Source organism: Ruegeria sp. BF6 (genome assembly GCF_056538665.1).
The window spans coordinates 391,775-504,665 of record NZ_JBQFTN010000001.1; the positions used below are offsets into that span (position 1 = coordinate 391,775).

The 112,891-nt window shown below is 58.1% G+C and carries 107 protein-coding genes and 3 tRNA genes (1 of these 110 only partly in view); 64 read left to right on the plus strand and 46 right to left on the minus strand.

Annotated elements, in window-relative coordinates:
• Window positions 1-187 precede the first annotated feature (187 nt).
• Both ACR0IM_RS01975 and ACR0IM_RS01980 read left to right on the plus strand, forming a co-directional pair.
• The gene (locus ACR0IM_RS01975; protein ID WP_480680665.1) at window positions 188-3,808 is read left to right on the plus strand and encodes a vitamin B12-dependent ribonucleotide reductase; all 3,621 of its coding nucleotides are present in this window, start codon (window positions 188-190) and stop codon (window positions 3,806-3,808) included.
• Window positions 3,809-4,352: 544 nt separating this feature from the next.
• Window positions 4,353-4,598, plus strand: coding sequence for an EF-hand domain-containing protein (locus tag ACR0IM_RS01980; protein ID WP_480589158.1), 246 nt, complete (start codon window positions 4,353-4,355; stop codon window positions 4,596-4,598).
• Between the two features lie 52 nt (window positions 4,599-4,650).
• On the opposite strand, the gene ACR0IM_RS01985 is transcribed toward ACR0IM_RS01980, so the two are convergent.
• Entirely contained in the window at window positions 4,651-6,192 is a 1,542-nt protein-coding gene (locus ACR0IM_RS01985; RefSeq protein ID WP_480680666.1) for a trimethylamine methyltransferase family protein, read from the minus strand.
• 419 nt (window positions 6,193-6,611) lie between these two features.
• Between ACR0IM_RS01985 and ACR0IM_RS01990 the strand changes: the two genes are divergently transcribed.
• Complete coding sequence (locus ACR0IM_RS01990; protein WP_480680667.1) at window positions 6,612-7,130, plus strand: outer membrane protein; 519 nt, start codon at window positions 6,612-6,614, stop codon at window positions 7,128-7,130.
• A gap of 6 nt (window positions 7,131-7,136) precedes the next feature.
• Here the strand turns inward: ACR0IM_RS01990 and ACR0IM_RS01995 are convergent, their stop codons facing one another.
• Window positions 7,137-8,327 carry a pyridoxal phosphate-dependent aminotransferase gene (locus ACR0IM_RS01995; RefSeq protein ID WP_480680668.1) on the minus strand — a complete coding sequence of 397 codons (1,191 nt, stop codon included), beginning with the start codon at window positions 8,325-8,327 and terminating at the stop codon, window positions 7,137-7,139.
• Window positions 8,328-8,592: 265 nt separating this feature from the next.
• Here ACR0IM_RS01995 and cysS point away from each other — a divergent pair, with 265 nt between their 5' ends.
• Genes cysS through ACR0IM_RS02010 form a run of 3 tightly spaced genes read left to right on the plus strand, consistent with a single transcriptional unit; the run spans window position 8,593 to window position 12,403 of the window.
• Window positions 8,593-9,990 carry a cysteine--tRNA ligase gene (gene cysS, locus ACR0IM_RS02000; RefSeq protein WP_480680669.1) on the plus strand — a complete coding sequence of 466 codons (1,398 nt, stop codon included), beginning with the start codon at window positions 8,593-8,595 and terminating at the stop codon, window positions 9,988-9,990.
• Entirely contained in the window at window positions 9,990-11,624 is a 1,635-nt protein-coding gene (gene cimA / locus ACR0IM_RS02005; protein WP_480680670.1) for a citramalate synthase, read from the plus strand. The genes cysS and cimA overlap by 1 nt, the downstream gene beginning before the upstream one ends.
• Window positions 11,625-11,626: 2 nt before the next feature.
• On the plus strand, window positions 11,627-12,403 hold the full coding sequence (locus tag ACR0IM_RS02010) for a phytoene/squalene synthase family protein (RefSeq protein WP_480681432.1): 777 nt from the start codon (window positions 11,627-11,629) through the stop codon (window positions 12,401-12,403).
• 3 nt (window positions 12,404-12,406) lie between these two features.
• On the opposite strand, the gene ACR0IM_RS02015 is transcribed toward ACR0IM_RS02010, so the two are convergent.
• Complete coding sequence (locus ACR0IM_RS02015; RefSeq protein ID WP_480680671.1) at window positions 12,407-13,633, minus strand: MFS transporter; 1,227 nt, start codon at window positions 13,631-13,633, stop codon at window positions 12,407-12,409.
• Between the two features lie 96 nt (window positions 13,634-13,729).
• Here ACR0IM_RS02015 and ACR0IM_RS02020 point away from each other — a divergent pair, with 96 nt between their 5' ends.
• From ACR0IM_RS02020 to ACR0IM_RS02035, 4 genes are read left to right on the plus strand one after another with little or no spacing between them, the layout of a single operon-like run.
• On the plus strand, window positions 13,730-14,362 hold the full coding sequence (locus ACR0IM_RS02020) for a DNA-3-methyladenine glycosylase family protein (protein WP_480680672.1): 633 nt from the start codon (window positions 13,730-13,732) through the stop codon (window positions 14,360-14,362).
• The gene (locus ACR0IM_RS02025) at window positions 14,359-15,024 is read left to right on the plus strand and encodes an alpha/beta hydrolase (RefSeq protein ID WP_170325027.1); all 666 of its coding nucleotides are present in this window, start codon (window positions 14,359-14,361) and stop codon (window positions 15,022-15,024) included. The genes ACR0IM_RS02020 and ACR0IM_RS02025 overlap by 4 nt, the downstream gene beginning before the upstream one ends.
• A 2-nt stretch (window positions 15,025-15,026) precedes the next feature.
• A complete protein-coding gene (locus tag ACR0IM_RS02030) occupies window positions 15,027-15,530 on the plus strand; it encodes an N-acetyltransferase family protein (protein ID WP_480589140.1) in 504 nt (167 codons plus the stop codon).
• A complete protein-coding gene (locus ACR0IM_RS02035; RefSeq protein ID WP_480589138.1) occupies window positions 15,524-15,826 on the plus strand; it encodes a putative quinol monooxygenase in 303 nt (100 codons plus the stop codon). The genes ACR0IM_RS02030 and ACR0IM_RS02035 overlap by 7 nt, the downstream gene beginning before the upstream one ends.
• 4 nt (window positions 15,827-15,830) lie before the next feature.
• Here ACR0IM_RS02035 and ACR0IM_RS02040 read toward each other — a convergent pair whose 3' ends face one another.
• Both ACR0IM_RS02040 and ACR0IM_RS02045 read right to left on the minus strand, forming a co-directional pair.
• A complete protein-coding gene (locus tag ACR0IM_RS02040; RefSeq protein ID WP_480589136.1) occupies window positions 15,831-16,256 on the minus strand; it encodes a VOC family protein in 426 nt (141 codons plus the stop codon).
• 31 nt (window positions 16,257-16,287) lie between these two features.
• Entirely contained in the window at window positions 16,288-16,893 is a 606-nt protein-coding gene (locus ACR0IM_RS02045) for a pseudouridine synthase (RefSeq protein ID WP_480589134.1), read from the minus strand.
• A gap of 213 nt (window positions 16,894-17,106) precedes the next feature.
• Between ACR0IM_RS02045 and ACR0IM_RS02050 the strand changes: the two genes are divergently transcribed.
• Window positions 17,107-17,694 carry an HNH endonuclease gene (locus ACR0IM_RS02050; protein ID WP_480589132.1) on the plus strand — a complete coding sequence of 196 codons (588 nt, stop codon included), beginning with the start codon at window positions 17,107-17,109 and terminating at the stop codon, window positions 17,692-17,694.
• Here the strand turns inward: ACR0IM_RS02050 and ACR0IM_RS02055 are convergent.
• Window positions 17,691-18,158, minus strand: a complete 468-nt coding sequence (locus tag ACR0IM_RS02055; RefSeq protein ID WP_480640331.1) for a disulfide bond formation protein B — start codon at window positions 18,156-18,158, stop codon at window positions 17,691-17,693. The genes ACR0IM_RS02050 and ACR0IM_RS02055 overlap by 4 nt on opposite strands.
• Window positions 18,155-18,733 (minus strand): YqaA family protein, encoded by a 579-nt coding sequence (locus ACR0IM_RS02060; RefSeq protein WP_170399149.1) that lies wholly within the window; start codon window positions 18,731-18,733, stop codon window positions 18,155-18,157. The genes ACR0IM_RS02055 and ACR0IM_RS02060 overlap by 4 nt, the downstream gene beginning before the upstream one ends.
• Before the next feature lie 145 nt (window positions 18,734-18,878).
• Between ACR0IM_RS02060 and ACR0IM_RS02065 the strand changes: the two genes are divergently transcribed.
• Window positions 18,879-18,964, plus strand: a tRNA-Leu gene (locus tag ACR0IM_RS02065).
• A gap of 121 nt (window positions 18,965-19,085) precedes the next feature.
• On the opposite strand, the gene ACR0IM_RS02070 is transcribed toward ACR0IM_RS02065, so the two are convergent.
• A complete protein-coding gene (locus ACR0IM_RS02070; protein WP_480680673.1) occupies window positions 19,086-20,579 on the minus strand; it encodes a BCCT family transporter in 1,494 nt (497 codons plus the stop codon).
• Window positions 20,580-20,981: 402 nt separating this feature from the next.
• Here ACR0IM_RS02070 and ACR0IM_RS02075 point away from each other — a divergent pair, with 402 nt between their 5' ends.
• The 3 genes from ACR0IM_RS02075 to ACR0IM_RS02085 all read left to right on the plus strand — a co-directional run bounded on the left by ACR0IM_RS02075 (window position 20,982) and on the right by ACR0IM_RS02085 (window position 25,090).
• Complete coding sequence (locus ACR0IM_RS02075) at window positions 20,982-21,950, plus strand: TAXI family TRAP transporter solute-binding subunit (protein WP_480680674.1); 969 nt, start codon at window positions 20,982-20,984, stop codon at window positions 21,948-21,950.
• 102 nt (window positions 21,951-22,052) lie between these two features.
• Window positions 22,053-24,662: a TRAP transporter permease gene (locus ACR0IM_RS02080; protein ID WP_480680675.1), complete on the plus strand. Its 2,610-nt coding sequence runs from the start codon at window positions 22,053-22,055 to the stop codon at window positions 24,660-24,662.
• Window positions 24,659-25,090: a universal stress protein gene (locus tag ACR0IM_RS02085; protein ID WP_480589002.1), complete on the plus strand. Its 432-nt coding sequence runs from the start codon at window positions 24,659-24,661 to the stop codon at window positions 25,088-25,090. The genes ACR0IM_RS02080 and ACR0IM_RS02085 overlap by 4 nt, the downstream gene beginning before the upstream one ends.
• A gap of 2 nt (window positions 25,091-25,092) precedes the next feature.
• Here ACR0IM_RS02085 and ACR0IM_RS02090 read toward each other — a convergent pair whose 3' ends face one another.
• The 3 genes from ACR0IM_RS02090 to ACR0IM_RS02100 are packed head-to-tail and all read right to left on the minus strand — an operon-like array spanning window position 25,093 to window position 29,181.
• A complete protein-coding gene (locus ACR0IM_RS02090) occupies window positions 25,093-26,133 on the minus strand; it encodes a lipocalin-like domain-containing protein (RefSeq protein WP_480680676.1) in 1,041 nt (346 codons plus the stop codon).
• Window positions 26,123-28,537, minus strand: a complete 2,415-nt coding sequence (locus tag ACR0IM_RS02095; RefSeq protein ID WP_480680677.1) for an ABC transporter permease — start codon at window positions 28,535-28,537, stop codon at window positions 26,123-26,125. The genes ACR0IM_RS02090 and ACR0IM_RS02095 overlap by 11 nt, the downstream gene beginning before the upstream one ends.
• On the minus strand, window positions 28,534-29,181 hold the full coding sequence (locus tag ACR0IM_RS02100) for an ABC transporter ATP-binding protein (RefSeq protein WP_480680678.1): 648 nt from the start codon (window positions 29,179-29,181) through the stop codon (window positions 28,534-28,536). The genes ACR0IM_RS02095 and ACR0IM_RS02100 overlap by 4 nt, the downstream gene beginning before the upstream one ends.
• A gap of 158 nt (window positions 29,182-29,339) precedes the next feature.
• On the opposite strand from ACR0IM_RS02100, the gene ACR0IM_RS02105 reads away from it, so the two are divergent.
• Window positions 29,340-29,774 carry an ion channel gene (locus ACR0IM_RS02105; RefSeq protein WP_480588994.1) on the plus strand — a complete coding sequence of 145 codons (435 nt, stop codon included), beginning with the start codon at window positions 29,340-29,342 and terminating at the stop codon, window positions 29,772-29,774.
• Here ACR0IM_RS02105 and cls read toward each other — a convergent pair.
• The 3 genes from cls to ACR0IM_RS02120 all read right to left on the minus strand — a co-directional run bounded on the left by cls (window position 29,771) and on the right by ACR0IM_RS02120 (window position 33,860).
• Window positions 29,771-31,183 (minus strand): cardiolipin synthase, encoded by a 1,413-nt coding sequence (cls, locus tag ACR0IM_RS02110; protein WP_480680679.1) that lies wholly within the window; start codon window positions 31,181-31,183, stop codon window positions 29,771-29,773. The two genes, ACR0IM_RS02105 and cls, sit on opposite strands and share 4 nt — an antisense overlap.
• A 23-nt stretch (window positions 31,184-31,206) precedes the next feature.
• Window positions 31,207-32,181 carry an HAD family hydrolase gene (locus ACR0IM_RS02115; protein WP_480680680.1) on the minus strand — a complete coding sequence of 325 codons (975 nt, stop codon included), beginning with the start codon at window positions 32,179-32,181 and terminating at the stop codon, window positions 31,207-31,209.
• A 68-nt stretch (window positions 32,182-32,249) separates the two neighbouring features.
• Window positions 32,250-33,860, minus strand: coding sequence for an arylsulfatase (locus ACR0IM_RS02120; RefSeq protein ID WP_480680681.1), 1,611 nt, complete (start codon window positions 33,858-33,860; stop codon window positions 32,250-32,252).
• Window positions 33,861-34,060: 200 nt separating this feature from the next.
• Between ACR0IM_RS02120 and ACR0IM_RS02125 the strand changes: the two genes are divergently transcribed.
• A complete protein-coding gene (locus tag ACR0IM_RS02125) occupies window positions 34,061-34,741 on the plus strand; it encodes a Crp/Fnr family transcriptional regulator (RefSeq protein WP_480588986.1) in 681 nt (226 codons plus the stop codon).
• Here the strand turns inward: ACR0IM_RS02125 and ACR0IM_RS02130 are convergent, their stop codons facing one another.
• The 8 genes from ACR0IM_RS02130 to ACR0IM_RS02165 all read right to left on the minus strand — a co-directional run bounded on the left by ACR0IM_RS02130 (window position 34,742) and on the right by ACR0IM_RS02165 (window position 43,187).
• Window positions 34,742-35,974 (minus strand): hypothetical protein, encoded by a 1,233-nt coding sequence (locus ACR0IM_RS02130; protein WP_480680682.1) that lies wholly within the window; start codon window positions 35,972-35,974, stop codon window positions 34,742-34,744.
• Window positions 35,971-37,476 (minus strand): VWA domain-containing protein, encoded by a 1,506-nt coding sequence (locus ACR0IM_RS02135; protein ID WP_480680683.1) that lies wholly within the window; start codon window positions 37,474-37,476, stop codon window positions 35,971-35,973. Before ACR0IM_RS02135 ends, ACR0IM_RS02130 begins: the two co-directional genes overlap by 4 nt.
• A complete protein-coding gene (locus ACR0IM_RS02140; RefSeq protein ID WP_480680684.1) occupies window positions 37,473-38,456 on the minus strand; it encodes a VWA domain-containing protein in 984 nt (327 codons plus the stop codon). The genes ACR0IM_RS02135 and ACR0IM_RS02140 overlap by 4 nt, the downstream gene beginning before the upstream one ends.
• Entirely contained in the window at window positions 38,453-38,929 is a 477-nt protein-coding gene (locus ACR0IM_RS02145; protein WP_480680685.1) for a DUF4381 domain-containing protein, read from the minus strand. The genes ACR0IM_RS02140 and ACR0IM_RS02145 overlap by 4 nt, the downstream gene beginning before the upstream one ends.
• Entirely contained in the window at window positions 38,926-39,873 is a 948-nt protein-coding gene (locus tag ACR0IM_RS02150) for a DUF58 domain-containing protein (protein WP_480640343.1), read from the minus strand. Before ACR0IM_RS02150 ends, ACR0IM_RS02145 begins: the two co-directional genes overlap by 4 nt.
• 20 nt (window positions 39,874-39,893) lie before the next feature.
• Window positions 39,894-40,871 carry an AAA family ATPase gene (locus ACR0IM_RS02155; RefSeq protein WP_480640344.1) on the minus strand — a complete coding sequence of 326 codons (978 nt, stop codon included), beginning with the start codon at window positions 40,869-40,871 and terminating at the stop codon, window positions 39,894-39,896.
• A 120-nt stretch (window positions 40,872-40,991) separates the two neighbouring features.
• Window positions 40,992-42,098 carry an acetoin utilization protein AcuC gene (locus ACR0IM_RS02160; RefSeq protein WP_480680686.1) on the minus strand — a complete coding sequence of 369 codons (1,107 nt, stop codon included), beginning with the start codon at window positions 42,096-42,098 and terminating at the stop codon, window positions 40,992-40,994.
• 3 nt (window positions 42,099-42,101) lie between these two features.
• Complete coding sequence (locus tag ACR0IM_RS02165) at window positions 42,102-43,187, minus strand: AI-2E family transporter (protein WP_480640346.1); 1,086 nt, start codon at window positions 43,185-43,187, stop codon at window positions 42,102-42,104.
• Between the two features lie 150 nt (window positions 43,188-43,337).
• Here ACR0IM_RS02165 and ACR0IM_RS02170 point away from each other — a divergent pair, with 150 nt between their 5' ends.
• The 3 genes from ACR0IM_RS02170 (at window position 43,338) to ACR0IM_RS02180 (ending at window position 46,384) form a co-directional block, all read left to right on the plus strand.
• Entirely contained in the window at window positions 43,338-44,204 is an 867-nt protein-coding gene (locus tag ACR0IM_RS02170; protein ID WP_480588968.1) for a YihY/virulence factor BrkB family protein, read from the plus strand.
• Window positions 44,201-46,099 carry a multiheme c-type cytochrome gene (locus ACR0IM_RS02175; protein WP_480680687.1) on the plus strand — a complete coding sequence of 633 codons (1,899 nt, stop codon included), beginning with the start codon at window positions 44,201-44,203 and terminating at the stop codon, window positions 46,097-46,099. The genes ACR0IM_RS02170 and ACR0IM_RS02175 overlap by 4 nt, the downstream gene beginning before the upstream one ends.
• Before the next feature lie 96 nt (window positions 46,100-46,195).
• Window positions 46,196-46,384: a hypothetical protein gene (locus tag ACR0IM_RS02180; protein ID WP_480680688.1), complete on the plus strand. Its 189-nt coding sequence runs from the start codon at window positions 46,196-46,198 to the stop codon at window positions 46,382-46,384.
• 2 nt (window positions 46,385-46,386) lie between these two features.
• Here ACR0IM_RS02180 and ACR0IM_RS02185 read toward each other — a convergent pair whose 3' ends face one another.
• From ACR0IM_RS02185 to ACR0IM_RS02195, 3 genes are read right to left on the minus strand one after another with little or no spacing between them, the layout of a single operon-like run.
• Window positions 46,387-47,103: an RlmE family RNA methyltransferase gene (locus ACR0IM_RS02185; protein ID WP_480588962.1), complete on the minus strand. Its 717-nt coding sequence runs from the start codon at window positions 47,101-47,103 to the stop codon at window positions 46,387-46,389.
• Between the two features lie 52 nt (window positions 47,104-47,155).
• Complete coding sequence (locus tag ACR0IM_RS02190) at window positions 47,156-47,491, minus strand: hypothetical protein (protein ID WP_480588960.1); 336 nt, start codon at window positions 47,489-47,491, stop codon at window positions 47,156-47,158.
• A gap of 16 nt (window positions 47,492-47,507) precedes the next feature.
• A complete protein-coding gene (locus ACR0IM_RS02195) occupies window positions 47,508-48,620 on the minus strand; it encodes a Ppx/GppA phosphatase family protein (protein WP_480588959.1) in 1,113 nt (370 codons plus the stop codon).
• Between the two features lie 241 nt (window positions 48,621-48,861).
• Here ACR0IM_RS02195 and ACR0IM_RS02200 point away from each other — a divergent pair, with 241 nt between their 5' ends.
• From ACR0IM_RS02200 to ACR0IM_RS02220, 5 genes are all read left to right on the plus strand, one after another.
• On the plus strand, window positions 48,862-49,158 hold the full coding sequence (locus ACR0IM_RS02200; RefSeq protein ID WP_480588957.1) for a virulence factor: 297 nt from the start codon (window positions 48,862-48,864) through the stop codon (window positions 49,156-49,158).
• Window positions 49,159-49,184: 26 nt separating this feature from the next.
• Window positions 49,185-50,111: a methylenetetrahydrofolate reductase gene (locus ACR0IM_RS02205; RefSeq protein ID WP_480588955.1), complete on the plus strand. Its 927-nt coding sequence runs from the start codon at window positions 49,185-49,187 to the stop codon at window positions 50,109-50,111.
• A gap of 9 nt (window positions 50,112-50,120) precedes the next feature.
• Window positions 50,121-51,173 (plus strand): methyltetrahydrofolate cobalamin methyltransferase, encoded by a 1,053-nt coding sequence (locus ACR0IM_RS02210; protein WP_480680690.1) that lies wholly within the window; start codon window positions 50,121-50,123, stop codon window positions 51,171-51,173.
• 128 nt (window positions 51,174-51,301) lie between these two features.
• Complete coding sequence (locus ACR0IM_RS02215) at window positions 51,302-52,129, plus strand: polyphosphate kinase 2 family protein (RefSeq protein WP_480588951.1); 828 nt, start codon at window positions 51,302-51,304, stop codon at window positions 52,127-52,129.
• Window positions 52,130-52,193: 64 nt separating this feature from the next.
• A tRNA-Gly gene (locus ACR0IM_RS02220) sits at window positions 52,194-52,267 on the plus strand.
• 1 nt (window position 52,268) lies between these two features.
• On the opposite strand, the gene ACR0IM_RS02225 is transcribed toward ACR0IM_RS02220, so the two are convergent.
• Both ACR0IM_RS02225 and ACR0IM_RS02230 read right to left on the minus strand, forming a co-directional pair.
• Window positions 52,269-53,126 (minus strand): class I SAM-dependent methyltransferase, encoded by an 858-nt coding sequence (locus ACR0IM_RS02225; protein WP_480680691.1) that lies wholly within the window; start codon window positions 53,124-53,126, stop codon window positions 52,269-52,271.
• A 23-nt stretch (window positions 53,127-53,149) separates the two neighbouring features.
• Entirely contained in the window at window positions 53,150-55,192 is a 2,043-nt protein-coding gene (locus ACR0IM_RS02230) for an ASKHA domain-containing protein (RefSeq protein WP_480680692.1), read from the minus strand.
• Between the two features lie 217 nt (window positions 55,193-55,409).
• On the opposite strand from ACR0IM_RS02230, the gene guaB reads away from it, so the two are divergent.
• The 3 genes from guaB (at window position 55,410) to ACR0IM_RS02245 (ending at window position 60,505) form a co-directional block, all read left to right on the plus strand.
• On the plus strand, window positions 55,410-56,858 hold the full coding sequence (gene guaB / locus ACR0IM_RS02235; RefSeq protein WP_480588945.1) for an IMP dehydrogenase: 1,449 nt from the start codon (window positions 55,410-55,412) through the stop codon (window positions 56,856-56,858).
• A 93-nt stretch (window positions 56,859-56,951) separates the two neighbouring features.
• Window positions 56,952-58,109 (plus strand): RsmB/NOP family class I SAM-dependent RNA methyltransferase, encoded by a 1,158-nt coding sequence (locus ACR0IM_RS02240; RefSeq protein WP_480680693.1) that lies wholly within the window; start codon window positions 56,952-56,954, stop codon window positions 58,107-58,109.
• A gap of 104 nt (window positions 58,110-58,213) precedes the next feature.
• Window positions 58,214-60,505 carry an ATP-binding protein gene (locus ACR0IM_RS02245; protein WP_480680694.1) on the plus strand — a complete coding sequence of 764 codons (2,292 nt, stop codon included), beginning with the start codon at window positions 58,214-58,216 and terminating at the stop codon, window positions 60,503-60,505.
• Here ACR0IM_RS02245 and ACR0IM_RS02250 read toward each other — a convergent pair.
• Window positions 60,502-61,095: a sulfotransferase family 2 domain-containing protein gene (locus ACR0IM_RS02250; protein WP_480640353.1), complete on the minus strand. Its 594-nt coding sequence runs from the start codon at window positions 61,093-61,095 to the stop codon at window positions 60,502-60,504. The two genes, ACR0IM_RS02245 and ACR0IM_RS02250, sit on opposite strands and share 4 nt — an antisense overlap.
• Window positions 61,096-61,287: 192 nt before the next feature.
• On the opposite strand from ACR0IM_RS02250, the gene recA reads away from it, so the two are divergent.
• From recA to ACR0IM_RS02270, 4 genes are all read left to right on the plus strand, one after another.
• A complete protein-coding gene (gene recA, locus ACR0IM_RS02255) occupies window positions 61,288-62,355 on the plus strand; it encodes a recombinase RecA (RefSeq protein WP_480588937.1) in 1,068 nt (355 codons plus the stop codon).
• Between the two features lie 138 nt (window positions 62,356-62,493).
• Window positions 62,494-65,163 carry an alanine--tRNA ligase gene (alaS, locus tag ACR0IM_RS02260; protein ID WP_480680695.1) on the plus strand — a complete coding sequence of 890 codons (2,670 nt, stop codon included), beginning with the start codon at window positions 62,494-62,496 and terminating at the stop codon, window positions 65,161-65,163.
• Between the two features lies 1 nt (window position 65,164).
• Entirely contained in the window at window positions 65,165-65,452 is a 288-nt protein-coding gene (locus ACR0IM_RS02265; RefSeq protein WP_480588933.1) for a DUF1330 domain-containing protein, read from the plus strand.
• 452 nt (window positions 65,453-65,904) lie between these two features.
• Window positions 65,905-66,432, plus strand: a complete 528-nt coding sequence (locus tag ACR0IM_RS02270; protein ID WP_480680696.1) for a transglutaminase-like cysteine peptidase — start codon at window positions 65,905-65,907, stop codon at window positions 66,430-66,432.
• A gap of 139 nt (window positions 66,433-66,571) precedes the next feature.
• Here the strand turns inward: ACR0IM_RS02270 and ACR0IM_RS02275 are convergent, their stop codons facing one another.
• The 3 genes from ACR0IM_RS02275 to ACR0IM_RS02285 form a co-directional block, all read right to left on the minus strand.
• The gene (locus ACR0IM_RS02275; protein WP_480680697.1) at window positions 66,572-67,201 is read right to left on the minus strand and encodes a hypothetical protein; all 630 of its coding nucleotides are present in this window, start codon (window positions 67,199-67,201) and stop codon (window positions 66,572-66,574) included.
• 458 nt (window positions 67,202-67,659) lie between these two features.
• A complete protein-coding gene (gene typA, locus ACR0IM_RS02280) occupies window positions 67,660-69,477 on the minus strand; it encodes a translational GTPase TypA (protein WP_480588927.1) in 1,818 nt (605 codons plus the stop codon).
• A gap of 76 nt (window positions 69,478-69,553) precedes the next feature.
• Window positions 69,554-69,889, minus strand: a complete 336-nt coding sequence (locus ACR0IM_RS02285; protein WP_480588925.1) for an SMR family transporter — start codon at window positions 69,887-69,889, stop codon at window positions 69,554-69,556.
• A gap of 205 nt (window positions 69,890-70,094) precedes the next feature.
• Between ACR0IM_RS02285 and ACR0IM_RS02290 the strand changes: the two genes are divergently transcribed.
• Complete coding sequence (locus ACR0IM_RS02290) at window positions 70,095-70,226, plus strand: hypothetical protein (protein ID WP_480588923.1); 132 nt, start codon at window positions 70,095-70,097, stop codon at window positions 70,224-70,226.
• A gap of 52 nt (window positions 70,227-70,278) precedes the next feature.
• Here the strand turns inward: ACR0IM_RS02290 and ACR0IM_RS02295 are convergent, their stop codons facing one another.
• Genes ACR0IM_RS02295 through ACR0IM_RS02305 form a run of 3 tightly spaced genes read right to left on the minus strand, consistent with a single transcriptional unit; the run spans window position 70,279 to window position 72,331 of the window.
• Window positions 70,279-71,436 carry an HD domain-containing protein gene (locus ACR0IM_RS02295; protein WP_480680699.1) on the minus strand — a complete coding sequence of 386 codons (1,158 nt, stop codon included), beginning with the start codon at window positions 71,434-71,436 and terminating at the stop codon, window positions 70,279-70,281.
• Window positions 71,433-71,678, minus strand: coding sequence for a hypothetical protein (locus tag ACR0IM_RS02300; protein WP_480588919.1), 246 nt, complete (start codon window positions 71,676-71,678; stop codon window positions 71,433-71,435). Before ACR0IM_RS02300 ends, ACR0IM_RS02295 begins: the two co-directional genes overlap by 4 nt.
• Window positions 71,678-72,331 (minus strand): alpha/beta hydrolase, encoded by a 654-nt coding sequence (locus tag ACR0IM_RS02305; protein ID WP_170413326.1) that lies wholly within the window; start codon window positions 72,329-72,331, stop codon window positions 71,678-71,680. Before ACR0IM_RS02305 ends, ACR0IM_RS02300 begins: the two co-directional genes overlap by 1 nt.
• 177 nt (window positions 72,332-72,508) lie before the next feature.
• Here ACR0IM_RS02305 and iscR point away from each other — a divergent pair, with 177 nt between their 5' ends.
• From iscR to ACR0IM_RS02365, 12 genes are all read left to right on the plus strand, one after another.
• The gene (gene iscR, locus ACR0IM_RS02310) at window positions 72,509-72,967 is read left to right on the plus strand and encodes a Fe-S cluster assembly transcriptional regulator IscR (RefSeq protein WP_480588917.1); all 459 of its coding nucleotides are present in this window, start codon (window positions 72,509-72,511) and stop codon (window positions 72,965-72,967) included.
• Window positions 72,968-73,024: 57 nt separating this feature from the next.
• Window positions 73,025-74,068: a cysteine desulfurase family protein gene (locus ACR0IM_RS02315; RefSeq protein WP_480680700.1), complete on the plus strand. Its 1,044-nt coding sequence runs from the start codon at window positions 73,025-73,027 to the stop codon at window positions 74,066-74,068.
• Between the two features lie 18 nt (window positions 74,069-74,086).
• Window positions 74,087-75,607, plus strand: a complete 1,521-nt coding sequence (sufB, locus tag ACR0IM_RS02320) for a Fe-S cluster assembly protein SufB (RefSeq protein ID WP_480588913.1) — start codon at window positions 74,087-74,089, stop codon at window positions 75,605-75,607.
• A 38-nt stretch (window positions 75,608-75,645) separates the two neighbouring features.
• Window positions 75,646-75,810: a hypothetical protein gene (locus ACR0IM_RS02325; RefSeq protein ID WP_480680702.1), complete on the plus strand. Its 165-nt coding sequence runs from the start codon at window positions 75,646-75,648 to the stop codon at window positions 75,808-75,810.
• 2 nt (window positions 75,811-75,812) lie between these two features.
• Entirely contained in the window at window positions 75,813-76,646 is an 834-nt protein-coding gene (locus ACR0IM_RS02330) for a polysaccharide pyruvyl transferase family protein (RefSeq protein WP_480680704.1), read from the plus strand.
• Window positions 76,639-77,394 (plus strand): Fe-S cluster assembly ATPase SufC, encoded by a 756-nt coding sequence (sufC, locus tag ACR0IM_RS02335; RefSeq protein ID WP_480680705.1) that lies wholly within the window; start codon window positions 76,639-76,641, stop codon window positions 77,392-77,394. Before ACR0IM_RS02330 ends, sufC begins: the two co-directional genes overlap by 8 nt.
• Window positions 77,394-78,674, plus strand: a complete 1,281-nt coding sequence (sufD, locus tag ACR0IM_RS02340) for a Fe-S cluster assembly protein SufD (RefSeq protein WP_480680707.1) — start codon at window positions 77,394-77,396, stop codon at window positions 78,672-78,674. The genes sufC and sufD overlap by 1 nt, the downstream gene beginning before the upstream one ends.
• On the plus strand, window positions 78,674-79,159 hold the full coding sequence (locus ACR0IM_RS02345) for a YIP1 family protein (RefSeq protein ID WP_480640364.1): 486 nt from the start codon (window positions 78,674-78,676) through the stop codon (window positions 79,157-79,159). The genes sufD and ACR0IM_RS02345 overlap by 1 nt, the downstream gene beginning before the upstream one ends.
• Entirely contained in the window at window positions 79,156-79,722 is a 567-nt protein-coding gene (locus ACR0IM_RS02350; RefSeq protein WP_480680708.1) for a YIP1 family protein, read from the plus strand. Before ACR0IM_RS02345 ends, ACR0IM_RS02350 begins: the two co-directional genes overlap by 4 nt.
• A 13-nt stretch (window positions 79,723-79,735) precedes the next feature.
• A complete protein-coding gene (locus tag ACR0IM_RS02355) occupies window positions 79,736-80,956 on the plus strand; it encodes a cysteine desulfurase (protein WP_480588896.1) in 1,221 nt (406 codons plus the stop codon).
• A gap of 66 nt (window positions 80,957-81,022) precedes the next feature.
• A tRNA-Arg gene (locus ACR0IM_RS02360) sits at window positions 81,023-81,099 on the plus strand.
• 197 nt (window positions 81,100-81,296) lie between these two features.
• The gene (locus tag ACR0IM_RS02365; protein WP_480588894.1) at window positions 81,297-82,226 is read left to right on the plus strand and encodes a DMT family transporter; all 930 of its coding nucleotides are present in this window, start codon (window positions 81,297-81,299) and stop codon (window positions 82,224-82,226) included.
• A gap of 348 nt (window positions 82,227-82,574) precedes the next feature.
• On the opposite strand, the gene mepK is transcribed toward ACR0IM_RS02365, so the two are convergent.
• The gene (mepK, locus tag ACR0IM_RS02370) at window positions 82,575-83,144 is read right to left on the minus strand and encodes a peptidoglycan L,D-endopeptidase MepK (protein ID WP_480640368.1); all 570 of its coding nucleotides are present in this window, start codon (window positions 83,142-83,144) and stop codon (window positions 82,575-82,577) included.
• A gap of 354 nt (window positions 83,145-83,498) precedes the next feature.
• Between mepK and ACR0IM_RS02375 the strand changes: the two genes are divergently transcribed.
• From ACR0IM_RS02375 to ACR0IM_RS02390, 4 genes are read left to right on the plus strand one after another with little or no spacing between them, the layout of a single operon-like run.
• The gene (locus ACR0IM_RS02375) at window positions 83,499-85,103 is read left to right on the plus strand and encodes a L,D-transpeptidase family protein (protein WP_480680709.1); all 1,605 of its coding nucleotides are present in this window, start codon (window positions 83,499-83,501) and stop codon (window positions 85,101-85,103) included.
• 35 nt (window positions 85,104-85,138) lie between these two features.
• Window positions 85,139-86,230 (plus strand): UDP-3-O-(3-hydroxymyristoyl)glucosamine N-acyltransferase, encoded by a 1,092-nt coding sequence (gene lpxD / locus ACR0IM_RS02380; RefSeq protein ID WP_480680710.1) that lies wholly within the window; start codon window positions 85,139-85,141, stop codon window positions 86,228-86,230.
• A 32-nt stretch (window positions 86,231-86,262) separates the two neighbouring features.
• Entirely contained in the window at window positions 86,263-86,520 is a 258-nt protein-coding gene (locus ACR0IM_RS02385; protein WP_170324939.1) for an acyl carrier protein, read from the plus strand.
• A 9-nt stretch (window positions 86,521-86,529) separates the two neighbouring features.
• Window positions 86,530-87,738, plus strand: a complete 1,209-nt coding sequence (locus ACR0IM_RS02390; RefSeq protein ID WP_480680712.1) for a beta-ketoacyl-[acyl-carrier-protein] synthase family protein — start codon at window positions 86,530-86,532, stop codon at window positions 87,736-87,738.
• A gap of 69 nt (window positions 87,739-87,807) precedes the next feature.
• On the opposite strand, the gene ACR0IM_RS02395 is transcribed toward ACR0IM_RS02390, so the two are convergent.
• A complete protein-coding gene (locus ACR0IM_RS02395) occupies window positions 87,808-88,413 on the minus strand; it encodes an invasion associated locus B family protein (RefSeq protein ID WP_480588878.1) in 606 nt (201 codons plus the stop codon).
• 426 nt (window positions 88,414-88,839) lie between these two features.
• Here ACR0IM_RS02395 and ACR0IM_RS02400 point away from each other — a divergent pair, with 426 nt between their 5' ends.
• Complete coding sequence (locus ACR0IM_RS02400; protein WP_480680713.1) at window positions 88,840-90,381, plus strand: helicase HerA-like domain-containing protein; 1,542 nt, start codon at window positions 88,840-88,842, stop codon at window positions 90,379-90,381.
• A gap of 43 nt (window positions 90,382-90,424) precedes the next feature.
• Here ACR0IM_RS02400 and ACR0IM_RS02405 read toward each other — a convergent pair whose 3' ends face one another.
• The 8 genes from ACR0IM_RS02405 to ACR0IM_RS02440 form a co-directional block, all read right to left on the minus strand.
• Complete coding sequence (locus tag ACR0IM_RS02405) at window positions 90,425-90,676, minus strand: hypothetical protein (RefSeq protein ID WP_480588872.1); 252 nt, start codon at window positions 90,674-90,676, stop codon at window positions 90,425-90,427.
• Window positions 90,677-90,863: 187 nt separating this feature from the next.
• Entirely contained in the window at window positions 90,864-92,306 is a 1,443-nt protein-coding gene (locus ACR0IM_RS02410; RefSeq protein WP_480680714.1) for a branched-chain amino acid ABC transporter permease, read from the minus strand.
• Window positions 92,303-93,313, minus strand: coding sequence for a branched-chain amino acid ABC transporter permease (locus ACR0IM_RS02415; protein ID WP_480640374.1), 1,011 nt, complete (start codon window positions 93,311-93,313; stop codon window positions 92,303-92,305). The genes ACR0IM_RS02410 and ACR0IM_RS02415 overlap by 4 nt, the downstream gene beginning before the upstream one ends.
• 209 nt (window positions 93,314-93,522) lie before the next feature.
• Window positions 93,523-93,900 carry a hypothetical protein gene (locus ACR0IM_RS02420; RefSeq protein WP_480680715.1) on the minus strand — a complete coding sequence of 126 codons (378 nt, stop codon included), beginning with the start codon at window positions 93,898-93,900 and terminating at the stop codon, window positions 93,523-93,525.
• A 300-nt stretch (window positions 93,901-94,200) separates the two neighbouring features.
• Window positions 94,201-94,668 carry a hypothetical protein gene (locus ACR0IM_RS02425; RefSeq protein WP_480588860.1) on the minus strand — a complete coding sequence of 156 codons (468 nt, stop codon included), beginning with the start codon at window positions 94,666-94,668 and terminating at the stop codon, window positions 94,201-94,203.
• A gap of 11 nt (window positions 94,669-94,679) precedes the next feature.
• Window positions 94,680-95,510 (minus strand): ABC transporter ATP-binding protein, encoded by an 831-nt coding sequence (locus ACR0IM_RS02430; protein ID WP_480589495.1) that lies wholly within the window; start codon window positions 95,508-95,510, stop codon window positions 94,680-94,682.
• Between the two features lie 8 nt (window positions 95,511-95,518).
• Window positions 95,519-96,307: an ABC transporter ATP-binding protein gene (locus ACR0IM_RS02435; protein WP_480680716.1), complete on the minus strand. Its 789-nt coding sequence runs from the start codon at window positions 96,305-96,307 to the stop codon at window positions 95,519-95,521.
• Between the two features lie 106 nt (window positions 96,308-96,413).
• On the minus strand, window positions 96,414-97,595 hold the full coding sequence (locus ACR0IM_RS02440) for an ABC transporter substrate-binding protein (RefSeq protein ID WP_480640376.1): 1,182 nt from the start codon (window positions 97,593-97,595) through the stop codon (window positions 96,414-96,416).
• A 159-nt stretch (window positions 97,596-97,754) separates the two neighbouring features.
• Between ACR0IM_RS02440 and ACR0IM_RS02445 the strand changes: the two genes are divergently transcribed.
• Window positions 97,755-98,843 carry a PQQ-dependent sugar dehydrogenase gene (locus ACR0IM_RS02445; RefSeq protein WP_480640377.1) on the plus strand — a complete coding sequence of 363 codons (1,089 nt, stop codon included), beginning with the start codon at window positions 97,755-97,757 and terminating at the stop codon, window positions 98,841-98,843.
• Window positions 98,844-98,882: 39 nt separating this feature from the next.
• Window positions 98,883-99,293, plus strand: a complete 411-nt coding sequence (locus ACR0IM_RS02450; protein WP_480640378.1) for a hypothetical protein — start codon at window positions 98,883-98,885, stop codon at window positions 99,291-99,293.
• 4 nt (window positions 99,294-99,297) lie between these two features.
• Here the strand turns inward: ACR0IM_RS02450 and ACR0IM_RS02455 are convergent, their stop codons facing one another.
• On the minus strand, window positions 99,298-100,302 hold the full coding sequence (locus tag ACR0IM_RS02455; protein WP_480640379.1) for a GlxA family transcriptional regulator: 1,005 nt from the start codon (window positions 100,300-100,302) through the stop codon (window positions 99,298-99,300).
• 169 nt (window positions 100,303-100,471) lie between these two features.
• Between ACR0IM_RS02455 and ACR0IM_RS02460 the strand changes: the two genes are divergently transcribed.
• Window positions 100,472-101,842 (plus strand): class II 3-deoxy-7-phosphoheptulonate synthase, encoded by a 1,371-nt coding sequence (locus ACR0IM_RS02460; protein WP_480591072.1) that lies wholly within the window; start codon window positions 100,472-100,474, stop codon window positions 101,840-101,842.
• Window positions 101,843-101,900: 58 nt separating this feature from the next.
• On the opposite strand, the gene ACR0IM_RS02465 is transcribed toward ACR0IM_RS02460, so the two are convergent.
• Window positions 101,901-102,521 (minus strand): PAS domain-containing protein, encoded by a 621-nt coding sequence (locus tag ACR0IM_RS02465; RefSeq protein WP_480680718.1) that lies wholly within the window; start codon window positions 102,519-102,521, stop codon window positions 101,901-101,903.
• A 302-nt stretch (window positions 102,522-102,823) separates the two neighbouring features.
• On the opposite strand from ACR0IM_RS02465, the gene ACR0IM_RS02470 reads away from it, so the two are divergent.
• From ACR0IM_RS02470 to ACR0IM_RS02520, 11 genes are all read left to right on the plus strand, one after another.
• Window positions 102,824-103,714, plus strand: a complete 891-nt coding sequence (locus ACR0IM_RS02470) for a YicC/YloC family endoribonuclease (protein ID WP_480680719.1) — start codon at window positions 102,824-102,826, stop codon at window positions 103,712-103,714.
• Between the two features lie 17 nt (window positions 103,715-103,731).
• A complete protein-coding gene (gene gmk, locus ACR0IM_RS02475) occupies window positions 103,732-104,373 on the plus strand; it encodes a guanylate kinase (RefSeq protein ID WP_480591067.1) in 642 nt (213 codons plus the stop codon).
• Complete coding sequence (locus ACR0IM_RS02480; RefSeq protein WP_480640382.1) at window positions 104,370-104,894, plus strand: gamma carbonic anhydrase family protein; 525 nt, start codon at window positions 104,370-104,372, stop codon at window positions 104,892-104,894. The genes gmk and ACR0IM_RS02480 overlap by 4 nt, the downstream gene beginning before the upstream one ends.
• A gap of 22 nt (window positions 104,895-104,916) precedes the next feature.
• Window positions 104,917-105,963, plus strand: coding sequence for a sensor histidine kinase (locus ACR0IM_RS02485; protein ID WP_480680720.1), 1,047 nt, complete (start codon window positions 104,917-104,919; stop codon window positions 105,961-105,963).
• A 203-nt stretch (window positions 105,964-106,166) separates the two neighbouring features.
• Window positions 106,167-107,207: a substrate-binding domain-containing protein gene (locus tag ACR0IM_RS02490; protein WP_480680721.1), complete on the plus strand. Its 1,041-nt coding sequence runs from the start codon at window positions 106,167-106,169 to the stop codon at window positions 107,205-107,207.
• An 83-nt stretch (window positions 107,208-107,290) separates the two neighbouring features.
• Window positions 107,291-108,763: a phosphate ABC transporter permease subunit PstC gene (pstC, locus tag ACR0IM_RS02495; RefSeq protein ID WP_480591058.1), complete on the plus strand. Its 1,473-nt coding sequence runs from the start codon at window positions 107,291-107,293 to the stop codon at window positions 108,761-108,763.
• Window positions 108,760-110,121, plus strand: coding sequence for a phosphate ABC transporter permease PstA (pstA, locus tag ACR0IM_RS02500; RefSeq protein ID WP_480591057.1), 1,362 nt, complete (start codon window positions 108,760-108,762; stop codon window positions 110,119-110,121). The genes pstC and pstA overlap by 4 nt, the downstream gene beginning before the upstream one ends.
• Before the next feature lie 11 nt (window positions 110,122-110,132).
• Complete coding sequence (gene pstB, locus ACR0IM_RS02505) at window positions 110,133-110,930, plus strand: phosphate ABC transporter ATP-binding protein PstB (RefSeq protein WP_480591055.1); 798 nt, start codon at window positions 110,133-110,135, stop codon at window positions 110,928-110,930.
• A 16-nt stretch (window positions 110,931-110,946) separates the two neighbouring features.
• On the plus strand, window positions 110,947-111,657 hold the full coding sequence (phoU, locus tag ACR0IM_RS02510; RefSeq protein WP_480591053.1) for a phosphate signaling complex protein PhoU: 711 nt from the start codon (window positions 110,947-110,949) through the stop codon (window positions 111,655-111,657).
• Between the two features lie 3 nt (window positions 111,658-111,660).
• Window positions 111,661-112,350, plus strand: a complete 690-nt coding sequence (gene phoB / locus ACR0IM_RS02515; RefSeq protein ID WP_480591051.1) for a phosphate regulon transcriptional regulator PhoB — start codon at window positions 111,661-111,663, stop codon at window positions 112,348-112,350.
• Window positions 112,351-112,461: 111 nt separating this feature from the next.
• A protein-coding gene (locus tag ACR0IM_RS02520; RefSeq protein ID WP_480680722.1) for an acyl-CoA dehydrogenase crosses the window boundary here: on the plus strand, window positions 112,462-112,891 show its beginning. 800 nt of this gene lie beyond the right edge of the window; only the first 430 of its 1,230 coding nucleotides appear in the window; it begins with the start codon at window positions 112,462-112,464; its stop codon lies off the right edge, out of view.

Genomic DNA, 112,891 nt, shown 5'->3' on the forward strand with positions numbered 1-112,891 from the left:
ATAACCGGAAAAGGGCATAGGACGAGGGTCGGAAAGCACATCTATTAAACGTGCAACCGTACGAACGGTTTCGCGCTGTCGAAAACAGCGCCCGGTCGTTTGCGTCCAAAATTTCTGGCACGGCTGACGGATTGCTGAAAGGCTCCTGACGCCAACGGACAAGTTGATTGAATCTAGGGCTGCGGACATGAAGATTGACAGAAAATTCACCAAATCGGGACAGGACGCATACGCAGATCTGGACTTTGTCTCTGCGACATCGGAAATCCGGAACCCGGACGGCACCATTGTGTTTCGCCTCGACGAAATCGAAGTTCCCGCAAAGTGGAGCCAGGTGGCTAGCGACGTCATTGCGCAAAAGTACTTCCGCAAAGCCGGTGTTCCTTCGGCCCTGAAAAAGGTCAAGGAAAAGGACGTTCCCGAATTTCTGTGGCGCTCGGTTCCGGCTGAAGGCGCTGAATTCAGCGGAGAAACCTCTTCGAAGCAGGTCTTTGACCGACTGGCAGGTGCATGGGCTTACTGGGGCTGGAAGGGCGGCTATTTCTCGACCGAAGAAGACGCGCGCGCCTACTTTGACGAGATGCGCTATATGCTGGCGACCCAGCGTGCTGCGCCTAATAGCCCGCAGTGGTTCAACACCGGTTTGCACTGGGCTTACGGAATCGATGGCCCGGCACAGGGTCACCACTATGTCGATTACAAAACCGGTAAGTTGACCAAATCGAAATCCGCATACGAACATCCGCAGCCGCATGCGTGCTTCATTCAGTCCGTCGATGATGATCTGGTCAACGAAGGCGGTATCATGGACTTGTGGGTGCGCGAGGCGCGCCTGTTCAAATACGGCTCGGGTACCGGGACCAACTTCAGCCATCTGCGTGCAGAAGGCGAGGCGCTGTCAGGTGGCGGCAAGTCCTCGGGCCTCATGGGCTTTCTCAAGATCGGCGACCGCGCCGCAGGCGCGATCAAATCAGGCGGTACAACCCGTCGAGCAGCAAAGATGGTAATCGTCGATGCTGATCACCCTGACATCGAAAAATTCATCGAATGGAAGGTGATCGAAGAGCAGAAGGTGGCCTCGATCGTTGCCGGATCGAAGATGCACGAGAAGATGCTGAACGGCATTTTCGAGGCCATCCGCAGCTGGGACGGTGCGCAAGACGATGCGTATGATCCCAACAAGAATGACAGCTTGAAGAAAGCGGTTCGTGAAGCCAAAAAGGTCGCGATCCCAGAAACTTACATCAAGCGCGTTCTGGATTACGCTAAGCAGGGTCACGACAGTATCGAATTTCCGACCTATGATACGGACTGGGATTCGGAAGCCTATAGCTCGGTTTCGGGCCAGAACTCGAACAACTCGATCCGCGTGACCAACGCGTTCCTGACTGCTGTCGAGAAAGACGCCGATTGGGAACTGATCAACCGCACTGATGGCAAGGTCTCCAAGACCGTCAAGGCGCGCGACCTGTGGGAAAAGGTTGGTCATGCCGCTTGGGCCTGTGCCGATCCGGGCATTCAGTTCCACGATACCGTCAACGAATGGCACACATGCCCCGAAGATGGTGCGATCCGCGGTTCGAACCCATGCTCGGAATATATGTTCCTCGATGACACGGCCTGTAACCTGGCGTCGATGAACCTGCTGACCTTCCTCAAGGATGGCGAGTTCCAGGCGGCGGATTATATGCACGCCTCGCGTCTGTGGACCCTGACGCTGGAAATCTCGGTGACGATGGCGCAGTTCCCGTCGAAGGAAATCGCGCAACTGTCCTATGACTTCCGCACGCTGGGTCTGGGCTATGCCAATATCGGCGGCCTGCTGATGAATATGGGCTACAGCTATGATTCGGACGAGGGCCGGGCGATTTGTGGCGCACTGACTGCGATCATGACCGGTGTGGCCTATGCAACCTCGGCAGAGATCGCCGGAGAGCTTGGCCCGTTCAAGGGTTATAAGCGCAACGCGGACCACATGTTGCGCGTCATCCGCAATCACCGCCGTGCGTCGCAGGGTGTGACCGAGGGGTACGAGAAACTGGCGGTCAAGCCGGTGCCGCTGGACCATGGTAACTGCCCGGACAAGCGTTTGGTTGATCTGGCCATGTCGGCTTGGGACGAGGCTTTGAGTCTCGGTGAGAAGAACGGCTATCGCAATGCGCAGGCGACCGTGATCGCGCCCACCGGCACAATCGGTCTGGTGATGGATTGCGACACCACCGGGATCGAGCCGGACTTTGCTCTGGTCAAGTTCAAGAAGCTTGCGGGAGGCGGTTACTTCAAGATCATCAACCGCTCGGTGCCTTCGGCGCTGGAAAAGCTGGGTTATTCCTCCTCGCAGATCGAAGAGATCGTGGGCTACGCCGTCGGTCACGGCACAATCGGCAACGCGCCGGGGATCAACCACACCTCTCTGACCGGTCACGGCTTTGGCCCGAACGAACTGGCCAAAGTGGACGCCGCGCTGGAAAGCGCCTTCGACATCCGGTTCGTATTCAACCAGTGGACGCTGGGCGAAGATTTCTGCACCGGTGTTCTGGGCATCCCGGCGACCAAGCTGAATGACCCGACCTTTGATCTGCTGCGCCATCTGGGTTTCACCCGCGCGGATATCGACGCGGCCAACGACCATGTCTGCGGGACGATGACGCTGGAAGGGGCACCGCATCTGAAGGAAGAGCACTATTCAATCTTCGACTGCGCCAACCCGTGCGGCAAGAAAGGCAAGCGTTTCCTTGGGGTTGACAGCCACATCACCATGATGGCCGCGGCGCAAAGCTTTATCTCGGGTGCGATCTCGAAGACGATCAACATGCCCAACGACGCGACCATTGAGGATTGCCAGAAGGCCTATGAACTCAGCTGGTCGCTGGGGGTGAAGGCCAACGCGCTCTATCGTGATGGCTCGAAACTGTCGCAGCCTTTGGCGGCAGCTCTGGTCGAAGATGATGATGAGGCGGCAGAAGTGCTGGAAAGCGGTTCGGCGCAGGAAAAAGCCGTCGTTCTGGCCGAGAAGGTGATCGAGAAGGTTGTTGTCAAGGAAATCATCCGCAGCCACCGCGAAAAACTACCGCATCGCCGCAAGGGATACACCCAGAAGGCGATCGTTGGTGGCCACAAGGTGTACTTGCGGACTGGTGAGTTCGAAGACGGCAAACTGGGCGAGATTTTCATCGACATGCACAAGGAAGGCGCTGGCTTCCGGGCGATGATGAACAACTTTGCCATCGCCGTATCGGTTGGTCTTCAATACGGCGTGCCACTGGAGGAGTTCGTAGACGCCTTCACCTTCACCAAGTTCGAACCTGCGGGGATGGTGCAGGGCAACGACTCGATCAAGAACGCGACGTCGATCCTGGATTACATCTTCCGCGAGCTGGCTGTGTCCTATCTGGACCGCACCGATCTGGCCCATGTAAAGCCCGAAGGCGCAACCTTCGACGATCTGGGTCGCGGCGAAGAGGACGGTTTGTCCAATGTCTCGGAAATCAGTGACAGCGCGGCCTCCAAATCATTGGAAGTGTTGAAACAAATCAGCTCGACTGGGTATCTTCGCAAGCGTCTGCCGCAAGATCTGGTGGTCTTCAATGGCGGTCAGGCTGAGGTGAACGGCATGGCCGAAACCGCGTCCGCCTTTGAAGCGCCTGCAGCTGAAACCGCTGTCGCGACCAGCATGGACGCACGGACCAAGGCCAAGATGCAGGGATACGAGGGCGATCCTTGTGGCGAATGCGGAAACTACACGCTGGTGCGCAACGGCACCTGCATGAAATGCAACACCTGCGGCGCGACCAGCGGGTGTAGCTAAGCCAACCGCCCCGGCACCCCGGGGCGCAGGGGTCGGAACGCTGCCCAAGTAACCGGCCCCGACGAATACGGAGCAAGGCGCTGAGACTTACCATCGATGCCTTGGTCCACTCGGCCGACATGCCCGTGTTGGCCGGGAACAGGGTGGGGCGGAATATATGCTCTTTCCCACTCTTTCACGGGGCGGGTGCGCTCGCCCCATGCGCAGTCCAGGCCGCAGGCAAAAAAAACACCGGGCGGTCAACGAAATGAGCCTGGAAGGCGAAACTGACAGGGGGCTTCGGCCCCCTTTCTTTTTTGCAACGGCGTCGTCGAGAATTTGAGCAGAGCTTTGCCGGATTGTGCATGCCTCGTCGGGCAAGACCCGCCGAAAGCGGATTGACTAGTTTTCTCCGGCGGTTGACCGCAGACGCGACTCTGTCAAACACGCGGAGATTGGCGCGAAAAACGAAACAAACTTCAATGCAGGTGACACGGTATCCCGTTACGGTGTTTCTGATGCTGTCCGGACAAAAAACGCAAAAACTCTATCAGGAGGCATCACAATGAAACCGCAAATTCTGACCGCTATCTCTGTTCTCGCACTTGGACTGCCGACTCTGGCTGCCGCACAATCCTCGGCTGACGCCAACGGCGATGGTGTGCTGACAATCGAAGAAGTGCAGGCCGTACTGCCTGACGTTGACGCAGACGGTTTTTCGGCGATGGACGCAAACGGTGACGGCGCACTGGATGAGGCCGAGATCGCCGTGGCTCAGGAAGCCGGGTTGCTGCCGGCGACTGACGGCTAACCCCGAAATAGAAAGCGGCCAGAGATACTCTGGCCGCTTTTACAATACCTTATCAGCCGAGGTAAATGTTGAACTTCGCGCGAATCTCGGCATCCAGCAGCGGATCGAACCGGGCTGGAGACGGGGATGACAGAATTTCTTCTTTCCGCTTGACCGCTTTCTCGATCAGATCCGGTTTGCCAAGTTCCGCCCATTCTTTGGGCGAGGTCCGGTCTCCGAAAGTCGGGTATACATAGTCCGCCTGCATTCGGCTGAGCGTTGCGTCGGTACCCAGGTAGTGTCCGGGCCCGCCCATGCAGACCTCGGCGATCTGGTCCAAAGCCAAAGTTTCATCTGTGACCTCGATCCCACGCACACAACGCTGCGCCTGACCGATCAGGTCGTCGCTGAGGATAAGGCTTTCCAAGCAGAATCCCAGCAACGAGGCGTGCATACCTGCTGCTTCGTAAACCATGTTCACGCCCGACAGTCCGGCCATGACGTTCGAGCACATTTGCTCCCATCCGGCCTGCATGTCAGGCATCTTCGAGTCGGAGGCTCCAGCGGCAGCACCGCCGGGCAGATCGTAGAATCGGTGCATCTGGGCGCAGCCTGCAGTCAGCAAAGCCTGTTCACCGGACCCGATCGACATGGCGCCGGTGCGCAGGTCCAGACCAAAAGGCCAAGTGCCAAAAATTGCCGGGGCACCGGGACTTACAGCGTTTACGTAAACCAGACCGGCCAGACATTCCGCCGTGGCCTGAGTGATCGCACCGGCGATTGTTGAAGGGGCGGTTGCGCCCGCCATCCCGGCCGAAAGCAGCAACACGGGCATTCCACCCTTTATGCAAAGCTCCATAACTTCGCAGCTTTCCGTAGCGAATTTCATCGGTGGCACGACAAAGCAGTTCGAATTGGAAACGAACGGACGCTCTCGGTACTTATCCTCACCACCGGCGATCATGTAGACCATCTCTAGTGCCGGGGGGACGTGGCTGGGTTCCGTGAAGGATGTACCGATATGTTTGAATGTACCCGAGCAGCTGGCATAGATCGTGTTCAGATCCATTTCCAGGTTGTCGGGAATGTCGCGGCAGACCATCGGTCGCTGAACAAAGTGAATGTTGTCAAGCTGTTCACAGATGCGGGAAGCGTCATGAAGGTCCTGCACCGTTGAATCCCGATATGCATTGCCGTGAACATCAACCACGCTGACGGCCGCGCCCGCCGTGCCGTAGTGAACCTTGGTGCCGGACAGATCCAGATCGGTTTTGCCATCGCGGCTGTACAATGTGACCGAGCGATTTGCTTTGGCGATGGTGTCCTCGACCAGGGCGCGGGGGAAGCGGATTCGACCATCATCGCCCAATGTACAACCGGCGCCGACCAGGTAATCGATACCGCTTTGGGGCGCGTCGGCCAGGCCAATTGTTTCCAATGCAGTTAGCGCGGCCTCGTGGATGCGTTCGATCTGTGCCTGGGTCAGCACGTTGAGAACGCCGCCCTCCATACCGGGGCGGATAGGGCGCAGATGTTCGGGCAGTGCGGACGCACGGGCCGCACGGCGCGCGGCGCGTCCGCCGCTACGGGAGGAGTTACGAGTTTGATCGTTCATGGGTCTGTTTCCAATAGTGAAGGCGTCAGGAAAGGGGGGGGTGTTACGCCTTTGAAGGTCGCCCGCGCGCCGCGCGCCCACGGTCGGCTCCAATGGTGCGGCTGATCAGCCGAATCTTCCAAACTTCGTTATGCATTTGGATCCTCACATATTGGCGATCAGTATTCCGATGTGGACAGGTGCTTTCTGTCCTGTTTGCGACCTGAGAGTTCAAAAGCGAAGCTGTGACGCATGTGTCACGGCGATTGCTTGGTTTTGAAAGTATTTTCTCCGTTAAGGCAGAAATCTGTTATAGTTCCTTCACTTATTTAAGAGTGGTTCGTGATCTCAATTATATATTAATGATTGCAAACCAGGTTTCTAAGTTACGTTGACCCAAAAGACCAAAGTTCCGACGACAGGTTCTTTAGGAGAGTTTAATGAAAGCCCTTAAGGCCCTCTGTCTCATTTTGGTGGCGAGCATCGCAGCCCCCGCAATGGCTGAGGATTGGACCGGGGCTTATGCCGGATTCAGCTTTGGATATGCAGACGCCGACGGTCCGAACGGATCAAGCGGCAACGACACGGCCTTTGGTCCTCATATCGGCTATGACCAGGATTTCGGCAATTTTGTTCTGGGTGGCGAGTTGGAATACAATCGCCTGTCCCTGAATCTGGGCGACGGAGAGGGGAGTCTGGACAGCATGACTCGCCTGAAATTGCGTGGCGGCTATGATTTCGGCGGCGCCTTGGGGTACGTGGTGGTTGGCGCTGCCCGGTTGGATGCTTCGGTCGATAACGATACGGCCGCCGTCTATGGGATCGGTGTAGCTTATCCCATCAACGACCGCTTTGTGATCAGTGGAGAGGCCTTGCGGCAGGATTTTGACGATGTCACCCGGACCGATGGCGGTTTGGATTCGAGTGTGTTCAACCTGCGAACGTCCTTCCGATTCTGACACACCTCAGCCGACGGTGGCGTGACGTTCCGACAATTCCGATGCAAATGAGCAAATCGTCGAAAGGGCGGTTGTGAAACTGTCGTCGTCAATCGTCATCGCCACGCGGATATGACCTGCGGCTGCGGTCCCGAAGCTCTCACCCGGCATAACCGCAATTGCATGCGTATCCAGAAGGGCGTTGGCGAATCCGTTACCGCTGAGCCCGGTGGCGCGGATATCCAGCATCAGATACATCGCTCCCTGCGCCGGAACCAACCCGATGGTGTTCTGCGCCTCGAGAATACCAATCGCAAGCGCGCGTCGCCTGCGGAAGGGTTCGGCGATCTGCTCTTCCAAGTCACTGCCCGCATTCAGCGCGAAACTGGCGGCGTCCTGGATAAAACCGGGGACACCGTAGGTTGTGTGCGTGGCGAGGTCGATCAGGTGAGACACCACCTGTTCGGGTCCAACGATCCATCCGCAACGCGACCCGGTCATCGCGTGGGATTTCGACATCGAGCCGACAACCAGCGTACGCTCAGCCATATCCGGCAGGGTACGTGGTGAGATATGTTTCCCTTCCCAGACCTGCGTGTCATAGACCTCGTCCGAAATCAGCCAGAGGTCATGCTTGCGGCACACCTCGGCAATCCCGTCGAGCGTCTGGCGGGAATACACAACACCGGTGGGGTTGTTCGGCGTGTTGATCAGCAAGGACACCGCTCCATCTAAAGCCGCGTTGATCTGCTCGGCGCGCGGCTGGAATGCGTCTTCGGCTGTGGTTTGAACTGATCGGGCCACGGCTCCAGCGCCGCGGATCGTACCGGGGTAGGTGGCGTAATAGGGGTCGAGATACAGCCCCACATCACCGGGATCACAAACTGCGACATGGGCTGCAAACAACGCTGATTGACCGCCGGGCGTAATCAGCACGTTGTGGCGCGTTGTGGGCACTCCGGTACGTGCCTGCAGCCTGGCGGCCACCGTGTCGCGCAGCAGATCGGTCCCGGGAACCATGGCATAGCCGGTGTGGCCCTGCCGGGCGGACAGGTGCATCGCCTGAAGGATCGACGCGTCGGTGCCGATGTCGTGTTCGCCGATGGTCAACTCGGTCACCGCATAGCCGTCGCCGATCATCTGGCGGGCGCGATAGAATACATCCCAGCCGTCACCGCCGCCCTCGACCAATTGCGTGATGCGTTGCGACAATTTCATGGCCCGTCTCCGTCTGGTGTCTTGCACAGACTGGGACAGAGGCGTTCGGGATTGTCAATCAGCAACGCCGAGGCGCGGAACTCGGGGCTTGGCGCAGGCCGATCTGCGTGCTACTGGGACAATATGAACCGGATGACCTGCATCATTATCTGCTGCATTACCTGCTGATTTATCAAGCGGGCCGGTTTCTTTCGTTTTCATCCCTGAGACAAGTTGCTAAGCCCGCGCCAACGCGAGAAGCCACGCTGTCTTTAGGAGCCGACCGATGACGACGATCAAACTGCACAACACACGGACGCGGACGAAAGAGGATTTCGTACCGATCAGCGCCGACAATGTGCGGATGTATGTCTGTGGGCCTACGGTTTATGATCGCGCTCATCTGGGCAATGCGCGGCCTGTAGTGGTGTTTGACGTGCTTTATCGCTTGCTGCGGCATACCTTCGGCGCGGATCACGTGACCTATGTGCGCAACTTCACCGACGTGGACGACAAGATCAACGCAACCGCGCTGGCGCGGCAACAGGCTGGAGCTAAGGGCACGCTGGAGCAGTTGGTGCAGGAACGCTCGGACGAAACTATCGGCTGGTATCTGCACGACATGGGTGCCCTTGGGGCGCTGGAGCCCAATGAAATGCCGCGCGCCACGCAATACATTGCGCAGATGATTGCGATGATTGAGGATCTGATCGCCAAGGGCCATGCTTACGCGGCCGAAGGACACGTTCTGTTCGCCGTAGACAGTTGGAAAGAGCATTACGGCGAATTGTCCGGCCGATCCGTCGATGACATGATCGCAGGCGCGCGGGTCGAAGTCGCGCCCTATAAGAAAAACCCGATGGATTTCGTGCTGTGGAAACCCTCGACCGATGAACTGCCGGGCTGGGACAGCCCATGGGGTCGTGGTCGTCCGGGCTGGCACATCGAATGCTCGGCCATGAGCTATGAGCTGCTGGGCGAAAGCTTTGATATTCACGGCGGCGGCAACGACCTGATGTTCCCACACCATGAAAACGAGATCGCGCAAAGCAAGTGCGCGCACCCGCACGGTGAGTTCGCGCGGTATTGGCTGCATAACGAGATGTTGCAAGTGGAAGGCAAGAAGATGTCCAAGTCACTGGGCAACTTCTTCACGGTGCATGACTTGTTGGAGCAGGGCGTGCCCGGTGAGGTGATCCGCTTTGTCTTCCTGCAGACGCATTATCGCAAGCCGATGGACTGGACCGAGAAAAAGGCCCGCGAGGCTGAGGCAACGCTGCGCAAGTGGCGGGCGCTGACAGCGGGCATCGAGCCCGCCGCCAGCGCGGCCCCCGCCGTCGTCACTGCGCTAAGCGATGACCTGAACACAGCGGGCGCCCTGACAGAGTTGCACCGTTTGGCTGCAGATGGTGATGCGGCGGGATTGTTGGCGAGCGCGCAGGTGCTGGGTCTATTGTCATTGGAAATGGGAGCATGGGCTGACACAGCGTCGGTGGACCTGTCGTCTCACGCAGATCGGTTGGCCGATGCCCGCGCGAGCGCAATGCAGAACAAGGACTTCTCGGAGGTTGATCGCCTGAAAGCGGCCTATGTTGCAGCAGGGCTGGAAGTGCGCATGAGCAAGGACGGGGTCGAACTGGTTCCGGGTACAGGGTTCGATGCGACCAAGCTGGAGGGCGTTTGATGACCAAAGAACGTCTCTATCTCTACGACACCACCTTGCGCGACGGGCAGCAGACGCAGGGTGTCCAGTTCTCGACCGCCGAGAAAGTGCAAATCGCGCAGGCTTTGGATGAGTTGGGCGTGGACTATATCGAAGGAGGGTGGCCTGGCGCGAACCCAACGGACAGCGCGTTTTTCGAAGTTGCGCCGAAAACCTCGGCGCGATTGACCGCCTTTGGGATGACCAAGCGGTCGGGCCGGTCGGCTGACAATGACGACGTATTGGCCGCAGTGATGAACGCGGGCACGCAAGCGGTGTGTCTGGTCGGCAAGTCGCATGATTACCACGTCACCCACGCGCTTGGGATTTCGCTGGAGGAGAATGTCGAGAACGTCCGCGCGTCGGTCGCTCATATCGTGGCACAGGGGCGTGAGGCGATGTTCGATGCCGAGCACTTTTTTGATGGCTATAAGGACAACCCTGACTATGCGGTCGACGTATGCCGGGCGGCGTTGGACGCCGGGGCACGCTGGGTCGTGCTGTGCGATACCAATGGCGGAGCGCTGCCCGCCGAGGTGACGAAGATCGTGTCCGAGGTGATAGCAGCCGGATTACCGGGTGACCGCTTGGGCATCCACACCCACAATGATACCGAGAATGCGGTGGCTTGCTCATTGGCTGCTGTCGATGCGGGGGCGCGGCAGATTCAGGGCACGTTGAACGGATTGGGTGAGCGCTGTGGTAACGCCAACCTGACGGCGCTGATTCCGACGCTGTTGATGAAAGAACCCTATGCTTCGGGCTTTGAGACAGGTGTCAGCTTGCAGGCTTTGGGTGGACTGACGCGCATCAGCCGGATGCTGGACGACATCCTGAACCGTGTGCCCAGCAAGCAATCGGCCTATGTCGGCGCTTCGGCCTTTGCGCATAAGGCGGGGCTACATGCCAGTGCGATCGTCAAGGACCCGTCGACTTATGAGCATGTTGACCCGGCCTCGGTCGGGAATGCGCGGATCATTCCGATGTCGAACCAGGCGGGGCAGTCGAACCTGCGCAAACGCCTGACCGAGGCCGGTCTAGTCGTAGAAAAAAACGACCCGGCACTGGGGCGCATTCTGGATCGGATCAAACAGCGTGAGGCCGAGGGGTATTCCTATGACACTGCCCAGGCCAGTTTCGAGCTGCTGGCGCGGGATGAGCTGAGACAGTTGCCCGAGTTTTTCGAGGTCAAACGTTACAAGGTCACAGTCGAGCGTCGCAAGAACAAATACAACAAGATGGTCAGCCTGTCCGAAGCCGTGGTTGTTGTGAAGGTGGATGGGGAAAAGAAACTTTCGGTCAGTGAGTCCATGGATGAAAACGGCAGCGACCGGGGGCCTGTGAACGCACTGGCCAAGGCGCTGGCCAAGGATTTGGGGCAATATTCTCAGGTTCTGGCCGATATGAAGCTGGTCGACTTCAAGGTCCGCATAACGCAGGGCGGGACCGAGGCGGTGACTCGCGTGATCATCGACAGCGAGGACGGGCAGGGTCGGCGATGGTCGACCGTGGGCGTCAGTGCGAACATAGTCGATGCATCGTTCGAGGCGCTGCTGGACGCGATCCAGTGGAAGTTGGTGCGTGATTGCGGATCGCGGACGGCGGTGGCTGAGTGACCGTGGAATTCGACGACGACGTTAAGGCTTGCGCGGAACTGGTGCATCGCGCCGATCCTGACCGGTTCATGGCAGCCATGGCAGCGCCGGTCTCGGTGCGACCGAAGTTGTTTCCGCTTTATGCGCTGAATGTCGAGGTCGCTCGCGCGCCGTGGGTTACGCAAGAGGCGATGATTGCCGAGATGCGGCTGCAATGGTGGCGTGATGCGCTACAGGAGATCGCCGAAGGCAAGCCTGTGCGCAGGCACGAGGTCGTGACGCCGTTGAAACAGGTTCTGTCGCCGCATCTGGCCGCCATGCTGGATGAGTATGTTACCGTCAGGCGTTGGGACATTTACCGCGATCCATTTGAGGATGAGGCGCATTTCGACGCTTATATAAACCATTCTGCGGGAACTCTGATGGTTGCGTCGGCGCAGGTATTGGGCGCTGCGGACGAGGCCGTGCTGCGCGACTTTGGCTATGGCGTCGGCGTGGCGAACTGGTTGCGTGCCATTCCCGATCTTGAGGCAAGGGGGCGTATTCCCTTGCTGGACGGCACTCCGGAAGGTGTCCGGGCAATTGCGCAGAAGGCGGTGGACAGGCTTCGGCGGGCGCGATCCAATGCCTCCGCTGTTTCTGCAGATGCCCGGCCCGCGCTTTACGCCGGGTGGCAGGCAGAGTGGGTTTTGCGTCAGGCCGTTGCCCGCCCGGATCGGGTGGCCGCGGGGGATCTATCGCAAGGTGAAATACGGCGCAGATTGTCACTAATGTGGACCGTGGCCAGCGGGCGCTGGTAGGGTTTAGATGGTTTCCGCTTCGGACGGTTTCAGGACCAGCCAAAGCAGCGCGCCGCCCGCCAATGTCAGAAGCGGGATCATGGCGAGGTTCACCGCCGTCCAGCCCTCGGCTGCCGAACCGCCCGAGCAGTTCATCAACCCGCCCGAGGCCAGCGACGCAAGTGTGACACCGCCAAACACCAACAGGTCGTTCAGCCCCTGCATCCGACCGCGTTCGTTTACATCATGCGAGGAGGCCAGCATGGTGGTCGCACCGATAAAGCCAAAGTTCCAGCCGACCCCCAGCAGGATCAGGGCGATGAAGAAATTGCTCAAATCGACACCCTGCAGGGCAACCACGCCTGCACCAGCCAGAATAGCGAGACCGAGGGCTACGATTTTCTCGACCCCAAAACGCGCGATGAGCTGGCCGGTGAAAAAGCTGGGGAGGAACATAGCGAAGACGTGTCCGCGTACAATGTCAGCCGCGTTTCCATCTGTATAGCCACATCCGACTACGGCTAGCGGTGTCGCGGTCATTACCAAATTCATTAGCGCATAAGATACCATGGCGCAGATGATCGCCACGGCGATGCGCGGAGTTCTGAGCATCTCCAACCGGGTCCGACCTTGGGGTGCGTCCTCTTTTGGTTTTTCAGGCGTAGGGATGTCGAGGAAAAAGAACAGCACCGAGCCGAAAACGTTCAGAGCGATCACCGCCATGTAGGTGCCAAGAAATGGGATTACATAAGCAGTTGAAGTCAGTTTGTATATCTCAGGCCCAATAAGGGCTGCGGCCAGACCGCCCGCCATAACATACGAGATGGCTTTTGGTCTAAAAGCATCCGATGCAGTGTCGGCGGCTGCAAAGCGGTAGAATCCATGCGCGCTCATGTAGATGCCGGTTAACAGGCTGCCAAAAAGGAAGACGGGGAACGATCCGAGATAAAGCCCGTAGGCTCCCAAAAAGCCGCCACAGGCCCCCGCTGTGGCGCCCACCAGAAACCCTGCACGCCGTCCCCAGCGCTGCATGATCGCCGAAATAGGTGTGGCCGCCAGCATAGACCCCAGCACGATCAGCGAAATGGGAAGGGTGGCCAAACAGGCATTTGCCGCCAACGATTGTCCCGCAAGCCCGCCAGCGATGAAGATCATAGGCATTTGGGCGCCCAGAATGGCCTGCGCTGCCACCAAAACGGCGACGTTGCGTTTGGCCTGGCTGTTGTCCGGGGTGGTGGCGGTCAGTGTCATGCGCCTATGGGTATCCGCGAAAACTCAGCCGCACAAGCGGGTTGCATATGCGGCAAAGCAGCCTAACGTGCACGTGATCATCAGGCCGGAGCACGCATGTCCGTAGGACGTATCATCGAAACCAACGACTGTGTGTCGGAAGGGGCCGCGTGGCTGGCCGAAACGTGTCCGCGCATGGCTTATGCGATGGACCAAACCGGGCCATTGCCCTTGCGTCGCCGTCCGGATGGGTTTGCGCAGCTGCTCAGTGCGATTGTCAGCCAGCAAGTCAGCGTGGCTTCGGCCAATGCGATCTGGAAACGGCTGCAGGACGCCAAGCTTACCGGACCGCGCAAGATCATGTGGGCAACCGATGACGATCTGCGCGCCGTGGGGCTGAGCCGCCAGAAAATCCGATACGCCCGCGCGTTGGCCGAAGCACGTATTGATTACAACGCCTTACGCGACGCTCCTGATGCGGATGTCATCACTGTGTTGACCGAGGTTCCCGGCATCGGTGTCTGGACTGCCGAGATCTACGCGATGTTCTCGCTGGGCCGAGCTGACGTGATCGCGCCGGGCGATCTGGCGCTTCAGGAAGCCGCGCGCATTCTCTACGATTTGCCCAAACGCCCGACCGACAAGGAATTGCGACAGATGGCCGAGGCCTGGTCGCCGTGGCGGTCGGTTGCGGCGCGTGTGTTGTGGGCCTATTACCGGGTGGCCAAAGAACGAGAAGGGATCAGATGACACGGGTTTTGAATGCGCTCCGAAAAGAGCCGGTTTCGGGCGACACACGCTCGGTCGTGGTGTTCGTTCACGGCTATGGGGCCAATGGCGCCGACTTGCTGGGTCTGGCTGATCCGCTGGGCGAACACCTGCCGGATACCCTGTTCGTCGCCCCCGACGCGCCCGAGCAAATCCCCGGAATGCCAAACGGCTATCAATGGTTCCCGATCCCGTGGATCGACGGCTCGTCCGAGGAGGAATCGCGGCGCGGCATGGAAATGGCCGCCGACGATTTCAACGCCTTCCTTGATGCGCTGATGGTGGACGAAGACGTGCTGCCTGAACAGGTTGTTCTGTTCGGGTTCTCGCAAGGCACGATGATGAGTTTGCATGTCGCCCCGCGTCGCGAGGATCCGGTTGCAGGAATCGTTGCCTTCTCGGGCCGGTTGTTGGAACCCGATCTGCTGCCCGATGAAACGGTCAGCCGGATGCCGATCCTGCTGGTGCACGGGGATTCCGACGACGTTGTGCCGCCGCAATCGCTGCCCGAAGCCGCCGAAGCCCTGCAAGCGGCGGATTTCAAGGAAATCTACGCGCATGTGATGAAGGGCACTGGCCACGGAATCGCGCCTGACGGCCTGAGCGTCGCGCTGGCTTTCATGCGCGACAAGCTGAGCCTGTAGCCATGATCGCGGTCCGCCCCATGATGCCCGAGGATTTAAGCGCGGCTTGCCGCATCCTCAACGATATCATCGAGATCGGAGGCTCGACCGCGTTTGAAATCCCGTTCTCCGAAGCCCTGTTTGCGCAGAGTTACCTAGGTGGAGCGGATGTGATTTGCTGCCACGTCGCCTTGGACGATCAGGGTGAGGTGGCAGGATTCCAATGGCTGGGGGCGCATGATGCGCTGCCCGAGGATTGCGCCGATATCGCAACTTTCACCCGCCGCGCGCCGGTGCTGAAAGGCGCCGGGCGTGCGCTGTTCGCGGAAACCGCCAAATATGCCGCCGGGGTTGGACTGAACGCAATCAGCGCAACAATTCGCGCCGATAATGGAATGGGGTTGGGATATTACGACAAGATGGGGTTCCGTGACTATTCGGTCGCCTATGGGGTGCCGTTGCGGGACGGGCGACCGGTCGACAGAATCACCAAAAGGTTTGATCTGAGAAAGGACATGCTGTGTTGATCGTGACCGGAACAGTGGAAATCTCGCCCGAAGGCGTTGAAAAAGCAGACAAAGCGGCGCAAGCGATGGTGGCCGAGACAGTGAAGGAGCCCGGCTGTCTGGTTTACGAGTTCAGCCGGATTCTGGGGCAACCCACACAGTTTCGCGTTTATGAGGAATGGCAGGATCAAGCCGCTTTGGAGGCTCATTTTGCCGCGCCGCACATGGCGGTGTTTCAGGCTGTTTTGGCTGAGGTCGGTGTCGTCTCAAGCGACATCTACCGCGTTGTCGGTGGAGAAAAGCAACCTCTGCGTTAACGCGTCAATCCCACAGATGGCCTTCAGCAAATTCGACGGAATTGCCGGACGGGTCGCGCACGTAAAGCGAACGCGCGCCGCCGGGCCAGTCGAATTCGGCATCCACCGGGACGTTCCAGTCCAGAAGATGTTTGCGCATCACGTCAATCTCATCGCGTGTCAGGATCAGGCAGACATGACCGGGACCGCGCGCGCCATGGGGCGGGACGGGCAGGTCGGGGTTTGTGGGTGGCTTCTCGGTTTCATCCGCATTGAACAACAACAGGACCGAGCCGCCAACACGGAAGAACACGTGCCGGTCTGCCACGCGTTGAATTTTCCGCAACGCCAGGATCTCGCCATAGAACCGCTCTGCCGCATCCAGGTCATCGACGTAAAGCGCGGCCTCGAGAACTCCGGTGGGCGCGGGTATGTCCGGTGTGACTTTCATTCCGTAAGTATATCACAATACGCGGTTTTTGTCACCGCCGCAGGCGCCGGTCCCGTTTCCGCTGTGGTGCTGAGTTCAACGCGGGAGTAGGCAAACTGTCCCATTGACCGGGTTCCAACCCCTCTAACGACCAGTCGCCAATTCGGGCGCGGATCAGACGTAAAGTCGGGTGTCCCACGGTCGCTGTCATCCGCCGGACCTGCCTGTTTTTCCCCTCGCGCAGGGTCAGTTCGATCCAGCAATCCGGAACTGTCTGACGTACCCGGATCGGTGGGGTGCGCGGCCAAAGCCCTTCAGGTTCGTCGATGAGGCGCGCTTTGGCGGGGCGAGTCAGGCCGTCTTTCAGTTCGACACCGTCACGCAGGGCTTTGAGGGTCGCAGCATCCGGCAGACCCTCAACCTGAACCCAGTAGGTTTTGGCCATCTTGTGCTTGGGGTCAGATATCTGAGCTTGCAGCCGCCCGTTGTCGGTCAGCAGCATCAGCCCTTCGCTATCCCGGTCCAGACGTCCGGCCGGGTAGACCCCGGGCAGGTCGATATAGTCAGACAGGGTGCTGCGCGGCGATTCTGCATTCGCGCGGTCGGTAAACTGCGGCAGCACGTCGAAGGGTTTGTTGAATCGAATGAACCAGCTCATGCTCCTCGCCATAGCCCGCAGGCCACGTTGGCGCAACCTGTGGATAACTGTCACGTCTTTGTTACGATTACGACATACCCAGTACCCGAGATATTGTGGAAACTCAGGGCTTGTCAGAGTTTTAACACGATATATAGTTAAGTTAAGGCCGGGGCGGGGGTTCCCCGCTCTGATGTCAAAAACGGGCAGAGCAGAGCGAGGAGCGATTCTGATATGGATGGAGATTTCAGAACCGAATTTGTCAGGGAACCCGGTGCGCTCAAGCATCATCCGGCATTGGTTTTGAACGCCGACTATCGCCCCTTGTCCTATTACCCGTTATCCCTGTGGCCGTGGCAAGAGGCGATAAAGGCGGCCTGGCTGGACAGGGTGGATATTGTGGCCGAGTACGACGAGGTCGTCCGAAGCCCGAGTACCGAGATACGAATACCGTCGGTCGTTGTCCTGAAAGATTATGTGAAACCCAGAAAGCGCGTGGCCTTCACGCGCTTTAATTTATTCCTACGGGACGAATTCTGTTGTCAGTACTGCGGCAGCCGTGGCGATCTGACCTTTGACCATGTGGTACCTCGGGCCGCAGGTGGCGTGACAAGCTGGCAAAACGTGGTTGCGGCCTGCAGCCCCTGTAACCTGAAAAAAGGGTCGAAGTCGCTTCGGCAGGCAGGGATGACATTGCGCAAGCCTCCGCGCCAGCCGGATGCAGAAGCCTTGCGGAACGTCGGGCGAAAGTTCCCGCCGAACCACCTGCATGACAGTTGGATCGATTTTCTTTATTGGGATGCGGAGTTGGACGAGCTTTAGCGGCCCACCCGCCACGCGGCGATCCAGACCAGCATCAGAACGCCCGACAGGATGGCGTTCCACCCGGCCATCGAAATACCCATCAATTGCCACGGGATGTCATCACAACGCACCAGTGGGGCGGACATGATCTGATCCATCAACTCCTGAGTCGACAAGCCGCCGATATCACCGGAGGTGCAGCTTGTGGGACCCTCCCACCATTTTTGCTCGACCCCGGCGTGGAACACGCCGATGGCTGCGGTTGACAGTGCGGCGAGTGCGCCCAGCAGGGGCAGCAGATTTATACGGGGTAGCGCCAGCGCCACTGCTCCGATCAAAATGGCCGCACCGTGCGGATACCGCTGCCAGATGCACATTTTGCACGGTGCCAGCCCGCCGAGATGCTGAAAACCCCATGCCCCAAGTAGAAGTGCCACGGAACCGCAGGTCGCGATCAGGACCAGAATGTTTTTGCGTGTCATAGGTATCTCACTACAAGGAACCCGCCGAACAGAAGCACAACGAACAAGGTGAACATAAGGCCAAGGCGTTTTTCAATGAAGGCCCGGATCGGCTCGCCGAAGCCCCAAAGCAGGCCAGCGACCACGAAAAAGCGCAGCGCGCGGGCAAGGATCGAAGTGGCGATAAAGGTGCCCAAAGGCATCCCGGTCCAGCCCGACATGATGGTGATGACCTTATAGGGGAAGGGCGTCACACCGGCACCCAGAACGGCCCAGAAGCCGAAATCGTTGAAGCGGGTGTTGAACTCTTCCATGGCATGGGCCTTGCCCATTGATTCCAGAATCGGCTGACCGATGCTTTCGTAAAAGAAGGCACCGATGGCATAGCCCAACAGGCCCCCCAGAACCGAGGCGACCAGAGCGACCGTCGCAATCAACCACGCGCGCGACGGGCGGGCCAGGATCATTGGAATCATCAGCACATCCGGCGGGATCGGAAAGACCGAACTTTCGATAAAGGCGACAAAGGCCAGCGCCCACAGGGCGTGCGGATGTTCGGCCAGACGAATGGTCCAGTCATAAAGCGAGCGCAACATATGGTGCTAAATTCCTGTTCTAACGTTGCGCAAGCCAAACCACGCGCCCGGTGAGGCGTCAACCGTTGCAGCGAAAACAAACTGGATTTGGGTTGGTTTTTGCCTCTGGACCTTCCCGGCCATGGACGCTAATCCAGTGTTCGTGGCCCAAGTGGCGGAATGGTAGACGCAGGGGATTCAAAATCCCCCGCCTTCACGGGCGTGAGAGTTCGAGTCTCTCCTTGGGCACCACCTCAGATTAATGACGAGAACACGCGATGTGTTCACGGATCGTGTCGCAAACTCAGCCAGATCAGAAACCCGATATAGGCGAAAACTGTTAGGTTCAGTAGCGTGTCGATGAATTGACCAGTCATCTTCGTTCCTCACGCGTCAGGCTTTTGAAGAGGCAGATCACAAGGATCGGAACGATAAACACGAAGGCCATGGCCGACAGTGCGATGATCGACCGGACCAGGGAAATATCCCCCACCAATATCATGGCAAGCCCCAATGCGCCCAGAATCAACCCCCAGACCGTACGGACGCCCGGAGATGGATTGTCGCCGCCGCCGGTGCCAATCATCGCCAGAGTGAACCCGGCGCTGACGACGCTGGTGACTACGAACAGGAAGGCCGCCAGGATTGTTGCTGTCTGCGTCAGGCCGCTGAATGGGAACTTGGCAAGAAGGGCAAAGGTTGTCGCGTCCAGATTTTCGGCATTGACGGCGGATAAGGCACCGTCCTGCCGCAACGCATCGAAAAAACCCAACCCGCCAAAGATGCCGAACCACAGAATCGAGAACAGGGTGGGGGCGACGATGACCCCGATCAGGAACTCTCGGATGGTGCGCCCACGTGATATGCGCGCGATGAAGATGCCCACAAAGGGGGACCAGGCCAGCCACCAGATCATGTAGTTCAGGGTCCAGCCGTGAAACCAGTCGACGATGGTGTCGTCAAAGAACTCTGCTGTTGAAAATCCCGCAGGCAGGACCTTGAACACGTAACGCCCGAACCCGGCAACGATATCGTTCATCAGAAATGAAGTCGGACCGAGGACCAGCAGATAAACCATCATCCCGACGGCAATCAGCATGGCGGCATTGGACAGCAGGGACATCCCCTCTCCAAGGTCCCGCCGCAAGGGGATGATGAACGCGACACAGAGCGCGGCAAAAACAGGGAGTGTCAGCCTTCCGGGTGTTTCGACGCCGATCAGACCCGCCAATCCGGTCTGTATCTGAAACACGCCCATCGCCATCGATCCCGCCAAACCGACGGCAATCGCGACAATCGACAGCAGATCGAACATCCACCCCATCGCCTTGACCCAGTGCGCCTCACCCAGTGCATCGGTCAGGGGCGCGCTCAGCAGCAAGGTGCGGTGTCGACGATAGGCGAAATAGGCAATGACCAGCCCGACGATCGCGTAGATCGCCCAAGCGTGAAAGCCCCAGTTCAGATAGGTCACGAACAGCGCATAACTTGCGGCTTCGGGGTCGGGGTTGTACTGTCGCAGAACTTCGAAATGGGTCAGTGGTTCAGCCGCGCCGTAGAACAGAAGCCCGACCCCCATTCCGGCCGCAAACAGCATGGCGATCCAGGCCGGGGTCGAGAATTCAGGCTCGGCACCGTCCGGGCCAAGGCGAATGTCGCCGAACCGCGACAGGGCCAGATACAGCGCCACAAAGAGCAGGCCGCTGACCTCGAGCATGATGAACCAGCCACGGCTGTTGAACTGTGTTGCCACCGCTTCTGATGCGAGACGTCCCAATCCTTGTGGGTCGGCGATACCCCAGACCGCAATCGCCGCGCTGATGACAAGGGCGATGACAAGCAAGGGGCTGGGCGAGGGGCGCTTCATCCGCGGTCCTTCTTTCGGTGTCGGAGCAAATTCCTTTATTGCCGTGCGGTTACAGAGATGTACCAAGGCTGCACGAAGACTAGAGGCACGGTTCGCGACATTCAAAAGAATAATATCTGGAGGTGGTTGCGCCTGTGGGAGGACTTTTCACGCCTTCAAGCCGGTTGGTGGGGGGAAACTTTGGAAAAACCCCTCAGATATGCAGCTTGGGGCGGTTGGGCCACGCGCGGGGGTTGACAAGTTGAGTGTCTGAATGAAACGTCGAAGATGTTGGGAGATTTTGAAAATTCAGGCGCTTGCACCTGTTGCAACATGCTGGCGCTTGCCTTAACCGGCGGGGTCCCTGGAGGGGGGATCGCCGGGCGATCTCCCATACACCATAAGAATTGGGAGTTCTCAAAAATGAAAAACAGCAGCAAGCTCAGCCTCGGCGCGGTCGTCACTGCGGCCCTTACGGCTCCGGCAGCATATGCGGAAGAATTCATCACCATCGGCACCGGCGGCGTGACCGGTGTGTATTACCCGACCGGTGGCGCGATCTGCCGTCTGGTCAATAAGGGCCGCAAGGAACACGGCGTACGTTGCTCGGTCGAGTCAACCGGTGGTTCGGTCTACAACATCAACACCATTCGCGAAGGCGAACTGGAATTCGGTGTGGCGCAGTCCGACTGGCAGTACCACGCCTATAACGGCAGCTCGAAATTCGAAGAGGCTGGCCCGTTCGAAGGTCTGCGCGCCGTGTTCTCGGTACACCCTGAGCCGTTCACCGTTGTCGCCCGTGCGGATTCCGGTATCGCCAACTTTGAAGACCTGAAGGGCAAGCGCGTCAACATCGGTAACCCCGGTTCCGGTCAGCGCGGCACTATGGAGGTTTTGCTGGGCGAACTGGGTTGGACCACCGACGATTTCGAGCTGGCGACCGAGCTGAAAGCGGCTGAACAGTCCGCGGCGCTGTGCGACAACCAGATTGACGCGATGGTCTACACCGTCGGTCACCCCTCGGGTTCGATCCAGGAAGCCACCACAGCGTGTGACTCGGTTCTGGTGAACGTGAGCGGTGACGCGGTGAACAAGCTGGTCGACGACAACTCGTTCTATCGTACTGCGACCATCCCCGGCGGCATGTACCGCGGTTCGGATGGTGATACCGCAACCTTTGGTGTCGGCGCGACCTTCGTGACCTCGGCTGACGTGTCGGAAGACGCGGTTTATGCGGTTGTCAGTTCGGTCTTCGAAAACTTCGACGACTTCAAAAAGCTGCACCCGGCATTTGCCAACCTCAAGCCCGAAGAAATGATCGCAGATGGCCTGTCGGCTCCGCTGCATCCGGGTGCTGAGAAGTACTACAAAGAAAAAGGCTGGATTCAGTAAGCCAGGCTTGAAGCAGGGTGCCAAACGGCGCCCTGCGACCCAAACCCGAACAAATCGGGTGGTTCAGAAGGCCAAAAATGGCCGCGACGGGGAGACATTTCCATGAGTTCCGACACACAATCCAATCGCCCGCTATCCGAAGAAGAGCTGCAGGAACTTGTAGCCTCGTCCGATGCGGGTGGGCGAAATCCAGTCGGTAACGTCGGGGTTTTTCTGGCCATTGTGGCCGCGATCTGGTCGATCTTTCAGGTGCTTTTGGCCTCACCTATCGCCAACTATGTGTTGCCGGGCAGTGTGGTGAACAATGCGCGGCAGTTCCACCTGGCCTTTGCGATGTTTCTGGCCTTTGCGGCCTATCCGGCGCTGAAATCCAGCCCACGTGACTACATCCCGGTCCAGGACTGGATCATGGGGATCGTCGGCGCGTTTCTGGCTCTGTACGGATACTTCTTCTACGAAAAGATCGTCGACGCAGGGGGACTTGCCGACGATACGGATAAATGGGTGGCTCTGGTAGGTCTGCTGCTACTGTTTGAGGCCGCGCGCCGCGCGCTAGGCCCGGCAATGGCCATTATCGCAACGATTTTTCTGGCTTATGTGTTCTTTGGCTCTTCCGAATGGGTGCCCGAAGTAATCCGCTGGAAAGGCGCGAGCCTGAAGAAGGCGATGAGTCATATGTGGATCACGTCCGAGGGCGTATTCGGTATCGCGCTTGGTGTTTCTACAAAATTCGTGTTCCTGTTCGTGCTGTTCGGCGCTTTGCTGGATAAGGCCGGGGCAGGGAACTACTTTATCAAGATGGCCTTTGGTGCGCTTGGCCACCTGCGCGGTGGTCCGGCCAAGGCGGCTGTTGTTGGTTCGGCTGCGACTGGTCTGATCTCGGGCTCGTCGATTGCCAACGTCGTGACCACCGGCACATTCACCATCCCTTTGATGAAACGTGTGGGCTTCTCAAGCGAGCAAGCGGGTTCGGTCGAGGTTGCCTCATCCGTGAATGGTCAAATCATGCCGCCGGTGATGGGCGCTGCGGCCTTCCTGATGGTCGAATATGTGGGCATCTCTTACGTTGAGGTGATCACTCACGCCTTCCTGCCCGCCGCGATTTCCTACATCGCGCTGGTCTACATCGTGCACCTTGAGGCGGTGAAGCGGAACATGCCCACGCTGGGCAATCGCGAGGTGCATCTGGCGCGCACGGTCGTTGGGATGCTGTCCTTCTTCCTCGTGTTCGCTGGCCTCTGCTATGGCTCGCAGTTCCCGGTCGAAGCGGTTACCAGTTGGGCCCCATCCTCTGCAGGTCTGATCCTGAGCCTGATCGTCTGTGCGGTCTACGTCGTGTTGCTGTACCTGGCCGCGCAGGTGCCAGATCTGGAGCCCGACGATCCGAATGCCAAAGAGGTGGAACTACCGGTAATCGCAGAGATCTACAAAGCAGGTCTTCACTATCTGCTGCCGATCATCGTTCTGGTCTACTTCCTGATGATCGAACAGAAATCGCCAGGGCTGTCGGCATTCTGGGCGACGGCGCTGCTGTTCGTGATCCTGCTGACGCAAAAGCCGCTCAAGGCGCTGTTCCGTGGACAAAGCAATCTAAAAGACAACTTCATCGACGGTGTCGCTGATCTGTGGCAGGGCCTGATCGATGGTGCGCGCAACATGATCGGGATCGCTCTGGCCACGGCCACGGCTGGTGTCATCGTGGGTACCGTGACCCTGACCGGGGTCGGGCAGGTGATGGCCGATTTGGTCGAGTTCCTTTCAGGCGGAAACCTGATCCTGATGTTGGTCATGGTTGGCTTGCTCAGCCTGATCCTTGGCATGGGCCTGCCGACCACGGCGAACTATATCGTGGTTAGCTCGCTTATGGCCGGTGTGGTTGTCGAACTGGGCGCGCAGAGCGGTCTGATCGTTCCTCTGATCGCCGTGCACCTGTTCGTGTTCTATTTCGGGATTATGGCAGACGTGACGCCACCAGTAGGTTTGGCCAGTTTTGCAGCCGCCGCTGTGTCGGGGGGCGACGCGATCAAGACCGGCTTCACCGCGTTCTTCTACAGCCTTCGCACCGTTGCACTGCCGTTTGTGTTCATCTTCAACACGGACCTATTGTTGATTGATGTGACCTGGGTTGAAGGGATCATAGTTGCGATATTTGCAACAATAGCGATCCTTGTCTTCACGGCGGGGACAATGGGGTACTTCCTGACCCACAGCCGTATCTATGAAAGCATCGCACTGATCGCCGTGGCTTTTGCTTTGTTCCGGCCCGACTATTTCATGGACCGCATCGCGCCGCCTTATACGTCGGTCGAGCCAGCCGCCTTTGTGGAAACCATTGGACAAACCCCCCCGGGGACCGAGGTGCGAATGGTGGTCAGCGGCCCGGATTTCGACACGCTTGAGATGACAGACACGACAGTCGTTGTTTCGGTCGGCAACGAAGAAGGCGGTGAATCCCGGGTCGATGCCATGGGGCTGATGCTGTTGGAAGAGGACGGTCTGATCAAGCTGGAGGAACCGATGTTCGGCACGCCCGTGGCGGATGAGTTGGACATGTTCGACTATTACGGCGATGAAGCGGTGCGTCTGACTTCGATCAGTCTGCCGTCCAGCCAACCTCCGAAGCAATTGATGTATATCCCTGCGCTGATCCTGCTGGGACTGATCGCCTTCCTGCAACGTGGCCGTGCCGCCAGACAAGAGGTGCCCGCATGACAAACTCTGTTCTCTGCGCCGTCGATATCAGCAACGGCGACCTTGACGTGAATGTGCTGAAGACAGCGGCAGTATTGGCCGATCAGCACAACGCACAACTGGATGTGGTGACCGTTCTGCCCGATTTCGGTGAAAGCTGGGTTTCCGGTTTCTTTCAGGCCGACTTTCACGAAAAGGCGTTGGAAGAGGCGCAGGCCAAACTGTCTGAGTTGTGCATTTCAGCCCTTGGGGATGAGCGGAACGCCAAGATCCGCCATGTCGTCGCCACCGGCACGGCCTATCAGGAGATTCTGAAAACCGCCGAAAGCGCTGGCAGCGATCTGATCGTTATTGGTGCACACAAACCGGACCTCAAAGACTACCTGTTGGGGCCGAACGCGGCGCGGGTTGTACGCCACTCGACTGTTTCGGTCTACGTCGTGCGCTAGGGTCAGTACCCCGTCATCTCAAGGTATCCGCGGCCTTGGTGGCTGCCGGATACCGTGACGGGTCCTTCCCAGTACTCGAAGCTTGTACCCATCCAGGAATCGGGTGTGATGGCGGAAACCTCGACGTCCAAGTCGCGTTCCGGCAGGGTTACGCGCCATTGAACGGGCACGTCCCGTCCCGCCACTCGGGCGGTGTCCAGTGGGGTGAAGGATACGGAACCGTCCGGAACGGGCATGGTGGTTCCGTCCGGCGCGATCCACGTAGCCGCCGTGAAATCGCCGCGTCCGCCGCGCAGGCGGAAGGCCATCAGCTTGTCTCCGTCGTCAAAGCTGAGCGAAAACCAGTCCCAGCCGCTCTGATCCGCGGCCAGTGGTTGTGAGGACCACTCGCGGTCCAGCCAGCCCTGACCGGTGACCGCCACATCACCCTCGGGCAGGTGCAGCACGCCCTCGACCGTATAAAAGGGTTGCGAGTAATAGTAGCTGGCTTGCCCATCGGCGGACTTGATCGAGTATCCGGCGTCTCCGTGAAACACAAACGGGCCGTGGGCGTTCAGCGACAGGTCATAGGTAAACTCGGCGCCGCTGGCCGAAAGGGTCACCGCGCTGGGGTTTGCTCCGCGCATACGCCATTCGTCGATCCAGGCCTCGAACGGGTCAGAGGTCACCCCGGCCTGACCAATCCCCCCGCGCGACAAGCGTTCGGCGAAATAGTGCGTTTCAGGCGTCGTGACGGCGGCGTGGCCCATCCACAGTTGCGGGCTCTGCCACCCATCCGCCTCAAACGGTTTCACGGCTGATCGGAACAGGGTCCATTGAATACCGTAATCGCGCCCGTCCTCGCCGGTCAGGTTTGCGGTCAGGTACCACCATTCGATCCGAAAGCTGGGATGCGGGCCGTGATCGTGGGGGAATTCGAATTGATAGCCGGGTTGCGGTATGTCGAACCCTTCGGCCGAACCACCCAACCCGGCATAGCCCTGCGCGCGCAAAGCAGAGGGGGGCAACAGGAACAGAACAAAGAGCCAGGCTTTAACGTTCATTGGCAAAAACCCTCAACAAATCGGCAGGCGGTAGACGAAGCAAACGCAGCGCGGGTAAGGCGGCCGCGACAAAGGCGGCCAACAGGGTCAGAGCGAATAGATAGGCCCAGTCAGCCGGGAAAAGATACATCGGCAGCCGCCAGCCAAATGCTTGTACGTTGATCACCGCCAACAGGGCCCAAGCCAGTACCAGACCCAGCGGCAGGGCCAGAACCGCTGTCAGAGCAGACAGCAGCACGCTGCGCAACAACTCTAGCCGCGCCAATTGCAACCGTGTCAGACCCAGCGCCCAGACCGGCGCAACTTGCGGCAGGCGTTGGGTCCACAAGGTCAGCAGGCTGGTCAGGATAGCAAACCCGGCAACGCCTAGAGTCAGAACGTTCAACGCCGATGTCACGACAAAGGTCTTGTCAAAGATCGTCAGCGATTGCGCTTTCATCGCCGCCTGCTGCACGACGGCTTGGCGTGGTAGGTCGAACTGATCTCTCAGGGCTTGTGCCATCTCTGTGGCGCGCTCTGGTGCAATACGGATACCGAACCGGCGTGTGTCAGCCCCCGGCGCGATCCGGTCCAGCTGAAACATCGACACGATGGCTTGACCGGTAGGATTTCCGTAATCCGAATAGACGCCCGCAATTGGCAGCGAATGCCCCTGTCGGAGGGTCAGCGCGTCTCCGGGCCACAGGTTCGCACGCCGGGCGAGTTGTTCGTTGACCAGGACGGCATCACCCGCATGAAGGCGATCCCACACGCCGTCCGAGGATGCGATGATCGGCCAATGCTCGCGGTAGGTCTGGTGGTCCACAATCCCATACAGAAAGAGCGGCCCCGTTTCATGCGTCAGCTCAATGCTGCGGATTGGAAGTACCGCGTCCACCTGCGGTTCTAGCCACTGTGCGATCTGTTGGCCTTGCTGATTGTCGGTGGCGGTAATGTAAAGTTCGGAGGTCAGGCGCTGATCCAGCCAACCGGTGAAGGTCAACCGAAAGCTGGATACCATGGTGCCAACGCCGACATTCGCCGCCAAGGCCAGCAGCAGCGCCATCAGGGCCAGCGAAAGTCCAGGCAATTGCGCACGCATGTCGGCCCAAACCCATTGTGCAACAGGACCTAGGGCGTTGCGTTGGAATACCGACAGGGCAAGTGACAGCAGGGATGGCAGGATCAGTGCGGCGCCAGTCAGGATACCACCCACCATGGCAAACCCTGCGATCAATCCGTCGATCGTATATCCGATGGCAAAGCCACCGCCGATCAGGATCAACCCGAGCAGCCCGGTAGTGCGGTGCCCGCTTGTTGATCCTCGCCATGCCTGCAGGCCAGCCCCGGTCAGTAAGGGCATACGTGACAGTCGAAACAGGGCCTGACCACTGGCCAGTAGCGTGCCCGCCAAGGCCATCGCCAGACCGACCAGAACCCATTGCGGCTGCAGGGTCATTTGCCCGTCAACGGGCGCTCCGTACAGCCCGCGCAAGGTGGCAGCGACGTCGGGCAGCAAGGCGCCGGCCAGAAAGAAGCCAAGGATCAATCCCAACAGGCCGCCAATCAGGGCCAGGAGGGCCAGTTCCGCCATGATCATCCAGACCAGCCGCCGCATCGAAACACCCAGTGCCCGCAAGGTTCGGATCATCGCTCGCCGCTGGGCAAAGGCCAGACCGACGGTGCCGTGGACGATGAATAACCCGACAGCAAAGGACAACAGGCCGAAAGCCGTCAGGTTCAGGTGAAAACTGTCCGTCAACTGGGCTGCGTCCAGCCGGGCCGAGGCCTCAATGCGTTCCAGTTCGGGTGCGATGTCCGACAGCGGAGGCGTGTCGCGCGGCTGATCGGGCAACACCAGAAGCCGGGAAATCTGGCCGGGTTTCTCCAGCAGCTTCTCGGCCACGCCAATATCGGTGAGGATCAGGTCGGGCGGGACTGCATCCGTTTGCAGGATCGACGGAAGATTGTCATGCGTACTCAGCACATCGGCCAGTTCGGGGGATGCCAGTAATCGGCCAGGTGCGGTCAGAATGTCGGCCGGTTCCGGGGGCGTTGCCGACTGTTCGATCTGCGTCACAGCGGGCAGGGCTGGATAGGCCACCATGTCGACACCCATCACCTGTACCGTGCGTCCATTCAGACGCAATGGCCCTTCCAGAACCGCTGCGACCTGCCACCCGGCGCGGCGTAGCGCGACATAGCGCGCAATCGGGATCAGACCGGAGGGGTCGCGCAACTCGTCATAAAGGCCCAGCGCAAGCTGGTCGTTAGCGCGCTGATAGCTGGCGCGCGCCTCGGCGTTGATCGCCTGAACGGCGGACCACAGCCCCGTGGCCAACGCAATTCCGATCAGCAAGGTGGCCATTTGCAGCTTGTGGCGCCGCCAATGCGACAGCAGGGCCTGTATCACCGCGCCGGTCATGTGATGTTGCCACCGGCCAGATGCGCGTGCCTGTCCAGCCGTCCGGCGATATCCTGCGAATGAGTGACCAACAGCAGGGCAGCGCCGGTATCGGCGACCAGCGACAACATCAGGTCCAGCACAGTGGCGCTGGCGGTTTCGTCCAGATTTCCCGTGGGCTCGTCCGCCAACAGAAGTTTTGGTCGCGCGGCCATGGCGCGGCCGATGGCGACGCGCTGTTGCTGCCCGCCGGACAAGCTCTCGGGAAAACGCGTCAGCAAGTCGGACAGGCCTAACCGCTTGGCCAGCTGCGTGGTCCAGGCGTCATCCTCGCGATCCGCCAGCCTGGCGTGGAATGACAGGTTCTGCGCAACCGTCAGCGAGGGTATCAGGTTGAACTGCTGAAACACCAGCGAAACGCTTTGCCGACGCAACGCGGCGCGTCCGGCGTCATCAAGTGGTGACAGGGCGGTTCCGTCCAGCGTGATCTCTCCGCCGTCGAAGCTGTCCAGAGCTGCCGCGAGGTTGAGCAGCGTGCTTTTGCCGCTACCGCTTTCTCCGGTCAAGGCCAGCGTCTGCCCCTGGTCGAGGGTCAGCGACACGTCCCGCAAAACGGGGCGTCCACCTGGATAGGATTTCTGGACCTTGTCGATCGTCAGCAGCATGCAAAAACCTCGGACTGTGCACGCAACAATGTGCGCCGCTGACCGGCAGAGTCCAGCGTCCAGCCGCATTCGTTTCCATTCGCCGCAGCCTTGTCCTTTTCCGGTTAAGTCGCCATTGTGGTGGAACTTCTTCGGGCCGGAACATGATAAGCGAATTGATGACGTTAACGCAGCAAATCCTTTGGGGCAGCATATATCTGGGCATCTGTTTTCTGATCGAGATCATCCTTCTTACGTGGTGCACACAGGTGGTTCGCGTCATGTCGCTGAGGTTGGAAAACAGTAAGAAGTTCTTTTCTATCGCGGCACCTATCTGCATCGCCCTCGTCTTTATCGTTGCCATTCACACGTTTCAGGTCTGGCTTTGGGCAATCGTCTGGATGCTGGGGGATGTACTGCCTGACTGGAACTCGGCCTTGTACTTCTCATTGGTGACGTTCACCACGCTGGGCTATGGCGATATTGTCCTGGGAGAACCACTGCGAATATTCGGAGCGTTCGCGTCGGTGACCGGTCTGCTGGCGTTCGGGTTGTCTACCGCCTTTATGGTGGCGCTGATGACACAGGTCTTCAAAGAGGAACTGATGTCCTAGAGGATCGGCGCGAAGAGCCGGGCGAGGGGTGACCCAAACCGGATATAGGCCGGTTGTTCGGGAAGTTTCTTGGTCAGTTCATAGCTTTTTTCGAAATCAGCCCGCAGCATCATGTCCACGGCCTGCGCCGCTCGTGGATCAAAGAACAGGGCCATCGCTTCGAAATTCAGGCGGAAAGAGCGGTTGTCCAGATTGGTGGTTCCAACGGCGGCCAGCGTGTCGTCGACCACAAAGACTTTCTGGTGCATGAAACCGTCGGTGTATCGGAACACGCGCGCGCCGCATTCCCTGACCTCGTCAAAATAGGCGAAGGCGGCCAGCCAGGGCAGGCGGTGGTCGATGACGTCAGGCACCAGAATGCGCACATCCACACCGCGCAGGGCGGCGTGTTGAAGGGCAGTTATGATGTCAATATCGGGCACGAAATAAGGAGAGGCGATCCACAGTCTTTCTTTCGCTTCGGTGATGGCGGCAAAGAACATCATCGCGCCGGTTTCCGTTTCGTCGCCGGGGCCGGTAGCGACGATCAGGGCATTCATGTCCTGATCGGATTCTGATCCGGCCCAGTCCAGTTGTTCGATCAGATCTTCTTCATGGGCCCAGTGCCAGTCTTCAGTGAAAATCAACTGCAGCTGCCGGACGATATGGCCGGTCATCCTGATATGCGTGTCGCGCCAATGACCGAAATGCGCGTTTTGGCCCAGATATTCCACACCCACATTGTGACCGCCGGTAAAGCCGGTCTCACCATCGATGATCACGGTTTTGCGATGATTGCGGTAATTCAGTTGAAAACGGTATTGCGGCCCTCGACGGTCTCGCGGATTGGCGATCTCGATTCCGGCTGCGCGCAGCTCGTCCAGATAGGCGGTTGGTAAGCCATAGCTGCCCACAGCATCCGTCATGAACCGAACTGACACGCCGCGTTTGGTGGCGGCGATCAGCTTGTCTTTGAGCTGTTTACCCAGTGCGTCATCACGGACGATGTAGAACTGGATCAGGATATAATTCAGCGCAGCATCGATTTCCTTGAATATGGCGTCGAACGTCGCTTGCCCGTCAATCAGCAATTCGGCCCCGTTTCCGCGCGAGACCGGCAGATGTGCCAACGCCTCGAAAGGGCGGGGGTTGATCGTCATCGAGGCCGGATCTGGTTTCGAGAAATCCGCAAATGTTTTGATGCCTTCGACGACCCTTTCGCTGTGCTTGCGAGCGATCCGATAACCGCGGAACCGGTGGTGCCCCAGAAACAGATATAGCGGCACACCGACAAACGGGGCCGAGATCAAAAGGACCACCCACCCGACGGCCCCCTGGGGCGTGCGAGCGGTCTGGGCCGCCCGTATCGAAAACACCGCGGCCGTCACATACAGAAAGAAGACGAACGCGGAAACAAGCAGTGTCCACATGGGGTTATCGGTCTCTGAGTGCCTTATTCGGAACCAGTGTAGATGCGATCCCAGTCTTGCGCCATATCAACAATGACCCAGCCCATGTCGGGCCCCTTGTCCAGCCCGTCGACCAGTTTCCCGATCGGGCTTTCGCGGTCATAAGCCCATTCACGCTCGGCATCGGTGTGGTGAATCAGAACCCCCAGTCGCGGACCGTCGCCTGCAGTGGTCCATTCCAGCATGGCGAAATCCCCGTCCGAGTTGCCGCCAGCCAGAATGGGGCGTCTGCCAATCGTGCGTTCGATGTTGATGGGCTTGCCCTCTTTGTCATCGACAAAGGCGATGCCGGGGGCCTTGGTTATGACCGGAGCGCCATCATCTGTTTCATAAGTTGTGTCGGCATACGTGCCCAGAACCTGTTCGGGCGGGATGCCATAGGCATCTTCGGCAAACACGCGCATGAAGTGCAGACCGCCGCCCGAGACAATATAGGTGCGGAATCCTTCATCCCTGAGATAGCGCAGCAGTTCCACCATCGGTTGATAGGTCATCTGATCGTAGGGCAAACCAGTATCCGGGTGACGCGCCGTGTCCAGCCATTCGGCGACGGATGCCTGGAATTCCTTGACACTCACACCGGAATGCGAGGCGTTCAATACTTCGATCAAGGCATCGTGACCGCCCTCTGCGACAGCTTGCAGATCGCCATTTGCCGCAGCTTCCAGCGTTGGGCTGGTTAGGATCGAGGGGTCCGCCTCGGCCAGATCGGCAAGGCGATCCATGGCGTAGGTGAGCTGAAAATAGACCGGCTGTTCGGCCCACAGAGTGCCGTCATTGTCGAACACCGCAACCCGCTCGGCCGGTGTGACATAGACGGCGCCGTTCGGGTCAGTAACTGCCTCGACGAATTCGATGATCCTATCCTTGGACGCGGACGTGCCCCAACTAGGCAGAGGGTCGGCAGACAAGGTCAGCGGAGCCATGACAAGAGCGGCTGAAAGAACTGCATTCCTCATGAGAAATTTCCTTGCTTCAATTGGTAAAGGGCCACCAATGTACGGGCGGCCCTTCGTATTTTGATGGGTTAATTGTTGGTCGGCGAGGACAGCTTCTCCATCACCTGATCCAGGTTGAAGCTGGCAGCCTTTTGGCGTGGCGGGTATTCTTGGAAGGTCTCCAGGAAACCGCCGACATATTGCTGAGCAGGCACCAGGAAATAGGCCCGATTCAGCAGCCAGTCGTAGTAGGTGTTGGACGTCCGGTAAGCGCGCTCATAGGGATCGCGACGCAGGTTCACGATCAGAGGAATGCGCAGCTCGGTCCAGGGTTCGATCCATGCGCGCAGGGTGCCCCACGCCTTCTGCTCAAGGAAGATCAGCTTCCAATCGTCAAAGCGCAATGCGGTCAGATCACCGTCATCCGAGAAATAGAAGATCTCGCGACGCGGGCTTTCCGAGGTTTCACCGGTCAGCAGGGGCAGGATGTTGTAGCCATCCAGATGCACCTTGTAGTCGCGGCCCATACCTGAGGAGTTGTAACCTGCCTTCAGCTTTTCCTTGATGTCCGGATCACCGGCAATAGCAAGGTAAGTCGGCAGCCAATCCATATGGTGCACAATTTCATTGGTGACCGATCCGGCCTCAATCTTGCCGGGCCAGCGTACCATCGACGGAACGCGCCATCCGCCTTCCCAGTTGGTGTTCTTCTCACCCCAGAATGGCGTCGAAGCGCCATCCGGCCACGTGTTCATGTGCGGCCCATTGTCGGTGGAATAGTGAACGATGGTGTTGTCGGTGATGCCAAGCTCATCCAGCAAGTCCAGCAGCTGGCCTACATGCATGTCATGTTCGATCATGCCTGCGGTGTATTCATCGGCCACGCGGCCTGCGATGTCGTTGGCTTGCGCGCGCATCTCATCCTTCACGTGGGTACGGAAGTGCATCCGAGTGCCATTCCACCAAACATAGAAAGGTTGGCCTTGTTCGTGGGCACGCTTGATGAAATCGATGGCAGCCGCAACGGTCTCTTCGTCCACTGTCTCCATGCGCTTGCGGGTCAGGGGGCCGGTGTCCTCGATGGTGCCGTCGGCCTTGGACTTAATAACGCCGCGCGGCCCATAGGCTTCGCGGAAGGTGCGGCCATCAGCCAGAACCGCATCGCCGGGATAGTCCTCGTTTTCAGGCTCTTCCTCGGCGTTCAGGTGGTATAGATTGCCGAAAAACTCATCAAATCCATGGTTTGACGGAAGATGCTCATCCTTGTCTCCGAGATGGTTCTTGCCAAATTGACCAGTGACATAGCCGTGGTCCTTCAACAGGCCAGCAATAGTCGGATCTTCGACCTGCATCCCCAGATCAGCACCGGGCAAACCAACTTTGGACAGGCCGGTCCGGTACACCGATTGCCCCATGATGTAGGACGAGCGGCCAGCAGTACAGGATTGCTCACCATAATAGTCGGTGAAAATCATGCCTTCCTTGGCGACGCGGTCGATGTTCGGCGTCTGATACCCCATCAGACCCATCGTATAGGCCGAGATATTGGACTGCCCGATGTCGTCACCCCAAATGACCAGGATGTTGGGTTTCTGGTCCTGTGCCCAGGCGGGAAGTGCCAACGCAACGGCGACGGTAGCCACAGCAATACGACGCAACTCGGTGCGCCACCTGTATGCAATCGAACGTGGTGGTGACATGATATGCTCCTGATCTGTAAGAGTTTGTAGGCCCCAGAGGTGTGAAAGTGTTTTTCGACCGGCAATTTCGGCCAAAACGGATTGTAATAATCGGTCGCATTCTGAACGGCAAACCTTCACCATTCCGGGAATCGAACGCGTTTACACTAGGCGATTTGCCAAATTGAAAACTCGTCATATGATGATATTGGAAAATTCTAATGTTTGACAAAACGAATAATATTAAGCTCTTGCAGAAGGTCGGGTGGTTCAGCAAACGCTCGGACGTATTTCGCCGTGACCTGTTGGATTGCGCATCCGCAAGAACTTTCGAGCCTCACGAAGCGCTATACCACCATGGCGACGCAGCAAACGGGATATTTGCCATCCTCAGTGGCGGTGTTCAGGTTACCGCACCGGCGGATGATGGGCAGGAGTTCGTGATACATCGCGAAGGTGCCGGTTTCTGGATCGGGGATCTGGCTTTATTCGCGGACACACCGCGGTTGATCAGCGTCGTCACCACACAAGAGACGCAAGCCTTGTTTTTTCCGCATTCCCGTATTGCTAAACTGGTTCAGGCCAATCCGAATTATGTCCGCGATTTTTACGCGCTGACGCAGGAAAACATGCAGACGGCACTTCGGATAATGGCCAACCTTGCCGTGACCGGCAGTGAAAAACGGTTGGTACTGCGGCTGCTTCATCTGGATGAGGGCAGGTCAAAAACCGACGGTTGGATCGTGGTGTCTCAGGACGAACTGGCCGAGATGATTGCCGTGTCGCAGCCAACGCTGCACCGCAGCCTGCACCGACTTGCGGATTTGGACCTGATCGAACTCGGCTATGGGCGCGTTCGGCTGAAAGACCGGAAGGCTCTGATTGCCAGTTGTCAGACCTGATCAAGGATTCAGTGGCGGAAGAAGCTCTGCCTGTTTTTGGGGGGCGGCTGTAAGAGCGTCCAGCGCGGAAATTGCCCCTGCCCAATCCGGTGTTCTGTCGTCTTTATCAGTGGCGTAATACGTAGAGCCAATCTGTTCCAAACGTGCTTCAAGCCCGTTGTGCCCTTGCGGGCTTTCACAGCGTTGCTTCCAGGTTTCAAGCGTAGAATAGGCGGCGTTGAGGTCATGATCATGCAGCGCTTGGCGCAGCTGCGCGAGGGCAGATTCCGGTGATGCGCGGTATGCCTTTTCACGTGCTTCTTTCCAGTTTCGATATCGCGGCATCGACCACCACAAAACGACCAAAGTGACTATCAAGACAGCAGCAGCCCAAAACAGATATCTCATCATTGTATCTGTTGACGGAGGCCCAGACTTCGGCGCGGCCAGTTTCAGTCCAACTGCGTCGACGTCCACGGTTTCAACGGCATTCGTCGTCAGGTTGAACCACTTCAGTGCAACCGCAGGCAGCTGAGTTTCACCTCCATCCTGCGCAAGGTAAACGGTTTCATCAACACGTTGGCCTGACAAGATACCCCGATCCTCGGTCTCGGTGAAGCGTGGTTCTTTGGGATAAGATCGCAACAGAGGGTCCTGATTATTTTGTATTAATTGTGGTATCAGGATCGGACTCGTGCCCGAGATGCGCGCTGTCAGCCGTCGGGTGACTGCATCGCCAGCCTGCATTTCAGTTGGGCCTTCGATTTCCTGCGTCAGTTCAAAACCCGTAGCGATAATCAGCGGATTCAGATCACGCGCCCCATCCGGGACCACTGCGTTGATTTCGATCGGTGGCAGCGGGATGGACGCCTGAATCGGATTGTTTGTTTCCGGGTCCGCAAAGGTGACCGTCATGTCCTGAGCGCCAAAGTCTATCGCCCCTGACACCAGCGGATAGATGCGATAGCTCCGCTGAACGCCGGACCATGTTTCGCCGTTTACCGACTCGCTGACAGGTCCCGAGGCACGCTCGGGCAGGCGGACCAGCAGGTTTTCTTGTTCCAGCGCAGGAAAGATCGGAGGGGACGGCATGAAGGTCGGCACCAAAACCTTTACGCGCAAGATGGCCGGTTGTCCGACAATCACATCCTCACTTGGCGCCTCGACTGTGACTTGTGGTTGCGGCGCGGTCGAGTTTTGCGCGAAAGCCCCGCACGACAAAAAAACAAACAGGAGGAGGAGCAATAATCTCATCGTTCTTGCTCCTGATTTTCCAGACGGAACCGGTTGCGCAAGAAATCCTGCATGTCCGTATCAATCGCACTGATCCATTGGTCTGCCGACAAGGGTTTTGCACTTTCGGTCTGGGTCTGAATGGTCGTGTTCTCCCCGCGACCAGAGTCATTGTCGAACACAGTGTCATCTGCTCCGATCCCGGCTTCTTCGCCAGTGTCGGATTGTTCCCGCGTGGTTTCTACATAGTCGAGAATGGCGGTGGCAACCTCGAGATTATGCAGTGCTTCCGGCCAGTTAGGGCGGTGTTCTAACGCCTCTTCGAAAGCGGAAATGGCGGGTCGGTACTCCCGGTTGCGTATGCGAGCAATACCTTCGGCAAAGGCGGCTTCGGGGGTGTTCAGTTCGGCGAAGATGGCCGCGGCTTCCGGGTATTGGCCTGCTTTCAACCGCGCGTAGCCTTCATGGTACGGGTCCTCAAACAGGTCAGCAGCATCTGCATAGCGTTTTTGGTTCATTGCGATTTGGCCTTGCTGATCCGGTGCCAGGAACCAGTCACGCCAACCTTCTGCGCGCGCGGGGCTCGCGGGCTGTATCAGGAACAGTCCCAACACCGCCCATCGGATCACCCAGCCGCGACGGAACCAGAGCAGCGACAACAACGCCGCAGGCCATGCCAGCATCCACCCCCGATCCTGCCAGTCCAGACGATCATCGTCATCCAGCGCATCCACATAGGCGGTTTGGATCTGACGCTGCAGCCGTGTGATATCCCTGTCATCATTGGAAAACGGGACCACAACGGTGTTCCCCAGATTGCTCAACTGAACAATCTCGTCTCCGTTCGGGAGCATGGTCAGAAAGAAAACCTGCGATGTTGCGCTCTGAAACTCGACAAGCTGAGATGGATCGAGATCGTCCAACACAAACAGGACGGCTCCGGGAGTGTCGCTTTCGTCCAATATGCTTTGCGCCAGTGTCAGCGCATCAGCCGCGGCATCTCCTTGTTTGGGCATCACAGCCGGGGTCAACCCTTCAAGCAGCGGGCGCAGGATATTTGCGTCTTCGGTCAGGGGTGCCACGCGGTGTGGTGAACCAGCATATGCGATCAGCGCCGTTCGCGCGCCTGCGCGTGTGTTTATGAGGTCGGTGATCTTGTACTTTGCACGCTCCAGCCGCGACGGGGGCAGGTCGGCATTCCCCATGCTCTCGGTGACCTTCAAGGCGATAACCAAAGGGGCCGTGTCCGCCACAAGCGGGTTCTGAGCCCGTGACCATGTTGGGCCTGCGGCGGCTATGGCAACCAATGCAGTGGCGATCATGGCAACATCAATGGGATAGATTCGCCGCTTTTCTTCAGCCCCCAGGAGCAGAGCAGTTGCAAGATGCGGAGCCACACCGGATGGCAGTTCGGACTGTCGCGAACGTTTCGGTCGAGTTACCCACCAAAGACCTGCAACTGGTATCAGAAAAAGCAGATAAGCTGCTCTCAGGAAATGAAATTCCGCGAAGGCGTCGATCATGAGAGACTCCTTCGGCGCTTCGTGATGTGCAGACCAGCGCAACTTCCCAGCATCAGCAACAGTACCGCCAACAATGGATAGTGAGCGAGGCTTTCCCGCGGACGGTAGCTTTGAGTTTCCACGATTCTGGGGTTTTGCTCGTCAATGCGCTGGTAGGTCCCGGCAAGCGCAGCCTCATCATTTGCAAAGAAATACTGCCCACCAGTTCGGTCCGCGATGGCTTTCAGGGCTTCCAGATCTACGCGGTCCTCGCCAGACGCATCGGGATCACCGACGCCGATGGTGTAGATAACGACGCCCTTGTCCGCTGCTACGACGGAGGCATTGGTAGGTGTCATCCGGCTGGACGTATCCGCCCCGTCGCTAAGAACGATCATCAGGCGCTGATCGACATCGCTGGAGTCAAAAGTGCGGATACCAAGGCCGATTGCGTCGCCCAAGGCGGTGTTCGGCCCCGCCATTCCGACTTGAGTTTGGTCCAGGAACCCATTCAAACTATTCAGGTCTTCTGTAAATGGTGCCTGAACAAAAGCACGGGTGCCAAAGATGATCAGCGCCATCCTGTCACCCTGACGTTCGGCAATGAACGTGCGCATTACATCTTTGACGGCCGCCAGCCGTTGTTTGGGCGTTCCGTCGATAGACTGGAAATCGCGTTGGTCCATCGAACCCGAAATATCGAGTGCCAGCACCACATCTCGGGCGGATTTTTCGATGATGATCGGATCGGCCAGTTTTTCCGGGCGGGCCAGGGTCGTCACCAGCATCAGCCAAATCAGAATAACAACAGTAGTCTGAAGCATCGGTCGTTGTGCGATGACTGATCCGGACTTGGGCTCAACCCCAGCCGCCTTGGCGACATGGCGGAAAAACGGGATGCGGATTGATTTGGCCTTTTCCCGGTGCGGCGGCGTTAACCAGTAGACCAGAAGTGGCAAAGGCAAAAACAAAAATGCCCAAGGGGCGGCAAAAGAGATCATCCATGCCTCCTCTGCGCTTTGTGGGTCCGAATCCAGACCCGCGCGAACGTGGCGACCTTTGGATTGGGAGGGCTGGATCTGTAGGGCGCCTCAAGGAGGGCTGTGGATTCATTTGAAGAAATCGTAATATTATTAGAGGATTGTTTGAGAAAGGTGATCCACTCAGAGCCATGGAGACTTGCGACCTGATCGCGCGGAAAGGCAGCGAGCGCGGTGCGTCGCAGGATTTCTGCGATCTTGGCAACGTCATTGTCGGCTGCGTGCAGATCGGCAAGCGCGGATCGACGGTAGGCATTGGTCGTACGATGCCGCCGGTAGATGTAAAAACCGCATGCGACCGCCCCTGCCAGCAGCAAAGCCAGGACTGCCCAGCCCCAAGTCTGCGGTGTCATCGGTATTGGCGCGGGCGCTGGAGCGGGTTTCAGCAAGTCCAACAACTCAACAAGTGATTTACCTTCGGTATCGACGCTCATTTTTGCCCCCCGTGATGACCGAACTGCCGCAGCAATTGATCCAGGGCCGGTTCTGCGGTGGTCAGCGGGACAATTGGAAAGCCATAGCGGCGCGACCACTGGCGGAGGTGTGCCAACCTGTTTTCCAACGCCGCCCTGATGCGTTTCGACAAATCCGGTTCCGAGCTGTCGAGTTCAATTTGTGCGTCTCCGTCCGAGACGGTCATGCGTAGCCCTGGGATTAGCTCATGCGAACTTGGATCGTAAATATTGAACAAAATCAGGTCGTTTGACAGAGCAAGCCGTCTTAGCAAGCTTTCCGAGTCTTCATTCAGACCGTCAAAATCCGAAAACACGCATATCAGGGCATTGGTATGCGCGATCCGGGCGGCTTGTTTCAGGACGTCGTTCAGCGAAACGGTCGGTTCTGGGCTCAGCGTTGCGTTCAGGCTGCAATTCAGCCCTGCGACCGACGACAGGAACCGCTTCAACGCGGCGGGACGACGCTGAGGGCGGTGCTCGGCCAGATCCGTGTCGCCAAAGACAATCCCGCCGACGCGGTCGCCTTGGCCCAGAACGCGATGGGCGGCGATAGCAGCAGCCTCGGCAGCAACGACGGATTTCATGTAAACCTCGGTGCCGAAAAACATCGAAATACGCTGATCGACTAACAAGAGGGCAGGGCGATCCCGTTCTTCCGTATAGACCCTAACATGGGGTTTTCCGGTGCGGGCGGTCACTTTCCAGTCGATTGTCCGGATGTCATCGCCGGGCAGATAGGTGCGGAGTTCTTCAAAGTTCAATCCGCGCCCGCGCAGGCGCGAAGCGTGGCGGCCATTGAGGATTGAGCGCGCCGGTTGTCGCGGCAACAGGCTGATAGCGCGCGATCTGGCACCCAGGCGCAGCAGATGGTCCGCATCTACATGGATGCGTGGGTCGTCGGGATATGTGGCGGTTTGGGCCACGGGGCTCTCTTTCCGAACACTCAGGGCAGCGCGACGAGGCGCAGGATTTCTGCAATCACGTCGTCTGCCGATTTTGCGTTGCCCTGGGCCTCAAAGCTGAGCGTGATGCGGTGGCGAAAGACGTCATGCGCGATGGCACGAATATCGGCGGGGTCCACGTAGTCACGCTGGTTCATCCACGCGTGGGCACGCCCGCATTTGTCCAATGCCAGCGATGCACGGGGGCTGGCACCGATTTCGATCCAGTTGTCAAGCTCTTCGCTGTACTTCCCGGGCGTTCGGGTTGCTTGCACGAGGTCGGCCATGTATCGATCCATGGCGTCGGATACGTGGATCTGCCCGATCTCTGACCGCGCCTGAAATACGGCGTCCTGCGGGATTGGCGTCGGCATCTCGCCCGTCGCATCGGACCCTGCGGCGATGTCTTCACCCCGCACCAGACGGATCACTTCGACTTCGTCCTCAACTGGAGGATAGGTAATCTGCACGTGCATCAGAAACCGGTCCATTTGTGCCTCTGGTAAGGGATAGGTGCCCTCCTGCTCGATCGGGTTTTGCGTTGCCATCACGATGAACAGCGGCTCCATTTTATGGGTGGTGCCCGAGACGGTGACCTGCCTTTCCTCCATCGCTTCCAGCAAAGCCGCCTGCACCTTGGCCGGGGCACGGTTGATCTCATCCGCCAAAACGAGGTTGGCAAAGATCGGGCCGGGGTCGAACCGGAACGTGCCGCCGTCATCGGTTTGCTGGTATACTTCGGTTCCGGTCACGTCTGAGGGTAGCAGGTCGGGCGTAAACTGTATCCGGCTGAAGTCGGCGTCCAGATTGCGCGCCATGGCTTTGACGGCGCGGGTTTTTGCCAGACCGGGCAGGCCCTCGATCAAAAGGTTGCCGTTTGCCAGCAGGCCGATGAGCAGCCGGTCTATCACCTCGGTCTGGCCGATAATCGCCTGCCCCATGCGGGTTTTAAGATCATGTATCTGATTAAGTGCATTCATTAATTTGGTCCAATCGTGGCCGGAAGTCCGGAAGGACATGGCAGGATACGCCGGGGCGGGATGATCTGGAATGTGCAGTAATGATCGGAGGTTACCAGTCTTACCGTGTCCGATCCACCATCAAATCCGTTCCGCGATATGTTCCAGATCGGCGCGCAGCTCGGGGCGAATTTCCCCATGGTTCGGGTCGTCGCGCAGCGTTTCGACCCAATGACGCGGCGTTTGCTTTCCGGCTGCACGGTTCCACGTCAGTTGACCAAGCACGGATTGCGCCTCGGTGTTGAGAAAGTTGGGCATGACGATCCCGTTCAGGGTCGCCCAAACTCCGGTCCAAAGCCGCGCAACGGACCAGGGGTTGTAGCCTCCGCCGCCCAGAACCAGAAGGCGAGGGGCCATGTCGCGCAGAGAGGCAACGGCGCGCCAATGGGCGTTGTTGGACAGGGTCAGCCGGGATAACGGGTCCTCGGCCACCGCATCGGCGCCGCATTGCAACACAATTGCCTCGGGGTGAAAAGATGCCGTCGCGGGCAGGATCAACTGGTCGAGGATTGTGTTGAACTCATCATCATTGAGGTTGCGCGCGACGGGCAGGTTAAATGCTGCCCCGCCGGCATCGTCGTCCAATGTTCCGCTGAAGGGCCACCGGGCGCCTTCATGCACCGAGATCATTCGCACCTTTGTTGATCCGCGAAAAGCCGCTTCAACTCCGTCACAGTGATGCGCGTCGATATCGACATAGACAATACGATCAAGCCCGGCGTTCAACAGAGTCAGGATCGCCAGCACCGGATCGTTCAGATAGCAGAACCCGTTTGCCCGGTTCGCAAGTCCATGATGCGTACCACCTGCCGGGCTAAAGACAATGCCGCCATCCCGGATCAGTTCGGCCCCCAGCATTGATCCTCCGGCAGCGGTGGCTGGGCGGCGATACATCTCGGGGAATACAGGGTTTGACAGGGTGCCCAGCGCGTATTTCTCCCGTGTATTGTCGGACACCGCCTGGTCCTTTTCGGCCTGTTGCAGGGCTGCGATATAGTCCGGCGTGTGAAATGCCATTAGTGCCGAGGGTTTCGCGCAGGGGCTGACGCGATAGTTCGCGGATGACAACCAACCCTGGGCCCGGCACAGGTCGATGACGGTCGAGACACGCGGAATGGCCAGAGGGTGTTTCGAACCATAGGTCGAGCTGCGATAGATTTCTGAACCGATGAACAGGGGGCGTTTCATCGTCTAACTTGCATTTTGCGCGGCGCTCTCTTCCCCCAGCCTGCCATCAAGTGACATCAGGATCGCAACCGGGCGCAGCGCGGGAATATGGCTGAAGACGATCAGGATGCAGACGGTCAGGGGGACGCTCAGGAAGGCTCCGATCAGCCCCCAGATCGTGGTCCAGAACATCAGCGCCAGAATGACCAGAAAAGTGGACATGTTCAGAGACCGGCCCAGCAAGGCGGGGTCGAGAAAATTGCCGATCAGGAACTGTATCGTTCCGCAGCCCAGAACGATGATCAGGAACGGGCCGACGCTGTCGAACTGAACCAGCGAAATCATCGACGGGAAAATGACTGCAATGATCGATCCGATGGAGGGAATAAAATTCAGCGCGAAAGTCAGCACGGCCCAGGTCTCGGCAAACTCGAGCCCCAGCACCTTGAACACCGAATAGCTGATGCCAGCCGTGATCAGGCTGATCATGGTTTTCACCCCGACATAACGTTGCAGGCTGAACGTGATGGCATCCAGTATCGAGGCGAACTCGATACCTGTTTTCGGATCACCTGCGGCCAATTGGATTTTTTTGCGGAAGGCCAGCCGCTCGGCCATAAGGAAGGCGACGTAAAGGCTGATCAGAAAGAACTGGTTCAGCAGGGAAGTCGCGCTGCCCAGCAGAATGCGCGCAACATAGGACATGTCTATATTGATCAGGTTGTCGCGGATAAACTTGGTTACATCGTTGCCCACCAACCCAGTGACGCGGTTTACCGCATCGTCGAATTGGTTTTCATAGGTGCCAATCGTGCGGGCAAACTGAGTGGCCTGACTGCCCAGAATATACATGATCACGAACAAACCGGCTAAAACCACAGTGACGCCTGCGACGTTGGCCAGCCAGACAGGCATGCGGGTCAGGGCGATTATCCGGTCGCTGAGCGCGATGATCAGGACATTGATCAGCAGGGCCATCGTCAGCGGGATCAGGAATGCGGCGCCGGCGTATAACCCCAGCACTACGAGTGTCGTCACAATCGACACATCCCGAACAACCGACAGCTTGAGCTTCGTCGGCGTAGCGGTTTCGTCTTTGTCCGGTGTCATGCGGTAGCTCATCCTGAGAATTGCACTTGTGTATGATCCTGCACAGCAGGGCCGGATTATGCAATGCGCCCAGATGTTTGTCAGAGAATATTTGCGCAGCGGACAGATTTGCCGGTTCAGTGGCTGGGGCAAGCGGGTTAGGCTTCGGGAATGAATGCACGCGTGATTCCTTACTTTGGTCGGCCCATTCAGGCGCTTTGGGTGGCTGTAACTCGTTTCGACGCCAAGAACGGCTTTGTCATGAGCAGCCACGTGGCCATGTCGCTGATGTTGGCGCTGTTTCCCTTTGCCCTATTCACTGTTGCGTTGGCAGGTTCACTGTCGCAGGACTATGTCACCAACGAATTGATCGATTTGATTTTCGGCGCATGGCCCAAGGATGTGGCAGGGCCGATCGTGGCCGAACTGCGCTCGGTTCTTTCCGAGTCAGGATCTGGCGTGATTACGCTGGGCGGTCTGCTGGCGGTGTTCTTTGCCTCGAACGGGGTGATGGCAGTGCGCAAGGCGATGAACCAAGCCTATCATGATTTTGACAGCTGGCCGTTCTGGAAAACCCGGCTGCTTTGTTTTGGGTTGGTGATCGGTGGCGGCCTCACCATCATGATCATTGCTGCGGTCGAGGTCATCCTGCCGGTCTACACGCAACTGGTTTCGGAAAAGACCGATGTGAACGTATCCGAGTGGTTGTCGGTCGATCGCCTGCGCTGGACCTTCACGGTGGGTGTTCCGGTGGGCGTGGTGGTGCTGGCGCATCTGGTCCTTCCGACCGGGCGTCATAGATTGCGTCAGATCCTGCCGGGCGTGTTGTTGACGCTGGCCTTGTGGGCAGCAGGAGGATGGGGCTTTTCGGTCTATATTGCGCAGTTTGCCTCATACAGCGCCACCTACGCGGGCTTGGCCGGAGCCATGGCGGCACTGATCTTTCTCTATCTTTGCGCTGCCATCCTGATCCTTGGGGCAGAATATAACGGAGCCTTGATGGACCTGCAGAACGATGCCGACGGACTTGAAACGTGAGAGCCGCGTTTCTTATCTGGATGTTTTTGCCAGCTGTCGCTTTTGCGCAAGGGCCGAACTATGTGGGCTCGGATCAATGCATCGAATGCCACACCTCCGAGGCCGAAGCGTGGGCGGCATCCCATCACGCGCTGGCTTGGACCGAGGTCGCGGCCGGGCATGTGGCGGCGGATTTTGACGAAGCCCGGTTTGATCACGACGGCATGGCGGTAGAGTTCAGCGTGAACAACGATGGCCTGCGGGCCAAGGTGACCGAGAAGGACGGCGTCGCAACTGAATATGGTGTGCATTCGGTCGTGGGTATCGAGCCCCTGCAGCAATACCTGTTCGAAACCGAGCCCGGCCGGTTGCAGAGTTTCGATGTCGTCTGGGATACCGAGGCTCAGAACTGGTACCACCTCTATCCCGATCAGGACTTGCCGCCGGATGACGGGTTGCACTGGACCGGTCCCTACAAGAACTGGAATGCTCGCTGTGCCGAATGCCACGCCACCGGGTTTGAAAAGAACTATGACGCGCAGTCCCGCAGCTACGCCTCAACGCAGTCCGAAATTGGGGTCGGGTGCGAGGCCTGCCACGGTCCCGGATCGGCGCATATCGACTGGACGCAAGGCCAGACACTCGCCGCTGATCTGAGCGAGTTTGGTTTCACCATGAATTGGGGCAGGGGCCGGACTGAGGCCGAAATTCAACAATGCGCCGGATGCCATTCCCGACGCGAGGCGCATGGCGACGGCAACCCGATTCCCGGAACGCCCTATCACGACGCTTATAACCTAGCGGTGCTGCGTCCGGGTCTCTATCACCCCGATGGCCAGATTCTGGATGAGGTCTATGTTTATGGCTCGTTCCTGCAATCCAAGATGTATGCGCAGGGCGTCGGGTGCATGAACTGCCACGATCCACATAGTGCTGGGTTGAAGGCGGAGGGCAACGGAGTTTGCACGCAATGCCACTCACCAGCGGGCAATCCTGACTTTCCATCCCTGACCGCCAAGGACTACGACACGCCCGCGCATCATCACCACCCGGAAGACAGCGCAGGCGCGCAGTGCAAATCCTGCCACATGATCGAGCGCACATACATGGGTGTCGACGGGCGGCGCGATCACAGCTTTCGCATTCCGCGCCCGGATCTCGGGCTTGGTGAAGATGCCTGCACCGATTGTCATCAGACCGAGGATCAGGATTGGGCCGCGCAGCGGATAGAGGAGTGGTTTCCGGTGTCCGCTCATCGTGCGCCACACTATGGAACGGTGTTTCAGTCAGCCCTGGACGGTCGCGCGGAAGGGCCGGGTGCTTTAATTGCGATTGCGATGGATTCGTCTCAGCCGGGCATTGCCCGCGCCACGGCAGCCTATCTGCTGCAAACCTTCGGCTCGCCAGGTGTTGCGGACGAAGCGGCGGCATTGTTGTCCGACACGGATCCGCTGGTGCGCGCAAATGCGGTGGTATTGCAGCGTCAGGCCGCCTTGCCGGATCGGGTTCAGCGTCTCGAACCCTTGCTGTCTGATCCATTGCGCAATGTCCGTATCTCAGCCGCCAAAGAGTTCTTGAACATCCCCGGCCAAGCCCTGACCCCGGAACAGCAGGCTCGGGTGGCCAAGGGTATGGAAGAATGGCAGGGCACTATTGCTAACCGGCTGGACTTTCCCGAAACACACCTTGTACTGGGCGGTATGGCTCTGACCTTCCGCAACGCCCCGGCCGCCGAACGCGCCTTTCGAGAGGTCGTCACGCTGGACCCGCAACGGGCCGAAGCTTGGCCCATGCTGGTCCAACTGGCACAGATCAACCGCGGTCCGGATGCCGCGCGGGACGTGCTACAAGAGGGACTGGCGGTTTTGCCGAACGATCCGGAGCTGCAACAACTCAAGGCGCAATTAGCCCCGTGAAACGGCACGGCTTGGCCCGGTTTAGGTCACGATCCCGGCAAAATTGGGCGTTAACCGTGAGAAAGGCAGAAACCCAGCCACGCCCACAGGTGACCCATGCCGGAAAAACCGGTCCACACATCGCAGTTGCAAAACCCTTTGTCCCCGGATCAAAGGATAGCCGATCTGCAGGCCAGAAAGCCGGAATATATCAACCACGGTCAGGCGTTGTTGCTGCAGCAATCCGCCGCCGCGTCACTGCGCGAGCAGTTTCTGACCGGCGACCGTATCTGGCTTGACGACTGAGGTCAGCCCCGGAACCCCGTGGCGACCACGAATTTCTCGGAACTGTCAGAGCGCGACGCAGGCGGTTTTACGTTTGCCACCTTCTCGAACTTCTGTTTCAACAACTTCTGCAGATCACCCTCGGCGCCTCCGGCCAGAACCTTGGCAACGAATGTGCCGCCTTCTTCCAGAACGTCAAAAGCGAAATAGGCCGCGGTTTCGCACAGGGCCATTATGCGCAAGTGATCGGTCTGTTTATGCCCGGATGAGGCTGCGGCCATATCGGACATCACCACATCAGCCTTACCGCCCAGCCAGTCTTTGACCTTTTGGTCGGCGTCGTCCTCCATGAAATCCAGAACATGGGTGTCCGCACCGGCGACGGGCTCGATCTCTTGCAAGTCAATGCCCAGCACGGTGCCGACCCGTTTACCCGACCGTTCACCCAGCGCGTTGACACGTTTGACGGCCACCTGACACCAGCCGCCGGGCGCGCAGCCCAGATCGACGACGCGTGCGCCTGGGACGAGAAAGCGGAATTTATCGTCCAGTTCCAAAATCTTAAACGCCGCGCGCCCGCGATAGCCCTCGGCTTGCGCGCGTTTCACATACGGGTCATTCAACTGCCGCTCAAGCCAGCGGGTCGAGCTGAGCTTGCGCCCGCGCGCCGTCTTTACTTTGACCTTCAGGTCGCGTTGCCCACGGCCTGAGTTGTTTTTTCCGCTCGGCGTTTTTGCCATGCGCTGGTTCTCCTGAAAGGTTCCCGCTCAATACCGGCTTGGCCAATGTGTATCAAGACGCTGTCGTTGCGGGCTGTCGAAGAGCCAGATCTGGCCAGGGGGACGAAACTCCAAAGATGTACCAGCCCAAGGCATCTACAGCTTTGACAGTCCACGGTGCACCTCGCGCGTCCTCTTGTACAAAGCCTCGCAGCAATTCATGTGCATCCACCACCTGGTCATCGGGCACAGCAATTTGAATGCCACCAATGGCCAAAGAGTAGTGGGGGAGCATGGTCGCAGTATGAAAGCTGGGGCAGAAAACATCAAATCCCGCAGCTTCCAATGTACATATTGTGGTTGCAGCCGTGGCATAACGATAGGCAATCGCAATCGTTGAGATGCTCATACACCTGTGTCCGAAATCAGAATGGTCCGTCTTCCAATACGCCGTCCGCGCTCATCTGCGCATAAAGCAGACCTTCGCGAAGTCCCCGGTCCGCCACGGAAAGGCGGTCGGTGGGCCAGCAGCGGAGCAATGCCTGCAAAATGGCTGAGCCGGACATGATTAGGGCTTGCCGGTCATCGCCGATCCGCGGATCACGCCGCCGTCCCAGTGGGCCGAGTTCCAAGTATCCTCGTATGACTTTGTCGATCTGATCGCTGGTCATACGCAAACCATCCACCTTGGTTCGGTCATAACGCTTTAGTCCCAGATGAGAGGCCGCCACGGTAGTCACGGTGCCGCTGGTTCCGACGATCTGGAACCCTTCGCGGGCTTGCTCATCCTTGTAGGGGGCGAAGTCGGCCAGGTTTTCTTCGAAAAACCAGCTCATCAGTGCAAAGCGTGCCGAATCGTCTTCGACATCGTGGAACTGGTCGCGCAGCGTCGCGACACCCAGCGGCACGCTGATCCAGTCCACCACCTTGGCCGCTGGAAAGGGGCTGTCAGCGGTGTGAAACCCATTGTGCAGGCGCATGATCGCGGCAGGGCGGTCGCGGCGAGGCACCGATGAGATGTCGATCCACACCAGTTCGGTCGAGCCGCCGCCAATATCCACGACCAGCAACTGTTCCGTTTTGGTCGACACCAGTGGCGCGCAGGAGATCACAGCCAAACGCGCCTCTTCCTCGGGCTGGATGATCTCCAGTGTCAGGCCGGTCTCGCGCTTCACCTGCCGGATGAAATCACGCGAGTTTTTCGCGCGCCGACAGGCCTCGGTTGCGATCAACCGCATCCGTTTGACCTTGTTGCGTTTCAACTTTTGCTGGCAGATGCGCAGTGCCTGAACGGTACGCGCCATTGAGGCCCGGGACAGCCGCCCGGTCCGTTCCAAGCCCGCGCCCAACTGCACGGATTTGGAGAAGCTATCCACCACATGAAACCCGCTGCCCTTAGGCTGGGCTATCAACATGCGGCAGCTATTAGTTCCCAGATCCAGAGCCGCATATAAAGCATCTGGATCGGGTCTTGCCGGCGCGGGGCTTTCGACCGCCTTCGGGAACGCGCCCGCACCTTTGGGACGCTTGGGCGCCATCTTAAACGCCCTCCGATTTTCGAGTTACCCCGACCATAGGTCGGGCGATTGTTTCGTGCAAGACGCTCATTAAAGTGATGAGTATTTTGATGTGCGCGTTTGCGTCGGAATCCAGTACAAGCGCCGTATCCCATCGTGGGCGAAAACGTCGCTTGAAATACGCCTAGTGTCGAAAACCGACCGACTTGCCCCCACATACACGTTTAGAACCGGTCCATCTGGTTAGGAGGAATCAAAAGCAATGCCTGACGTCACCATTGTATACTGGCGCGATATTCCCGCTCAGGTCATCGTCGGCAAAGGCCGTCGTGGCGCAAAGCGGCAATTGGAGGAACGGTTCGAGCAAGCCATCGACCGCGCGGCCATGAAGGTGAACGCCAAGGACAGCGATGCCTATCTGGCCGAGTGGCGCAAAGCCGAACCTTTTGCAGCTGAGGGCGACCCGTCCGAGATTGCCGAGGCCGAAGCCGTGCGTCTGGAAACGGAATACGATCAGGATCGCATTAAGGCCCTGATCGCCAATGACGGTTGGGCTTAAGCCCCAGATCTAAATGGGAGGCCGCTATGGCTTTGCTGAACTTCAAGAAACGTGATGCGGTCGAAAAGGCCCCGGTTAACCCCACCGTCGAAGCCTTTCTGCAGGGCTATTCGGTTGAGGTGATGCCACGTACCGCCGAGAAAGTCGATGACTTCCGCGCGTTGCTGCCCGAAGGCACCCGCGTCTACATCGCCCATATCGAGGGCACCCCGATCGAGGACATGGTCAAGACCGCCAAGCGGATCGCGGCCGAAGGCTATCCGGTCATGCCGCACTTCCCGTCACGGATCATCAAGGACGCGGCAACCCTGGAGAACTGGATCTCGATGTATCAGGGCGAAGCGGGCGTCGACCAGGCGCTGCTGCTGGCTGGAGGTGTCGCCAAGCCGCACGGCGCGTTCGACAGCTCGATGCAACTGCTGGAGACCGGCCTGTTCGACAAGGCGGGCTTCAAGCGCCTGCACGTTGCTGGTCACCCCGAGGGCAACAAGGACATCGATCCGGATGGTTCGACCAAGAACGTTGACGACGCGCTGCGCTGGAAACAGAAGTTCTCGGAAACCACCGATGCGGAAATGGCGCTGGCGACTCAGTTCGCATTTGACGCCAAGCCGATCATAGCGTGGGCGGACGGTCTGAAAGAGGCGGGAATCGACCTGCCGATCCATATCGGTATCGCGGGTCCGGCCAAGCTTCAGACCCTGATCAAGTTCGCCATCGCTTGCGGTGTTGGTCCGTCGCTGAAGGTTCTGCAAAAGCGCGCCATGGACGTGTCCAAGCTGCTGCTGCCCTACGAGCCGACGGATGTTGTCACCGAACTGGCCAACCACAAGGCGGCCAATCCGGATTTCAACATCACCAACGTGCATTTCTTCCCGCTTGGCGGTATCAAGACCAACGCCAACTGGGCAATCGAAAACGGCGGCGCCTCGGCAAAGCCTGTAAACTCCTAAGGAACGGACATGACCCGTACAGTCTTAGAATCAAAAACAAAAACCGCCGTTCTGGGCTTTGACGAACCGTTCTGCGTGATCGGTGAGCGGATCAACCCCACCGGTCGCAAGAAGCTGGCCGCTGAACTGGAAGCAGGCGATTTCTCGACCGTCGAGAAAGACGCCATTGCTCAGGTCGCGGCAGGCGCGACCGTTCTGGATATCAACGCGGGCGTTGTCTACAACTCGAACCCCAACCCGAACGAGACCGAACCGCCGCTGATGACCAAGATCGTCGAACTGGTTCAGGGTCTGGTTGAAGTCCCGCTGTGCATCGACTCGTCGGTTCCGGGTGCACTGGAAGCCGGTCTTGAGGCCGCCGAAGGTCGCCCGCTTCTGAATTCGGTCACAGGCGAAGAAGATCGTCTGGAGCTGGTTCTGCCGCTGGTCAAGAAATACAACGTTCCTGTTGTTGCGATCTCGAACGACGACACCGGCATCTCGGAAGACCCAGATGTTCGTTTCGAAGTAGCCCGCAAAATCGTTGAACGTGCCGCCGATTTCGGCATCCCCGCGCATGATATCGTAGTCGACCCGCTGGTGATGCCGATCGGTGCAATGGCAACTGCAGGCCAGCAGGTGTTTGCTCTGGTCCGCCGTCTGCGCGAGGAACTGGGCGTGAACACCACCTGCGGCGCGTCCAACGTCTCGTTCGGTCTGCCGAACCGCCACGGCATCAACAACGCCTTTCTGCCGATGGCTATGGGTGCTGGCATGACTTCGGCGATCATGAACCCGGTGGCTCTGCCGGTGACGCAGAAGAAGATTGCCGAGAAGAAAGAGGCCGTGGCTGCTGCTGGTATCATCCTGCCCGACGGCATGGACGACGAGGCATTCGTTCAGATGTTCGGTCTGGGCTCGACATTGCCTCGCGCTGGTAAGGAAATGGAGGCCATCCGCGCCGCCAACTTGCTGACCAACAACGATCCGCATGGCGGTGAGTGGATCAAGTTCAACAAATCGCCTGAAGAGGCCGGTGCCGCAGGCGGTCGCCGCGGAGGTGGCCGTCGCCGTCGCGCTTGATCTCAACATCAGTGTGATCAAAGGCCGGGCCATGTGCCCGGCCTTTTTCATTTTGACCCTGATCAATGCCGGGTATTGTCGGGCTTGCGACAATGGCACGACCCCAGCAGCAAAAACCAGGTGTTTTCATGAGCAAACATTACCCCCCGAAATTGGCGGATGTAGACCTGAGCAAACGTCTGAGCAAGCATGACTATTTCGAAAAACTTGTCGATCTTCAGGCTCAGCTGGCGCTGATTCAGCAGGCGTTTCTGTTTCACGGCGTGAAGGGCGTGCTTGTTTTTGAGGGTTGGGATGCCGCAGGCAAGGGCGGTACGATCCGCCGGATCAGCCAGGCGCTGGACCCGCGCAGTTTCAAGGTCTGGCCTATTGGTGCGCCGCGCAACTATTACCTGAACCGACACTACCTGCTGCGGTTCTGGGAAAGACTGCCCCCCGAAGGCGCCATCTCGGCCTTTGACCGCAGTTGGTACGGCCGGGTGCTGGTCGAGCGGCTTGAAAAGTTCACACCGGAAGAGCGTTGGCGGGCCGCCTATCGTGAGATCAACGACTTCGAGCGGATGCTGGCGGACGACGGCACCCGGATCGTAAAGCTGTTTTTCCACATCTCTCCGGACGAGCAGATGGCGCGTTTCACCGAGCGTTTGCGCAACCCGGTGAAGCGGTGGAAACTCACCTATGAAGATTTTCGCAACCGAGAGAGGTGGGCAGAGGCTGAAGTAGCGGTGGATGAGATGCTGGCACGGACTTCGACCGAAATTGCGCCATGGCATGTTGTGCCGGCAAACAACAAAAAATACGCTAGAATCAGTGCAATGAAGGCAATTGTTGAGGCCTTTTCCAGAGGCATTGATCTCAGTCCCCAGCATCTGGACAAAAAAACTCTGGACGCAGCCTGCGAAGCCTTGGATGTTGACCAGTCCCTGATCGACAGCCTGCGCGCCCGGACCGAGTAATTTCGGATCGCTGCTGAAACGCGCTTGAAGTCGCTCGGTGGGCAGTGTTATCCAGCCCTACGCCGCGGGTATGATGTAATGGTAGCCTGTCAGCTTCCCAAGCTGAACGCGCGGGTTCGATTCCCGCTACCCGCTCCAATCACTCGGATCGGCGTGCCTGAAACAGGTTTATGACTGCCGGGATGCAGGTTTCCGATCCGATTTGCAGGCGATTGAACTCTGCGACAACGTCTTTCTGGATGGCCTGAACGTCCTGCTCATCCCCGTCGAAATGCGCGATGACCCGAGCGGCCGGCCCGACGCGTGTACACAATATTGCAGTGCCTTCAACGCCGTTGACGCCCTGCAATTTCAAAGAGACTGCCTCGGCCTTCACATCAGACAATCCGGCCTGAACCATCATTCCTTTGACATGGTCAAGGTCGTGGAATGCAAGGGGACCGGGTGCATAGCGGTCCACGCGCGGAGGCTGACCCAATCGTTTGACGGCTGCAATATGGGGCACGCGGAACCATGGGTTCTCGGCCAGAGGGCCCCATGCCGCGAAAGTCATTTGAGCACCGGGTTTTAGCGCCTTGGCGATATTGGAGAATGCGGCCACGGAATCGCTGAAGAACATGACACCGAACCGCGAGATCGCCGCATCCATCTGATCGGGGTCGAAGCTATGTGTCTGCGCGTCTGCATACTGGAACTGAATGTTGTCCAGCCCGTCTTCGGCAGCGCGTGTTGCAGCGCGATCCAGAAAGGGTTGAGAGATATCGACAGCCAGTACATGCCCGCCCGGCCTGACCCGCCGGGCTGCGGCAAGGGTGCTGACACCCGTGCCGCAACCGATATCCAGAACCTTCATTCCGGCAGACAGATCAGCCTTGTTCAGAACCAGATCCAGAACAGGCGCAAAGGCATGGTCTAACTGATCTTCATAGGTCAGCCATTTGGTGCCGTTATCAGACCGGCCCCAATACTCGGCCTGTTCTTCGTTTGCTGACGTCATTATTGCCCCCGTGGTTGGGGCGACTATGACCTCCTGCGGCGACGGCGGCCAGACTTTTCCTCATCTCCGCCGGTGTTGAACGAGGGTGCGGGCAGAGTGACCACCTGCGCCAGTTCCGGGAAGGGGTCGGTTTTGTGCGGAATCGCGTTTGCGGCGACGAAATGATCCTGGAACTTGGGCTCGATGGCGGTTTCGACCTTGGTGATCTCGCGCACGACGCGTTCAATCTCGGTCCGGGCTCCGATGTTGCACAGAGCGATCCGCGCACCGGTGCCAGCAGCGTTACCCGCACTGGACACCTTGCCCAGTGGCGCATCGGGGATCATACCCAGAACCATCGCGTGTTTGGTTGAGATATGGGCCCCGAAAGCACCGGCTAGGACAACGCGATCGACTTTATCGACCTCCATAACGTCCATCAGCAGCCGTGCACCCGCGTATAGCGCGGATTTGGCCAGTTGGATGGCGCGGATGTCGCCTTGGGTCACGGTAATGCGCGGGCCACCCTCGGCGCTGGCATCGTGGATCAGATAGGCGTGGGTTCGGCCTTCGGGAACGCAGCGCACGGTGCCGGTTTGCGCGGCCGAGCCGATCAGGCCACTTTCGTCCAACAGCCCGGCGATGCGCATCTCGGCCACGGCCTCGATAATGCCCGAACCGCAAATGCCGGTGATGCCAGTGGTGGCAACGTCCTGATCGAAGCCTTCCTCGTCGGACCATTTGTCGGACCCGATCACGCGGAAGCGGGGTTCCTTGGTCACAGGGTCGATCTCGATCCGCTCAATCGCACCAGGTGCGGCACGCTGACCGGAACTGATCTGGGCGCCTTCGAATGCCGGACCAGTAGGCGAGGAACAGGCCAGAACCCGGCTCTTGTTGCCCAGCAGGATTTCGGCGTTGGTGCCCACGTCCACGATCAGCACGAGGTCTTCGGATTTGCCCGGCTCTTCCGACAACGCAACGGCGGCGCAGTCGGCCCCAACGTGACCCGCAATACAAGGCAGGATATAGATCTGCGCGCGCGGGTTCATTTTGTTCAGGTCCATCTCACGCGCGGGCAGAGAGATGCTTTCCGAGGTTGCCAGTGCAAACGGTGCCTGGCCCAGTTCGACCGGGTCCAAACCCAGCAGCAGGTGGTGCATGACCGGGTTACAGACGAAAACGGTCTCAACGATCAGCGCAGCGTCGATCCCGGCTTCCTCGGCGATAGAAACAGTCAGGTCGTTGATCGCTTCGCGCACGGCCCGGGTCATTTCCTGATCACCACCGGGGTTCATCATCGCGTATGAGACGCGGCTCATGAGGTCTTCGCCAAAGCGGATTTGCGGGTTCATCAGGCCCGCAGACGCTTTGACCTCACCAGTCTCCAGATCGGTCAGATGCGCAGCGATGGTGGTCGAGCCAAGGTCGATGGCCAGCCCGTACAGCCCGCTTTCATGCAGACCGGGCCAGATTTCCACGATCCGGGCAACCGAGTCGTTTTGGCTCTTGTGGACGGCCACGGTGACCTCCCATTTGCCCTTGCGCAGCACGGGTTGCAGCTTGGACATCAGCGACAGATCGGCGGTGACGGTCTCGATGTTCCATTGTTGGCGGAGGGCGCGTTCCAGACGTTCCAGATCTCCGGTGGGCGAGTGCATGTCGGGCTCTTCCACGACAACGAAATACAGGCGCGTTGCCGGGTCCATGGTGATGGCGCGCGCAGCGGCGGCCTTGCGGACAACCTGACGGTGGACCTGGCTTTCGGGCGGTACGTCGATCACGATGTTCCCCTGAACGGTGGCCTGACAGCCCAGACGGCGGCCTGGTTTCAACCCGCGCTTGTCGTCATAACGCTGCTCAACCGCGTTCCATTCGCTCAGCGCGCCTTCGGAAACGGTCACGCCGTGCTTGGGAAACTCGCCATAGCTGGGCGTTATCTGACATTTCGAGCAAATCCCGCGCCCGCCGCAAACCGAATCCAGGTCGACGCCCAACTGCCGGGCGGCGGTCAGAACCGGGGTGCCAACGGGGAAATGTCCGCGTTTGCCTGAAGGAGTAAAGACTACAAGGGGGTCGGTGGTCATATCTGGCCTGCCTTTTGTATTCGCGCGTATGCCGGGCAAGATATGGGTTTGCGCGCAAAGGGAAAGGGCATTCAGCGGCACGTTTTGTATGGGTTGCGTCTTTTTTTGGTGCTGCACCGGCCCGCAAAGGAAAACTAGTTTAGGTCAGGGGCTTTTCCTTGGGTGAAATCCATGTAATAGGGTCACCGCCAAACGGGCTTTTGCATGGGGTTAGCAGATGCAGATTCGTGAGGCACTTACCTTTGACGATGTTCTTTTGGTTCCGGCGTCCTCGTCGGTACTGCCGGCAACGGCGAATACAAGCACGCGCGTGACGCGGGCGATCACCATGAACATCCCGCTGCTTAGCTCGGCCATGGATACGGTGACCGAGGCGCGCATGGCCATCGCAATGGCCCAGGCCGGAGGCATCGGCGTCATCCACAAGAACCTGTCGGTTGAAGAGCAGTCGCGCGAGGTTCGCCGGGTCAAGCGGTTTGAATCCGGTATCGTCTACAACCCGGTCACGCTGCGCGCGGATCAGACGCTGGCGGATGCCAAGGCCCTGGTTGAGCGCTACAACTTCACCGGTTTCCCCGTGGTTGATGAAGAGGGTCGAGTGGTCGGCATCGTGACCAACCGGGACATGCGTTTTGCAACCTCGGATGACCAGCCGATCCGGGCGATGATGACCACTGACAATCTGGCCATGCTGCAGGAACCGGCCGATCTGGAAGAGGCCAAGAGCCTGATGAAAGCCCGCCGCATTGAAAAGCTTCTGGTCGTCGATGGCACAGGCAAGCTGACCGGTCTACTGACCCTGAAAGATACGGAACAGGCCGTGCTGAACCCCACCGCCTGCAAGGACTCGCTGGGTCGTTTGCGAGTGGCAGCGGCGACCTCGGTCGGGGATGCCGGGTTTGAGCGGTCCGAGCAACTGGTGGATTCTGGCGTCGATATCATCGTCGTCGATACAGCACATGGTCACTCTCAGGGTGTTCTGGATGCAGTGAAGCGCGTGAAATCCCTGTCGAACGAGGTTCAGATCATCGCCGGGAACGTAGCAACTGGCGATGCCACCAAGGCGCTGATCGATGCCGGGGCGGATGCCATCAAGGTCGGCATCGGGCCGGGATCGATCTGTACGACGCGCATGGTTGCCGGGGTCGGCGTGCCACAGCTGACGGCGATCATGGATTGTGCCACGGCAGCCGGAGATGTTCCTGTGATTGCCGATGGTGGCATCAAGTTCTCGGGTGATTTCGCCAAGGCAATTGCTGCGGGCGCGTCCTGTGCGATGGTCGGCTCGATGATTGCGGGCACCGATGAAAGCCCGGGCGAGGTGATCCTGTATCAGGGCCGTTCGTTCAAATCCTATCGCGGTATGGGCAGCCTTGGCGCCATGGCGCGCGGCTCGGCGGATCGTTACTTCCAGAAGGACGCGGCCAACGACAAGTTGGTGCCGGAAGGGATCGAAGGGCAGGTGCCCTACAAGGGGTCTGCCAGCGCCGTAGTGCATCAGTTGGTCGGCGGTCTGCGTGCAGCTATGGGTTATACCGGCTGTGCAACTGTTGAAGAGATGCGCAAAAACTGCAGTTTCGTTAAAATCACCGGCGCGGGACTGAAGGAAAGCCATGTACATGACGTGCAGATCACCCGCGAAAGCCCGAACTACCGGGTGATGTAACTTTGGGTTTCAAGGTGAACGGCGTCCGGAGCAGGGCGCCGTTTCGCATTTGTGGCTTTGGCAGCAGCCACGTTAACAGCATCGGAAGATATCATGACACCGGCCGCGCGTATTCAGGCTTCGATAGAAATCCTTGATGAGATTCTCTCTGGTGCGCCTGTCGAGAAATCCCTGACCAACTGGGCCCGCCGTAGCCGGTTCGCCGGGTCCAAGGATCGGGCCGCGGTTCGGGACCATGTGTTTGCTGCGTTGCGGTGCAAACGATCCTTTGCGGCGCTGGGAGGGGCCGAGACAGGACGCGGCCTGATGATCGGATTCGTGCGCGCGTCCGGTGATCAACCGGACGATCTGTTTTCTGGTGCTCGACATGCACCTGAGATTCTGGCCGATAATGAGGCCGGACGCGATTTCGTCTCAGAGGCCGAGCAGTATGACATCCCCGATTGGCTCTGGCCCAGATTTCAGTCTTCGCTGGGGGATCAGGCGGTTCCGGTTGCGCAAGCCCTGCAACGCCGGGCGCCGGTGCATCTGCGGGTCAATCTTATCAAATCGGACGTCCCCGCGGCCATCGCTGCGCTGGCCGCCGATGGGATTGTCGCCACCGCACATTCCGCCTGCGACACAGCGCTAGAAGTCACCGAGGGCACGCGCAAGGTTGCGCAAAGCCGGGCTTATTCAGACGGGCTGGTCGAGCTTCAGGACGCAGCCAGTCAAGCCGTTGTCGCGGCCCTGGACCTACAACCCGGGATGCGTGTGTTGGACTATTGCGCCGGCGGCGGCGGTAAGTCTCTGGCCCTGGCCGCGCAAAATGGGGTCTCGGTTTTTGCCCATGACGTGAACGCTGCTCGTATGCGCGACCTTCCGGCACGGTCGGAGCGGGCCGGTGCTCAGGTCGAGATCCTAACACCAGAGAAACTCGCGCAACACGCTCCATTCGACGTCGTTCTCGCGGATGCGCCGTGCTCCGGTAGCGGTTCGTGGCGGCGGGCTCCGGCGGGGAAATGGGCTTTGACCGAAAGCCGCTTGCAAGAGCTGACTGGAATTCAATCCTCCATTCTGGACAAGCTGTCGCCTATGATTGCGCCCAGTGGTGTTCTGGCCTATGCGACCTGTTCGATGCTGGACGCCGAAAACGGTGATATTGTCGACGGTTTCCTGCGCAAACACCCGGAATGGTCCGACGTTTTTCGAAAAACGTGGCTTGTCTCCCACGGTACGGACGGTTTCTTCACGTCACACTTGACGCGATAGAGCATCAGATCATAGCAACTTAAAGGAGAGTGCCCGGTTTCTTTTAAGCGGGCATTAACCTTATTTGGGCTGACTGCGTGAAAGCCCACTGACCTGAGTTGTTTATGACTAATACTACGGAAGTTTTCTCGGATCCGTCCTTTCAAAATGCCCCGTCCGGTTTGCGACTTGCCCCTTTGGTCGTGGTCGGCGCGCTGCTGAGCCTTTCGCCTGTTGTGGGGCTAGTGCCTCAGTTGTGGCACACTGGTTTTGTTGTGGCTGGCGTATCTTTGCTGGCGGCAAGTTTTCTGGTGGTGCTGCGGGGAAAGATCGTGGACCATCTGACGCAGCAGGCGATAAAAACGATGGCGGTTTTTGCTGAACAGGATTTGTTTCCCAGCATCATCGCAAACGCTCAGGGTGACATTCTCGCTGCCAACCCCGAGGCACGAAACCGGTTTCAGGCTGTTCCGGGTGCGCGGTTGGAGGGCTGCCTGAAGTCCATGTTTGCAAATCCTGCGGCGGTTCTGTTGCGGCTTCAGTCGAAGGCTGAGATCCACGGCAAAGCGCGGGAAGACATCGTGACCGTCGGATCGACCGTCCCGGTTTCGGTTTTCGACGTTGGTAACGGTCAGTATTGCTGGCGTTTTCATCTGGATACCCCGGGGCAGTGGGATGAGGTCGTTGTTCCAGTCTTGACCGAAGGTCGCAATGGCATGCTGCTGAGGGTCAACGTCGCGGCGGCCCATTTGCTTGGGCACAGGCCGGATACGTTGCAACAGGTCCTTTCAAGCGACCCCGGACCACAAGGTGATATCATGCAGGTTCAAACGGCAAATGGATCGGTTTCTGCCGCCGTATGCGAGCTCAACCGGTCCGGCACTGTGCGCGACCTGCTTGTGCTGCCGACAGAGGCCGCAGGCCATGTCGGCAGCGGGGCCTCTTTTGCCGATTTGCCGGTTCCGATCGTACGTTTTGCGCCCGACGGCCGGATTCTCGAGGCCAACCGGCTGGCTGTGAAACTGATCGGAGAAGTTGAGCCCGGCGAAACCAATGCCGACCAGATCATGCATGGACTTGGCTATCCAGTGTTGGATTGGCTGGCGCGCACAGCTGCTCAGGAACCGGCGGTGCGGTCCGAGTTCCTTCGCTTGACCCGTCAGGACAAGGAGGTGTTCGTACAGGTCACACTGAACCGGGTGGTGAATGACGGGCAGGTCCAGCTGATTGCAGTGTTGAACGACGCAACCGAGCTCAAGACGCTTGAGGCGCAGTTCGTGCAGGGACAAAAGATGCAGGCGGTCGGGCAATTGGCCGGAGGCGTAGCCCATGATTTCAACAACTTGTTGACGGCCATATCGGGTCATTGCGATCTGCTGTTGCTGCGCCATGACCAAAACGACCCGAACTATGGGGACCTCGTACAAATCAACCAGAACGCCAACCGGGCTGCGGCTCTGGTCAGTCAGTTGCTGGCGTTTTCGCGGAAACAGACGCTTCAGCCCGAAGTGCTGGATCTGCGGGATACGATCTCGGATCTGATTCACCTGCTGAACCGGCTGGTGGGCGAGAAAGTCCGCCTGATCCTCAGCCACGATCCGGTTTTGAAACCCGTGCGGGCAGACAAACGGCAACTGGAACAGGTGCTGATGAACCTCGTCGTGAATGCACGAGATGCCATGCCCGATGGCGGCGAAGTGCGGATCGAGACCGAGGTTGTGGTGCTGACCGACCCAGTCACGCGCGACCGTGCCACGGTTCAGCCTGGCGAATATGTCACTGTCAGGGTGATCGACAGTGGCGTCGGTATCCCCGCGGACAAGCTGCAAAAGGTGTTCGAACCGTTTTATACCACCAAACGCACAGGGGAAGGCACCGGTCTGGGATTGTCGACAGTATATGGGATCGTCAAGCAAACCGGAGGCTTCATTTTTGTCGACAGCCTTCAGGGGCATGGAACGGAATTCATCGTCTACCTCCCTGTCTCCGTCGCCTCAACAGAAGCCCAGCCGGATTCGATGCCCGTCGCTGACACGCAATCCGCCCGACAGGGCGAAGGGGTTGTTCTGCTGGTCGAAGACGAAGCGCCGGTGCGGGCTTTTGCAACACGTGCGCTGCGGTTGAAAGGGTATACGGTGCTTGAGGCCGAGTCGGCGGAAGAGGCGCTGCGTCTGCTGGAGGACGGCGCGCTAAATGTCGATGTCTTTGTCACCGATGTGGTTATGCCCGGGATGGATGGGCCGACCTGGGTGCGTAAGGCGATGGAGAAACGACCGGAAACAAGGGTGATCTTCATGTCCGGCTATACCGAGGGAGCCTTTGGCGATTCCGGACCCGAGATCGCAAACTCCGCCTTCCTGCCCAAGCCGTTCTCGCTGAACCAACTGACCGAGGCGGTGTTTCAACAGATCAACTAAAGCGCCGCCTCGTGGCAAGCGAATTCGGCCTTGTGTCGATTGCGGAACTTGCGCTCCGTCTCGGGCGTCAGCAACAGCTCGCGATGGGGTGAGACATTTTCCTGTTTCAGATCGATCTGCGTGTTCAGCCGATGTTGCAGGAAACCCACGATCTTGTCCTGGTTTTCATATTTAAAGACGTGGCTGGCACCAAATCCGTTGCTCCGGGTGCGAAAAAATTGGCTCTGGCTGCCCACATCGGCAAACTCGGGGCGCGGGGTTTGCATATAGGCTTGCACAAAGTCATCAAAGCTGAGGTCGCGCGTGGAATGCGGATGTCCGATCCGATCATCCCGGCTGCGAAATCTGTACCAACTGCCCAGCCAATCGATTGGTTCGCGCACGACCGCCATGATTTCCATTTCGGTGTCGTACATTTTCCGAAAGATGTTCTGAAAAAAGCGGTCAAAGCGCCGCACGGGGGCGTGTTTCAGCTCTGGAGGGTCGGTTACGACAAAGTCGGCGCGGTCGCGCAGGGCGGTGTGATATGCCGTGCTGCCTGTTTTGGGGACAGCCAGAAACGCAAGGCGTTCCTTATAGAAAACAAGCATTTAGTCGCCCCTCATCAGTCTTTGTTATTGTCGCAGATTGGCGTAAACGACTCTTTAACACAATTGATGAACAGTAAGTATTGTAAGTTTTAGTTGAAATGTTCTCTTTTTGATCTCATAAGGAACAAGAGGCGAACAAAGCAGCGATTGCCGCCCGTTCAAGGGTGTGACAAAAGGGAAGGCGACAGGACAATGGCGGATCTTCTGACGATGAGCGACAAGAAAAACGCAGACAAGCAAAAGGCGCTCGACAGCGCGCTGGCGCAGATCGAACGGCAGTTCGGCAAGGGATCGATCATGAAGCTGGGCGAGGACGCCAAGCAAGATATCGATGCAAGCTCGACCGGTTCACTGGGTCTGGACATCGCGCTGGGGATTGGCGGTCTGCCGATGGGTCGGATTGTTGAAATTTACGGCCCGGAGAGTTCGGGCAAGACGACGCTGACGCTGCATTGCATTGCCGAACAGCAGAAACGTGGCGGTGTCTGTGCGTTCGTTGACGCGGAACACGCGCTTGACCCGCAATATGCGCGCAAGCTGGGTGTAGATCTTGATGAGTTGCTGATTTCCCAGCCCGACACCGGCGAACAGGCGCTCGAAATTACCGACACGCTGGTTCGTTCGGGTGCGGTGAATATGGTCGTGGTCGACTCGGTGGCGGCGCTAACGCCGAAATCGGAACTTGAGGGCGATATGGGCGACAGCAGCGTAGGTGTTCAGGCCCGCCTGATGAGCCAGGCGATGCGCAAGCTGACTGGCTCGATCAGCCGCTCGAACTGCATGGTAATCTTCATCAACCAGATTCGGATGAAGATTGGCGTGATGTTTGGCAGCCCGGAAACCACGACCGGTGGTAATGCGCTGAAATTCTACAGCTCGGTCCGTCTGGATATTCGGCGCATCGGCGCGATCAAGGACCGGGACGAAGTTGTCGGCAACCAGACCCGCGTCAAGGTCGTGAAGAACAAGGTGGCACCGCCCTTCAAGCAGGTGGAATTCGACATCATGTATGGCGAAGGCATCAGCAAAATGGGCGAGCTGCTGGATCTGGGCGTCAAGGCCGGTGTGGTCGAAAAGTCGGGATCGTGGTTCAGCTATGGCGACGAGCGGATCGGGCAGGGTCGTGAGAACGCCAAACAATACTTGCGTGACAACAGCCGCGTCGCGCTTGAAATCGAAGACAAGATTCGCGCGGCCCATGGACTAGAATTCGACATGCCGCCCGGCGCGGCCGAAGATGACGATATACTCGAAGCCTAAAGCGCTCTGAGAATTCTGATTACAAGGTGGTCCTCTGGGCCGCCTTGTTTCGTTCGGCGCCTCCAATGCTGTGGACTATCCGCAGGGACGGGGATAAACCCGTTTCAACACAATATGATTGCGCGCTGAGAGAAGCTTATGCCCACGCTGAACGACATCCGATCGACCTTTCTGAACTACTTTGCCAAACAGGGGCATGAGGTGGTGGCATCCAGCCCTCTGGTCCCGCGCAATGACCCGACGCTGATGTTCGTGAACTCGGGCATGGTGCAATTCAAGAACCTGTTTACCGGTCTGGAAACGCGGGAATATCAGCGCGCGACCACGGCCCAGAAATGTGTGCGCGCGGGCGGCAAGCACAACGATCTGGACAATGTGGGTTACACCGCACGGCACCATACGTTCTTTGAGATGTTGGGGAATTTCTCATTCGGCGATTACTTTAAGAGCGACGCAATCCCCTTTGCGTGGGAACTGATCACCAAGGAGTTCGGCATCGACAAGAACCGCCTGCTGACGACGGTTTATCACACCGATGACGAGGCGTTCGAGATCTGGAAAAAAGTCGGTGTACCCGAAGATCGGATCATCCGCATCGCTACCAATGACAATTTCTGGCAGATGGGTCCGACCGGTCCTTGCGGCCCGTGCACCGAGATATTCTATGACCATGGCGATCACATCTGGGGTGGTCCTCCGGGTTCGGCCGAGGAAGACGGCGACAGGTTCATCGAAATCTGGAATATCGTTTTCATGCAGAACGAACAGTTCGAGGACGGCTCGATGGTCGAACTCGACATGCAGTCGATCGACACCGGCATGGGGCTGGAGCGGATCGGCGCGCTTTTGCAAGGCAGCCATGACAACTATGACACCGATCTGTTCAAGACGCTGATCGAGGCGTCGGCGGATGCGACCGGGGTTGATCCCTACGGCGACCAGAACGTCCATCACCGCGTCATCGCGGACCACCTGCGTTCGACCTCGTTCCTGATTGCGGATGGGGTGATGCCCAGCAATGACGGGCGCGGTTACGTGCTGCGCCGGATCATGCGCCGGGCTATGCGACACGCGCATCTGTTAGGGGCGAAAGATCCAGTCATGCATCGTCTGGTTCCGACGCTGGTGCAACTGATGGGCGCGCAGTATTCCGAACTGGGCCAGGCCCAGCCGCTGATCGAAGAGACACTTTTGCTGGAAGAAACACGTTTCAAGCAAACACTGGATCGCGGCCTGAAGCTGCTGGATGACGAGGTTGCGGGCCTGTCCGAAGGTGCGGCTCTGTCTGGTGATGCGGCGTTCAAGCTGTATGACACCTACGGTTTCCCGCTGGACTTGACGCAGGATGCGCTGCGCGAAAAAGGCCTGACTGTAGATACGGACGGTTTCGATGCTGCTATGGCCGAACAAAAAGCCAAGGCGCGTGCCGCCTGGGCCGGGTCGGGCGAAGCGGCCGATCAGGCCGTATGGTTTGACGTGATAGACGGTGCCGGGGCTACGGACTTCCTTGGCTACGATACCGAGAAAGCCGAAGGGCAGGTGGCCGCGCTGGTTGTTGACGGTGCACAGGTCGACAAGATCGATCAGGGTGGCACCGGCTGGGTTGTCGTCAATCAGACGCCTTTCTATGGCGAAGCCGGTGGTCAAGTTGGCGATACCGGTGAAATCCGGCGTCTCGAGAACATGCAGGATGTGGCGCAGGTTGAAGACACGCGCAAGTTCGCCGAAGGCAAGGTCTATGCGCATCGGGTGACGGTCAGCCAGGGTACGTTGTTGAAAGGCGACGCGGTCGAGCTAGCGGTCGATCACGCGCGCCGCACCGCGATCCGGGCCAACCACTCGGCCACGCACTTGCTGCACGAGGCGCTGCGCGAAACGCTGGGTGATCATGTTGCTCAGCGCGGGTCGCTGAACGCGTCGGACCGGCTGCGGTTCGACTTCAGTCATTCCAAGGCGCTGAGCCCCGAGGAGATCCAGAAAGTCGAACGCGAGGTGAATGAGTTCATCCGCCAGAACTCGACCGTCGAGACCCGGATCATGACGCCGGACGATGCACGGGAATTGGGGGCTCAGGCGCTGTTTGGTGAGAAATACGGCGACGAAGTTCGCGTGGTCTCTATGGGTAAGGCCCCGACGGGCAAGGGACATGACGGCAAAACCTGGTCGATCGAACTATGCGGCGGGACTCATGTGCGTCAGACTGGCGATATTGGCACGTTTGTTGTTCTGGGTGACAGCGCCAGCAGTGCCGGTGTTCGCCGGATTGAAGCACTGACCGGAGATGAGGCTTTTCGGCATCTTTCGGCGCAAGATCAACGGCTTGGCCAAATTGCGAACGAGCTGAAGGCACAGCCGGACGATGTGGTGAGCCGGGTCAAATCCTTGCTGGATGAGCGCAAAGCCCTGCAAAACGAAGTCGCTCAGCTGCGCCGCGATCTGGCGATGGCAGGCGGTTCGGGGCAGGGCGGTGCCGAAGCTCGCGACGTGAACGGAGTGCCATTCCTGGCACAGGCCCTGAGCGGCGTGTCTGGCAAAGACCTGCCCGCATTGATCGACGAACACAAAAGCCGGTTGGGCTCGGGCGCGGTTTTGCTGATTGCCGATGCCGGCGGCAAGGCTGCGGTTGCGGCCGGTGTGACTTCGGACCTGACAGACAAGGTATCGGCCGTTGATCTGGTCCGGGCCGCGGTAGTCGAACTGGGCGGCAAAGGCGGTGGCGGACGCCCCGATATGGCGCAGGGCGGTGGTCGTGATGCCTCGAATTCGGACGCAGCGATCAAAGCTGCTGAGCAAGTATTGGGAGGATAACATGCCTGCACTCTGGATAGCCCACGTCACCGTGACCGACGCCGAGGCCTATGGAAAATATGTCGAGTTGGCTGGCCCGGCGATTGCCAAGCACGGGGGCGAGTTCATCGCCCGCGCGGCGCGTTACGTGCAGCTTGAAGGAAAAGAACGGCCCCGCAACGTGGTTGCCCGTTTTCCCTCGGTCGAAGCCGCGGTTGAGTGCTACGAATCCCCCGAATATCAGCGGGCACTGGACCACGCCCGTGGCGCCAGCGAGCGTGAATTGGTCGTTGTCGAGATCGCCGACTAGAATCACTTTGGCTAATTTGTGCCAGATTCCGGCTGGTTGAGCGGAATTCAGCCAATGAATGGAGAAGGCGGCTTGGATAGCCGCCTGACCTTTTTCATTTCGGACTGCAGTCAAGCTTTTCAACCGTTTATCGCGGATGTCGGGTGAAAAGTTTACGTTAGGTCACCCTTAGATTGTGGCCAACATCTCTCAATTCTTGCCTGAAATGGTCTAAATGCGGGACGAATTTCCGCCTCTTTTCACTTGCAACCTCGCTGCAGATTGCGCAAACGGCACCGTGCACTGATAGTTAGCAAAACAAGCTACGGTCCCGTTTATCCGCAATCGCGTGGATGAATATGGATCGAGGAACAGGCATGAAACCGTTAAGCACTGAATTCAGAGCCGTTGTTGCGCGGTTGACCTCATCTGTGGGTCGACTGATCGCAGTCGCCGCGCTGGCGGTAGGCGCTTTGGTCGCGGGCACCGCTGCAGATGCAAGCGAAGGCAACTTTCTGAAGATCGTTTCCGCATCGCCGCCGCCTTCGGGCGCGCGTCAATTATGTCGTCAGTACAGCTGGGCCTGTTCCGGTAAGGCCGCCGCATCCATGTCCAGCCGGCAGGAAATGCAGATAATCCAGCGGGTCAATCGCCAGGTCAACGCGACAACGCGTTCGGTGACGGATCAGTCGCAATATCGAACAGCTGAAAGGTGGGCGTTGCCGACGTCCCGGGGCGGAGATTGCGAAGACTTCGCCCTATTGAAGAAAAGAGATCTTATTCGTGCCGGTGTCGATCCGAGCAAATTGCTTATCGCGACTGTTTTGGATAGGCAGCGCAATTCTCATGCTGTTCTTGTGTACCGCTCGGCTGCAGGTGATCTGGTGTTGGACAATCTGACCGATAAAATCAAGCCATGGTCGGCAACGCGGTATTTGTTTCTTCGGATGCAGAACCCGCGGAAACCCAGTGGTTGGGTTGGGGTTTACAGCCGTAGCTAATACACTCCTGCTGAATACCCGGGTTGTTAAGGCAAAGAAAAGGGCGACACGAGGGTCGCCCTATCCGTAATCAGGGTGTTTTCAGTTTGATACGGCTGCGCCGCACATCTTTTTGTGACGCAAGACCGCCGCGTTCCAATTAGAAAACACCGCCGCTGCCAGCACCACCTGAATTGCCGCCGCCGTCGCCGCCGCCAGTACCAGCGCCACCGGAATTGCCGCCACTACCGCTGTCATTGTTGCCGCCGTTGCCGTCACCGGTGTTGCCGCTACCGCCATTGTTGCCGCCGTTGCCGTTGCCGTCGTTACCGCCGCTGCCATTGTTGCCGCCATTTCCGTTGCCGGAGTTGCCGCCATCACCGTTGTTGCCGCCGTTGCCGTTGCCGTCGTTACCGCCACCACCGTTGTTGCCGCCGTTGCCGTTTCCGGAATTACCGCCGCCGCCGTTGTTGCCGCCATTTCCGTTGCCGGAGTTACCGCCGCCGCCATTGTTGCCACCGCCGCCGTTGTTGCCGCCGCCGCCGCCGTCATTGCCGTTGTCGCCGCCGTCATTGCCGTTGTCGCCGCCGTCATTGCCTGTGGAAGATGGGCTCCCATTGTCGCCGCTGGTACTGCCGGAATTAGAGTCAGTACCCTCACCATCGCGCGCAGATGCTGCGGAAGTGGCTGTTGGCAGGTCGGTCAGCACTGTAGCAAAAGCCGGACAGCTTTCCAGCGTTCGTGCCAGGATATCGTCGAAATCAGCCCGCCGCTGAATGTACTTCAACATTCGGGTATCGACGATCGTGCAGGCACATAGAGTGTCTGTCGACACCGACTGCCGCGCCGTTTTGATGTTACATCTTTCTGCTAGCGCCGCACTGGCTGTGATCAGTGGGAATGTCGCTGAAACAAATACAATAGACAATAGTCGAGACTTCACGCGCATGGCGCCACTCCTTCAAAACTCGTTACACACTTTGCCGCACAAATTGCGGAGACACATTAAATGGTAATACTATCGTGCCACATTTATTCCTTTATTACATCCGTTTTTGGACACAATTTCAAGAGGAGTAATGGTAGAGTGGGTTTGAAAAATGCAACTTAAGGTAGAAATAAACCAAGAAACAAAAAGTAAGCCCGCCAATCCGGCGGGCTGTACCGTGTATCAGTGGCATACTTTGGATGTAAATCTGCCACTGTTGTAGTATTGTTTCACATTTGTGAACGACGCCATTGTCAACCTTAGGCAGACTTAGCCATGCGTTTGCGTTCGTGCGGATCCAGAAAGCGTTTACGCAGGCGTACCGCGTTCGGTGTAACCTCGACCAGTTCGTCATCGTCGATATATGCGATAGCTTCTTCCAGCGAAAACTGAACATGAGGTGTCAGCCGGACCGCGTCGTCAGAACCGCTGGCGCGCACATTAGTAAGTTTTTTGCCTTTGAGCGGGTTCACCTCAAGGTCGTTGTCGCGTGAATGCTCGCCGATTACCATGCCCTGATAGACATCGGTCTGGGGGCCAACAAACATGCGGCCGCGCTCTTCGAGGTTCCACAGGGCATAAGCCACGGCCTGACCTTTCTCCATCGAGATCAGGACACCTGCACGACGGCCCGGGATCGGTCCTTTATGGGCCGCCCAGCCGTGGAACACGCGGTTCAACACACCGGTGCCGCGGGTGTCAGTCAGAAACTCGCCGTGGTAACCGATAAGGCCGCGTGACGGTACATGTGCGATGATCCGGGTCTTGCCAGCACCGGCGGGGCGCATCTCAACCAATTCGCCTTTGCGCGCACCAGTAACCTTTTCGATCACCGCGCCTGAAAACTCGTCGTCCACGTCGATGGTAACTTCTTCGATAGGCTCCATGCGCTGGCCGTCTTCGTCGCGAAACAGAACCTGCGGGCGCGAGATGCTGAGTTCAAAGCCTTCACGCCGCATATTCTCGATCAGAACGCCCATCTGCAATTCGCCGCGACCGGCAACCTCAAATGCCTCACCGCCGGGGGTGTCGGTGATGCGGATTGCCACGTTCGATTCGGCCTCTTTCATCAGGCGATCTCGGATGACACGCGACTGTACCTTCTTGCCATCACGACCGGCAAGAGGCGAATCGTTGATGCCAAAGGTCACGGTGATGGTCGGCGGATCGATGGGTTGGGCGGGCAGGGCCTCTTCAACCTGCGGCGACACTAGCGAGTCGGCTACTGTGGCCTTGCTCATGCCTGCGATGGTGACGATGTCACCGGCTTCGGCCACGTCGATGGGCTGTTGCGCCAGGCCACGGAAAGCCAGGATTTTCGAGGCGCGGAAGTTTTCGATCAGCGTTCCGTCACGGCTCAGCGCCTTGAGGCTGTCACCGGCTTTCAGCGTGCCGCTTTCCACGCGTCCGGTCAGGATGCGCCCGATGAACGGGTCACTGCCCAGCGTGGTGGCCAGCATCCGGAAGGGTTCGCCTTTTTTGTCGGCTTGTTTGGGCGCAGGGACGTGATCGACGATCAGGTCGAACAGGGCGTTCAGGTCCTTGCGGGGGCCGTCCAGCTCCATGTCAGCCCAGCCCGAACGGCCCGATGCGTACATGGCCGGAAAGTCCAGTTGATCATCATCGGCACCGAGGTTTGCGAACAAGTCGAAACATTCGTCCAGCGCGCGGTCGGGTTCAGCGTCGGGCTTGTCGACCTTGTTCAGAACCACAATGGGACGCAGGCCAAGTGCCAGCGCCTTGGAGGTCACAAACTTGGTCTGAGGCATCGGACCTTCGGCAGCATCGACAAGCAGGACCACGCCGTCGACCATGCTGAGAATGCGCTCGACCTCACCGCCGAAATCGGCGTGTCCGGGGGTATCGACGATGTTAATACGTGTGCCCTTCCACTCGACGCTGGTGGCCTTGGCGAGGATAGTGATCCCGCGCTCGCGCTCGAGGTCATTGCTGTCCATCGCACGTTCAGCGACGGCCTGATTTTCCCGGAACGCGCCGGATTGTTTGAGCAGCTCATCTACCAGGGTCGTCTTGCCGTGGTCCACGTGAGCGATGATTGCGATATTGCGCAGGTCCATGAGAGGTCAGCCTTTGAACGGGAAGTTGCCGCGCGCATAGCGCGGTTTTATCAAATAGGCCAGCCCTAACCGGAGATCAGTGGCCAGCGGTCTTGGAAAAAAGGTGAATGATCAGAATTCCGGTCAGAATCATCATAAGGCCAATGACTGCTGGCCAATCCAATCTCTGTCCAAAGACGATAAAGCCGATGATCGCGATGAAAACGATGCCAAGACCGGACCAGATCGCATAGACGATGCCGACTGGCATGAATTTTAGTGTCAGACCTAGCAGGTAGAAGGCGACGCCATAGCTGATAACGACCAGAACGGAGGGCCAGAGGCGGCTGAATTGTTGGCTGGCTTGCAGCGCGGTAGTGCCGATGGTCTCAGCAATGACCGCCAGAAAAAGGATCAGATAAGCGTGGGGCACGGTGCATTTCTCGACAGAAGTTTTGCGAGGTTGAGCACGAAATCAGTCAAACGGGCAAGTGAAATTTCGATGCCGCCGCCTGTGTGAAGACGCTACGTCATTAGTGCTGGCCTTTCGTAAGGTCAGGATAACCTGACTATTTTTTGAGAATGCTCTGTGATAAAAAGCCTTTGTTTTTAAAGGTTTTTGTATGTGAGTGTTTTTCATGACGAAATTTGCAAAGTATATCGTCTTTGTTTCGGCGTTGATTGTGGCGCTTGGGTGGCTTGCTGGCGGGGGGTCCGTCGACAAAAACGCGGCCAGTTTTGTTGAACGGTTAGATAGTGATCAGGTTTGAGCGTCTGCTGAAACACAGGAAAAAGAGGTCCTTGGGCCTCTTTTTCTTTTTTCTACGTATCGGTAGTGGCGGCGAAAAAGGCATCAAGCTGCGGCTGAAGCCATGTCCAAAGGCCCGGTGCGCCGCGCTGTATCGGGGTGCCGACCCGCTGTTCGATTTGGGCGAATGTGACATTGTAGTCCACCCATGAACCACCGCCCGTGGCAAGATTGCCGACCGGGGCCTGAAAGCGATCTATGGCTTTGGCGAACCGGGCATCCGGGCTTTCGGCCGCTTCGAACTCGGACCACAAGGACATAAAGCCCGTTTTCTGATCATCCGGAAGCAACCCGAACAGACGTTCGGCGGCGGCCTGTTCCTCGGCCGCTTGCACGGTGTGGTCAACCTGACCGTGGATAGGGTGATCTCCGGCATCGATCTCCACAATGTCATGTAGTAATAGCATTTTCAGCGCACGGTCGATCGAAACGCCGGGGGCCGCGTGTTCCGCCAGAATCCACGCGAACAGCATGATATGCCAGGAATGCTCGGCCGAGTTTTCGAACCGCTCACCGCTGAGCAGGCGTGAGGCGCGGTAGACCGACTTCAACTGGTCGGTTTCTGCCAGAAAGGCGAGGCGGGTCGAGAATGTGGTTTCCGTCGGTTGGTCGCTATCCAGCAAGCTCCGGGCGGCAGCGTGGGCCTCGGGAAATTCGGTCTTCAGATAGGCCGCTCGCCCACCGTTCAGATTGTCCCGCACGATTGCCCTGTGTTCGGGCAGTGGGTCGGGCGCACACAGAACCTGAAACATCGGTTGGCACCGATCCAGATATTTGGCGAATTTTGCGTCCGGGCTCTGGTCGGCTTCGAACTCTTGCCACAGGGCAAGACAATCCGCAGCCTGATCCGCGGGTAACAGGCCGAACAACTCGGCTGCAGCGGTATTCTCAAGCCGCTCGACGGCCTGCCAGTCGGTTTGCAGATGGATAGGATGGTCACCAACGATGATTTCGACCAAATCATGCAGCAACAGCATTCGGATGACCCGGTCGACGCTGACGTCAACACCGGCCAAAGGCTGCATCACCAGCGCCCAAAGCGCCAGTTGCCAGCTATGCTCAGCAGCATTCTCCTGGCGGGACTGATCCAGCAGAAAGTTGGCGCGATCAACCGATTTCAGGCTGTCCGCGCGTTTCAGGAATTCGATCTGCGCAGACAGTCTTTCAGTCATTGTTTCTCGATCGCTTTAGTCTTGGCGCGGTGATCCGTCAGTTTCTGGATCACGAATTTACGGGCCTTGCGTTCGGCCAGCCGGACGCGGATTTCGGTCAGGAACGCCTCTTCCAAGGTCTGAGAGGACGCCCCCAAAAGGTCGCCCACTTCGACAAAGAAACGGTCGTCCCCGGTTTCGTCCATCACTTTCATTGTGTCCTCGGCCAGTTTCGAGGCGAGGGTGGTGATGGTGTCAGACATCAGCGCGTGTTCTCGGTCAGGCGGCGTTTCACATAGTCGCTGACGTCGGTAATCAGCGTGTCCATGTGGCGATCCTGGAAGAAGTGATCGGCGCCCTCCACCTCGTTATGAGTGATGGTGATGCCCTTTTGTTCGTGAAGTTTGTTCACCAGCGAGGTGGTGTCAGCCGGGGGGGCTACCCGGTCGGAAGATCCGTTTATGATCAGACCGGACGAGGGGCAGGGTGCCAGGAACGAAAAATCGTACATGTTGGCAGGCGGCGATACGCTGATAAACCCGGTGATTTCCGGGCGGCGCATCAGCAATTGCATCCCGATCCACGCGCCGAAGGAGAACCCCGCGACCCAACAGTGTTTCGAGTTGTTGTTCATCGACTGCAGGTAATCGAGCGCCGAGGCCGCATCGCTCAGCTCACCCACGCCCTGATCGTATTCGCCCTGACTGCGGCCGACGCCGCGGAAGTTAAAGCGCAACACGGTAAAGCCCATGTTGTAAAACGCATAATGCAGGTTGTAGACGACCTTGTTGTTCATGGTCCCGCCAAATTGTGGATGCGGGTGAAGCACGATGGCGATCGGTGCGTCTTTTTCCTTTTGCGGGTGGTAACGGCCTTCCAGGCGGCCTTCGGGTCCGGGAAAAATCACCTCGGGCATGTGTGCTTTGGTCCTGTCTTTTTCTTCTTGGTGCCGGGATATACTTGACGGTTATCGTCAGGCACCTTAGAACGGTTCTAATTGTATTGCTTTACGCAAGTTGCTGCCTGTCGGAGATACGCACTGGCAGCGGCGGCGTCAATGTTTTCGCGCGGTACCTGCCAAGAGGAAAAGACAATGAAGCTTTCGACCAAGGGTCGTTACGCAATGGTTGCACTGGCCGATATTGCGACTCAGCCTCAGGATACCCTGGTGACACTGGGGGAAATCTCGGAGCGGCAGGATATCTCTCTGCCGTATCTGGAGCAGCTTTTCGTCAAGCTGCGTCGCGCTGATCTGGTGTCCTCGGTTCGGGGGCCGGGTGGAGGCTATCGCTTGGCGCGCCCCGCATCGGAAATTCGCGTGGTCGAGGTTCTGGCGGCCGTAGATGAAACGGTTGATGCGTTGCAAAAAGGTGCAGGGGCGTCCGGCGCATCATCAGGAAGCCGGGCGCAATCGCTGACCAACCGTCTGTGGGAAAGCCTGAGTGCGCATGTCTATGTATTCCTGCACCAGACGCGGTTGTCGGATGTGATTAAAAACGATCTTGCTCCGTGCCCTGCGGTGCCCAGTCTGTTCGCCGTTGTGGATGAGTGATGTGATGCGTCAGAAATCCGGCAACGCGGTTATTCGCATTTGGAAAAAGGTGAATCCGTGACTCGCATTTACCTGGATCACAACGCGACAACCCCACTTCGACCCGAAGCGCGTGAGGCGATGATTACGGCGATGGAACTCTGCGGAAATCCGTCCTCGGTTCATGCAGAAGGGCGCGCGGCCAAGGCGGTGGTTGAACGCGCGCGGGCGCAAATCGCATCCGCTTTTGGGGCGGATGGGGCGGATATCGTGTTCACCTCGGGCTCAACCGAAGGGGCAGCGCTGGCGCTTGGGGGGCGGAACCTGCATGGATCGTCTATTGAGCATGACGCTGTAAGGGCTTGGATCTCCGAGGATCTACCCGTAGCGATGTCCGGTCAGGTGCAGGTGTCAGAGCCGGAAAACTCGACCCTGCAACTGGTCAATTCGGAGACCGGGATTGTTCAGAAGCTTCCCAAGGGGGTAGCCGTAACCGATGCGACGCAGGCGTTTGGCAAACTGCCCGTTGCGTTCAACTGGCTGGATACCCAGATGGCGTTGGTATCGGCCCATAAGCTAGGTGGCCCAAAGGGGATCGGCGCTGTCGTGATGAAACGCGGCACGGACCTGCCTGCCCAGATCAAGGGGGGAGGTCAGGAAATGGGCCGTCGTTCGGGTACGGAAAATGTCATTGGAATCGCGGGGTTCGGGGCTGCGGCTGAGGCCGCGGCCCGGGATTTGGCCAATGGCGTTTGGGAGCAGGTTCAAGAATTTAGAAATATTCTAGAAAAGGCCCTTGAGGCTGGTTCTAAATCTACTATTTTTGTCGGGAAAGATCAGGATCGCCTGCCCAATACCTTGTGTTTCGCAACCCCCGGCTGGAAGGGAGAAACGCAAGTGATGCAGATGGACTTGGCGGGCTTTGCGGTCAGCGCGGGTTCGGCCTGTTCCAGCGGCAAGGTGCGCGCCAGCGCGGTTCTTACGGCAATGGGATATGACGAGGTCTCGGCAGCCAGCGCGATACGCGTGTCGCTTGGCCCTTTGACTACGCAGGAAGATGTGCTGCGCTTCGCCGAAGCGTGGCTTGAAAAAGAGAAAAAGCATCGCGCGCGTGCCGCGTGATTTGACGGAGTGAAGGATATGGCCGCTTTGGACCAGACCCAGGTAAAAGAAGGTGTCGATCAGGAAACCGTGGATGCTGTGCGCGAGGTTGGCACCTACAAATACGGCTGGGATACCGATATCGAGATGGAATATGCGCCCAAGGGCGTGAACCCGGATATCGTCCGCCTGATCTCTGAGAAAAACGAAGAGCCCGAGTGGATGACCGAATGGCGTCTGTCGGCTTTTGAACGCTGGACCAAGATGGAAGAACCGAAATGGGCGATGGTGCATTACCCGCCGATCGACTTTCAGGACCAGTATTACTATGCCCGTCCGAAATCGATGGAGGAAAAGCCGAAATCGCTGGATGAGGTCGATCCCAAACTGCTGGCCACTTACGAAAAGCTCGGTATCCCTCTGAAAGAACAGATGATTCTGGCGGGCGTTGAAGGCGCTGAAGACATGCCCGCAGAAGGCCGCAAGGTCGCGGTGGACGCGGTGTTCGACTCGGTCTCCGTGGGTACGACCTTCAAGGACGAACTGGCAAAGCACGGCGTGATCTTCTGCTCCATCTCCGAGGCGATCAAGGATCATCCTGAACTGGTTAAGAAGTATCTGGGCACCGTGGTTCCGGTGTCGGACAACTTCTACGCCACGCTGAACTCGGCCGTGTTCTCGGACGGGTCCTTCGTTTACATCCCGCCGGGCGTCCGCTGCCCGATGGAGCTGAGCACCTATTTCCGCATCAACGCGGAGAACACCGGTCAGTTTGAACGCACCCTGATCATCGCCGACAAGGGCTCGTACGTGTCCTATCTGGAAGGCTGCACCGCACCCCAGCGCGACACTGCGCAGCTGCACGCGGCCGTGGTTGAAATCATCGTCGAGGAAGACGCTGAAGTTAAGTACTCGACCGTTCAGAACTGGTTCCCCGGGGATGAAAACGGGAAGGGCGGTATCTACAACTTTGTGACAAAACGCGCCGATTGCCGTGGCGACCGATCCAAAGTGATGTGGACACAGGTGGAAACCGGCTCGGCCGTGACCTGGAAATACCCGTCCTGCATCCTGCGCGGCGATGACAGCCAAGGTGAGTTCTACTCGATCGCTATCACCAACAACTATCAGCAGGCCGACACCGGCACCAAGATGGTTCATCTGGGCAAGAACACCAAGTCGCGCATCGTGTCCAAGGGTATCAGCGCGGGTAAAGCGCAGAACACCTATCGTGGTCTGGTCTCTATGCACCCCAAGGCCAAGGACAGCCGGAATTACACGCAGTGTGACAGCTTGCTGATCGGCGATAAATGCGGGGCGCACACGGTTCCGTATATCGAGGTCAAAAACAACTCTTCGCGCGTGGAACATGAGGCAACGACATCCAAGGTGGATGATGACCAGTTGTTCTACTGCCGCCAGCGCGGCATGGACGAGGAAGAGGCCGTGGCACTGGTCGTTAACGGGTTCTGCAAGGACGTACTGCAGGCGCTGCCGATGGAGTTTGCCATGGAAGCGCAGCAACTGGTGGCAATTTCGCTGGAAGGCTCTGTCGGTTGATGGCGCGGACACCCCGGAAAAGCATCCAGAGAGATGATGTGCTGACCTGGCTTGGATATGCACTGCCGGTTTTGGGCGGCCTGCTTGGGGTGGCCTACGTCAACATCTTCTACATGGCTTTCATCAACCCGGTCTGGGCGGTGGGAATCGGGGCAGTCCTTGGTTGGGTTGCTGCGCGTCTGCTTAGGAAAGTTCTGGGATAGGTATGGAACACTCGACGCCACAGCCTGAGGCAGCGCCAATCAAGCTGTATTGGTGGAACCAAGCCGCAAATTTCGGCGATGACTTGTCGCGGGACGTCGTGGCCCATGTGTCGGGCCGTGATGTTGTCTGGGCGAAACCAGTGAAAGCCGACCTGTTTGGGATCGGTTCAATCATGGCTTTTGTCAGCCGTGGTGCGCTGGGACGGGGGTCTCCCGTGAAGCCCGTGATCTGGGGCAGTGGCTGCATGGCGCCGTTGAATACCAAGTTTCTCGACGCGGTTAAACCTCCGAAAGTTGTACGTGGCCCGATTACGGCATCCCTTTTGGAACTGAAGAATGTCGCTTTTGGTGACCCGGGTGTTTTGGCCAGGGATGTCTACGGCACGGTCGCGGACCGACAGGATGTCGTAGGCATTATCCCGCATCACGGCGAGGTTGACGATCCGGCCGTTGCAGCCCTGATCGCATCGGACCCCAGGTTCCGGCTGATTGATACAAGGCGTCCTGCCCGGGTTGTCTGTGCCGAAATCGCGGCCTGCGCGCAGGTCTTTTCATCAAGCCTGCACGGGCTGATCGTTGCGGACAGTTTCGGGGTAACCAACCACTGGTTCGCGCTGAACGAAATACACCGCAAACCGGGTCTGAAATTTTATGACTACGCAACCGGAATTGAACGCGCTTTGGCTCCGCCTCTTGAGGTTGGAGACATAGCGAAACAAGCAAAGAACGAGCCTCCGGCTTCGCTGGCCTACCAGAACGGTATTGAAAAAAGCCAGTCGAACCTTTTGGAGCGCTTTTCAATGAACATCCAGGAAACGGAACTCCACCATGCTTGAAATAAAAAATCTGCACGTGCAACTTGAAGAAGAAGACAAGCAGATCCTGAAAGGTGTGGACCTGACGGTTGAGGCTGGCAAGGTACACGCGATCATGGGGCCGAACGGCTCGGGGAAGTCGACGCTCAGCTATGTGCTATCGGGGCGTGATGGTTATGATGTTACCGAAGGTTCGGCCACGCTGGACGGTGAGGATCTGCTGGAGATGGAACCGGAAGAGCGCGCCGCCGCAGGTGTCTTCCTAGCGTTCCAGTACCCGGTTGAAATTCCGGGCGTAGGCAACATGACCTTCTTGCGGACCGCCGTGAACGCGCAGCGCAAGGCACGTGGACAAGAAGAACTGTCCGCTGCCGAATTCCTGAAAGAAGTGCGTGCTAAGGCCAAATCGCTGAAAATCGACGCGGATATGCTCAAGCGTCCGGTGAACGTCGGCTTCTCAGGTGGTGAGAAAAAGCGTAACGAAATCCTGCAGATGGCGATGCTGGAGCCCAAAATGTGCATCCTGGACGAGACCGACTCGGGTCTTGATGTGGACGCGATGAAGCTGGTGTCGGAAGGTGTGAACGCTCTGCGTGATGAGGGACGCGGGTTCCTGGTCATCACCCACTATCAGCGTCTGCTGGACCACATCAAACCTGATGTCGTTCATATCATGGCGGATGGTCGTATCGTGAAATCTGGCGGCCCTGAACTGGCACTGGAAGTTGAACATAACGGTTACGCCGACATTCTGGCCGAGGTGAACTAATGGCTTTGCCGCAAGCAAAACAGACCGCGACCGAGGAACGGTTGGCCGCGTTGACCATGCCCGATGCCGGATGCACGCGTGCCGCGCGTGAAGATGCTCTGGCGCGCGTGTTGGAGATGGGACTGCCCGGACGGCGCGACGAGTACTGGAAATACACGCGCCCAGACACTTTGATTTCGCCGGAAGCTCCGCATGCCGCGCTGTTTCACACGGATGAGGAGACATTGTTCGGCGATATAGACCGATTGAAAATCGTCTTCGTCGACGGTGTGTTCAGCGCCGAGGAATCGGATGAACTGGAGCTGGAAGGCGTCAACATTGATCGGATCGAGGATATCTGCTGCAAGGATATTCACTGGGCCAAGGAACTGTACGGCGTTCTTGAGGCGCGTGGGCAGTCTCCGGTGCAACGGCCTTTGGCAGCGCTGAACACGGCCTTTGCAGAAGATGGCGTAGCGATTCACGTCACCGGCAAGCCGTCCAAGCCGATCAGCCTGATCTATCGTCATGCGTCAGAAACGTCGGATGCCATGCTGCACCATATTGTCCGCGTCGAAAGCGGTGCCGAAGTGACGATCCTGGAAAATGGCCCGGCAGCGTCGCGTTTCAACAAATGCATGGAGATCGACATTGCCGACAACGGCACGCTGCATCACGTGCGTGCGCAGGGTCGCGATCACGAGCGTCGGGCGATGACTCATATGTTCACCCGTTTGGGCAGGGAATCGACCTATAAGTCGTTCACCCTGACCGCAAATGGCGTTCTGACTCGTAACGAGCAGGTCGTCGAACTGACCGGTGACGATGCGGTGGCCCATGTGGCCGGTGCCTGCGTTGGCGATGGGGATTTCCATCACGACGATACCGTCTTCATCACCCATGACGCGGTGAACTGCGAAAGCCGTCAGGTGTTTAAGAAGGTTCTGCGCAACGGCGCCACCGGTGTTTTCCAGGGCAAGATCCTTGTAAAGGAAGGCGCGCAGAAAACCGATGGCTATCAGATCAGCCAGTCGCTGCTGTTGGATGATGACAGCCAGTTTCTGGCCAAGCCCGAGCTTGAGATCTATGCCGATGACGTCGCGTGTTCACACGGTTCCACTTCGGGTGCGATCGACGAGACGGCCCTGTTTTACCTGCGCTCGCGCGGGGTTCCGGTCAAGGATGCCACCAATATGCTGACGCTGGCCTTTCTGGCCGAGGCGGTGGACGAGATCGAAGACAACGAACTGGCCGATGCGATCGTGACCCGTTTGGAAGGCTGGCTGGCGCGGCGCAGCTGATGCCTGTCACATCGGATATCGTGGCCACGTACCGGGGGCCGGGGCGCGTAGTGCGTCGGCTTCTGGACTCGGGTGAACGGGAAGACAGAGCGCTGATCTTTGTAATGGGATTCTGCGTGGTAGCTTTTATCGCGCAGCTTCCCAGCCTTGCCCGGCGGGCGCATCTGGAAGGGCTTGAGCTGAACATGCTGATGGGTGGGGCCTTGTTGGGCACGGTTATCATCTTGCCGCTGTTTTTCTATTTTCTGGCTTTTATGTCCTATGGCGCTGCCCGGTTGGCTGGAGGGCGCGGAACAGCCTACGGAGCCCGGCTTTCACTTTTCTGGGCGCTGTTGGCATCAACGCCTCTGGTGCTGTTGAACGGCTTGGTCGCCGGGTTCGTTGGACCCGGCCCGGCATTGACCTTGGTTGGATTGATCTGGCTCGGGATCTTTGTGTGGTTCTGGCTGGCCGGTCTCAGACAAGCGCAAAGGCGGTTGGAATGAATTCTACGTCCCTTGCCAACCTTGCGGTTCTGACGGTGACCAACCCGGCCCAGACCGCACGCCTGTTGCTGGCCAAGCGCCCCAGGCGCGAGGTTTTGTGGCTGGGGTTTTTTCTGGCCGTGGTTTTGAGTTGCCTGCTTCAGGTAGGGGTTGCGCAACTGCTGCCGATCCCTCCGGACCAACCCGTTCCCGCGACCGAGCCGGTGTTGCTGATCCTTGCTCGTTCAGCCGGAGCCATTATGCTGAGTATCTTGGCGTTTTTGATGTTCGGGCGTTTGCTTGGCGGTGTCGGGACCTTCGACGACGTTTTTCTTCTGACAGTCTGGCTGCAATACCTGCAGATCGCCGGGTTGGTTTTGTCGCTGGTATCGTTGCTCGTGCTTCCGCTGTTGATCGTCGTAATCACTCTCGCGACAGCTGTGTTGAGCCTTTACGTCACGCTCCATTTCCTGAATGAAGCGCATAAGTTCGGATCGCTCTGGAAATCCTTCGGGGTCATATTGCTGTCTGCCCTTGTGGCAGTGCCCTTTGTCCTCGCGTTAACGCCCAGCGGCCCGGTATAGGGATAAGAAGACCATGTATGACGTAGAAAAAATCCGGGCAGACTTTCCAATTCTGTCGCGCGAGGTGAATGGCAAGCCGCTGACCTATCTGGACAACGGGGCCTCGGCGCAAAAGCCTCAGGTCGTGATCGATGCGGTGACGCGGGCCTATGCCGAGGAATACTCGAACGTTCACCGCGGTCTGCATTTCCTGTCGAATCTGGCGACCGAGAAGTATGAGGCCGTCCGCGGCACCATCGCTCGTTTTCTGGGCGCGGCGGATGAGAATGAGATCGTCCTGAACTCGGGCACGACCGAGGGGATCAATCTGGTCGCTTACGGCTGGGCGATGCCACGGCTGCAGGCGGGCGATGAGATCGTCCTCAGCGTCATGGAGCACCACGCCAACATAGTCCCCTGGCATTTCCTGCGCGAACGTCAGGGGGTTGTCCTTAAATGGGTCGATGTGGACTCCGAAGGCGGTCTGGATCCGCAGGCAGTGATCGACGCGATTGGACCCAAGACCAAACTGGTCGCCGTGACCCAGTGCTCGAACGTTCTGGGCACCGTGGTTGATGTAAAGGCCGTCACTGCAGGTGCTCATGCCAAAGGTGTTCCCGTGCTGGTCGACGGCAGCCAGGGTGCCGTTCATATGCCGGTCAATGTGCAGGATATCGGCTGCGATTTCTATGCGATCACCGGACACAAGCTGTACGGCCCGTCTGGCTCGGGTGCGATCTACATTAAGTCTGAACGTATGGCGGAGATGCGCCCCTTTATCGGGGGCGGCGACATGATCAAAGAGGTCAGCAAGGACCAGGTGATCTATAACGACCCGCCAATGAAGTTCGAGGCCGGAACCCCCGGTATCGTTCAGACTATCGGCTTGGGCGTGGCGCTGGATTACATGATGGATTTGGGGATGGAGAACATCGCCGCCCATGAAGCCGGGATTCGCGACTATGCGATGCAACGCCTGACCGGCTTGAACTGGGTTCAGGTGCAGGGAACTCGTGCGGACAAGGCGGCCATCTTCAGCTTTACGCTGGACGGGGCAGGGCATGCGCATGATGTGTCGACGATTCTCGACAAGAAAGGCGTCGCCGTGCGCGCGGGCCACCATTGCGCAGGCCCGTTGATGGATTTCTATGGTGTGACCGCGACCTGCCGCGCCAGTTTTGGCCTGTATAACACCAAAGGAGAGGTCGACACGCTGATCGACGCGCTGGAACTGGCGCACGATCTGTTCGCGTGAAAGCTGACTGATCCGGGTAGATTTGCAGTTGCACCCAGATCGGAACAAGGTTAGCTAACGGCCAAGGCACCTGTAGCTCAGCTGGATAGAGCGCTGCCCTCCGAAGGCAGAGGCCAGAGGTTCGAATCCTCTCAGGTGCGCCATATTTTCTAAAAATGTTGAAGCAGAAAGACTTATGTGGTCTTAGTTTGAAGCCATTCGGGTTCAATTTGATCCCACATTATGCCTCCATTATGCGTCTGTCGTTCGTGGCGCTAAGCCCGAACTATCAACAAGTGTAGCACGCGTGCGCGATGAATTTCTGCTTTAGTGTTGGCAGTCCTGTGTTAGCTCTTGTTTTATGGAAACACCATCAGCACAACCCAGACCGGCTGTTCCCTATGCGCTAGCGGTTGGTGGTGTGCTTTTCGCCTCAGTTTGTTTCGGGCTGGTTCCATACTTCAGCCGGGGGTTGACCGAGCAAGGTGTTGCTCCATACGCCGTCGCATTCTATCGCTACATCGTTGCCGCAGTTCTGCTGCTACCTGTTCTCTTCATACATCGTAAATCATGGCGCGAGATTTGCTGGGGGCTTGCTGTCGGCGTAGTGATGGGGCTTGGGTGGATTGGATATGTGACCGCGCTAGAGACATTGCCCGCTTCGACAGTAGGTGTGCTCTATATGACCTATCCGGTTTTCACGTTGATTATCGCCTGGGTCTTGTTCGCCGATTCACCAACGAGGCGTGCCTTGGTTGCCTCGGGGCTTATCACGCTGGCTGCAATCATAGCGGCCGGCACATCCGCGTCTGTGCCCCTAGAGCACATCCCAACACTCTTGATTTCGCTTGCGGCTCCTTTTGGTTTTGGCTTCGGTATATGTGTCTTGGTCCATAGGCTGTCCCGCATCGCGCCTCTTGCCCGCATTGCGTCAGTATCCCTGGGATCTGTTCTTGGACTCTTACCTCTGATGATGAGTGCCGATCTGGCAAAGCTTCTCCCCGAAGGGCAATCTGACTGGGTTTTGATAGTCGGGATAGGCTTAGTTACAGCGCTTATCCCACAGTTCATATACACTATATGTTCACCGTTGATCGGCGCTTCTCAAACTGCAGTCGTCGGGAGCATAGAACTGCCCACGATGTTTGCAGTTGGTTTTTTTGCTTTTGGCGAAGCGATTACGGTGCCACAAGCCATGGCCTGCGTTTTAGTTCTGAGTGCTATTGCAATCACTAGAAGTCGAACGACACGCACGGTTACGGCTGTGATTTCCAAAGAACAAAAAAAGTAAGTTGGGTGCTTTGGTAGCACTGACCCATGTGCTTCGTGATTGCCAGGGCTACTTGGCTTTTACTGTTTAACGCTGAGAGAAGACTATGCTTACCGGTCAATTTGACACGGTGTGAGAGCCTAATCAATCAGAGTGCATGGGCTAATTGTTTCCTTTTGGAGGCATCACAAAATGCAAGGCGAAAATTGATCAGATGCCAAAACCTATACGTCGAAGGAAGCATCTAGCCATTCTCCTAGCCTGTTGGTCCGCAGGCTGTATTTCAGATTCAAAAGGTATCGCTTTTTGTGCACAAAAAAACAAAGAGCGCCCGAGGGCGCTCGTCGTTTTGAAGTTTATTGCGGGGAGTTAACCGCCCCAGCTGCGGACTTCACCGCAATCCATATGGACGAAATTCGAGCGGGAGTATTTGCCGACGCCACCCGCGCGGCAGGACATGGCCGCCTTGGCCATCTGCGAGACCGAACGCGATGACAGGCGCAGGTCGGCGGCCTGACCTTTCATATGCAGTGAGTTCTTGGCAACCCGACGCGAACGCGACCGCAGCATGGCGTTGGTCTGCGGCGATCGATATCCCGAAAGCAGCATGTACGGTTCGTTCACATCCAGAAGGTTGTGCGAGGCCGCCATGATATCAATGGTGCGCAGGTCCATGCCCTTGACCTGATCGGTCCGCCAGTCGCGCATGAAATGGTTGACCTCTTTCACGGCGTCCTTGATGTACTTGCCATCGACCCAATAGATCATGTCGATGCGTTCGCCGGTGCGACCGGAATACATGCGAATCCGCCGAATATCGCCGCCGCCGCGAAGGAATCCTGCTGCATTGGAATAGGTCGGTGCCGCCACAACTGCCGTAGCTGCAAATGCGCCCAGAAGGGCACGCCGGGTCAAGCCCGAGGTACTGCTCATCGTCATTTTAGTTTCGTCCCGTACTGTTCCTGCCTGCACACGATGTTACGCGCGCGTTCTTAATTTTTTTCCATCCCAGATGCGGGATTTATGACACAGTCGCGAAAAACAGCCAAGAAGTCTTTCAAAATCACCTTTTCAAGGGGGATTTTTCGGCAGTTTTTTGCGCAGTTGATGCGTTTATGTATAATTCAGAAGCATTTGGTGGCGCCATTCCGCCGGGCGATGCAAACACGCATCACGCTCCGATAGATGCGCCGCGTTGATACATTTGTGAATAGACAAGCTGCCCGGGACGCAATCATAGTTGATCGGCACGCTCGCGAGCGGCGTAAAATTAAGAATAATCAAGGCCATCCCATGTTCTCAGGTTTTCGGACGCGTACTGGTTTCTTTTTAACGGCATGTTTTCTGGTTTCGGCATCTGTCTCAAGCGCAGGAACCCGGCCGGCAACGGCTTATCAGATGGCGGTCGCTGAATTTGCCCCGCCGGGGTCCGGAATTGCGGAATTCTACCGGGAAAACGGGTTTGCGCCGGTTTGGGTAGGGGAAACGCCCGCGCACATGGTGCGGCGAGCACAGTTGATCCGGGCGTTGTCAGGCACCGAAATGCACGGTTTGCCGCAAGGCTCCTACAGCGTTCAAGCGCTTTTGGATCAAATGCAGAGCGCACGCACGACGCGTGATCTCGGCGCTGTCGAGATCCGGTTAAGTCGTGCTTTTGTGGAATATGCCCGGAACCTCCAATCCGGCGCGTTGCGGCCATCTGAAATTGACGACGGTCTAGTTCGAAAAGTCGAACGCACCTCGGCCAAGGATCATCTTCAAGGGCTGATCGCTGCGGAAAACGGAAGCTATTTCGATCAGCTTGCTCCGCAATCAACGCAATACCGGGCGTTGATGAAGCAGAAACTGGTTCTGCAAACCCTTGTCAACCAAGGTGGCTGGGGGCCGACTGTTCCGGTGTCCAAGCTGGAATATGGTGATACGGGACCAGATGTAATCAAGCTGCGTAACCGATTGGTTTCCATGGGTTATCTGCGACCGACGGCCAACCCGGATTTTGATGATGCCTTGTTGGGTGCGATTCAGGCGTTTCAGACAGACCACGGCCTTGCAGCCGATGGGGTCGCCGGGCCGGGCACAATCACCGAACTCAACCGCAGTGCCTCGGATCGGCTCAAGGCCGTATATGTTGCGCTTGAGCGCGAGCGCTGGTTGCCGCGCGAACGGGGCGCACGGCACATTCTGGTCAATCAGACCGATTTTTCTGCCAAAATCATAGATGACGGTTTGATCACCTTCGAAACCCGCGCCGTGATCGGCAAGAACACGCATGACCGCCGCAGCCCCGAATTCTCGGACGAGATGGAGCATATGGTCATCAACCCCAGCTGGTATGTTCCGCGCTCGATCATCACCAAGGAATACCTGCCCAAGCTGAAGTCCAACCCGCACGCGGTTGGTCATATCCAGATCACCGATCGCCGCGGTCGTCAGGTCAATCGCGGTGCCGTGGATTTCACCCAGTTCAACGCGCGCAACTTTCCGTTTGCGATGCGTCAGGCGCCCGGTACCAGCAACGCCTTGGGGTTAGTGAAGTTCATGTTCCCCAACAAGTACAACATTTATCTACATGATACGCCTCAGAAAAGTCTGTTCGCGCGTGAGGTGCGGGCGTTTTCGCACGGCTGTATACGCCTGGCGCAACCGTTTGAGTTCGCCTATGCGCTGTTGGCCAAACAAGAAGAAAACCCAAAGGCGTTTTTCCACCGGGTCCTGAACACGGGCAAAGAAACAACGGTGCAACTGGATCAGCACGTTCCGGTCCATATCATCTACCGAACAGCCTTTATTGGACCCAAGGGCAAGGTTCAGTATCGTCGGGATGTCTATGAGCGGGATCAGAAAATCTGGGAGGCTCTACAGAAGGCAGGGGTAGCCCTGCCGGACGTTCAGGGGTAATCAGCGGGGCAGGTCCTTAAACCGGGAAGCCCGATATGCACTACACCATCCAGCAAATCGCCGACGCCCTTGCGGCAGAAAGCCAAGGCGACACCAGCCTGATTATCGAACGCGTCGCTGAGCCGGCGGATGCCGGATCGTTTGATCTGGCGATGGCGATGTCTCCGAAATATGCCGAGGCGCTGAGCGGTGGGTCTGCAAGGGCCGCCGTCTTGTGGGAAGGTGCCGATTGGCAGGCGTTGGGTCTGCAAGCGGCAATTTTCGTACCCCGGCCGCGTATGGCGATGGCGGGGGTAACCGCGATGCTGGATCGCGGGCAGGGGGTTGAGCCGGGGATTCACCCCTCGGCCGTGATCGACCCGGCGGCTGAAATCGGTGAAGGCGCTTCGATCGGGCCGCTGACCGTCATCGGCGCGCGTGTGCGGATCGGCAAGGGCGCGGTGATTGGCCCGCATTGCGTGATCGGGATGGATGCCGTTATGGGCGATCAAGCGATGCTGCGCGAGATGGTCAGCATCGGTGCGCGGGCGCAAATCGGTGACCGCTTCATTGCCCAACCCGGTGCGCGGATCGGTGGCGACGGGTTCAGTTTCGTCACTCCCGAAGTGTCCGGCGCCGAAAACGCGCGCAAGACGATGGGCGATCAGGGGGAAGCGCGGGCGCAAAGTTGGCTGCGTATACATTCTCTGGGCGCGGTTGAGATCGGCGACGATGTCGAGGTTGGTGCCAATTGCACGGTTGATAACGGTACGATCCGCAATACGCGCATCGGTAATGGCTCCAAACTGGATAACCTCGTGCATGTCGGTCACAATACCCGTGTTGGGCAGGATTGCCTGCTATGCGGTCAAACCGGCGTGTCCGGGTCGGTCGAGATCGGAAATAACGTGGTGCTGGGCGGCCAAACCGGAGTGGTCGACAACATCTTTATCGGCGACGGTGTGATCGCGGGGGGCGGCACCAAGATTCTGTCCAATGTTCCTGCGGGCCGCGTGATCATGGGCTATCCGGGCGTCAAGATGGAGACCCATACAGATATCTACAAGGCGCAGCGTCGTCTGCCCCGAATTGCACGTGACGTCGAGGCGTTGAAAAAGGCTGTTTTCAAACAGCCTCCGAGTGATTAAATCATCCTCAACGGGATAATCAGAGGACCGACATGAGCATCACCGACCGCGTCATCGCAATCATTGCTGAGCAGGCCGTGCTGGAGCCTTCGGACGTCACTCCCGAAAGCACGCTTGAGGATCTGGGAATCGACAGTTTGGGTCTGGTTGAAAGCATTTTTGCCATCGAGGAAGAATTCGACATCTCGGTGCCGTTCAACGCCAACGAACCCGAGGCCAGCGATTTCGATATCTCGAATGTCGCCGCCATCATTGCCGGTATCGAAAAGCTTGTGTCGGAAAAGGTCTGACCTGAGCCAATGAAACGCGTTGTTATTACCGGGGCCGGCACGATCAACTCGCTGGGCCATTCGGTCGCCGATACGCTGGAAGCCATGCGCGAAGGGCGTTGCGGTATCTCAGATCTTGAATTCCGCGATGTCGAGCGGCTCTCTATCAAAATTGGCGGTCAGGTCCGTGGGTTCGAGGCCGAAGGGCGCTTCAACCGCCAACAGATGAGCCTTTACGACCGGTTTACCCAGTTCACCCTGACGGCCGCGAAAGAAGCGATCGATCAATCCGGGATCGAGTTTCATGGTGATCTTGCCGCCCGGTCCGGTGTCGTTCTGGGCACCGCTGGCGGTGGCGTTTCGACCTGGGACGATAACTACCGTTCGGTTTACGAAGACGGCAAGAACCGGGTTCACCCATTCGTTGTGCCCAAGCTAATGAACAACGCTGCGGCCAGCCACGTGTCGATGGAGCACAACCTCAAAGGCCCGAGCTTTACCGTCTCGACTGCCTGCGCGTCGTCCAACCATGCGATGGCGCTGGCGTTCCAGATGGTACGTAGCGGGGCGGCGCCTACGATGATCACCGGCGGGTCGGAATCGATGCTGTGTTTTGGTGGCGTGAAGGCCTGGGAAGGGCTGCGCGTCATGTCCCGCGACGCCTGCCGCCCCTTCAGCGCCAACCGTAACGGTATGGTTCAGGGTGAAGGTGCTGGTATCTTCGTTTTCGAAGAATATGAACACGCGCGCGCCCGTGGCGCCGATATACTGTGCGAGGTTGTGGGATTTGCCATGACCTCGGACGCATCGGACATTGTGATGCCCAGCAAACAAGGCGCGGCACGGGCCATGGCGGGTGCCTTGGCGGATGCGCGTCTGAATGCGGATCAGGTCAGTTATATCAATGCGCACGGAACCGGCACGGCTGCGAATGACAAAACCGAATGCGCGGCTGTTGCGGATGTGTTCGGTCCGCACGCGGATGATCTGATGATCTCATCCACGAAGTCCATGCACGGACACCTGATCGGTGGAACCGGCGCTGTTGAACTGCTGGCCTGTATCATGGCACTGCGCGATGGTGTTATCGCTCCGACCATCGGCTACGAAGAACCCGACCCGGAATGTGCGCTGGACGTGGTGCCCAACGACGCCCGTGAATCAAAGGTCGAGGTGGCGCTAAGCAACGCGTTTGCCTTCGGCGGGCTAAACGCGGTGCTTGCGCTGAAACGGGTTTGAAGTTTCAACTAACGAATGCAAAAAAAACGCTGCCTGTTGGGACTGGCAGCGTTTTTGGGTTTCATGGGATCAGTTCTGGTTGACGTTCAACCCGTCGAAACCTGCTGTAAATCCTGTCAGAGACATTTCCATATTGATCACCTGGTCGGGAAACCGGGCCGGAACCAGAGAAAATACGGCTTTTGACCCAGACTTCATCGCATCGATCTCTGCTTGACTGAGGCCAAGCTGCGCTACGCATCCAACGCGGACGCAATGGTGATAGTTGTAAAGCTTTCGCGGTGCGCCGTCGATTGAAAGAGCAAGCTGCGCTTGCAGTAGTGTTTCCAGCGGAACGATTACATTGGCCCAGGCGACAGCAGCGCCACCGGCCGGTAGCTTGCCAATGCTAACCTCAGCCAGCGGTTCACCTTCTTGACCGTTCAGGATCTGGACCATTGCGCAGGGGTCTTCACCAGCTTCTGCTTTGATACAGGACACTTCCCAGTCGCCGGTCTTTTCCTTGACGAATTGTTCACCGGTTCTTGGGCCGGAAGTGCCAAGATCCAGTCCGCTATCCGCCTGAGCGGATGGGGTTTCCTGCGCCTGCGTATCCTGTGTTGCTTCCTGTGCGTATGCGGCTCCGCACCAAAGCGCAGCCACCAGAATGTTAACGGGTAGAAGTTTCTTGATCATGAATGCCTCGGCAGATTGATTGATCTTTTTTGTGGGTCTTACCACCGTTCGAACACGGTGTCAGGCACTAAGCTGCGCAAACGGCCGGATGTGATCAGTTTTCTGCCGTTTTTGGGTGTTCCCGACCAATGAAAAAGGGAGCCGGTGGAGCGGCTCCCTTCAAATATGTTCTCCCCGTCGGACTGGCCGACTTAGTTATGCGCAGACGTTACGAAAGGCGGGCGCAGCGGTCAACTGCAAACCTAAAAAATTAATGGCAGATCCAGCTTTCTGTTAAAAAAACCGCGCCCGAAGGCGCGGTCAGTCGACAGGGAGGAAGTTTGCCGCCTTGTTCCGTTCGCAACAAAGGCGGCGAATTGACTATCGCAGTCAAAGGTTAACTTTGTATGCTGGGGGCAGATCGGTGGAAATTAAGGCCTTACATACATGGAAAATAACATCTTTCTGGGTGGCGCGGGTGACGACTATAGCCAACCCCAATCCCTGACGTTGAAATATGCCAATCGGCACGGGTTGATTGCCGGTGCGACGGGGACCGGCAAAACCGTAACGCTTCAAATTTTGGCTGAAGGCTTTTCGGCCGCAGGCGTTCCTGTGTTTCTGTCAGATGTCAAAGGGGATTTGTCCGGTCTGGCCAAGGCGGGGAGCGACACCCATAAGCTGCATCAAGCGTTTCAGGACCGCGCAAAGCGCATCGGGTTTCAGAATTATGCCTATGCCGCGTGCCCGGTGACGTTCTGGGACCTGTTCGGGCGGCAAGGCCATCCGGTGCGCACAACCGTGACCGAGATGGGTCCGTTGCTGCTGTCGCGCCTCATGGACCTGAGCGAGGCGCAGGAGGGCATCCTGAACATCGCTTTCCGGGTGGCGGACGAAGAAGGAACGCCGCTGCTGGACCTTAAGGACTTGCAGGCCCTGCTGGTCTGGATCGGCGAGAATCGGGCGCAGTTATCCCTGCGTTATGGCAATGTCTCGACTGCTTCGATCGGGGCGATCCAGCGGCGCTTGCTGGTGCTGGAAAATCAGGGTGGGACCAATCTGTTTGGCGAACCCGCGCTGGAGCTGGCCGATCTGATGCGCACGGATGCGAACGGGCACGGGATGGTGAACATTCTGGCCTCGGACAAGCTGATGGGGGCTCCGCGTCTTTATGCGACCTTCCTGTTGTGGCTGCTTAGCGAGCTGTTCGAGGAACTGCCCGAGGTGGGCGACCCGGACAAACCCAAGCTGGTCTTCTTCTTTGATGAGGCACATCTGCTGTTCGAAGACGCGCCGAAGGTTTTGGTCGACAAGGTTGAACAGGTCGCGCGGCTGATCCGGTCCAAGGGGGTCGGGGTCTACTTCATTTCGCAAAACCCGGCGGACATCCCCGAGGACATTCTGGGGCAGCTCGGCAACCGGGTTCAGCACGCCCTGCGCGCGTTCACCGCCCGGGATCGCAAGAATCTTCGTCTGGCCGCCGAAACCTATCGCGAAAACCCTGCTTTCGACACCGAAGCCGCAATACGTGAGGTCGGCGTGGGTGAGGCGGTGACCTCGATGCTGCAGAAAAAGGGGGTGCCGGGGATTGTTGAACGCACACTGATCCGCCCGCCCGGTTCGCAACTTGGGCCCATCACCGAGGCCGAACGTCAGGCGGTTCTGGAAGCCTCTCCTATGCAGGCGAAATACGGCACGCTGAATGATCGCAGGTCAGCGTTTGAAATCCTTCAGGGCCGTGCGGATGAAGCGGCTCAGGCCGCCGCCAAAGCGGAGGAGCAGGAAGAGACGCAGACAGTGGCTGAACGTGAATTTGCGACGGCCCGTCGGTATTCCGGTGGTCGCGTCGGGCGGTCTTCTTCCCGGTTAACGCGGAAGAAGGATACCTTTGCCACCGCCATGAGCGAGGCCGTCATCAAAGAACTCAAAGGCACTACCGGCCGCCGCATAGTTCGCGGTATTCTGGGCGGGTTGTTTCGGGGCCGATAGGTGTGGCGCCGCGCGGCCTGTCTGCCGTCCGACGTTGATCCTGTTACTTAAGGCGGCGCTGGCCTTCTTGTCTGCAATAGGCGTCAGCCTCGGGCACCGACATTTTTGTGGCCGGGAAATCAATGGCGCGATCCCAGGTCACTCGGTCATGCCGGTACAATTGGCAGGTCACCACTCCCTTTGGCGTCTGGACCTTGACCGGTGTGGTCTCCAGATCTTCGGGTGACGGGATACATGCGGCCAGACTGGCAACCATCGGTAGCATGAGGATCTTGGGGATGAAGGAGTTTTTCATGTGTCGTCTTCTTACTCTCGAGAGGTGGCCAGTAGTTTCAGCCTTGATTGACTAATTAAGCGTGAAGGCGATCTGGCGCAGGTCCGGAACGCGCCCACCGGTAACTTGGTCTATTCAGGTTCGGTTCATGAATCAAGAAACCGCGCCGGTTATGCGGCGCGGTTTTCAAAATTCCCCCTGATACGATCTATTTCTCGGGGATCAGCCCCCTTGGGCTGAATCTGAGAACAATCAGCAAGATCAGGCCCATGGTCAGCAGGCGCATATGCGCGGCGCTTTCGATCAGATGCGCCTTGAGCGCACTGCCATCGGGCAACCCTGATGTGATCAGGCTCATCAGCCAAAAGCCGATGGGTTCGACCTGTACCCACAGGAACCAAATGACAAACGCCCCCAGCACCGCGCCGAAATTATTGCCCGACCCGCCAACGATCACCATCACCCAGACAAGGAAGGTGAATCGCAGCGGCTGATAGGCGCTGGGGGTCAGCTGACCGTCCAGAGTGGTCATCATCGCTCCGGCAATGCCGCAGATGGCCGAGCCCAGAACGAAAATCTGCAAATGGCGGCGGGTGACGTCCTTACCCATCGCCTCGGCCGCGACCTCATTGTCGCGGATCGCGCGCATCATGCGGCCCCATGGGCTGTTCAGTGCCTTTTGTGCCATCCACAACAGAACAAGCAGAACGATCAGGAACAGCAGCGAATAGCCCAGCTTGACCGACAGGGTCGAGGCCGTGACCGGGTCCAACCCCAGCCAATCGGCGCGTGCTACAAAGCCGGGATCGTTCTGCAGATCGACCTCATAGCCGACCACAGGGGCAGGGCGCGGAATGCCGTAGACATTCTTGACGCCACGCGCCAACCAGTCCTCGTTTTTCATGATAGCGATGATGATCTCGGCGATACCAAGCGTTGCAATCGCCAGATAATCAGACCGCAGACCCAGCGCCGTTTTACCGATCAGCCATGCGGCACCCGCAGCCAGCAGGCCACCTGCGGGCCATGCCAGCAACACAGGCAGATTCAGTCCGCCAAGGTTGCCCGCGACCGCCGGCTCAATCGCCTCAACAGCCGCGGTGTTGGGATCGAGAACGGCTCGGTACACAAAAAATCCCACGACCAGAATGGCGATGATCGACAGGGTTCGCACTCGGCCTTTCGGCATCTTCTGCGCCACCAGTACGGTGGCCACAACGGTTGCGGCCCCCAGCAGCATAGCCAGAACAATGCCGTACCCGCCCGCGGACCACGCTCCGGGTGTGGTCGGGGTCGAGACCAGCACAACCGCAAGCCCTCCCAGCGCAACAAAACCCATGACGCCGACGTTGAACAGCCCGGCAAAGCCCCATTGCAGGTTCACACCCAGCGCCATGATGGCCGAGATCAGCCCCATATTCAGGATCAGGATCGCCGCGTTCCAACCTTGTAAGAACCCGGTGCTCAAGACGAGGATCGCAACTGCGGCGAACAAAGACGAGTTCTTAAGGCTTTCATTTTGAGTGCGTAAGGCGTGCCAATAGACCCAACCACAAGCAACTTCGCCGACCCCGGCAATGAGGCCAACAGGGCCAAGTACCAAGCCTGCAAGCAGTGGAATTGCAATAGTTGCAATAACTCCGAAGATCATACCGCTTTCCCCTTAAACAGGCCCGTAGGTTTGAACAGAAGCACGATCAGCAGGATGACGAAGCTGACGGCGAATTTGTAATCGGTGGAAAGGAACTGCACCAATCCTGACGGCTCCAGGCTTTCGGGTGCCAGATAGGTCAGCACTTTCTTCCAGGCATAGGTGATCGTCACCTCGGAAAATGCGATGATAAACCCGCCCGCGATGGCACCCAGCGGACTGCCAAGACCGCCCACGATGGCCGAGGCAAAGATAGGTAGCAGCAGTTGGAAATAGACGAAAGGTTTGAAGCTTTTGTCCAGCCCGTAAAGCACCCCGGCGGTGGTCGCCAGTGCCGCGACAATAATCCAGGTGATCATCACCACGCGTTCGGGGTTGATGCCAGACAGCAGCGCCAAGTCCTCATTGTCGGAATAGGCGCGCATCGATTTGCCGGTGCGTGTCTTGTTGAGGAACCAGAACAACAGCGCCACTGCGACAACCGCCACGATGACGGTAATGCCCTGAGAGGTCTTGATCGCCAGCCCTTCACGCAACCCGGTCATCGCCTTGAAATCCCTCGCAGAGACTATGAACCGCGCCCCGTCCGAAAACCTCTGATCATCCGGCCCGATGATGAAACGCACAAGGCCGTTCATGATGAACATCACGCCCATCGACACGATGACCAGAATAACCGGCTTGGCCTTTTGCTCGCGATAGAACCGATAGACCAGCCGGTCGGTGATCAGCACAAGTACGATACACCCGAGAATGGCAAAGGGCAGGGCCAGCAGAGCGGTTGGCAGCGGCCCGAAACTGACCCCGGCGGCTTGCATGCCCCATGTGACAAGCACGGCAATCATCGCACCAAATGCCATCGTGTCGCCATGGGCAAAGTTTGAAAACCGCAAGATGCCGTAGATCAGAGTGACCCCCAACGCCCCCAGTGCCAGCTGGCTGCCATACGCGATCGCCGGCACCAACACAAAATTCGCAAGCGCGACTAACGCGTTCAGTATGTCCATCTCACCTTCTCATTCCGTCGGGTGCGGCCTTATGGCATATCAGTGAGGAAAGACACAATAATTCAGCTGTGTTGAGTTGCCGAATTCCAAAGATAAAACGGCAAAAGTGCAACCTTTTGCGCCTCGGAATGGGATGCACCGGATCACTGGAAATCTACCCGGCGCAAAGAAAGTTGAAACCTGCAATTTGAAAGCCAGTGAACGCGATCTCAGGTTGCGATCTTGCAGGTCCCGCGGTCGTTTCGTTGCTGGCCACCAGACGCCCGAACCTCAAGGTGGCCGGTGTCAGATTTCACTGTGTATCCGACGCTTCCACCGGCCAAAACGTGAAGAAATTCCAGCGCTCCAAGACTTGGGTACACGAGAACTTCGTGCTCTTGACCTTCAGCGATTAGCAGCCCTTTGGATTGCCCTTCGATTTTCTTCAACGTCACTTGGCTGGCTGAACCCAATGGTGCGCAACCGCTGGACTTGCAGCTTTCGGTGATCTGGCACTCGTATACAACTTCACCTTCGACCGGGTTTTGCGATACGGCCTGCGCGGTCGCAGGCAGAGCAAGAACGGCGAGCGCTGCCAGATATTTCATAGTATGTCTCCTGAATGGGGTCTGTGCCCGAATGGGTTGAGAATCAATTGATTGATTCCCGTTGTTCGCACGCTGTGAGTACGTGCGGATCGTGGCGAAAATTTAGCCGTCGAGAGAGGTTTCAGGAGGTCGAATAAGGGCTTTTAGGGCATTGTAATTGAACAATTTAAGTTATTCAGATTTTGACGCTCACCAAACGCAATCACAGTTTGGCCTCAATCCTGAAGAACGGTCGACGTTAGATGATTGCGGGAACAAGCACGAAGTTGGAGAGCGTTACAAGGGCGTTGGGGAAGTTCATTATTTGATGACCATACAATTGCCAAAGTGGGTTGTTGTAAGGAAAGTTCTGACATTCTGAGTTGTCAGCGATGCTGGCCCGCCATTAAGCGAGACAACAAACGATGATCGCCACTCAGAGACTTCGCCGGAAGCTCCAATACCCCAGAAATGGTCCTTATTCCCTCCACCTTCGAGATCGTAAAGACTTCCGTCCAAGAAAAGCAACGCGGTTGAGGCAACAATTTCGCTTGATGAAACCTCGTTAAGCCGTTGGTCTAGTGCGGTCGCGTAGACTACAAACTCACCTTCAATGCTTACCGCTTCGCAGAAATCGTCTAGGCATTTGGTTGGCATTTCGCAATGGAGTTCGATTGCGCCCGCTTTCAACAGTTTTGGGCGCAGTTTCTCGGAGTAGAAGTCTTTCAGCCCGCCTTCCGCACTCGAAACGCACGGAGACAATACAAGTGATATCAGGAAAATAGCCACTTTTCGCATCCTCACCCCCCCAAGAAACTCTTCCGAACCTCTGGATCAGCCAACAGTTCCTTGCCCGTGCCGGAATACGCATTCCGCCCCTGAACCAGCACATAACCCTTGTCCGCGATCTCCAGCGCTTGGCGGGCGTTTTGTTCGACCATCAGGATCGGCAGCCCGGTGCGCGAAACTTCGATGATCCGGTCGAACAGCTCATCCATCACGATGGGCGAGACACCGGCGGTCGGTTCATCCAGCATCAGCACCTTGGGCTGAGTCATCAGGGCGCGGCCGACGGCGACCTGTTGGCGTTGACCGCCAGACAGCTCTCCGGCTGGCTGATTGCGCTTGTCACGCAGTATGGGGAAGAGGTCATAGACCTGCTCCATCGTCCCGGAAAAATCATCGCGGCGGATGAAGGCCCCCATTTCGAGGTTTTCCTCGACCGTCATGGACGTAAAGATGTTTGAGGTCTGCGGCACGAAACCCATGCCCTTGATCACGCGATCTTGTGGCGAGAGTTTGGTGATATCCTCTCCATCCAGCCGCACGGAACCGGCGCGGACGTCCAGCATTCCGAACACGGCCTTCATTGCGGTGGATTTACCGGCGCCGTTGGGGCCGACGATGACCGCGATCTCGCCCTTGTCCACGGCGATGGTGCAGTCGTGCAGGATGTCAGGCCCTTTGCCATAGCCGCCGGTCATAGTGTCGCCGATCAGAAAAGGGCCGCCTTCGACCTTGTGTGTTGCACCACTTGTTCGATGGGCAGGCGTCATGGTGCCGACACCACGGGTATTGGTGATTGAGGCGTCTTTGTTGCCTTTGTCATCCTGATAGGGATTGTCGCTCATGCCAGCGGTCATGTTTGGGCCTCCAGCTTGTCTTTGTTCTTTAGCCCGGTGCCCAGATAGGCCTCGATCACGTGCTCATTGGCCTTGATCTCGTCCAAAGTTCCCTCGGCCAGAACCTTGCCCTCGGCCATGCAGATGACCGGGTCACAGATCTTGCCGATGAAATCCATGTCATGTTCGATGACCACGAAGGTATAGCCGCGTTCCTTGTTCAGGCGTAGGATCGTGTCGGCAATGGTCATCAGCAGGGTACGATTCACGCCCGCGCCGACCTCGTCCAGAAACACGATCTTGGCGTCGACCATCATGGTGCGGCCCAGTTCCAGCAGCTTCTTCTGCCCGCCCGACACCTGACCCGCCTTGTGGTCGGCCAGGTGTTCGATGGTCAGGAACTCAAGAACCTCGTCAGCCTTGGCGCGCAGGGCGCGTTCCTCGTCGGCGATGCGCTTGCGGCCAAACCATGTGTTCCAAAGCGATTCACCCGATTGCGCACCCGGCACCATCATCAGGTTCTCGCGGCAGGTCATCGAGGAAAACTCATGCGCGATCTGGAACGTGCGCAGCAGGCCCTTGTGAAACAGCTCATGCGGGGGCAGGCCGGTGATGTCCTCTCCGTCCATGATGACTTTCCCGCTGGTCGGAAGCAGAACGCCCGCAATCACGTTGAACAGGGTAGTCTTTCCTGCTCCGTTCGGTCCGATCAGGCCAGTAATCGAGCCCTTTTCGATCTCAAGCGATGCTCCGTCTACGGCGTGGAAACCGCTAAAATGCTTGTGCACGTCCTCAACGACGATCATGGTTTTCCCTTGTCTTATCCCCGAAAACAGAGGTGCAGACTTTTGTCACTGAAAAAGCCCGGACACAAGGCCCGGGCTATTCTGTTTTTTCTTGTCAGATGATGGATTAACGGTAGTTGACCGTCTTCATCTCACCGTCGATAACTTCGATCTCACGATACGCACCGGCGCTTTCACCGGGGCCGATCAGTTCAACGCCTGACGCACCGACATAGTCGATCTCCTGACCGGCAGCGAGCAGTTCCAGACCTTTGGCCAGTTCACCCGGATAGATTTTCTCACCCGGTTCGTTGGCGACATCCATGATCTTGCTGCCGTAATCCGCGGGATTGCTGGAACCTGCAGCCTGCATGGCCAGCAGGAACAGGGCTGCGGCGTCATAGGATTCAGGAACAAAGATCGATGAGCCGTCAAAACCTTCGCCCTCGGCCATTGCAAAGAACGAATCCGCGGCTTCGCTTTTCGAGCCCGGCGCCTGACCATAGGATCCATTCAGATCCGGGCCGACGTTTTCAGGCAGCGAGTCACCGATCATCCCGCCCGGCAGGCCAAACGTGTCGAACGCGCCGCTGTCCAGCGAGGATTGGATGATCCCCAGACCGCCCTGGTCCAGGTAACCGGCCACAACCAGTATGTCGCCGCCTGCCGACGCCAGCGCGCCAACTTCGGCCGAGTAGTCGGCCTTGCCGTCTTCGTGCGCAGCCACGATGGTCACTTCTCCGCCCAGCGCCTCGAACGAGGATTTGATCGCCTCGGACAGACCCTTGCCGTAATCGTTGTTGGTGTAGGTCAGAGCGATCGAGTTTACACCACGCTCTTTCAGGATGTCTGCCATGATTTCACCTTCGCGCGCGTCCGACGGCGAGGTACGGAAGAACAGATCATTGTCCTCCATCACCGACAGGCCGGGCGAGGTAGCCGACGGCGAGATCATCACCATGCCGTTCGGCAAAGCGACGTTTTGCAGGATCGCGCCGGTCACGCCCGAGCAGTCACCGCCGACCAGACCATTGATGCCTTCGGCAACCAGACGTTCGGCGTTGGCAGTGGCCAGTGCGTTGTCGGCGCAGCCTGTGTCGGCGCGCACCGGGGTTACGGTCGATCCGTCCAGCAGTTTGCCCGATTCCGAAACTTCTTTCATTGCCAACTCGGCGCCTGACGCCATTGCAGGCGACAGCGATTCAATCGGGCCGGTGAAACCGAACATAATGCCCAGTTTGACGTCTTCGGCCATGGCGGTGCCGGCCAGCAGAGCGGTTGCTGCAGTTGCAGTAAGCAGCTTTTTCATGAGGTTACTCCCTGAAGTGGTCTTCATTCTGAGCACGACCCTAGGCAAGCTGTTCGGAAAAGAAAAGTCCTAACGAAAAAGTGTCTTTGCGGCTGGGAACCCTATTTGATCTGATGGGTGAAAGGGCGCTGCTGGCGCAGGAAACGACGGAGGACCAGGATGATCCGGACAACCGCAATCTTGATGCTGGCGTGGACCAGCTTCGCATGGGCCGACAGGCTGCAAACTTCACAAGGCGCTGTCGAAGTTACTGAAATGGTGGGCGGTTTGGACACGCCATGGGCAGTTGGGCTTTTGCCGGATGGCGGGTTTCTGGTGACCGAACGGGACGGAGAACTGTTACACGTCAAGGACGGCAATATTCAGCGCGTTTCCGGTGTGCCCAAAGTACTGGCCAAAGGGCAGGGTGGGTTACTGGACGTGACCGTCGCCCGTGATTTCAATCAAACCCGAGAGATTTTCCTGACGTTTTCGAAGCCACAACGAGGCGGTGCCGGAACCGCTCTTGCGGTGGCCCGTTTGTCAGATGCAGGCGACCAACTGACCAACCTGCGCGTGATCTTCGAGGCTGTACCGGGAGGATCGTCCGGTCGGCACTATGGCTCGCGCGTAGTCGAGGCCGAGGACGGAACCCTGTTTGTCACGATCGGTGACCGGGGTGAGCGGCCCAAGGCGCAGGATAGGTCCAACTTCAATGGTACCGTCATCCGCGTGAACCGCGACGGATCGGTGCCTGCAGACAACCCCTTTGTTCAGGAAGATGGTGCGCGGCCTGAGGTCTGGTCCTTTGGCCACCGCAATCCGCAGGGGGCCGGTCTTGACTCACGTGGGCAGCTATGGGTTTCCGAACATGGGGCAAGGGGCGGGGATGAGGTCAATCTGGTCCGGCCCGGCCTCAATTATGGCTGGCCGGTGATCTCGTACGGTGTGCACTATTCCGGTGAAAAAATCGGAGAGGGCACTGAGAAACCGGGCATGGAGCAGCCCGCGCATTATTGGGACCCTTCCATCGCGCCCTCGGGGCTGCTGGTTTATTCGGGCAAACTCTGGCCGGAGTGGAAGGGAGACATCTTTGTCGGTTCGCTGAAATTCGACTATATCGCGCGGCTGGCGGGTTCACCGCTGCGCGAGGTCGAGCAGATCAAGGGCTCGGAGACCGAACGTGTACGGGATATCGTAGAAGCTTCGGATGGGGCGATCTGGTTTGTTTCTGTCGGGCAGGGGGCGGTTTACAGGATGACACCTTAGTTCTAAGGAGCGTAGAAGGCATCAATTCTAAGGTGTAAAATGTTCCGAATTTTCCTTTCAGCGTTTCTGAGCGTATGCGCGGCTCCGGTGATTGCGGGCGACCTGTTCGCTTCTTACGAAGATTATGCGTCGTTTGTTGACGCAAAGATGAAAAACCGAGATTTTTCCGAATTTGTTAACCGGTTAGGCAGCGAGGCCCAGATCGTACCCCAAGAGGTAAGAACTGTTAACAATCAACTCCGTGAAGTGATTCCGTATTATTTGACAAATGCTGATGTCGTTAAGCGCGTAGAACTTGAAAACGGATATTGGCAAGAAATGCGCGCTTACTGGAATGGCAAAGGCAGCAACATATACGTTTACGCTTTTTTACACGAGAGAGAAGACGGCCTGGCTGTTCTTCATTTTGCAATTAACACTAATTCCGAAGTCATATTCGGCATGTTCTAAAAATCTAAACAGACAAGCGATCACCCTGCGCGCCACGCTCGCGATAGGGCGTCGTGTTGTAATGCGCCCGGTAGCATTTCGAGAAATGCGACGGGCTGGCGAATCCGCAGGCCAGCGCCACGTTGATCACACTCATGTCGGTCTGCATCAGCAGGTTGCGGGCCTTGTGCAGGCGCAATTCCATGTAATAGCGCTTGGGCGAGCGGCTTAGGTAGCGACGGAACAGGCGCTCAAGTTGCCGGGTCGACATGCCGACATCCTTCGCCAGAATCGAAGGCGAAATCGGCTCTTCGATGTTTTTTTCCATCATCAGGATGACTTGGCTCAGCTTTGGGTGACGCACCCCAATGCGCGTCGGAGTCGACAGGCGCTGGGTGTCCTGATCGGTGCGGATCGAGGAGTAAATCATCTGATCCGCCACGGCATTGGCAAGATCTTCGCTATAATCGTCGGCGATTATCTTCAACATCAGGTCAATGGACGAGGTGCCACCCGCTGTGGTCATCCGGTTCGCATCGAGGATAAAGACAGACTTGGTCAGTTCGACCTCGTCAAACTCCTCAACAAAACTGTCGGCGTTTTCCCAGTGGATCGTGGCGCGCTTGCCGTCCAGAAGCCCGGCCTTGGCCAGCGTGTAAGCTGCAGTGCACAGGCCACCTATGCGCAGGCCCCGGCGTGCCTCGCGTCGCACCCAGTTCAACACCCTTTTGGTGGTCGCCGCCTGAACGTCAACGCCGCCGCAGATCAACACGACATCATCGCGCTGTAGTTCGATCAGGTCCGCGTCTAACTCGAATGTCGTACCAGCCGAACAATTGATCGTTTCGCCACCTTCGCCCATCAGGGTCCATGTATACAGCGTCTTGTCCGCCATACGGTTGGCAATCCGCAAGCTGTCCAACGCCGAAGCGAATGACAGCAGCGAGAATTTGTCCAGCAGGACAAATACGAAATTGCGGGGGTTAGCCGCAGTGTCTTCCACCGTGACAACTTGGCGTTGCTCTTGCATGGCGAGGTGTCCTTGATTCGGCGCTTTATGACGTTACGTCCGGCGACAGATTTGGCAGCCACCATGATCAAAGCTTGTTTCCCGCGTCAAGAGGCCCAAATCGGATATGGTCAGTCTTCAATGCATTTTGTATAGAGACGACCTGACTACTTCAGCGGAGATCAAAGCTATGACCGAATGGCAAAAAACGAACTGGCGCAATAAGCCCCGGGTTCAGATGCCAGACTATACCGACGAGGCCGCTTTGGCCAAGGTCGAGGCCCAGCTTTCACAGTATCCCCCGCTGGTCTTTGCTGGCGAAGCACGGCGCCTCAAGCAACATCTGGGTGCCGCCGGTCGCGGCGAGGCTTTCCTGTTGCAGGGCGGGGATTGTGCTGAAAGCTTTGAACAGTTCAGTGCGGACGCTATCCGTGACACCTTCAAGGTGATGCTGCAGATGGCAATGGTGTTGACCTACGGCGCCAAGGTGCCGGTGGTAAAAGTTGGTCGTATGGCGGGGCAGTTTGCAAAGCCGCGCAGTGCGCCGACTGAGGTTGTTGGAGGTGTGGAACTGCCCAGCTATCGCGGTGACATCATCAACGAACTGGCCTTTACGCCCGAGGCGCGCATTCCGAATCCCGGCAAAATGCTTCAGGCCTACACACAGGCCGCCGCAACGCTGAATCTGCTGCGCGCGTTCTCGACCGGTGGTTTCGCGGATATGAGCATGGTGCATTCTTGGACGTTGGGTTTCACCGACGAACAGGATGTCAGCAAATATTCGGAAATCGCTGACCGTATTCAGGACACGATCGATTTCATGAACGCTGCCGGGATCACGGCGGACACCACGCATGAATTTTCAACCGTTGAGTTCTATACCAGCCACGAAAGCCTGCTGTTGGAATATGAAGAGGCGTTGACCCGTCTTGATTCGACGTCGGGCAACTGGCTGGCTGGTTCTGGTCACATGATCTGGATCGGCGACCGCACACGTCAGCCGGACGGTGCACATGTTGAGTTCTGCCGCGGCGTGCTGAACCCGATTGGTTTGAAATGTGGTCCGACGACCACAGCCGAAGACCTCAAGGTTCTGATGTCCAAACTGAACCCTGAGAACGAAGAAGGTCGCCTGACCCTGATTGCGCGCTTTGGTGCGGGCAAAGCGGGTGAGCACCTGCCGCGTCTGATTCAGGCCGTCAAGGAAGAAGGCGCCAAGGTGACCTGGGTCTGTGACCCGATGCATGGCAACACGATCAAGTCGGCGACCGGCTATAAAACCCGTCCGTTCGATTCCGTGCTGCGCGAGGTGCGCGACTTCTTTGGCGTGCACCAGGCCGAGGGCACCATCCCCGGCGGCGTGCATTTCGAGATGACCGGTCTGGACGTCACCGAATGCACCGGCGGCGTGCGGGCTGTGACCGAAGAGGACCTCTCGGACCGTTACCACACCGCTTGCGATCCGCGTCTGAACGCGTCGCAATCGCTAGAACTGGCCTTCCTTGTCGCCGAGGAGCTGACCAATCTGCGCCGCAATGGCAACAAACGCGCGGCCAGCTAAGGTTCGGGCCTTATGAAACAAGAAAGGCGGGCCATTCGGTCCGCCTTTTTCGTTGGGATCAGTCGTCGCGGGACGAAACCAATCGCAGATGTGACCCGGGGCGTTTGAACGCATCCTGATTTTCGGCGAATCCGGCAAGTTCGCGTTCCACCTGTCGCAGCGGCGCCTGCACGTCGGATACCGCCCGAACGCGGGTGTCCGGAGTGGTGAACCGGCGCGGCGTTGCGCCGATTGTGCCGTCGCTGACCAACACACCCAGCACGCGGCTGACATCACCGAGATCGCTTTTCAGCGGCAACAGGATCATTCGGGCCTGCAATTGAGTCCGCCCCAGCCTGCCAGCGGACACAAGACCAAGCTCGGCAATCGCGGGCCGGGCGAAGACCTGTTCCAGAACGTCAGAGATCTGGTCGCGGGCGTTGGGTTCGAAAAACGCAGTTAGGGGCATGCCGCGGACTTCCATGCCCGCCAGTTTGTTCAGATGGCTACCGGCCAGACGAAACCGGGCAAGCCCAGGCGCGATGCGTTCAAGAATGAACGTGTATTCCAGAACGTTCTCAAGACCACGCGGATCGATCTGCGAACGCCGGGGCACGCCGTCACCTGTCAGCAACGCGGTCCAATACGCTTCGACCTGTCGGATGGGCGAGAGGCTGCGCCCGCTGTCAAAACGATCCATTGCGACGATCTTTCCAAAACTTGACCCGGAGCCGTTTCCGAAAAAGGTTTTCACTTTCATCACCCTAGCGTCGATTGACCGTCATTTTCCTAAAATGCCAGATACCGGGACTATTTTTGCCGACCAGCCTCCAGCTCAGGTCAGGTCAGATTGACACGGGTTAAGTCAATTTTGGAGGAATTCTTTAACGAATGGTTAACTTCTGGAGAACGGCTTACAGTGAGCAAACTCTTGCTCTGTGCCTGCCGATGGCTTTAGGTGCGGCAAGCAAGCAAAAAAGAGCAGCGACGGAAAGGGCAGGCATGATCAGATCAATGACCGGTTTCGCCTCGGGCAAGGGGGCTTTTGGCCCCCATAGCTGGACGTGGGAACTGCGCAGTGTGAACGGCAAGGGGCTGGATATGCGCCTGCGCGTACCCGATTGGCTGATCGGGCTCGAATCCGCCCTGCGCGCGCAAATCTCGCAAGCGTTGAGCCGGGGCAACGTCACCCTGTCGCTGAAGCTAAGCCGCGAAGAAACTGCGCCCGATCTTGCCCTGAACGAAACGGCCATGGCCGCCGCGTTGACCGCACTGGCCCGCACGCAGGAGATGGCAGCCGCCGGCGGTGTCACGCTGGCGCCGTCGACGGCAGCTGACCTGATCGGCATCAAGGGCATGTTGGAGGCAGGCAGTGAGATCGATGACCCCGCGCCGCTGGTCGAGCACCTGACCAAGGAATTTTCCGCGCTTTTGGCTGCCTTTGTCGACATGCGCCAGACGGAGGGCAAGGCGCTGGCCGACATAGTTGACGGGCAGTTGTCGCAGGTTTCTCACCTGACCGAGCAGGCGGCGGAACTCGCCGAGCAGCGCAAGGACAAAACAGCCGAGGCGCTGCGGGAAAACCTGGCGCGCGTGTTGGCTAATGCGCAGGGCGCCGACCCGGACCGGGTGGCGCAGGAATTGGCGCTGCTTGCAGTGAAATCGGATATCACCGAGGAGATCGACCGCCTGAAAGCGCACGTCCTGGCCGCGCGGAACTTGTTATCACAGGACGCAGCCGTCGGGCGCAAGCTGGATTTCCTGATGCAGGAGTTCAACCGCGAGGCCAACACTTTGTGTTCGAAAGCGCAAAGCGCCGATTTGACCTCGGTAGGGCTTGAGTTGAAGGCGATAATAGACCAGATGCGCGAACAAGTGCAGAATGTTGAATGACTATGGGAACGAGTGAAATGGCAGATCGCCGCGGCCTACTTATCATCCTGTCTTCGCCTTCGGGCGCAGGAAAATCCACGCTGGCTCGTCGGCTGATGGCCTGGGACGAAGGTCTGGAGTTTTCGGTCTCGGCCACAACGCGTGCGCCTCGTCCAGGCGAGGAGCACGGGCGCGAGTACTACTTCCTGTCCGAGGATGAGTTCAAACAGCAGGTTGCCGATGGGCAGATGCTGGAACACGCGCACGTTTTCGGTAACTTCTATGGTTCTCCTGCCGGTCCAGTTCGGGAATCGATCAATTCCGGCCGGGATGTACTGTTTGACGTCGACTGGCAGGGCGAGGTGCAAATCCGAAACTCGGATCTGGGTAAGCACGCGCTGTCGATCTTTATCCTGCCGCCCTCGATCCCCGAGCTGCGCCGCCGGCTGGAAACGCGCGGGCAGGACAGCGAGGACGTAATCGCCAAGCGGATGCTGAAAAGCTGGGACGAGATCAGCCACTGGGGCTATTACGACTATGTTCTGGTTAATGACGATCTGGATGCGACCGAAGAAAAGCTGAAAACTATCGTCAGCGCCGAACGGATGCGCCGCATTCAGCAACCGAAACTGCAAAACCACGTGCGCACCCTGCAAAATGAGTTCGAGGGGTTGTCATGACCATCTACGCTTTGGGTGAACACACACCGCAAATCCACGAGGACACCTGGGTTGCACCCGACGCCAACCTGATCGGCAAGGTCGTGCTGGAGCAGGGTGCCTCGGTCTGGTTCGGCTGTACCATCCGCGCCGACCACGAAGAAATTCGCGTCGGCGCAGGCAGCAATGTGCAGGAAGACTGCATCATGCATATCGACGCCGGGTTCCCGCTGACCATCGGCAAGAACTGCACTATTGGGCACAAGGTGATGTTGCATGGCTGTACGATCGGGGAAAACACTCTGATCGGGATGGGGGCCATTGTTCTGAACGGGGCCAGGATTGGAAAGAACTGCCTGATTGGGGCAGGGGCCTTAATCACCGAGGGCAAGGAAATCCCCGACAATTCGCTTGTAATGGGTACGCCCGGCAAGGTCGTGCGACAACTGGATGAGGCAGCGGCGCAGAAAATCACCCTCAGTGCACTGCATTATCAGCAGAACATGCGCCGGTTCCGTGATGAGATGAAGCCCGTGTCCTGAAACGCCCGGAAAGATCGAGGATATGTCTCACGACCTGCTCGCCGAATTTGTCGCAGCCATTCCGATGCCTGCCTTGATGGTCGACCAGACCGAGCGAATTATTGCCGCGAATGCCGATGCTAAGACCCTGCTAACACAGAATATCGTCGGTCGGCATTTCGCGACGATCCTGCGGCAACCTCAGGTTATTGACGCGATAGAGCAGGGCCTGCGCACCAAAGGTCCCACTAAGACGCGCCACTTGTCCAATGATGGCGCGCAGGACACCACCTTCGAGGTCGAATGCCGCTATATGACCGGTGTTGGCGCGGTGTCCGGCGGGGCTTTGCTGGCAATTTTTCAGGATGTCACGCATGTCGATCAGGCCAGCCAGATGCGCCGGGATTTTGTCGCCAATGTCAGCCATGAGTTGCGCACACCTCTGACCGCTTTGATGGGATTCATCGAAACGCTGCGTGGTCCGGCCCATGACGATGCCGCAGCCCGCGATCGTTTCCTGCAGATCATGGCCGATGAGGCCAACCGGATGAACCGGCTGGTTGGGGATTTGCTGTCCCTGAATCGCGTCGAAAGCGAAGAGAGAGTACGACCGAAAGAGCAGCTTGAACTGACGGGCCTGTTGCAATCCACGCTGAACTCGCTGCGTCCACTGGCCGAGGATGCGGACGTGCAGTTGACGCTGATGGCGCCAGACGAACCCGTCTCTCTTATAGGGGACAACGACCAACTGCGTCAGGTGTTCACAAACCTGATCGAAAACGGCATCAAATACGGTGGCAGCGGCGGGAGTGTGGAAATACGCGTGCTTCCATCCGAGCGCGATTCCGCCATGCGGGGCCCCGCGGTCCGGGTTCAGGTGATCGACAAGGGGCCGGGCATTGATGCGGTTCATCTGCCGCGTCTGACCGAAAGATTCTATCGCGCCGACAGTCACAGATCGCGGCAACTGGGAGGGACGGGGCTGGGCCTTGCCATCGTGAAACACATTATCAACCGCCATCGCGGGCGGCTTAGGGTGGAAAGCGAACTGGGCAAAGGGGCGACGTTCACCGTAATTCTTCCACGGTGACTTCGAAGTTTCAAAGCCGTCAGAGCGGCTTCGTTTACCTATGTGAAAGATGCATGTCTGCATTGCGTCGGTTCGGTAAGAAATTCTGTGGACTGTCATATAGCTGTTACAAACCTGTCACAAAAGGCTTACGCGCAGACCTTAGAGGTGCCTGCAAGATCATCATGGGGGTGATCACAAACTACTTTCTCAAGGAGACTGAGATGTCCTTTGTAAAACTGTCGGCTTCGGCTCTTGCTATCGCTGCTGTCTCGGCCACTGCCGCCGCTGCTCGTGATCAGGTTCAGGTTGCCGGTTCCTCGACCGTCCTACCCTACGCCTCGATCGTTGCAGAAGCCTTCGGTGAGAACTTTGACTTCCCGACGCCGGTTGTTGAATCGGGTGGTTCCTCGGCAGGCCTGAAGCGTTTCTGTGAAGGGGTTGGTGAAAACACCATCGACGTTGCCAACGCATCGCGCCAGATCCGTGAAAAAGAGATTAAAGCCTGTGCCGACAACGGCGTCACCGATATCATCGAAGTTCAGATCGGTTATGACGGCATCGTTTTTGCATCAGACATCAACGGCAACTCGTTCGAGTTCACGCCGGAAGACTGGTACAAAGCCCTGTCCGCGCAGATCGTTGTTGACGGCCAGCTGGTCGACAACCCGAACAAAACCTGGGCCGACGTGAACCCGGACTTCCCGGCGCAGCCGATCGCGGCGTTCATCCCGGGGACCAAGCACGGCACTCGCGAAGTGTTCGAAGACAAGGTGATACTGGCCGGCTGTGAGCATCTGGGTGACTTCGATGTCTACAAGGCTGCCAACGGCGACGACAAGAAAGCGGCTGAGAAAGCCTGTATCGCTCTGCGTACTGACGGCGTTTCGGTCGACATCGACGGCGATTACACAGAGACTCTGGCCCGCATCGACAGCAACAAGGACGGCATCGGCGTCTTCGGTCTGGCGTTCTACGAAAACAACACCGACAAGCTGCAGGTTGCGACCATGTCCGGCGTTGTACCCTCGACCGAGTCGATCGCGACCGGCGAATACCCGGTTTCGCGCCCGCTGTTCTTCTACGTCAAGAAAGCCCATATCGGCGTGATCCCCGGCCTGAAAGAATATGCTGAGTTCTTCGTCGCTGACGAGATCGCAGGTCCTGACGGCCCGCTGGCCGAATACGGTCTGGTCTCCGATCCGGAATTGGCAAAGGTTCAGGACGCTGTTGCCAACGAAGCCGTTCTGGGCGGCGGTTCCTAATCACCCATCCGAATGTGACCGGGGCGTTTTATGCGCGCCCCGGTTCTTTTTGACTCCATCTCTGCCATCCCCACGGAGTTATCATGGCGTTATCCTGGCTTTTGCTTATCCTGCTTGCGCTGGCAGTGATCGGATATTTCACGGGTCGGTCCCGTGCCCTGGCAAGCGCGGGAGGTGATGCCCGCGAATTGCACTCTCTACCGTCCTACTATGGCTATAACGTCGCCATGACGGCCTTGGTTCCGGCGTTGGGCGTACTGATTGTCTGGCTTCTGGTGCAGCCGATGATCGTGAACAGTACCGTATCCGGTCTCATTCCCGATCAGGCGGTTCCCGAAGGATCGGATCGCGGCCTGATCATGAGCGAAGTACGCCGCGTTTCTAATGGCTTGAACGGCGCCGTGGCCACCGGAGCATTGACCGAGACCCAGGCACAGGATGCGAACGCGGATATTGACGCGCTGACGTCGGCTCTGAAGGACGCGGGTCAGGTTCTGACGCAGGATATCACCCAACCCATTCTGGTTGCGGCTCAGAAATACCGCAGCATGACCGGGACCGGGTCGGTTGCGATGCAGGTAGTCGTATTGGCGTTGGCCCTGTTGGGCGCAGCTTTTGCCTATGTGCGGACGCACAAGGAGTTCCGCGCGCGAAACGTGGTCGAGCAGGGCGTTCTGGCGCTTTTGCTGCTGGCAGCGTCAATCGCCATCCTGACCACAGTCGGCATCGTGCTGTCGATGCTGTTCGAGACGATGAACTTCTTCCAGCTGCACTCGTGGAAGGACTTCTTCTTCGGCAGCACCTGGGCTCCGAACTTTCGCGGAGGCAGCGAGCTTTCAATCCTGCCTCTGCTTTGGGGGACACTGTATATTTCGCTGATCGCACTGCTTGTGGCCGTGCCGATTGGCCTGTTCGCTGCGATTTATCTGTCTGAGTATGCGACAGGCGCGACCCGATCCATTGCCAAGCCATTGCTGGAAATTCTCGCAGGTATTCCGACCATTGTTTATGGTCTGTTCGCGCTGCTGACCGTGGGTCCGGCGCTGGTATCGATGTTTGGTGAGGGCGGTATGCTGGGCGTTGGCTGGATGGCCAGTTCCAATGCGGTTCTGACGGCCGGTCTGGTCATGGGAATCATGCTGATCCCGTTTGTATCGTCGCTATCGGACGACATCATCAACGCTGTGCCGCAGTCGATGCGCGATGGCTCGCTTGGGTTGGGCGCAACCAAATCCGAAACGGTGCGACAGGTGGTTCTGCCTGCCGCGCTGCCGGGCATCGTGGGGGCGATCCTGCTGGCAGCAAGCCGCGCCATCGGTGAAACCATGATCGTGGTGATGGCCGCTGGTGCAATCGCCAAATTCTCGGGTAACCCGTTCGAGGCGATGACCACCATCACCACCCGGATCGTCAGTCAGCTGACCGGCGACACCGATTTCGCCAGCCCTGAAACGCTGGTGGCCTTTGCCCTGGGTCTGACCCTGTTCATCATTACGCTGGGGCTGAACATCTTTGCCCTCTACATCGTACGCAAATACCGGGAGCAGTACGAATGACAGATATTTCCCAAAACCCTGGCGCTGCTCCTGCTGCGAAGCCGAAGGGCGGGTCGCTGTTCGAAAAGGACTTGCGCACCAAACGCCGCAACGCAGCCGAAGGCAGGTTCAAACTGTACGGCATCGCCGCTATCGGTATCGGTCTGCTGATGCTGGTCGTTCTGGTGACCAACATCGTCACCGCCGGTACAGGTGCGTTCCAACAGAGCTTTCTTGAACTGAACGTCGAACTGAAAGAAGAAAAGCTGGACAAGAAGGGCAACCGTAATATCGAAGACATCAAGAAGGTCTCGACCTTCGGTTATGCGCCACTCATTGCCTCGGCTTTGGAAAGCGAAGTCCAGGAGTTGGGCATTCAGACCGACCTGAAACCCAAGGCGATGGGCAAGATCCTGTCCAAAGCCGCTCAGGCCGAGTTGCGGAACTATGTGATCGCCAACCCCGACGAGATCGGCAAAACGGTCAGCTTCCGCTTTTTGGTCAACAGCCGTGTAGATGGCTACATGAAGGGTCGCGTCACCCGCGAGTCGATTGCCAATGACAAGAGCATCTCAGTCGAGCAGCTGGATTTCGTGGATCAATTGCGAGACGCCGGTGTCCTGTACAAGGCCTTCAACCCGGACTTCATTTTTGGCGCGGATGCCTCTGACCAACGGCCCGAGGCAGCTGGGATCGGTGTCTCGATGCTGGGCTCGCTTTTCATGATGTTCGTAGTACTGGCGCTGGCTCTACCCATTGGCGTTGCGGCCTCGATCTATCTTGAGGAATTCGCGCCGCAAAACCGCCTTACAGATATTATCGAAGTCAACATCTCAAACCTGGCTGCTGTTCCGTCGATCGTGTTCGGTATCCTGGGTCTGGCCGTGTTCATCAACTATATGCACTTGCCGACCTCGGCGCCGCTGGTGGGTGGTCTGGTGCTCACGCTGATGACCTTGCCGACGATCATCATTTCGACCCGAGCGTCGCTGAAGGCGGTACCGCCGTCGATCCGTGACGCGGCACTTGGGGTAGGGGCCTCGAAAATGCAGGCGGTGTTTCACCACGTTCTGCCACTGGCCGCGCCCGGTATCCTGACCGGCACTATCATCGGTCTGGCGCAGGCGCTGGGGGAAACAGCGCCGCTGCTATTGATCGGCATGGTAGGCTTTATTGCCTCGAACCCGCCGGATGGCGTTGTTGCGGGTTTCCTGTCTCCGAACTCGGCCATGCCGGCGCAGATTTACGAATGGTCCAAACGCGCCGATCCGGCTTTCTACGAACGCGCATGGGGGGGCATCATCATCCTGTTGATCTTCCTCGTGACAATGAACACCATCGCGGTCATCCTGCGCCGCCGCTTTGAACGCCGCTGGTAAAGGGGCTTAATATGAACGACATGACACGAGTGGAGAGAACCGTGGACTCCAAAGCTATCAAGATCGCCGCGAACAAGGTTCAGGTCTATTACGGTGACACCCACGCCATCAAAGACGTTGATGTTCAGATCGAAGACAAGACTGTTACAGCATTCATCGGCCCGTCAGGTTGCGGCAAGTCCACCTTTCTGCGCTGCCTGAACCGGATGAACGACACGATCGATATCTGCCGTGTTGAAGGTGACATCCTGCTGGACGGCGAAGATATATATGACAAGCGCGTCGATCCGGTGCAACTGCGCGCCAAGGTGGGCATGGTGTTCCAGAAACCGAACCCTTTCCCAAAGTCGATCTATGACAACGTGGCCTACGGCCCACGCATCCACGGCCTTGCCAAAAACAAGGCGGAACTTGATGACATCGTTGAGAAATCCCTGCGTCGCGGCGCGATCTGGGATGAGGTCAAAGACCGTCTGGATGCACCCGGCACCGGCCTGTCTGGTGGTCAGCAACAACGCCTGTGCATCGCCCGTGCAGTTGCGACTGAACCCGAAGTTCTGTTGATGGACGAACCATGCTCGGCGCTGGACCCGATTGCGACCGCTCAGGTCGAAGAGCTGATCGACGAACTGCGCTCGCGCTATTCGGTGGTGATCGTGACACACTCGATGCAGCAGGCCGCGCGGGTGAGCCAGAAGACGGCATTCTTCCACCTTGGGAATCTCGTCGAATTTGGCGAGACGGGTCAGATCTTCACCAACCCCGAAGACCCCCGCACCGAAAGCTACATCACCGGCCGGATCGGCTGACAACAGGTACTGAATCATGAGCGAACAACATATAGCATCCGCTTTCGACCGCGATCTCGAAGCCATTCAGGCCCATATCATGAAGATGGGCGGGCTGGTCGAAGCCGCCATCATGAGCGCCGCACGTTCACTGGAATCCCGCGACGAGGAACTGGCACAGCAGGTCCGTCAGGGTGACAAGGCCATCGACGCGCTGGAAGAGCTGATCGACGAAGAAACCGCTCGTCTGATCGCATTGCGCGCACCGACCGCCAGTGATCTGCGCCTGGTTTTGTCTGTCCTGAAAGTGTCCGGCAACCTCGAACGGATCGGCGATTACGCCAAGAACATCGCCAAGCGGACTACGGTTTTGGTCAATGCGGGCGAAATCAACGGCAGCGCCGCCGCCCTGCGTCGCATGGCGCGTGAGGTTGAACGGATGCTACGCGATGCGCTGGACGCCTACATTCAACGCGATGCCGAATTGGCGACTGATGTCATCAACCGCGACGAAGAAGTGGATCAGATGTACAATGGCCTGTTCCGCGAATTCCTGACCTTCATGGCTGAGGACCCGCGCAACATCTCGTCCTGTATGCACCTGCATTTCATTGCCAAAAACATCGAACGCATGGGTGACCACGTGACCGCAATTGCCGAACAGGTTGTCTATCTCGTGACCGGGGAACGCCCGACCGAGGCGCGCCCGAAAGCTGATGTAACTTCGCATACCCCTCAGGAGATCTGACAAATGTCTGCGGATCAGCCCACCGTTCTGGTCGTTGAAGATGAACCGGCGCAGCGTGAAGTGCTGGCCTATAACCTCGAAGCCGAAGGTTTTCGCGTGTCCAAGGCCGCCAGCGGCGACGAAGCCATGCTGTTGGTCGACGAGGAGCACCCGGACATCATCGTGCTGGACTGGATGATGCCCAACCTCAGCGGGATCGAGGTTTGCCGCCGCCTGAAATCCCGCCCAGAAACGCGGTCGATCCCGATCATCATGCTGTCGGCCCGCACCGAAGAGGTCGACAAGGTGCGTGGTCTGGAAACCGGTGCAGATGACTATGTGATCAAGCCGTATTCGGTGGTTGAACTGATGGCGCGGGTGCGTACTCAGCTGCGCCGCGTGCGCCCGGCAACTGTTGGTCTGCGGCTGGAATTTGACGACATCGTTTTGGATTCCGAAACGCACAAGGTCAGCCGTAACAGCAAACCTTTGAAACTGGGTCCGACCGAGTTCCGCCTGCTGAGCACTTTCATGGAAAAGCCGGGCCGTGTCTGGAGCCGTGAGCAATTGCTGGATCGGGTCTGGGGCCGTGATATCTATGTAGATACGCGCACGGTTGACGTTCATATCGGACGTCTGCGCAAAGCACTGACTCAACATGGCGGCGAAGACCCGGTGCGTACGGTGCGCGGCGCAGGATATGCACTGGGGTAGAAACCGGGGCAGGGGTATGAGTTTTGCTCATGGTCGGATGCGAAACTCTTACTGTCTTTTGACGAGGGGCCGGGTTAGGTTGCGTCGAAGCTGACTGAGCGGAGAAGCACTATGAACGCCCCAGACACCAAGCCCGCATTGCGTGCCAAAGATGCGCCCGACATGGGCAAGTTCGCGTGGGATGATCCGTTTCGTCTGTCCGATCAACTGAACGAAGACGAACGGATGATTGCGGCCAGCGCGCAGGCTTACGCGCAGGAAAAGCTGCAGCCACGGGTGACTGAGGCGTTTCAAAACGAGGAAACCGACCCCGAGATATTCCGCGAGATGGGCGAAATGGGCCTGTTGGGCACCACGATTCCTGAGGAATACGGTGGCCTTGGGGCAGGGTACGTCTCCTACGGTCTGGTTGCGCGCGAGGTCGAGCGTGTGGATTCCGGATACCGCTCGATGATGTCGGTGCAAAGCTCTCTGGTGATGTACCCGATCTATGCCTATGGCAGTGAAGAACAGCGCCGGAAATATCTGCCGAAACTGGCCA

Excerpts from the sequence above, each read along its gene's own strand:
- ACR0IM_RS01975 (WP_480680665.1), top strand. The coding sequence starts at position 188 with ATGAAGATTGACAGAAAATTCACCAAATCGGGACAGGACGCATACGCA.
- ACR0IM_RS01980 (WP_480589158.1), top strand. The coding sequence starts at position 4,353 with ATGAAACCGCAAATTCTGACCGCTATCTCTGTTCTCGCACTTGGACTG.
- ACR0IM_RS01985 (WP_480680666.1), bottom strand. The coding sequence starts at position 6,192 with ATGAACGATCAAACTCGTAACTCCTCCCGTAGCGGCGGACGCGCCGCG.
- ACR0IM_RS01990 (WP_480680667.1), top strand. The coding sequence starts at position 6,612 with ATGAAAGCCCTTAAGGCCCTCTGTCTCATTTTGGTGGCGAGCATCGCA.
- ACR0IM_RS01995 (WP_480680668.1), bottom strand. The coding sequence starts at position 8,327 with ATGAAATTGTCGCAACGCATCACGCAATTGGTCGAGGGCGGCGGTGAC.
- cysS (WP_480680669.1), top strand. The coding sequence starts at position 8,593 with ATGACGACGATCAAACTGCACAACACACGGACGCGGACGAAAGAGGAT.
- cimA (WP_480680670.1), top strand. The coding sequence starts at position 9,990 with ATGACCAAAGAACGTCTCTATCTCTACGACACCACCTTGCGCGACGGG.
- ACR0IM_RS02015 (WP_480680671.1), bottom strand. The coding sequence starts at position 13,633 with ATGACACTGACCGCCACCACCCCGGACAACAGCCAGGCCAAACGCAAC.
- ACR0IM_RS02020 (WP_480680672.1), top strand. The coding sequence starts at position 13,730 with ATGTCCGTAGGACGTATCATCGAAACCAACGACTGTGTGTCGGAAGGG.
- ACR0IM_RS02025 (WP_170325027.1), top strand. The coding sequence starts at position 14,359 with ATGACACGGGTTTTGAATGCGCTCCGAAAAGAGCCGGTTTCGGGCGAC.
- ACR0IM_RS02030 (WP_480589140.1), top strand. The coding sequence starts at position 15,027 with ATGATCGCGGTCCGCCCCATGATGCCCGAGGATTTAAGCGCGGCTTGC.
- ACR0IM_RS02040 (WP_480589136.1), bottom strand. The coding sequence starts at position 16,256 with ATGAAAGTCACACCGGACATACCCGCGCCCACCGGAGTTCTCGAGGCC.
- ACR0IM_RS02045 (WP_480589134.1), bottom strand. The coding sequence starts at position 16,893 with ATGAGCTGGTTCATTCGATTCAACAAACCCTTCGACGTGCTGCCGCAG.
- ACR0IM_RS02050 (WP_480589132.1), top strand. The coding sequence starts at position 17,107 with ATGGATGGAGATTTCAGAACCGAATTTGTCAGGGAACCCGGTGCGCTC.
- ACR0IM_RS02055 (WP_480640331.1), bottom strand. The coding sequence starts at position 18,158 with ATGACACGCAAAAACATTCTGGTCCTGATCGCGACCTGCGGTTCCGTG.
- ACR0IM_RS02060 (WP_170399149.1), bottom strand. The coding sequence starts at position 18,733 with ATGTTGCGCTCGCTTTATGACTGGACCATTCGTCTGGCCGAACATCCG.
- ACR0IM_RS02070 (WP_480680673.1), bottom strand. The coding sequence starts at position 20,579 with ATGAAGCGCCCCTCGCCCAGCCCCTTGCTTGTCATCGCCCTTGTCATC.
- ACR0IM_RS02075 (WP_480680674.1), top strand. The coding sequence starts at position 20,982 with ATGAAAAACAGCAGCAAGCTCAGCCTCGGCGCGGTCGTCACTGCGGCC.
- ACR0IM_RS02080 (WP_480680675.1), top strand. The coding sequence starts at position 22,053 with ATGAGTTCCGACACACAATCCAATCGCCCGCTATCCGAAGAAGAGCTG.
- ACR0IM_RS02085 (WP_480589002.1), top strand. The coding sequence starts at position 24,659 with ATGACAAACTCTGTTCTCTGCGCCGTCGATATCAGCAACGGCGACCTT.
- ACR0IM_RS02090 (WP_480680676.1), bottom strand. The coding sequence starts at position 26,133 with ATGAACGTTAAAGCCTGGCTCTTTGTTCTGTTCCTGTTGCCCCCCTCT.
- ACR0IM_RS02095 (WP_480680677.1), bottom strand. The coding sequence starts at position 28,537 with ATGACCGGCGCGGTGATACAGGCCCTGCTGTCGCATTGGCGGCGCCAC.
- ACR0IM_RS02100 (WP_480680678.1), bottom strand. The coding sequence starts at position 29,181 with ATGCTGCTGACGATCGACAAGGTCCAGAAATCCTATCCAGGTGGACGC.
- ACR0IM_RS02105 (WP_480588994.1), top strand. The coding sequence starts at position 29,340 with ATGACGTTAACGCAGCAAATCCTTTGGGGCAGCATATATCTGGGCATC.
- cls (WP_480680679.1), bottom strand. The coding sequence starts at position 31,183 with ATGTGGACACTGCTTGTTTCCGCGTTCGTCTTCTTTCTGTATGTGACG.
- ACR0IM_RS02115 (WP_480680680.1), bottom strand. The coding sequence starts at position 32,181 with ATGAGGAATGCAGTTCTTTCAGCCGCTCTTGTCATGGCTCCGCTGACC.
- ACR0IM_RS02120 (WP_480680681.1), bottom strand. The coding sequence starts at position 33,860 with ATGTCACCACCACGTTCGATTGCATACAGGTGGCGCACCGAGTTGCGT.
- ACR0IM_RS02125 (WP_480588986.1), top strand. The coding sequence starts at position 34,061 with ATGTTTGACAAAACGAATAATATTAAGCTCTTGCAGAAGGTCGGGTGG.
- ACR0IM_RS02130 (WP_480680682.1), bottom strand. The coding sequence starts at position 35,974 with ATGAGATTATTGCTCCTCCTCCTGTTTGTTTTTTTGTCGTGCGGGGCT.
- ACR0IM_RS02135 (WP_480680683.1), bottom strand. The coding sequence starts at position 37,476 with ATGATCGACGCCTTCGCGGAATTTCATTTCCTGAGAGCAGCTTATCTG.
- ACR0IM_RS02140 (WP_480680684.1), bottom strand. The coding sequence starts at position 38,456 with ATGATCTCTTTTGCCGCCCCTTGGGCATTTTTGTTTTTGCCTTTGCCA.
- ACR0IM_RS02145 (WP_480680685.1), bottom strand. The coding sequence starts at position 38,929 with ATGAGCGTCGATACCGAAGGTAAATCACTTGTTGAGTTGTTGGACTTG.
- ACR0IM_RS02155 (WP_480640344.1), bottom strand. The coding sequence starts at position 40,871 with ATGAATGCACTTAATCAGATACATGATCTTAAAACCCGCATGGGGCAG.
- ACR0IM_RS02160 (WP_480680686.1), bottom strand. The coding sequence starts at position 42,098 with ATGAAACGCCCCCTGTTCATCGGTTCAGAAATCTATCGCAGCTCGACC.
- ACR0IM_RS02165 (WP_480640346.1), bottom strand. The coding sequence starts at position 43,187 with ATGACACCGGACAAAGACGAAACCGCTACGCCGACGAAGCTCAAGCTG.
- ACR0IM_RS02170 (WP_480588968.1), top strand. The coding sequence starts at position 43,338 with ATGAATGCACGCGTGATTCCTTACTTTGGTCGGCCCATTCAGGCGCTT.
- ACR0IM_RS02180 (WP_480680688.1), top strand. The coding sequence starts at position 46,196 with ATGCCGGAAAAACCGGTCCACACATCGCAGTTGCAAAACCCTTTGTCC.
- ACR0IM_RS02185 (WP_480588962.1), bottom strand. The coding sequence starts at position 47,103 with ATGGCAAAAACGCCGAGCGGAAAAAACAACTCAGGCCGTGGGCAACGC.
- ACR0IM_RS02190 (WP_480588960.1), bottom strand. The coding sequence starts at position 47,491 with ATGAGCATCTCAACGATTGCGATTGCCTATCGTTATGCCACGGCTGCA.
- ACR0IM_RS02195 (WP_480588959.1), bottom strand. The coding sequence starts at position 48,620 with ATGGCGCCCAAGCGTCCCAAAGGTGCGGGCGCGTTCCCGAAGGCGGTC.
- ACR0IM_RS02200 (WP_480588957.1), top strand. The coding sequence starts at position 48,862 with ATGCCTGACGTCACCATTGTATACTGGCGCGATATTCCCGCTCAGGTC.
- ACR0IM_RS02205 (WP_480588955.1), top strand. The coding sequence starts at position 49,185 with ATGGCTTTGCTGAACTTCAAGAAACGTGATGCGGTCGAAAAGGCCCCG.
- ACR0IM_RS02210 (WP_480680690.1), top strand. The coding sequence starts at position 50,121 with ATGACCCGTACAGTCTTAGAATCAAAAACAAAAACCGCCGTTCTGGGC.
- ACR0IM_RS02215 (WP_480588951.1), top strand. The coding sequence starts at position 51,302 with ATGAGCAAACATTACCCCCCGAAATTGGCGGATGTAGACCTGAGCAAA.
- ACR0IM_RS02225 (WP_480680691.1), bottom strand. The coding sequence starts at position 53,126 with ATGACGTCAGCAAACGAAGAACAGGCCGAGTATTGGGGCCGGTCTGAT.
- ACR0IM_RS02230 (WP_480680692.1), bottom strand. The coding sequence starts at position 55,192 with ATGACCACCGACCCCCTTGTAGTCTTTACTCCTTCAGGCAAACGCGGA.
- guaB (WP_480588945.1), top strand. The coding sequence starts at position 55,410 with ATGCAGATTCGTGAGGCACTTACCTTTGACGATGTTCTTTTGGTTCCG.
- ACR0IM_RS02240 (WP_480680693.1), top strand. The coding sequence starts at position 56,952 with ATGACACCGGCCGCGCGTATTCAGGCTTCGATAGAAATCCTTGATGAG.
- ACR0IM_RS02245 (WP_480680694.1), top strand. The coding sequence starts at position 58,214 with ATGACTAATACTACGGAAGTTTTCTCGGATCCGTCCTTTCAAAATGCC.
- ACR0IM_RS02250 (WP_480640353.1), bottom strand. The coding sequence starts at position 61,095 with ATGCTTGTTTTCTATAAGGAACGCCTTGCGTTTCTGGCTGTCCCCAAA.
- recA (WP_480588937.1), top strand. The coding sequence starts at position 61,288 with ATGGCGGATCTTCTGACGATGAGCGACAAGAAAAACGCAGACAAGCAA.
- alaS (WP_480680695.1), top strand. The coding sequence starts at position 62,494 with ATGCCCACGCTGAACGACATCCGATCGACCTTTCTGAACTACTTTGCC.
- ACR0IM_RS02265 (WP_480588933.1), top strand. The coding sequence starts at position 65,165 with ATGCCTGCACTCTGGATAGCCCACGTCACCGTGACCGACGCCGAGGCC.
- ACR0IM_RS02275 (WP_480680697.1), bottom strand. The coding sequence starts at position 67,201 with ATGTTGAAGTACATTCAGCGGCGGGCTGATTTCGACGATATCCTGGCA.
- typA (WP_480588927.1), bottom strand. The coding sequence starts at position 69,477 with ATGGACCTGCGCAATATCGCAATCATCGCTCACGTGGACCACGGCAAG.
- ACR0IM_RS02290 (WP_480588923.1), top strand. The coding sequence starts at position 70,095 with ATGACGAAATTTGCAAAGTATATCGTCTTTGTTTCGGCGTTGATTGTG.
- ACR0IM_RS02295 (WP_480680699.1), bottom strand. The coding sequence starts at position 71,436 with ATGACTGAAAGACTGTCTGCGCAGATCGAATTCCTGAAACGCGCGGAC.
- ACR0IM_RS02300 (WP_480588919.1), bottom strand. The coding sequence starts at position 71,678 with ATGTCTGACACCATCACCACCCTCGCCTCGAAACTGGCCGAGGACACA.
- ACR0IM_RS02305 (WP_170413326.1), bottom strand. The coding sequence starts at position 72,331 with ATGCCCGAGGTGATTTTTCCCGGACCCGAAGGCCGCCTGGAAGGCCGT.
- iscR (WP_480588917.1), top strand. The coding sequence starts at position 72,509 with ATGAAGCTTTCGACCAAGGGTCGTTACGCAATGGTTGCACTGGCCGAT.
- sufB (WP_480588913.1), top strand. The coding sequence starts at position 74,087 with ATGGCCGCTTTGGACCAGACCCAGGTAAAAGAAGGTGTCGATCAGGAA.
- ACR0IM_RS02330 (WP_480680704.1), top strand. The coding sequence starts at position 75,813 with ATGGAACACTCGACGCCACAGCCTGAGGCAGCGCCAATCAAGCTGTAT.
- sufC (WP_480680705.1), top strand. The coding sequence starts at position 76,639 with ATGCTTGAAATAAAAAATCTGCACGTGCAACTTGAAGAAGAAGACAAG.
- sufD (WP_480680707.1), top strand. The coding sequence starts at position 77,394 with ATGGCTTTGCCGCAAGCAAAACAGACCGCGACCGAGGAACGGTTGGCC.
- ACR0IM_RS02345 (WP_480640364.1), top strand. The coding sequence starts at position 78,674 with ATGCCTGTCACATCGGATATCGTGGCCACGTACCGGGGGCCGGGGCGC.
- ACR0IM_RS02350 (WP_480680708.1), top strand. The coding sequence starts at position 79,156 with ATGAATTCTACGTCCCTTGCCAACCTTGCGGTTCTGACGGTGACCAAC.
- ACR0IM_RS02355 (WP_480588896.1), top strand. The coding sequence starts at position 79,736 with ATGTATGACGTAGAAAAAATCCGGGCAGACTTTCCAATTCTGTCGCGC.
- ACR0IM_RS02365 (WP_480588894.1), top strand. The coding sequence starts at position 81,297 with ATGGAAACACCATCAGCACAACCCAGACCGGCTGTTCCCTATGCGCTA.
- mepK (WP_480640368.1), bottom strand. The coding sequence starts at position 83,144 with ATGACGATGAGCAGTACCTCGGGCTTGACCCGGCGTGCCCTTCTGGGC.
- ACR0IM_RS02375 (WP_480680709.1), top strand. The coding sequence starts at position 83,499 with ATGTTCTCAGGTTTTCGGACGCGTACTGGTTTCTTTTTAACGGCATGT.
- lpxD (WP_480680710.1), top strand. The coding sequence starts at position 85,139 with ATGCACTACACCATCCAGCAAATCGCCGACGCCCTTGCGGCAGAAAGC.
- ACR0IM_RS02385 (WP_170324939.1), top strand. The coding sequence starts at position 86,263 with ATGAGCATCACCGACCGCGTCATCGCAATCATTGCTGAGCAGGCCGTG.
- ACR0IM_RS02390 (WP_480680712.1), top strand. The coding sequence starts at position 86,530 with ATGAAACGCGTTGTTATTACCGGGGCCGGCACGATCAACTCGCTGGGC.
- ACR0IM_RS02395 (WP_480588878.1), bottom strand. The coding sequence starts at position 88,413 with ATGATCAAGAAACTTCTACCCGTTAACATTCTGGTGGCTGCGCTTTGG.
- ACR0IM_RS02400 (WP_480680713.1), top strand. The coding sequence starts at position 88,840 with ATGGAAAATAACATCTTTCTGGGTGGCGCGGGTGACGACTATAGCCAA.
- ACR0IM_RS02405 (WP_480588872.1), bottom strand. The coding sequence starts at position 90,676 with ATGAAAAACTCCTTCATCCCCAAGATCCTCATGCTACCGATGGTTGCC.
- ACR0IM_RS02410 (WP_480680714.1), bottom strand. The coding sequence starts at position 92,306 with ATGATCTTCGGAGTTATTGCAACTATTGCAATTCCACTGCTTGCAGGC.
- ACR0IM_RS02415 (WP_480640374.1), bottom strand. The coding sequence starts at position 93,313 with ATGGACATACTGAACGCGTTAGTCGCGCTTGCGAATTTTGTGTTGGTG.
- ACR0IM_RS02420 (WP_480680715.1), bottom strand. The coding sequence starts at position 93,900 with ATGAAATATCTGGCAGCGCTCGCCGTTCTTGCTCTGCCTGCGACCGCG.
- ACR0IM_RS02430 (WP_480589495.1), bottom strand. The coding sequence starts at position 95,510 with ATGAGCGACAATCCCTATCAGGATGACAAAGGCAACAAAGACGCCTCA.
- ACR0IM_RS02435 (WP_480680716.1), bottom strand. The coding sequence starts at position 96,307 with ATGATCGTCGTTGAGGACGTGCACAAGCATTTTAGCGGTTTCCACGCC.
- ACR0IM_RS02440 (WP_480640376.1), bottom strand. The coding sequence starts at position 97,595 with ATGAAAAAGCTGCTTACTGCAACTGCAGCAACCGCTCTGCTGGCCGGC.
- ACR0IM_RS02445 (WP_480640377.1), top strand. The coding sequence starts at position 97,755 with ATGATCCGGACAACCGCAATCTTGATGCTGGCGTGGACCAGCTTCGCA.
- ACR0IM_RS02450 (WP_480640378.1), top strand. The coding sequence starts at position 98,883 with ATGTTCCGAATTTTCCTTTCAGCGTTTCTGAGCGTATGCGCGGCTCCG.
- ACR0IM_RS02455 (WP_480640379.1), bottom strand. The coding sequence starts at position 100,302 with ATGCAAGAGCAACGCCAAGTTGTCACGGTGGAAGACACTGCGGCTAAC.
- ACR0IM_RS02460 (WP_480591072.1), top strand. The coding sequence starts at position 100,472 with ATGACCGAATGGCAAAAAACGAACTGGCGCAATAAGCCCCGGGTTCAG.
- ACR0IM_RS02465 (WP_480680718.1), bottom strand. The coding sequence starts at position 102,521 with ATGGATCGTTTTGACAGCGGGCGCAGCCTCTCGCCCATCCGACAGGTC.
- ACR0IM_RS02470 (WP_480680719.1), top strand. The coding sequence starts at position 102,824 with ATGATCAGATCAATGACCGGTTTCGCCTCGGGCAAGGGGGCTTTTGGC.
- gmk (WP_480591067.1), top strand. The coding sequence starts at position 103,732 with ATGGCAGATCGCCGCGGCCTACTTATCATCCTGTCTTCGCCTTCGGGC.
- ACR0IM_RS02480 (WP_480640382.1), top strand. The coding sequence starts at position 104,370 with ATGACCATCTACGCTTTGGGTGAACACACACCGCAAATCCACGAGGAC.
- ACR0IM_RS02485 (WP_480680720.1), top strand. The coding sequence starts at position 104,917 with ATGTCTCACGACCTGCTCGCCGAATTTGTCGCAGCCATTCCGATGCCT.
- ACR0IM_RS02490 (WP_480680721.1), top strand. The coding sequence starts at position 106,167 with ATGTCCTTTGTAAAACTGTCGGCTTCGGCTCTTGCTATCGCTGCTGTC.
- pstC (WP_480591058.1), top strand. The coding sequence starts at position 107,291 with ATGGCGTTATCCTGGCTTTTGCTTATCCTGCTTGCGCTGGCAGTGATC.
- pstA (WP_480591057.1), top strand. The coding sequence starts at position 108,760 with ATGACAGATATTTCCCAAAACCCTGGCGCTGCTCCTGCTGCGAAGCCG.
- pstB (WP_480591055.1), top strand. The coding sequence starts at position 110,133 with ATGAACGACATGACACGAGTGGAGAGAACCGTGGACTCCAAAGCTATC.
- phoU (WP_480591053.1), top strand. The coding sequence starts at position 110,947 with ATGAGCGAACAACATATAGCATCCGCTTTCGACCGCGATCTCGAAGCC.
- phoB (WP_480591051.1), top strand. The coding sequence starts at position 111,661 with ATGTCTGCGGATCAGCCCACCGTTCTGGTCGTTGAAGATGAACCGGCG.